Source organism: Acidimicrobiia bacterium, assembly GCA_035651955.1.
Lineage (GTDB): Bacteria > Actinomycetota > Acidimicrobiia > IMCC26256 > JAMXLJ01 > JAMXLJ01.
Map to the genome: position 1 here is coordinate 1 of DASRES010000016.1, position 99,837 is coordinate 99,837.

The following is a 99,837-nucleotide window of genomic DNA, read 5'->3' on the forward strand; positions in this document are numbered from 1 at the left end:
CGACGGTCACGGCGACCGCGAGCACGATCACGTCGAGGTAGGACACCGCGTCGATGTCGGCGGTCTGGTCGCGCGAGATCGCAAGCGGGTGCGCGAGATGGAACGTGCCGCCCTCGATCGTGACGTCGTAGTCGCCGCGCGGGAGATCGCGCACCACGCCGCCGTGCGAGTGCAGCGCGACCTCCGTCACCGAGCCGTCGGGATGGCGGAGGTGCACGCGCGTTCCCGCGTGCGACCGCAGCAGCGCGTCGCGACCGACGAAGCGCACCGTGTACAACAGCAGGCGGACCGCGGGCCGGGGGTCGATGCTCGGGACGACACGTTGCTGGCCGCTGTTCACGACGTTCGAGCCCGCAACGTCGACCTTCGTGACCGTGTACGTGACTGCTCTCGTCGTCGGACCGTCGGGCCCGCTCGTGATCTCCTGGCCGGGCAGCCAGACGGCGTCGCCGCCGTGTACGTCCACCGTCGCGCCCGACGTGTTGGCGAGCTCGACGGCGCCGACGCGCGACGTGGGAACGGGGCTGCCGTGACGGTTCACGAAGCGGAGCTGCGTCAGGTAGTCCGTGCGGAACGTCGCGGTCTCGGTCATGACGCCGTTCAGGTACGTCCCGGATCCCGACCAGCCCGTGAACACCGCGCGTGTGTTCGGCGACATGTCGACCGTCGGGCTCGCGACGACGAGGACCTGATTGCGGTTCGCGGCGACCACGTCGCGCTCGCTCGACGCGATGAGCAACGCGGCCGTCCCCGTCTCGTCCGTCACGGTGAACGGCGTCGACGCGAACGTGAACGCCGCACCGACCACGGGCGGGACGGTGCGCACGACGAGCAAGCGCGTACCCTGCGGCAGTGCCGGGTTCAGGGTCGGGTGCGCGCGGTCCGGCTGCGGACGCGGCGGTTGCGGTGCCGCGGTCGCGACGCGAGCCGCGGCGACGCAACCGAATGACCAGACGAGCAGTCCGCATGCGAGCGCGGACGCGCAGCGGCGCATCGTTGCTCCGTCACGCGCCGCCGATGCCGCGCGGCCGCGCGCGCCGGCGGTGCAACGCGAGACCGAGCGCGAGCGCGCAGATCCCGATGACGAGCACGGCGGCGGCGTCGACACCGGTGAAGGGCAGGCCGAACACGTCGAACAGTGCCGCTCCCCCGCTCGGGTGCGCGCTGCTGGTGGCCTGCGCGCGTGCCGCGGGTGTCGCGGGCACGCAGAGCGTGGCGCCGTCGGGTCCGACCGCGGCGACCCCGCTCGCGCAGCCCGGTGCCACCCGGAATCGCTCGGGCGCGCCGGGCGCGGCCAGAGGCGTCGGGGCGCCGGGCGCGGCCACCGCCGCGGCCGTCACGTCGCGCGGGCCGACCGCCCCGCCCGAGACCGGATCGGCCGCCACGCTCGCGGACCGGCGGGTACTCGACGGCGCGAGCGCGGCCGCTGCGGGGTCGACTGCGGGCGGGTCGAGCACGCCGAAGAACCCCGGCACCGTCACGGACTGCGACCGCACCACCGGCGCTGCGGGCGCCGCGACCCGGACCGACGGCGACACGACGGACGGCGTCGTGATCGACGGTGTCGACACGGACGGCACGTTCACCGACGGCGTCGTCACCGGCGGCAACGAGAACGCAGGGATCGCCGGGATGGACGGCAGCACGGAGATCGGGTCGACGGACACCGGTGGCGCGGTGACGCGCGGTGTGGACACCGACGGCACGCGCACCGTCGGCACCGGGACCGATGGGACCGTGACCGAGGGGGCCGGCAGCGACGGCGCGCTCACCGGCGGAGGCGGCAGCGGGATCGAGGGCAACGACAGCGTCGGTGCCGTGACGGACGGTGCCGTGACAGCCGGCGCCGTGACCGTCGGTGCCGTGACCGTCGGCGGCGGCAGCGACGGAACCGACACGGACGGCGCCCTCACCTGCGGCACGGACGCACCCGCGACGGTGACGTTCGTCGCGAGCTTCGGGACGGTCACGGGCGGTGTCGTCACGGGCGGCGTCGTGACCGTCGGCGTCGTCACGGGCGGCGTCGTGACCGTGGGCGTCGTGACCGTCGGCGTGGTGATGCTCGGTGTCGCGAGCTTCGGCACGTTCACGGGGGGCGTCGTCACGGAGGGCGTCGTCACCGGCGGCGTGGTGACGTGCGGCGTGCTCACTGCGGCCGCGACCTTCGACGTGGTCGCCGGCGGGGTCGTGACCGGCGGCGTCGTGACGGGTACGCGCACGGTCGCGCTCGTGACCGACTTCGTCGCGGCCGTGACGGTGTGCGTGACGCCCGTTGCCGGACTCGATGCCGACGTCGCGCCGGCCGGTGCCGCCGGGACCGATGCGGAGCCGGCGGCGATCGGCACCACGAACGCCAGGCCGACGACGGCGACCGAGGCGCATGCGAGCGCACCGGTCGTGCGGAGGAGCGCGGACCTCACCCGGGCCCGCGCCACCGGGAACCTGCCCATGGGACCCCCCGTGACGAATCGCGCGTTGCGGCCCACGTACCCGCATTCGGTGGTCGGGCTAACCAACTCGCCCTCCGAGCGTGTCAGCATGACGTCATGACAGCGACGTATCGGGAGCGGCCGCCCGTCGCCGGTCTCGCCCCCGCAGTCGCGTGCGTGTGGACCCAGCACGTCGGCGCGACGTCCGCGCCCTACGAGCACCGTGTCGTCCCGGACGCCTGCGTCGACGTCCTCTGGCGTGACGGCCGACTCGAGCTCGCGGGCCCCGACACGGGCCCCGTGCTCACGCCGTTGTCGCCGCAGTCCTCGATCGTCGGGATCAGGTTCCGGCCCGGCCACGCGCGCCGGTTCCTGGGCGTGCCCGTGTCCGAGCTCACCGACGCGCGCCTGTCGCTCGACGACGTCCTGGGCGACGACGCGCGCGATCTCGCCGATCGGCTCGCCGACGCCCGCACGGCCGACGACGGCGAACGCCTCCTCGAAGCGGCGATGCTCGAGCGCGTCCCGACCGCGCCAGACGCCGACGACGTCGTGGAGCCGCTCGTCGCGATGCTCGCCACGGGCCGCTCGTCCGTGCACGACGCAGCGCGGACACTCGCGTTCAGCGAGCGGCAGCTCCACCGGCGCTGCGTCGCGGCGTTCGGCTACGGCCCCAAGACGCTCGACCGCGTGCTCCGCTTCCAGCGCTTCCTGCGCGCCGCGCGCGCCACGGACGCGTCGTTCGCACGTCTTGCCGCGGCGTCCGGCTACAGCGACGAGGCGCACCTCGCGCACGAGTGCCGCGCCCTCGGCGGCACGCGACCGAGCGAGCTCGCCGGCCGCGTCGTCCCCGGCAGCTGACCGCTCCTGCTCGCGTCCTCACTCCGGCCAGATCAGCCCGCCGCGCTCGTCGAACGACATGCCGGGCGCCCAGACGATCTCCCACACGTTGTCCTCCGGGTCCGCGAAGTAGCCGGAGTAGCCGCCGAAGTCGCGATCGACCGGACGCGCGAGCACCCGGCCGCCCGCACGCTCGACGTCCGCGATCGCGGCGTCGACCATCTCCCGGCGTTCGACGACGACCGCGAGCGTGAAGCCGCGGAAGTTGCCGTCGGGCTCGGCCACGGGGAGGTTCGCCTCGCCCGCGAGCAGGTGCAACGGGAACATCGTCAGCGAGCCGCCGCCGACCTCGAAGCGGACGAACTCGTCGTCGTCCGAGCGGCTCTTCCAGCCGAGCCGCTCGTAGAACGACCGCATCGTCGCCAGGTCACGGTAGCCGAGCGTCACGACGCTCATGCGTGCGGGAACCGTCATCGCGTTCTCCTCTCTCGCTGCAACAGTCACGCTCTCGAGGGGCACGCTAGGGACCAGCGGTGCGGCTCGCCTTGGAGGAATCGGACACCATGAGCTCGAACAGCATGAGCATCGAGAAGCTGCCGATCGCCGGTGAGCGGGTCACGACCGACGACACGATCGCGGTCATCGCGCCGTACGACGGCCGAGAGCTCGGCCGGGTCCCGAAGTGCGGACCCGCCGAGGTCGACCGCGCGGTGCGCGCCGCGCGCGACGCGATGTCGCACGGCGCGCTCCCGCCGTGGCGACGCGCCGAGACCCTCGACATCGCGGCGCGGCTGCTCACCGAGCGCAACGAGGACTTCGCGCGCACGATCGCGCTCGAAGCGGCCAAGCCCATCAAGACGGCGCGCATCGAAGCGGAGCGCGCCGTCGCGACGTTCACGTTCGCAGCGGCCGAGGCGCGGGTGCTCGCGGGCGACATGGTGCCGCTCGACGCGAGCGCGGTCGGCGAGGGGAAGCTCGGGTTCACGCTCCGGCTGCCGATCGGCGTCGTCGGGGCGATCTCGCCGTTCAACTTCCCGCTCAACCTCGTCGCGCACAAGCTCGCGCCCGCGATCGCAGCGGGCTGTCCGGTCGTGTTGAAGCCGGCGTCACAGACGCCGCTGTCCGCGATCAAGCTCGCCGAGCTCCTCCTCGACGAGTGCGGCCTGCCCGGCGACCAGCTCAGCGTGGTGACGGGCGGAGGCGGCAGCGTCGGCAACGCGCTCGTCGAGCACGACGGCGTGGCGCTCATCACGTTCACCGGCTCACCCGAGGTCGGCTGGGGCATCAAGGAGCGCGCGCCGCGCAAGAAGGTCGGCCTCGAGCTGGGCAACAACGCGCCCGTCATCGTCGAGCCGGGGTCCGACTACGAGACGGCCGCGCGCAAGGTCTCGGTCGCGGGGTTCTCGCACGCGGGACAGTCGTGCATCTCGACCCAGCGCATCTTCGTGCACCGCTCCGTCGCGGACGACTTCCTCGGCGCGCTCGTCCCGCTCGTGCAGGCGCTGCGCGTCGGCGACCCGCTCGACGAGCAGACGGACGTGTCCGCGTTGATCACGACGGGCGACCGCGACCGTGTGAAGTCGTGGATCGACGACGCCGTGGCCGGCGGCGCCTCCGTGCTCGCGGGCGGTGACGTGCGCGACGGCATGCTCGAGCCGACCGTGCTCGTCGACGTCACGCCCGAGATGAAGGTGTGCTCGCACGAGGTGTTCGGCCCGGTCGTCGGTGTCGCGAGGTACGACGACGTCGGCGACGCGATCCGTCTCGCGAACGACACCCGCTACGGCTTGCAGGCCGCGATCTACACGCCGGATCTCGAGACGGCGTTGCGCGCGGCACACGAGCTCGACTTCGGCGCTGTCCTGGTCAACGAGGTTCCCACGTGGCGCACGGACCAGATGCCGTACGGCGGTGTGCGCGACAGTGGCAACACGCGCGAGGGTCCGCGCTACGCGATACGCGAGATGACGGAGGAACGACTCGTCGTGATCCAGCCGTGAGCGAGCGAGCCGAGAGGCGAGCGGAAGCACGGAGCGACGAGCGTCCGCGAGGCGGGTATCCCGCCGAGCAGCGAGTGCGACCATGAGCAGGGCCCGAGCGGCCCGGCCCGAAGGGCCGAGAGCGGAGGACGTGAGCGATTCACGCATGAGCGCATCGTGAGGGAGCCCGAGATCCTGCAGCCGCTCCTGCGCGGGCGGCTGCACCAGATCGCGTGCCTCGTGTCGATCCCGGCGGGGGTCGCGCTCGTCACGTTGAGCCGCGGCGTGGCCGCGCACGTCGGCGCGGCGATCTTCGCCGCCAGCCTCACGCTGCTGTTCGGCACGAGCGCCGCATACCACTGCGGCAAGTGGACGCCGCGGGCGCGCCGCGTCATGCAGCGGCTCGACCACTCGATGATCTACGTGCTCATCGCCGGGACGTACACGCCGTTCACGCTGCTCGCGCTGCGGCCGGCGTGGGGCGTCACCCTGCTCGCGATCGTGTGGACCGGCGCCGTCGTCGGCGTGCTGCTCACGGTGCTCGCGTCGCCGCGTCTGCGGTGGGTCGGCATGGGGCTGTACGTGATCCTCGGCTGGCTCGTGATCGTGGCGGCACCGCAACTGATGCGCGACCTCACGCACGTCGAGCTCGGGCTGCTTGCGGGCGGCGGCGTCCTCTACACGGCGGGGCTCGCGGTGCTCGTCAGAAACCGCCCGAACCCGCGGCCGCGTGTCTTCGGCTACCACGAATTGTGGCACGCGATGGGCATCGTCGCCGCCGTGTGCCACTACGCCGTCATCCTCCTGCTCGTGCGCGCGTGAGCGCGTAAGGTCCGGCCCATGGGGCTCTTCGACGGGAAGGTCGCGCTGGTCACCGGCGGCGCGTCGGGCATCGGCAGGGCGACGGTCGAGCGGCTGACGGCCGACGGCGCGCGCGTCTGCGTCGTCGACGTCGACGCGCCCGGCGGCGAGCGCGTCGCGAAGGAGCACGGCGGCACGTTCGTGCGCGCCGATGCCGCCGACGCGAGCGACGTCGACGGCGCGTTCGCGCGGTGTGTCGACGAGCTCGGCGGCGTCGACATCGCGTTCCTCAACGCGGGCATCGCGATCGGTGTCGGAGACGTGACCGAGCTCACCGACGACGTCTATCGGCGCATCATGCGGATCAACGTCGACGGCGTCGTGTTCGGGACGCGTGCCGCGGTCCGCGTCATGAGGGAGCGAGGCGGTGGCGCGATCGTCGCGACGTCGTCGCTCGCAGGGCTCATCCCGTTCCCGCCGGACCCCGTGTACGACGCGACGAAGCACGCAGTCGTCGGGTTCGTGCGCAGCGTCGCGCCCACGCTCCAGCCGCTCGGCATCACGGCCAACACCGTCAACCCCGGCATGACGGACACGAACATCATCGGAGAGGAGACGAAGCAGCTCTTCGCGCAGGTCCACTTCCCGCTGATGCCGCCGTCGCAGATCGCCGACGCGGTCGCGCGGATCATCGAGGGCGGGCGGACCGGTGAGTGCTGGGTGTGCCAGCCCGGCCGCGACCCGGAGCCGTACCGGTTCCACGACGTCCCCGGCCCGCGTTCGGGCGCCGAGGGGCGGGTGCCGCCGGGTCTGCGTGGTAGTCGCGCGCCCTATCGTGGTGAGGAGTGAGTGACGTGACGAACATCGACGGCCAGACCCAGACCGGCCCGGCCCGCGGGGCGAGCCCGCTGCAGCCGGAAGTCGTGGACGGCGACGACGAGCGCGCGGACGGCGCGGACGTGAACGAGCAGGTGACGCGGCCGACGAAGCTGATCCGCATCGCGTCGATGGTGCGCAACATGCTCGACGAGGTCCGTCGCGCGCCGCTCGACGACGCCGGCCGACGGATGCTGCGCGAGATCCACGACCGCTCGCTGACCGAGCTCGAGGAGATCCTCTCCCCCGACCTGCGCAGCGAGCTCGCGGAGGTCACGTTCCCGTTCACCTCGGACGCGCCGAGCGAGTCCGAGCTGCGGATCGCGCAGGCTCAGCTCGTCGGGTGGCTCGAGGGCCTGTTCCACGGGATCCAGGCGACGCTGTTCACCCAGCAGCTCGCCGCGCAGGGTCAGCTCGACCAGATGCGCCAGCGCCAGATGATCGAGGCCGGCGGCGCTCCGCAGCGTCCCGGACCGGGCGCGTACCTGTGAGACGCGGGGAGACGTGAGCACTGCCTGGGCGCCGGGGACCTGGCGCGACCGTCACGCGGCCCAGCAGCCCGACTGGCCCGACGCTCGGGCGCTGGACGCGGCGCTCGAAGAGCTGCGCGCGCTGCCGCCGCTCGTCTTCGCCGGTGAGGCGCGCGAGCTGACCGACGCGCTCGCGGCGGTGTCGGAAGGCGGGGGGTTCGTCCTGCACGCGGGCGACTGCGCGGAGTCGTTCGAGGCGTTCTCCGCGAACGCGATCCGCGACAAGCTGAAGATCATCCTCCAGATGGCCGTCGTGCTCACGTACGGCAGCGGCGTCCCGACGGTGAAGGTGGGCCGCATCGCGGGCCAGTTCGCAAAGCCGCGCTCGTCGGCGACGGAGACCCGGGCCGGCGTCGAGCTCCCGTCGTTCCGGGGCGACATGGTCAACGACTTCGCCTTCGATCCCGACGCGCGCCGCGCCGACCCGCAGCGTCTCGTCCGCGGGTACCACCAGTCGGCCGCGACCCTGAACCTGCTGCGGGCGTTCACGAAGGGCGGCTTCGCGGATCTCGGCCGCGTGAGCCAGTGGAACCTGGAGTACGCGGCGTCGAGTCGTGAGGGACGCCGCTACGCCGCGCTGGCGGGCGAGATCCAGCGAGCGCTGCGGTTCATGGCCGCGTGCGGGATCGACCTCGACGCCGAGCTCCAGCTCCACCAGGTCGACTTCTACACGTCGCACGAGGCACTGCTGCTCGGTTACGAGGAGGCGCTCACCCGGCGCGACAGCCTCACCGACCACTGGTACGACTGCTCCGCGCACCTGCTGTGGATCGGCGAGCGGACGCGCCAGCCCGACGGCGCGCACGTCGAGTTCCTCTCGGGCGTGCAGAACCCGATCGCGGTGAAGCTCGGGCCGAGCAGCGACCCGGACGACGTCCTCGCGCTGTGCGAACGGTTGAACCCGACGCGCCGGGCGGGCCGGCTCACCCTCGTGACGCGCATGGGCGCCGAACGGATCGAGACGTCCCTGCCGCCGTTGCTCGACGCGGTGCGGCGTGGCGCGCACCCCGTCGTGTGGGCGTGCGACCCGATGCACGGGAACACGTTCGTGCACGCGAACGGTTACAAGACTCGGCACTTCGACGATGTGATGGCCGAGCTGCGCGGCTTCTTCAAGGTCTGCGAAGCGGCCGACGTCTGGCCCGGCGGCGTGCACGTCGAGCTCACGGGCGAGGACGTGACCGAGTGCCTGGGCGGCACCGACGAGGTGCTGCCCGATCACCTCGAGCAGCGCTACGAGACGATGTGTGACCCGCGGCTCAACGCGCGGCAGTCGCTCGACCTCGCGTTCCAGGTGGCCGAGCTCCTCAAGCACTAGCCGCGCGCGGCCGACTGGTCTCAACGGGGAGACCTTCATGACACGAGCGACGAGCGACACGTTCGAGCAGCTCGGGGCGAACTCCGGGCTGGTCGAGGAGATGTACCGGCGGTTCCTCGAGAACCCGGCGTCGGTCGCCGAGAGCTGGCGCGACTTCTTCGCCGACTACCAGCCCCGGTTCAGCGCGCAGCCCGTCAACGGCGCGGCCGTGACGGCTCCCGCACCACCCGCGCCGGCGCCCGCGGCACCCGCGCGCGCGCCGGTCACCCCGGCGGCGCCCGTGCTCGACGGCGAGGAGGCGCAGCCGTTGCGCGGCGCGGCGGCCCGCATCGTCGAGAACATGGAGGCGAGCATCGGCGTCCCGACCGCGACGTCGTTGCGTGTGGTCCCCGCCAAGCTGCTCGAGGTCAACCGGCGCATCCTGAACAACCACCTCGTCCGCAGCGGTGGCGGGACGAAGGTCAGCTTCACGCACCTCATCGCGTACGCGGTCGTGCGCGCGCTCGAGAAGGTGCCGAACATGAACTCGGGGTTCGGCGTCGTCGACGGCAAGCCGGTCGTCGTCCGCCACGCGCACTGCAACCTCGGCCTCGCCGTCGACGTCAAGCGCGGCGACTCGCGATCGCTGCTCGTGCCGAACATCAAGGCCGCGGACACGCTCGACTTCGCCGCGTTCTTCGCCGCGTACGAGGAGCTGATCCGCAGGGTCCGCGCCAACAAGCTCGATCTCGACGACTTCGCCGGCACGACCGCGTCCGTGACGAACCCGGGGATGATCGGCACGGTGTCGTCGGTGCCCCGGCTGATGCCCGGCCAGGGGTTCATCGTGGGCGTCGGCTCGATCGGCTACCCCGCCGAGTACGAGGGCACCGACCCGGCGACGCTGGCGCGACTCGGCGTCGGCAAGTCGGTCACCCTCACGAGCACGTACGACCACCGTGTGATCCAGGGTGCGGAGAGCGGCGAGTTCCTGCAGGCCGTCCATCGGCTGCTGCTCGGCGAGGATCGCTTCTACGACGACGTCTTCCGCAGCCTGGGGGTGCCGTACGAGCCCGCGCGGTGGACGCCCGACGTGTCGCCCATCGACGAGGGCGCGCTCGCGGCGTACGAGAAGGCGAACGCGGTCCAGCAGCTCATCAACCTGTACCGCGTGCGGGGTCACCTCATCGCGAACCTCGACCCGCTCGGCCGCCAGACGGTGCACACGCACCCGGAGCTCGACGTCAACGCGCACGGGCTCACGATCTGGGACCTCGACCGCGAGTTCCCGACGGACGGGCTCGCGGGGACGCGCTCGATGCTGCTGCGCGACATCCTCGGCGTGCTGCGCGACGCGTACTCGCGCTCCGTCGGCATCGAGTACATGCACATCCAGGAGCCGGACCAGAAGGCGTGGATCCAGGCCCACGTCGAGGGCGTCGACACGACGACACCGGTCGAGGAGCAGCGCCGGATCCTCGAGCGGCTGAACGCAGCCGAGGCGTTCGAGCGCTTCCTGCACACGAAGTACCTCGGGCACAAGCGGTTCAGCCTCGAGGGCGCCGAGACGCTCATCCCGATGCTCGACGCGCTGTTCAACGAGGCGAGCGGCGCGGGCATGGAGGAGGCGGTGCTCGGCATGGCGCACCGCGGCCGGCTCAACGTCCTCGCCAACGTGATCGGCAAGTCGTACGGCCAGATCTTCCGCGAGTTCGAGGGTGAGCTCGACCCGATGTCGTCGCAGGGCTCGGGCGACGTCAAGTACCACCTCGGGGCGACCGGGGTGCACCACCCGCCCGCGGGCGGCGACCTGAAGCTCACGCTCGCGTCGAACCCCAGCCACCTCGAGGCCGTCGACCCGGTCGTCGAGGGCATGGCGCGCGCGAAGGACGACACCCGTCACGACGTCGACGGGCGCAAGGTGCTGCCCGTCCTCGTGCACGGTGACGCCGCGTTCGCAGGGCAGGGCGTCGTCGCCGAGACCCTCAACCTCTCCGCGGTGCCGGGCTACGACGTCGGCGGGACGGTCCACATCGTCGTCAACAACCAGCTCGGCTTCACGACCGCGCCGGAGGCCGGCCGGTCGGGCGTGTACGCGACCGACGTCGCGAAGATGGTACAGGCGCCGATCTTCCACGTGAACGGCGACGACCCCGAAGCCGCGGTGCGCGTCGTGAAGCTCGCGTTCGCGTTCCGACAGGCGTTCTGCAAGGACGTCGTCGTCGATCTCGTCTGCTACCGCCGCTACGGGCACAACGAGGCCGACGAGCCGGCGTTCACGCAGCCGCGCATGTACGCGCTGATCGACCAGCACCGTTCGGTCCGGAAGCTCTACACGGAGCAGCTCATCAACCGCGGTGACCTGACGCTCGAGGAGGCCGAGGCGAGCTTCGACGACTTCAAGGCGCGGCTCGACCGCGCGTTCGAGGAGACCCACAACAGCGAGCCGCCGACCGGCGAGCATCCGGTCGTCCCACCGGTGATCCCCGACGCCCCCGTCGACACGCGTGTCGACCGCGCGGTGCTCACGCGCGTCGTCGACGGGCTGACGACGCGGCCCGAGGGCTTCACCGTGAATCGCAAGCTCGAGCGGATCCTGCAGGCGCACCGCGTCGCCTTCGAGCGCGACGAGGTCGACTGGTCACTGGCGGAGGCGTGCGCGCTCGGATCGATGGTGCTCGAGGGGACGCCGGTCCGCCTCGCCGGTCAGGACAGCCGCCGGGGCACGTTCAGCCAGCGCCACGGCGTGCTCATCGACGCGGACGACGAGGAGGAGTACGTCCCGCTCGCGAACCTGTCACCCGACCAGGCGCCGTTCATGCTCTACGACTCCGTGCTCTCCGAGTACGCCGCGATGGGCTTCGAGTACGGGTACTCGGTCGCCGCGCCCGGCACGTTCGTCGCGTGGGAGGCGCAGTTCGGCGACTTCATGAACGGCGGGCAGATCGTGATCGACCAGTTCGTCGTCGCGGCCGAGGACAAGTGGGGACAGCGCAGCGGCTTGGCGTTGCTGCTCCCCCACGGGTACGAGGGTCAGGGCCCGGAGCACTCGAGCGCGCGCATCGAGCGGTTCCTCGCGCTCTGCGCCGAGGGCAACATGCGCGTCACGTACCCGAGCACCGCGGCGCAGTACTTCCACGTGCTGCGGCGGCAGGTGAAGACGCCGGTCCGCAAGCCGCTCGTGGTGTTCACGCCGAAGCGCTACCTGCGGATGCCCCACAGCCGCTCGACGGTCGCGGAGCTGACGAACGGTTCGTTCCACGCCGTGCTCGACGACCCGCGCGTGCCCGATGGCGACACCGCCGCAGTGCGGCGCGTGCTGCTGTGCACCGGCAAGGTCGGCCACGAGCTGATGGACCGGCGCGACAAGCTCGCCGCGCCCGCGGCCGTCGTGCGCGTGGAGGAGCTGTACCCGTTCCCGCGCGACGAGATCGACGCCGCGCTCGCCCGGTACCCGAACGCGCGTCAGGTGTGGTGGGTGCAGGAGGAGCCGGAGAACATGGGCGCGTGGAACTTCGTCCACGGCAAGCTCCACCGACTGCTGCGCGACCGCGACCTCCGGCACATCGCGCGCGAGGCGAGCGCGAGCCCGGCGAGCGGCAGCCAGACGATCCACGACCGTGAGCAGAACGAGCTGCTCACCGCCGCGTTCTCCGACCTGAGCTAGGCAAACCGGGGCGGGCGCTTCTGCTCGAGGGAGGCGACGCCTTCACGCGCGTCCGCGCCGGCGAAGCCGAGGAACTCGAGCGCGAGCGACGCGTCGAAGGCAGGACCGAACATCCGGTACCAGTTGTTGAGCGCGAGCTTCGTCGCCCGCAACGCCTGCTGTGCGCCCTGCGCGAGCGATGCCGCCACCTCGAGCGAGCGTGCCGCGAGCTCGTCGTCGTCGACGCACAGCGCGACGAGCCCGAGACGCTCGGCCTCCTCGCCACTGAGCTCCTCGCACGTCAACAGGTGGTACTTCGCCTTCGCCATCCCCACGAGCAGCGGCCACGCGATGACGGCGTGGTCGCCCGCCGCGACGCCGAGACGCGTGTGCCCGTCGATGATGCGAGCCGAGCGCGCCGCGATCGACACGTCGGCGAGCAGGCCGACGACGAGGCCGGCGCCCACCGCGGGACCGTGGATCGCGGACACGACCAGCTTCGAGCAGCCGAGGACGTTGAACACGATGTCGCGCGCCTCGCGCATCACGCGGTCACGCGTGACCGCGTCGTCGGTGCACTGGTGGATGAGCTCGAAGCTCCCGCCGGCGGAGAACGCCCGGCCGGCACCGCGCACGAGCACGACGCGCGTCTCGTCGTCGCGGTCGATCGCGGGCCAGACGTCCGCGAGCTCGCGGTGCATGTCCGGCCCGACCGAGTTGAGACCGGGGCCGTCGAACGTCAGGCGCAGGACGTGTTCGCGCGGACGGTCGAACCGCAGCGTCGGGAACGCGAGCGCGAGGTCGTCGCTCATTTGGGCGGCATGCGGAGCGCGCCGTCGAGGCGGACCACCTCGCCGTTGATCATCGTGTTCTCCGCCAGGTGCCGGACCAGCGCCGCGTACTCCTCGGGACGGCCGAGACGCTTCGGGAACGGGATGTTCGCGGCGAGTGCCGCCTTCGCCTCGTCGGGCAGGACGCCCATCATCGGCGTCTCGAACGTGCCCGGCGCGATCGTGCAGACGCGCACGCCGACGGACGCGAGATCGCGTGCCGCGGGGACCATCATGCCGATGACCCCGCCTTTCGACGCCGCGTACGCGACCTGACCGATCTGCCCCTCGAAGGCGGCAACCGACGCGGTGTTCACGACGAGGCCCCGCTCGCCGTCCTCGAGCGGCTCCGTGCGCGCCATCGCCGCGGCAGTCAGGCGCATCACGTTGAACGTGCCGATCAGGTTGACGCGCACGACCCGCTCGAACAGGCCGAGGTCGTGGGGCGAACCGTCACGGCCGAGCGTGCGGACCGCGATCGCGATCCCGGCGCAGTTCACCGCGAGGCGCAGCGGCGCGCCGGACTCGGTCGCGACCTCGATCGCGGCAGACACCTGCGCGGGGTCGGTCACGTCGGTGCGCACGAACCGGGCGTCGAGGCGCTTCGCGGTCGTGTTCCCGCGCTCGTCGTCGAGATCGGCGAGCACGACGTCGGCACCCGCGCCGGCGAGCATCGTCGCGGTCGCCTCGCCCAACCCCGACGCACCGCCGGTGACGATCGCCGAGATCCCGTCCAGCTGCATGGCACCTCCTGCCTGGGAGGGGCCTCACGCTAACGGGAGAACGCGCGCAGGACCGAGTCGACGAGCGTGTCGACGTACGCGTCGTCGGTCGGCTCCCCGGTCACCAGCTGCCGGTAGAACAGCGGGCCGGACAGCATGTCGACGAGCGCGGCGGCGTCCGTGTCGGCGCGCAGGTCGCCGCGTGCGACGGCGCGCTCGACCATCGCGATGGTGTGCGCGCGCCGGCGCCCGACGAAGTTGCGCTGCGCGTCCCGCATCTCGGGCTGGCGCGCCGACTCGGCGACCATCCGCGGGATCGCGCGCCCGGCGACCGAGGCCTCGAGCATGTCGACGAGCCCGTGCGCGACGGCGCGGAGGTCCACCTCGAGGTTCCCGGTCTCCGGCGCGTACGGCTGCTGCTCGCAGCACCGCCGCGCTGCCGCGATGACGAGGTCGACCTTGCACGCGTACCGGCGGTAGATGGTCGCCTTGCCGACGCCCGCGCGCGCGGCGACGTCGTCGACCGAGAACCCGTCGAGCCCCGAGTCGACGAACGCCTCGACCGCGGCGTCGAGGATCGCCTCGTCGACCTCCGGACTCCGCGGCCGGCCGACGCGCCGGACCGTGTCTGCGTCGGCCTCGGTCCGGACGTCGGTCACGCCTTGACCTCCTGCACGGCGTCGCCGACCTCGCCCGCCTGCGCGGACACCGTGGCCTCGACGGCGACGGCCTCCTCCAAGGAGAGGTCGAGCTCGTCGCGCGCGTGCGCCGGGAGCCACAGGAGCGACACGAGCGCGCCGACCAGCGCGGCGAGCGCCCCCACGAGGACGCCCTGGTGCAGCCCGCTGACGAAGGCGTGCTTGGCCGTCGACGCGATCTGCTCACCGATCGGGCCGCCGATGCTGCGCGCCACCTGGAGGGCCGCGCCGAGCTGGCTCTTGACCGCGTCCGCGATCGGCTTCGGAACCGGGCGCGACTGGTGCGCGATCGCGTCGCCGATCTTCGATCCGTACACCGATGCGAGGACGCTGCCGATCACCGCGACACCGAGCGCGCCGCCGACCTGGCGGGTCGTGTCGTTCACTGCCGAGCCGACGCCGGCCTTCGCGCGTGGGAGCGAGCCCATGATCGACTCGGTCGCGGGCGCCATCGTGCAACCCATGCCCGCGGCCATCAGCATCATCCGCCAGATGATGTCGCCGTACCCGGTGTTCACCTGCATGGTCGTGAACAGCACGAGGCCGACGGCGACGAGCAGCAGGCCGACGGTCACGACGACCTTCGTGCCGACGCGTTCGACGAGCCGCGCGCTGAGCGGCGACACGACCATCAGCACGCCCGCGTACGGGAGGAGGCGGACGCCGGTCTCGAGCGGCCCGTAGCCGAGCACGAACTGGAAGTACTGCGTCAGCAGGAACGTCGAGCCGAACAGCGCGAAGAACACGAGCGAGATGCCGGTGCTCGCGGCGGTGAAGCGGGGGTTGCGGAAGAACTTCACGTCGAGCATCGGGTGGTCGCTGTGCGCCTCCCACAGGACGAACCCGGCGAGCAGCACCGCCGCGACCGCGAACGCGCCGACGATCCGCGGCGCACCCCACCCGTCCGTCGGCGCCTCGATGATGGCGTAGAGCAGCGCGCACAAGCCCGCGATCGACAGGCCCGCGCCGACGAGGTCGAGTCGGGGCGCGGCCGGGTCCCGCGACGTCGGGACGAGCAGCGCGGCGGCGATCACCGCGATGATCACGATCGGGACGTTCACGAGGAAGATCGAGCCCCAGTAGAAGTGCTCGACGAGGAAGCCGCCCGCGAGCGGTCCCAGCGCGATGCCGACACCGGCGATGCCCGCCCACACACCGATCGCGCGCCCACGCTCACCCGGGTCGGTGAAGAGGTTGGTCAGGATCGACAGCGTCGACGGCATGATGAACGCGCCGCCGACGCCCATGAGCGCGCGTGTCGCGATCAACTGGTTCGACGTGCCGGCCATCGCGGAGAGCACCGACCCGACGCCGAAGACGGTGAGGCCGAGCTGCAGCGCGCCCCGCCGGCCGAAGCGGTCGCCGAGGCTGCCGGCGGTGAGGAGCAGACCCGCGAAGACGAGCGTGTACGAGTCGACCATCCACTGCAGCTGGCTGTTGCTCGCGTGGAGGTCGCGCTGCACGGTCGGGATGGCGACGTTGAGGATGGTGTTGTCGAGCGTGATGACGATCAGGCTGAAGCACAGGACGGCCAGCGCCCACCAGCGCCGGTCGTACGCCGTCGTCCCGTTCGTGTCGGTCTGCACGGTGCCGCTCTCCCCTCGCTGCCGGACCAGCTGCCGGACCAGCCCCCGCCGCTTCCGAGACGTGTCCGTCTCGGAAGTCGCACGATACCGGGCGTGAAAACGAAACGCAACGGTTTCGTTTCGAAACTTTCGGCCGCGGTGTGGGCATCTCCGCGCCGCCGCCCGCTCGAGCTGTGGGCCCTGGCCGTGGCGGCCCTCGCGGTGGTCGTCCTCTTCGTCCCCGGGTGGGCCGAGCCCGGCGCGGGAGGCCCGCGCCGCGGGCAGTCCGCCGTCGACGCCCCGTTGCCCGCCGCGACGCGCGACGACCTGTCCCGCCGGCTCGCGTCGCGCGACCCCGCGACGTTCCGCGGCGCGCTCGTCCCCGCGGTCGCGGCCGCGCTCGGCGACGACGTCACCGCGTCGATGCTGCCGCCGGGGTCGCGTCTGGACCTGCCCGACCGCTTCGTGGAGATCGGCGACCGGGGCGCGGTCGTCGCGTCGATCACCGGGCCGTCGCCGGAGCACGTGCGCCTGCACCTCGTCCGGTCGGGCGGGCGGTGGCTCGTGTTCACGACCGAGCAATTGGGCGCCACGGCCAGCGCGACGACGTCCACGAGCACGACGCCCGCGACCGCGACCGCGAGCGCGAGCGCGAGCGCGGGGACGGTCGCGCCGGCGACCGGCGACCCGTGCGCGGTCGACGGCACGGCGACGCCCGTGCTGCTGGTCCACGGGTTCGCGGACTCGCCCGAGGTCTGGGAGACGGGAGCGCCGTCGATGGTGCAGGCGCTCGCGAGCGTGCCGGGTGTCTCCGTCGCCCAACCGTTCGACTACTCGCGCACCGCGCTGCGCTGGGTCGACGACCCGTCGATCGGTCCCGCGCTCGCGCAACGCATCGACTGCCTCGCACGCGCGTCGGCGGCTGCGCACGGGCCGGGCCGCGTGATCGTCGTCGCGCACTCGATGGGCGGGCTCGCGGCGCGCTTCGCCGCCGCGCAGCACGTCGGCGACCGCGCGGTCGCCGACGACCTCGCGCTCGTCGTCACGATCGGGACTCCTGAGACCGGGTCGTTCCTCGCGTCCGCCGCGACCCAGCTGTGGCAGCAGGCGAAGGGCGCGAACCCGTCCCTCCTCGGTGCGCTGCTGCGCGTCGGGTGTGGACCGCCCGCGAAGCCGCACGAGAACGTGCCGCTGCAGCCCCTGTGCCAGCTGCTGTCGCAGTCCCGTGCACCGGCCGCGCGCGCGATGGAGGTCGGTTCGCCCCAGCTCGAGGCCTTGCCGCCGTTCCCGTCGTCGGTCCCCGTCGACGCGATCGCAGGTGACGTGTCGTTGACGGTGCGCGTGCTCGACGGCCCCACGGTCGCGCTCGCGCACCCGGGCGACCTCGTCGTCGGCACGCCGTCGGCCGCGACACCGGCCGGGGGCGCGGGGCGGAGCACGACGATCCCGTGCGCCGCCCCGCTGTACGAGCCGGTCGGCGACGTCACGAAGCTCGCCGGTCTCCAGCCGCTCGTGCTGCTCGCGCGCGCGTCGCTCTACGCGAGCGCGCCCCCGTGCTGGCACCTCGGGCTGCCCCAGGACCCCGTCGTCCAGGCGGCCGTCGAGCGCGCGATCGCGAGGTCGCGTTGAGGCGCGTGCGCAGCATCGCGGTCGTCGCGTGCATCGTCGTCGGTGCGCTGCTCGCGCCGATGGCCGCCGCCGCGACCTGGTTGCGAGTCGACGTCCTCGCCTCGCGCCAGTTCTCGCGTCACGTGGACAACCTGCTCGGGGACGAGCGCGTCCAGCGCGAGATCAGCGCGCAGGTGCTGAACCAGATCACCGCGGCGGGCTCACGGGCGACGCCGGCCGACCGGGCGGTCCTCGAGCAGGTGACGTCGGCGGTGCTGGCGACACAGCCGTTGCGGACGCTGCTGCGGCGTGCGATCGGCCGCGTCCACACGCAGGTCGTCGACGGCGCGCCGCGGCTCGAGCTCGACCTCCGACCACCCGTCGACCGCGTGCGCGCGACGCTGCGCGGCTTCGACCCGCGCCTCGCGTCGTTGCTCCCCGCCGACGACGAGATCACACCCATCGTCATCGCGCAGCGCTCGGACGCCCGACAGCTGTGGACCGCCGTCGCGATCGCCAAGCACCTGCAGTACCTGTTGCCGCTGGCGGCCGTCGGCGTTCTCGCCCTCGGCACCGTGCTCGCGCGGCGGCGCGGCCACGAGCTCGCGATCGCGGGCGCGGGGATCGCGATCGCGTGCGTCCTGGTGCTCGTCGCGCTGCGCGTCACACGTGGACACGTGCGGTCGTCCATCCCGGACGAGACGGGGCGTCAGGCGTTCGACGCCGTGTGGTCGACGTTCGCCGCGCCGCTCGTGCGCAACCTTCGCGTGGGCGCGCTCGTCGGGCTCGTCGTCGTCGTCGGCGTCTTGATCACTCGGCGCGTCGCGGTCAGTGCAGCGAGGCGGCGTCGACCGCGTCCAGCGCCCGCCGCAGCGCACTCGCCGACGCGTTGATGAGGGGCAGCCGCACGTCGGGCGACGGGATGCGACCCTGCGCGTGGAGCGCGGCCTTGAACACGCAGGGGTTCGGCTCGGAGAATCCGGCCTGCACCACCGGGAGGAGCGCCTCCGCGTGCGCGCGCCCGTCGTCCAGCTTGCCGGCGAGACCGCACTCGACCATCGCGACGAAGCGCGGCGTGCACAGGTGCGACGCCGCCGCGATCGCGCCCGCGCCGCCCATGAGCATCGTCGGGTAGATGTACGCGTCGTCGCCGCACAGGACGGCGAAGTCGTGGGGCGCGCCGGCGAGGATCTGCAGCGTGTCGGCGTCGAGTCCGCCGACCGCCTGCTTCAGCCCGGCGATGTTGCGGTTCGCCGCGAGCTTCAGCACGTTCGGCGCGCTGAGCACGCGCCCAGTGCGGTACGGGATGTTGTAGAGGACGAGCGGTACCGGGCTCGCCTCGGCAACGGCCTCGAAGTGCGCCACGATGCCGTCCTCGGACGGTCGCACGTAGTACGGCACGACGACGAGGATCGCGGTGAGCGCGGGCGTGCCGCGCAGTGACTCCACCGCGGCGATCGTCGCCGCCGTGTTGTTGGTCCCGGCACCGACGACGAGCTGCGCGCCGCGCGTCGCGCAGACGCGCGCGCACGTGTCGACGACGGCCTGCTTCTCGGAGGCGTCGAGCGCGCTCGCCTCCCCGGTCGAGCCCAACGCGACGATGCCCGTCGCGCCGGCGTCGAGGTACTCGCTGGCGAGCTGCTCGACGGCGTCGAGCGCGACCTCGCCCGAGGACGTGAACGGCGTGACGAGCGGGACGTAGAGACCACGGAGCAGTGGTTCGGCCGGCATGGCGCGAAGCGTACCCGCCGCCTCCCGCGCACTAGCTTGCGGTTTCCATGCCGGAGCCGTGGCGCACGCTCGTGACGCTGGTCGTCGGCGTCGCAACCGGGGTGCTGTCCGGCATGTTCGGCGTCGGCGGGGCAACCGTGTCGACGCCCGCGATCCGCGTCCTCGGCGTCAACGCGATCGACGCGGTCGGCACGACGCTGCCGTCGATCCTGCCGTCCGCCGTCAGCGGGACGTTGCGGTACCGGCGCGAGGGACTGATCCGGCTGCGCGCCGTGTCGTGGACGTCGCTCACCGGGATCGCCGCGGCGGTGCTCGGGTCGCTCGCGTCGCACCACGTCCCCGGCCACGGCCACCTGCTGATGGTCGCGACGGCCGCGCTGATCGGGTTCACGGCGTGGCGCATGGCGCGCACCGCGAAGCCCGAGGACGCGATCGCCGAGGCGGAGCCCGACACGATGGCCGCGATGGAGGACGCCGACGCGCGGGCCGGCTCGTCGTCGGCCGTCGCGACCGCGGTCGTGCACGCGCCGAACCGGGCGTGGTGGCGGTTCGCGCTGACGGGCGTCGGCGCGGGCGCGCTGAGCGGGCTCCTCGGCGTCGGCGGCGGCGTGGTGATGGTTCCCGCCTTCTCGGAGTGGATCGGGCTGTCGATCAAGGAGGCGGTCGCGACATCGCTCGCGTGCGTCGGTGTCCTCGCCGTGCCGAGCACGATCACGCACGCCTTCCTGAACGACATCGACTGGTCGTACGCGATCCCGCTGTCGGTCGGCGTGATCCCCGGTGCGCGGCTCGGCGCGATCCTCGCGATCCGCGCGTCGGACCGCTCGTTGCGGCTCACCGTCGCCACGATGCTCGGTGTGCTCGCGGTCGTCTACGCGGTCGGCGAGCTGCTCGCGCTCTGACGACCTGCGGCGAGCTCGCGCGCACGCACGAACACGGCGTCGGTCATCGGCTCGGTCAGCTTGCCGGTGAACGTGTTCTGCTGACTCGGGTGATAGCAGCACACGACGGTGAGATCGCCCGCACGAACCTCGACACCGTGTCCGAAGCGTGGACGCGGCTTCGGGAGCGTGTGGACGCGCGCGAACGCGTCGTACGCGAAGCCGCCCAGGACGACGACGACACGCACGCTCGTCAGGAGGTCCAGCTCGCGCGCGAGGTACGGGAGGCAGGTGTCGCGCTCCTCGGTCGTCGGGCGGTTCGCGGGCGGTGCGCACCTGACTGCCGCGGCGACGTACACGTCGCGCAGCTCGAGCCCGTCGTCGCACGAGACGGACGTCGGCTGGTTCGCGAACCCGGTGCGGTACAACGACGCGAAGAGCCAGTCGCCGGAGCGGTCACCCGTGAAGATGCGACCCGTCCGGTTCCCGCCGTGCGCCGCCGGCGCGAGGCCGACGACGAGGACACGCGCGCCGGTGTCACCGAAGCCGGGGACAGGACGGGCCCAGTACTGCTGCCCGCGGAACGCGGCACGGGGCTCGGACGCGGCTGCCTCGCGCCACTCGACGAGGCGCGGGCACTTGCGGCACTCGACGACCTCGGCGGTCAGCTCGCGCCACGCGCGTCGTCGGTCCACGCCGTCACACTACGGGCAGGCACCTATCCTCCGGCCGTGCGCGTGCTGTTGATCGTCAACGCGGTGGCGTCGGCCGTCACGCCGCGCCGTCGCGTCGTGATCCAGAAGGCACTCGGCGCGGACCACCAGCTGGAGGTGGCGGAGACCAGCCGTCGCGGGCATGCGGCCCGGCTCGCCCGGGGCGCTGCGATGGACGGGGTGGACGTCGTCGTCGTGCTCGCCGGTGACGGCACCCTCAACGAGGCCGCCGACGGTCTCGCGGGAACCCGTACCGCGCTCGCGCCGCTGCCCGGCGGGTCGACGAACGTGTTCGCGCGCACGCTCGGGATCTCGCGCGATCCGGTCGAGGCGACCGCGGAGCTGCTCGAGTCGCTCGACGCGGCGTCGTTCCGGCGCATCGGTCTCGGCTCCGTGGAGGGTCGACACTTCGTGTTCCACTGCGGCATCGGCTTCGACGCGGCGGTGATCGAGCAGGCCGAGCGGCGTTCGGTCCTGAAGCGGTTCGCGGCTCCGCCGCTGTTCACGTACGCCGCGTTCGAGACCTGGCTTCGCACGTACGATCACCGGCGCGGACGGTTCGACGTCGCCGTCGACGGCGCAGACGGCGATGCGGTCCGCGACGCGATCTTCACCATCGTGTCCAACACGACGCCGTACACGTTCTTCGGCAGCCGTCCCGTGGTCGTGGCACCGGCCGCGGCGCTCGACGCGCCGTTCGAGCTCATGATCATGACGACCCGGCGCACGACCGACATCTTGCGTGTCGCGGCGTCCGCGCTCGGCTCCGGCCGGTTCATCCGCCACAACCCCGGGATCGCGCTGCGGCACGCGGCGGCGCGCGTCCGTGTCACCGGGCACGGCCCCTTCCCGTACCAGGTCGACGGTGAGTACCTCGGCGAGGTCGACGAGCTGACGATCGCCTACGAGCCCGACGCGCTGACCGTCGTCACACCGGTCGACCCAACGCGTCGCGCGCCAGATCGGGAACGTTCGTGATGATCCCGTCCACACCCGCGGCGGCGAGGGCGCGCACCTCGCCGGGATCGTCGACCGTCCACGTGTTCACGGCGATCCCCGCGTCGTGCGCGAGCGCGACGAGCGCGCGGGCGTCGTGGTCCAGGAGCGCGCGCCGCTCGGGGTGGACCGCGTCGTAGCCACGCCCGCGTGCGAGCGCGACGACCTCGTCGACCGGGAAGCCGGCCAGCGTCAGCCAGCCCGTGCGGACGCGGGCATCGGCGGCGCGGACGCGGTCGAGCGCGACGGCGTCGAACGACGACACGATCACGCGGTCGTACATCGACCGCGCCCCGACGACGCGCGCGACCGCGGTCGCGACAGGGTGGCCCGGGTCGTAGTCGGGCTCGGTCGGCAACGCCTTCACCTCGACGTCGACGATGCCGGTGACGACGTCCAGTGCCTCGTCCAGGGTCGGGACGTCCGCCGCGAGCGGACCGTCGCCGAGCGGGTCGTGGTGGACGACGAGCGTGCCGTCCGCGGCGCGGCGGACGTCGAGCTCGACGCCGTCCGCACCGAGCGCCGCCGCGGCGCGGAAGGCGGCGAGCGTGTTCTCCGGCGCGGCTCGAGACGCGCCGCGGTGGGCCAGCACGACAGGAACGTGTTTCATCCTTGCACCCCACGGCCGCGGAAAAGTGCTGGTCGGGACCCTTGCGCCGGAAAATGTGACGGCGTTAGCCTGCCGACGAGCCACGCGTCGGACGGCAGCCCGGGGGTGCAGGGGGCGCGGTACCGGCGGCGTCGGGGGGACACGCGATTCGAGACGGAGGCTTCGTGGCGCTCACCTGGATCCGCACACACGACTGGGATGCCGGCGCCTGGCGGAACCGATCGGCCTGCCGGGACACCGACCCCGAGCTCTTCTTCCCCGTCGGTGCGACGGGTCTCGCCGTCGACCAGATCGCGGCGGCGAAGCACATCTGCGCGCAGTGCACCGTCACCGGCGAGTGCCTCGAGTTCGCGCTGGCCACCAACCAGGAGGCCGGCGTGTGGGGCGGCACCACCGAGGAGGAGCGGCGCAAGCTGCGGAAGGCCTGGATGAGCGACGAGGTCGCCGCCGGCTAGGTCCCTGCCCGAGCGGCCGGTCATCCGGTCGGGGAGCCGGCCTGCAAGCCGACGCGCGGCGCGGCGATCGGGATCGTCACGTGGACCCACGTGCCCGACTCGCCGTCGCGCATCTCGATCGTCCCCGCGAGCTCACCGGTCACGAGCGCCTGCACGATCGACAGCCCGAGTCCCTTCGACGACTCGAGCGAGAACGACGGCGCGAGCCCGACGCCGTTGTCGACGACGTCGACGCTCAGCTCGTCGGGCGCGCGCCGGAGCCGCACCTGCACGCGGCCGTCGCGCGGGCGCTGCCCGTCCGAGGGGAACGCGTGGTCGACCGCGTTCTGCATGAGCTCGTTGAGCACCACCGCGAGCGGGGTCGCGATCTCGCCGGGCAGGCTGCCGGCGGACCCGTCGACCTCGAAGTGCAGGCTGTCCTCAGGCGTCGAGACCGTCTCCTCGACGACGCGCACGAGCGGCCGGACGATGTCGTCGAACGGGACCACGTCGCTCGCGTCGCGTGACAGCGTCTCGTGCACGATCGCGATCGACCGGATCCGCCGCTCCGACTCCTCGATCGCCTGCTGGGCCTCCGCCGAGCGCAGCCGCCGGCCCTGCAGGCGCAGCAACGCGGCGATCGTCTGGAGGTTGTTCTTCACGCGGTGGTGGATCTCGCGGATCGTCGCGTCCTTCGACATGAGCATGCGGTCACGGCGCCGCACCTCGGTCACGTCGCGGATGAGCACGAGCGCGCCCGCCGCCTGGTGCCCCTCGAGCAACGGGATCGCGCGGATGAGCAACGAGATCTCGCCGCGCTCCATCTCCTCGGTGACCGGCGCGCGTGCGCGCATCGCCGTGTGCACGGCCGCGTCCTCGAATCCGAGCTCGGCGAGGTGCAGGCCCGTCGTGTACGCGTGGATCCCCATGCGGTGCAGCGAGCTCACCGCGTTGGGGCTCGCGAACCGGATCTTGGCGTCGGCGTCGAGCACGATCGACCCGTCGCCGACCGCCGGGCTCTCGGCCGGCGCGAGCTCGTCGCGACCGAAGGGGAACGTGCCGTCGGCGACCATGCGTGAGAGCCGCTCGAACACCTCGAGATAGACGCGCTCGAGCTCGCCCAGACGGCGCCCGAGCGTCGCCGCGGTCTCGCGCGTGACGATCGCGATCATCCGGTCCTCGCGGCGCACCGGGATGCACTGCACACGGATGCGCTCCTTCGCGCCGAGGACCGTCGCGTCACCCTCGACGATCTCGCCGATGCGCCACGTCCGGCTGAGCAGCGGGCGCTCGACCTCGTCGACGACGGTGCCGATCATGTCGGCCGGGTAGAGCGTCTGGCCGGTCGTGGGCCGCACCTGCCCGACGACGACGAACCGGTGGGCCTCCTCCCCCGCCACCGGGGCGAGCATCAGGAGGTCGGTGAAGCAGAGGTCGGCGAGCAGGCGCCACGACGTGACGAGCCGGCGCGCGTGCGCGAGGTCGTCACCGTGCAGGTCGGTGTTGCCGACCACGAGCTCGTCGATGACCGCCACACGACGATCGTACGGGCCGCGGGCGCACGCCCGTCACGCGAAGAGCGTGCGGCCGACGAGGGCGAGGCCGGCGAGGTCGTGGATGTCGGCCTCGAAGCGGGGAACGTCGACGACCACGTCGGGCACGTCGGCGAGCTCGGCGCGCAGCTCGGCCTCGCGCTTGGCGACGACCGCGAAGTTCCGGAACGAGTCGCCGATCGTGTGCAACACGCGCGCCGTGCGGTCGGGCTGCGCGAGTGCCGGGACGCCGACCTCCTCGAGCGCGCGCGCAGGGACGTCGGCCTCCGCGACCAGACGGTCGGCCACGAGCGCGCCGTCGGGAGACCGGAGGTACGCGGGCAGCGTCTGGTTCAGCACCAGCGCGCCGAGGTGGTAGTCCCGGGCGACGAGCGCGTCCATGAAGAACTCCGCCTCTCGCAGCGGTGCGGCCTCCAGCGTCGAGACGACAGCGAACGTCGTGCGCCGGTCGTGCAACAACCGCTCGACCGCGCGTGCGCGCGTCACGAACCCGTCGTACATCGACTGGAAGTTGAGGAAGAACTCCGCGATGTCCTGCAGGAACTGGCTCCCGAGGATGCGGTCCGCGATCTGGTAGAAGGGCCGGCTCGCGACGTTGATCATCCGCGCGCCCCGGCCACCGCCCATGCGGTACGGCATCGTCAACCAGCGCAGCAGCCGGCCGCCGAAGAACTCGGCCATGCGCTTCGGCGCGTCCAGGAAGTCCATCGCGTTGCGCGTCGGCGGCGTGTCGATGACGATCAGGTCGTACTTGCCGGTCCCGTGCACCTCGTACAGCCGCTCCATCGCGATGTAGTCGTGGCTCTGCACGAAGCGTGCGGTGATGTTGTGGTAGAGCCTGTTCTCGAGGATTCGGTACGCGGTCTCCTGGTCGGGCGCGTGGCGGAGCACGAGGTCGTCCCAGCCTTGCTTCGTGTCGAGCATGGCGGCCCACAGCTCGCCGCGCGGCTCGATGCCCGCGCGCTTCAACGCTTCGTCGGGCACCCGTCGCTCGACGTTGCCGAGCCCGCCTTCCAGCCCCAGCGCCGAGGCGAGGCGGCGGGCCGGATCGATCGTCAGCACGAGCACGTTCCCGCCGAGCCGGGTCGCGGCCTCGAGCGCGGAGGCCGCCGCCATCGACGTCTTGCCGACGCCACCCGACCCGCAGAAGACGACGACCTCCTTGGTCGCGAGCAGCGGCTCCAGCCCCGTGCGGCTCACAGACCCAACTCCTGCCCGAGCGCGTCGGCAACCATGCGCGTCACGCGCAGGCCGTGACCGCGCACGAAGAGGTACGGGAGGAACAGCGTCGGGAGATCCACCGCGTGCCGGAGCTCCGCGAGATGCGCGGCGCGCGTGCGGCGCAGCGACACCGCGAGGCGCGCGCCGTCGAGGACGGCGGTCGTACCGCGCGCGGCCTGCTCGCCGCCGAGCGCGTCGACGAGCGCGGCCGTCGCGGTCGGTTCGCGCAGCGCCTCGTACGTCTCCTCGTCGGCGTGGGTGAACAGCTCGGGGAGCACGCGGTTGACGACGACCGTCCCGAGCGGGACGTGCAGCTCGCCGCGCACGCGCCCCACGAGCTCGATCGTCTCGTTGACGGGCATCTCCTCGGGCGTGGTGACGACGTTGAGCGCGGTGACCGACTCGTCGGCGAGCAGCTCGCTCATCCACTCCGTCTGCGCGCGCACCGGACCGACGGACACGAGCTCGCGGATCGCCTCGGGCGCGCCGAGCTGGGCGACGATGTGGCCGGTCGCGGCGGCGTCGACGAGCACGAGATCCCAGTCCGCTCGACCCTCGAGCGACTCCCGCACCTCCCAACACACCTTGCCGACGGTGAGGATCTCCTTGACGCCGGGCGCCGCGCTCGCGACGAAGTCGAGCGCCTTCGCCAGCGGTCCGATGCGGCCGAGGACCGGGATGCGGAGGTTGAGGCGGAGGTACTCGCGCAGCGACGCCTCGGTGTTCATCGTCATGACGAACACCCCAGGTTGGACCTCGACGGGGTCGAACCCGACGGGCTGGTGCTCGAAGAAGTCGGTCAGGTCGCCCTTGGCGTCGACCTCGACGACGAGCACGCGCTTGCCCTGCTGCGCGGCGAGCAGCGCCATCGCCGCGGTGACGGTGCTCTTGCCGACGCCGCCCTTGCCGGAGAAGAAGAGGAGGCGACGCTCGAGCAGCGCCGGCGCGGCGGCAGGAGGCACGTGACGCGAGCGCCTACGAGCGACCGAACCCGACCCGCCGGTGCGCGTCCTCCGCCGCGATCTCCACGTAGGCGATCTTGTCGACGGCGACGCCGACGCGCCGGCCCTTGCTGTCCGTCAGCCACAGCACGGGGGCACCGTCCTTCACCGCGGCGTCGACCTTCGCGATCACGTCGTCCGGCGGGCCGTCGACCTCGACCGACAGCTCCTTCGACGTGTACACGACCCCGATCGTGACTTCCATGCGCTTCCTTCTCTCGGTGCGTCCGCGGCTCGGGCGATCGTAGTGCCCCGGGTCCGGCGGTCCCGCGGGACCGGTCGTCGCGCATTCACATGACATCCAATGCCCGCTGACGGGATTGACGGTCATGTGAACGAGTCCGGTGTCAGCCTGGTCACAGGCTTCGACGAGAGGTGGCACGTTGCCGGCGCTCACCGGGCGAGTCGAGATCTGCCTCACGGTCCGCGATCCCGCCCGCAGCGCACAGTGGTACGCGCAGCTGCTCGGTGCGAGTCAGCGAGCGGACCGGTCGTGCACGTCGCGTCGCTGCCGACGTTGCAGCTCACCGTGGACCGCTTGACGGTGCCTGCGGGGCTCGTACGGATCGACTACACCGACGAGGGCGGCACGCACTTCTTGCGCATCGCGGGAATCCCGGCGTCACGGTTCGAGCTGCGCGTCCCCATGGGCCCGACGACGGGGACGATCCGCCTCCACCGCGGCGACTACGAGCTCTACTGCTCGGTCCCGGGTCACGCGGCGGCCGGCGAGCGGGCGATCCTGGCGGTGCGCTGAGGGGCGGTCCTGCGGGACCGTTGGTCACGTGATGCGGAGCTCGGGGTGCGCGCGCTTCGTCGGTGCGAGCTCGCGGTCGACCTTCTCGGCGACGGCGCAGAACGCGCGCGCGGCTTCGTCGTCGGGATCCGACACGACGATCGGTCGGCCCTCGTCGCCGCCCTCGCGCAGCGCGGGGACGAGCGGCACGCGCCCGAGGAGCGGCACGCCGAGCTCGTCGGCCAGCTCCTGACCGCCGCCGGCGCCGAAGATCTCGTACGCCGTCCCGTCGTCGCCGCGGAACCACGACATGTTCTCGACCACACCGACGACCGACAGGTTGACCTTGCGCGCCATCGCGGCGGCGCGCTGCGCGACCTTCTGCGCGGCGGGTTGCGGCGTGGTCACGACGATCACCTCCGCGCGCGGCAGGAACTGCGCCATCGAGATCGAGACGTCGCCGGTGCCGGGCGGCATGTCGACGACGAGGTAGTCGGGATCGCCCCAGTGCACGTCGGTGAGGAACTGCTCGAGTGCCTTGTGCAGCATCGGACCGCGCCACACGACGGCCTGGTCCTCGCGCGCGAAGAACCCCATCGACACGAGACGGACGCCGTTCGCGACCGGCGGGACGATGACGTCGTCGATCAGGTCGGGCGGCTCGTCGACGCCGAGCATGCGCGGCATCGAGAACCCCCAGACGTCGGCGTCGAGCGCGGCGACGTCGCGGCCCCGTCGTGCGAGCGCGATCGCGAGGTTCGTCGTGACGGACGACTTCCCGACACCGCCCTTGCCCGACGCGATCGCGAGCACCCGTGTCCGCGACTCCGTGAACGGGTTGGTGCGCGGCCGGGACTGGCTCCCGGCTGCCGACGCGTCGGTCAGGCTGAGCGGCGAGACGCCCTTCAAGACCTTCGCGACCGCCTTGCGCTCGTCCTCGTCCATCGCGCGCAGGTCGACCTCGACCCGCTCCACGCCCTCGACACCCCGCGTCGCGTGCACGATCCGGCGGCGGAGCTCCGCGCCGTCGTCGGCGGGTGCGAGCGGCAGCGCCACCGCGACGACCGCCGTCCCCCGTTCGACGGTCGCGCCCTTGACCATGCCGAGCTCGACGATCGAGCGCCCGAGGCGCGGGTCGTCGACGGTTCGGAGCACGGCGAGCAGCGGGCGGTCGACGGGCATGATCGGCGTCCCGGGGGATTTCCACTACGGACATAGGTAGAATATCGGGCGTGCCCGACAGCAGGCCCATGACCGCGGACGAGTTCACGGCGTCCGTCGCCGCGGTGACGAGCGCGTTCGGCGATCCCACCCGGCGGGACATCTACCTCTTCGTCCGGGACGCGACCGCGTCACCTGCCGGCGGTGTCACCGCGAGCGAGGTCGCCGACCGGTTCGAGCTGCACCCCAACGTCGCCCGCCACCACCTCGAGAAGCTGACGGGCGGCGGGTACCTCACGGTCGCCGCCGGTCGCGCGGCCGGCACCGCGGGGCGGCCGTCGAAGCGATATCGCACGAGCGAGGTCGACGCCACGCTCGCGTTCCCGCCTCGTCGCGACGACCTGCTCGGTCAGCTCCTCGCGCGCGCGCTCGAGATGCTCGGCCCCGACCGGGCCGCGGAGATGGCCGACGAGGTCGGGTTCGAGTACGGCCTGGCACTCGCGGAGCGCATGGGGACGGGCGCCGACGCGGCGAACCGCGCCCACCGCTCGCTCAGCACCGCGATGGTCGCCGTCGCCGACGCGCTCACCGCGCACGGCTTCGCCGCCCACACCGAGGCGCGCGGCCGCTCGCTCGCGATCGTCGCCGAGTGCTGCCCGTTCGGTGAAGCCGCGCAGCGGTACCCGCACGTCGTCTGCGCGGTCGACCGCGGGATGATCCGCGGGATGCTCGCCGGCCTTTCGCGCGACGTCGAGCCGCGCGTCGAGGCGTCGCGCCCCGACGGCGACGCGCACTGCGTCACGCGGGTTTGACGCGCGCATACCTCGACCACGCGTCGACGTCGCCGCTCCGTCCCGTCGCGTTCGACGCGATGGTCCCGTACCTGCGCGAGCACCACGGCGACCCGGCGCGCCTGCACGCGGAGGGCCGGGCGACGCGCGTCGCGGTCGAGGACGCGCGCGACCGCATCGCCGCGTTCGTCGGTGCGCGACCGCGCGAGGTCGTGTTCACGTCCGGCGGGACCGAGGCCGTCAACATGGCGATCTACGGCGCGATCGCGCGCGCGTCGGATCCGGCACACGTCGTGACCACCGCGGTCGAGCACTCGTCGGTGCTCGACGCGTGCCGGCGGAGCGGCGCCGACGTGACCGTCGTCGGTGTCGACGGCACCGGACACTACGACCCGGCCGCCGTGCTCGACGCCGTCCGCGACGACACCGCGCTCGTCAGCGTGCAGCTCGCCAACCACGAGGTCGGGACCCTGCAGGACGCAGCGGCCGTCTGCGCGGGTACCGACGTCCTCGTCCACGTCGACGCGTGCGCGGCAGTCGGTCACGTGCCGCTCGACTTCCGCTCGCTCGGTGCCGATCTGTGCTCGATCACCGCGCACAAGCTCGGAGGCCCGGCCGGGACGGGCGCGCTGCTCGTACGGCGCGGACTGCGCATCCCGCCGTTCGTCGTCGGCGGCGCGCAGGAACGCGCACGGCGCGGCGGTCTCGAGAACGTCCCCGCCATCGTCGGGTTCGGCGCCGCGGCCGCGGAGCTCGTCGAGGGCGACCGGCTCGCGACGGAGGCCGCGACCGCACGCCGCCAGGTGGATCGCATCGTCAGCGGCGCGTGCACCGCGGTCACGGGCGTCCGCGTGCTCGGCGACCGCGACGCGGCCCTCCCCCATCTCGTGTGCCTCGAGGTCGACGGCGTCGAGGCCGAGCCGATCCTCCTCGCGCTGGACCAGCGCGGCGTCGCCGTCCACTCGGGGTCCGCGTGCTCGAGCGAGACGTTCGAGCCGTCGCCCGTCCTGCAGGCAATGGGCCTCGACGGCGACCACGCGCTGCGGGTGAGCGTCGGGTGGACCACGACCGATGCCGACGTCGACCTGTTCCTCGTCGCGTTCGCGGACGTGACCGGTCGGCTCCGGAGGCTCCGGACGGGAAGCTCGACGCAGTAGGTTCGCCGGCATGGCGAACTCCTCCTGGGCCGAGCTCTCGGACGCGCTGCAGTCGAACCTGCACCTGACCGCGGCGCCGATGGCGATCACGTTCGCGAGCGAGCCACCGCCAGACGTCGCGCCGTTCGATGCGCCGATGCCGTCACCGGCACCCGACGGCCGGACCGGGCGCGTCCCGGCGGGGTGCGTCTTCTGGATGCACGGCTCGGACCGTACGTTCAGCACCGTGGCGCAGGACCACGCGAACTGCAGCGTCGGCAGCATGACGCACGGGTTCAAGACGCTCGACGAGGTGGCGGGGAACGGCGACGTCGCCGCGCTGCTCGAGTCGGGCTGGGTGACGATGGACGTCGTGCCGCAGATCCCGGTCGTGCACGAGAAGCCGGGCGCGGTCGTCTACGGACCGCTCGCGGCGACACGCGTCGACCCGGACGTCGTGTTCATCCGCCTGAACGCGAAGCAGCTGATGGTCTTGTCGGACGCCGTGCCGGGGCTCCGTGTCGAGGGCAAGCCGCAGTGCCACATCGTCGCCATCGCCAAGGAGCAGGGTGAGATCGCGGCGAGCGTCGGCTGCATGCTGAGCCGCGTCCGCACGGGGATGCCGAGCACGGAGATGACGTGCGCGATCCCCGCGTCGAAGCTCGCCGAGGTCGTCGCGTCGATCGAACGGAACGCGGTCGCGGACGCGGCGGTCGCGCAGTACGCGTCCCAGGACGCGCAGCGCTTCTCGTAGCTACTTCTTCGCCGACTCGAAGTAGGGGTTCTCGCCGCTCGCGTGATCGGTCACGTCGACCACGCGCGTGATCTCGGGGACGGCGTCGAGGATCGCGACCTCGATCCCCTGGCTGAGGGTGACGGCCGCGAGGCCGCAGCCCTGGCAACCACCGCTGAGGCGAAGGTACGCGACCGCGTCCTCGACGGCGACGAGATCGGCGCGGCCGCCATGCGCGGCGATCGCCGGGTTGATCTGCTGGTCGATCACCTGGAGGACGCGCTGCGCGACCTCGCCGCTCAGGTCGCCCGCCGGGCGGGCACCCATCGGGGGGCTCGCGGGCGGCCGGTTCGGGTTCTGGAGGACCATGCCTCCGCCCTGGAGGTCGAGTGTCGAGCCGCGCACCTTGTCGACGCTCTCGGAGGGGATCACGACCGAGAGGTCGTCGTGGCGCTGGACGGCATCGTCGGGGCCGGCTTCGTCGGCCCGCTGGAAGTACATGTCGTAGGTGTACGTGTTCCCCGACACGCCGCTGACCTCGAGCCACAGCGCGAGCGTGTCGGGCTCGGGCTCCGCGGCCCGCACCTCGAGGACCTTGTCGCGCGCCCGGTCCGTCAACGTGAGCAGGGGCTGGACGGTGCCGGTTTCGGTCATGCCGCGATGATAGGTCCGTGCCTCGCGCGCTCCTCCTGCTGCCGACGTCGACGTACCGGGCCCGGGACTTCGTCGCCGCGGCGCGCCGGCTCGGCCTCGACGTCGTGATCGGCTCCGAGGAGCCCCAGGTCCTGGCGGACGTGTCGCCGGGCCAGGCGGCTGTCGTCCCGATGTCGGACGTCGATGCCGCGGTGCACGCGATCGGCGCCCTCGATCGGCAGAGCGCGCTCGACGCCGTCCTCGCGGTCGACGACCAGGGTGTCGTCGTGGCGGCGACCGCGGCCGAGAAGCTCGGGCTGCCGCACAACCCGCCGGACGCGGCTGCCGCGACGCGCGACAAGGCCGAGATGCGGCTGCGGTTGTCTCGTGGCGAGGTTCCACAGCCGGAGCACCGGGTGGTCGACGACGCCGGGAGTGCCGTCGACGCGGCCCGCGACATCGGGGTTCCCGTAGTCGTGAAGCCGGTCGCGCTGTCGGCGAGCCGCGGGGTCATCCGCGTCGACGACGTCGACGCGGTGCGCGCGGTTGCCGACCGTGTCGCGTCGATCCAGGGTGGATGGCCGCTGCTCGTCGAGCGCTACGTGCCGGGCGCGGAGGTCGCGCTCGAAGGCCTGCTGCACGACGGCGATCTCCAGGTGCTCGCGCTCTTCGACAAGCCCGATCCGCTCGTCGGGCCGTACTTCGAGGAGACGATGTTCGTGACGCCGTCGCGTCACCCCGACGTGACCCAGCGCGAGATCGCACGCGTCACGCAGGCGGCCGCGTCGGCGATCGGGTTGCGCACCGGCCCGGTGCACGCGGAGCTGCGCATCCCGTCGCCCGGCGTCGCCGTCGTGCTCGAGGTCGCCGCCCGCTCGATCGGCGGGTTGTGCTCACGCGCGCTGGTGTTCGGCATCGGCGTGTCGTTGGAGGAGCTGATCCTGCGGCAGGCGACGGGCCGCGCGCTCGGCTCCCTGCAGCGCGCGCACGCGGCGTCCGGGGTCGTCATGCTGCCGATCCCGCGCGCCGGGACGCTGGCAGGCGTGCACGGCGTCGACGCCGTGCGCGCGATGCCGGGCGTCGACGGCGTCGAGATCACGATCGCTCCCGGACGGCGCGTCGTCCCGTTGCCGGACGGCGACCGCTATCTCGGGTTCGTGTTCGCGCACGGCACGAGCCCCGAGGCCGTGGAGTCGACGTTGCGCCAGGCGGTCGACGCGCTCGACGTCGAGATCGACGCGTAGCCTGGGCGTCGATGCGCGTCCTCCTGGTCTCGGCCTACGAGCTCGGTCACCCACCGCTGCACGTCGCTGGTCCGGCCGGCGCGCTGCGTGCGCGAGGACACGACGTGCGCGTCGTCGATCTCGCGCTCGACGCGTGGGACGTGGGCGTGCTCGACGGCGTCGAACGGGTCCTGGTCGCGGTGCCGATGCACACCGCCGCGCGCATGGCGCGCGAGATCATCCCGTCCATCGCGCAGCCGACGTGCTGCTACGGGCTGTACGCGGCCGCGTGTGCCGACGTGGCGGACGCCGTCGTCGCCGGGGAGTACGCGCCCGCGCTCGTGCGGTGGGTGGAGACGGGCGTCGCGGGTGACGCCGTGCAGCTGACGCGGGCTCGGCGCAGCGCGGATCCTGCCTTTGACGCGCTCCCGCCGTTGGAGCGCTACGCCCGGCTCGTGATCGGAGGCGAGGAGCGGCTCGTCGGCTACGTCGAGACGTCCCGCGGGTGCGCACACCGCTGCCGGCACTGTCCCGTGCCCGTCGTCTACGACGGGCGCATCCGCATCGTCTCGGAGGACGCGGTGCTGCGCGACGTCGACCGCGTCGTCGACCTCGGGGCCCGCCACGTCACCTTCGCCGATCCGGACTTCTTCAACGGCGTGCACCACTCGCTGCGGGTCGTGCGCGCGATGCACCGTCGGCATCCCGAGCTCACGTTCGACTGCACGGTGAAGGTCGAGCACGTCCTGCGCCACGCCGACGTCTGGGGCGAGCTCGCGGACTCCGGGTGCCTGTTCGTCGTGTCCGCGTTCGAGAGCACCGACGACCGCACGCTCGCACGGCTCGCGAAGGGACACACCGTCGCCGATGAGGTCCGAGCCGTCGCCCTCCTGCGCGCGCACGGCATCGAGGTTCGGCCGTCGTTCCTGCCCTTCACGCCGTGGACGACGCGCGCACAGCTGCGCGATCTCGTGGAGTTCGTCGCCGATCACGACCTGGTCGAGAGCGTCGACCCGGTGCAGTACGCGATCCGGCTGCTGCTGCCGCCCGGATCGCTGCTCCTCGACGACCCCGAGGTCGCGGCCGTGGTCGACGGCTACGACGCCGACCGGCTGTCGTACACGTGGCGGTCGTGTGACCCGGCGATCGACGCGCTCCATTGCGAGCTGTCCGCGATCGTCGAGCGTGCTGCGGCCGGCGGCGAGCCCTTGACCCAGACGTACGCACATGTGCGCGAGGCGGTCGGCGCGCCGCCCCGTCCCGTGACGCCGTCCGCGACGCCCCGCCCGCACCTCACTGAGTCCTGGTTCTGCTGTGCGGAACCGACCGAGCAGCAGCTCGGCGCGCTGCGCTGACACCGCGGCTCCGGCGATGCACGCCCCGCCACGAGCGTGGCATCGCATGTGATGCCACTCGTGATGCCGCATGTGATGCCACGTGCCGCGAGAGCCGTGCACGACCGCCGGACGACGATCGTTGTCACACCCCGTCGATACGTCCATCGGATGCCGACCCGTCTCTCGCTCCGGCTCGCGCCGGAGCTGCACCGCGCCATCCGAGCCAAGGCCGACGCGGCGGGCGTGTCGATCAACTCGTGGATCGTGCACGTCCTCGCGGCAGCTGCCGGCGAGCAGTTCTTCCGCACGCCCGAGGACGGCGGCACACGCGCACGATCGCGGAGGCGATCGCCGTCTCCGACGACGACGGCGTCGCGTGGTACGAACGGCGTGTCAGGTGCGAGCGGCCTGCTGCTGCGCGAGCAGGTTGAGCGCGGAACCGGCGCGGAACCAGGCGATCTGCTCCTCCGACATCGTGTGACGCGTCGGGACGGAGTCCGTCGTGCCGTCGGCGTGGTGGAGCACGAGCGTGACCGCGGAGCCGGGCGCCAGCGCCGTCAGGCCCGTCACGTCGACGACGTCGTCCGCGCGCACCTTGTCGTAGTCGGCCGGGTCCGCGAACGTCAGCGGCAGCACGCCCTGCTTCTTGAGGTTCGCCTCGTGGATGCGCGCGAACGAGCGGGCCACGATCGCACGCCCGCCGGTCGCGCGCGGCTCCATCGCCGCGTGCTCGCGTGACGAGCCCTCGCCGTAGTTCTCGTCACCGACCGCGATCCACTGGATGCCGGCGTCCTTGAAGTCGCGTGCGAGCTCCGGCAACGGCTTCTCGGTCGGCCACGCGTTGTCGACGCCGATGAAGAGGTTGCCCGAGATGTTGGTCAGGTGGCCGCGGTAGCGGAGCCACGGACCCGCGGGCGAGATGTGGTCGGTCGTGCACTTGCCGACCGCCTTCATCAGGACGCGCAAGCCGGTCAGGTCCTTGCCGTCCCACGCGGGGAACGGCGTGAGCAGCTCCAGGCGCTCGGAGTCGCGCGCCACTGCCACCGTCACGCTCGACGGGTCGTCCGCCGGCGCCACGAACCCGGACCTGCCGGCGTCGTAGCCGCGCGACGGCAGGTCGTCGGCGACCGGCGGCTCGAGCTTCAGCTGCGTGCCGTCCTCCGCGGTGATCGGCTCGTGCACGAAGTCGAGGTCGAGGCGGCCACTCAACGCCATGGCGACCACCGTCTCGGGCGATCCGATGAACGCGAGCGTGTCCGCGTTGCCGTCGTTGCGCCGCGGGAAGTTGCGGTTGAACGACGTGACGATCGCGTTGCGCTGGCCCGGCTGGATGTCGTCGCGCTGCCACTGGCCGATGCAGGGGCCGCACGCGTTCGCGAGGACGGTCGCGCCGATCGCCTCCAGGTCGGCGAGCAGCCCGTCGCGCTCGATCGTTGCCCGGACCTGCTCGGAGCCGGGCGTGACGAGCAACGGCGACCGCACGCGCAGCCCGCGCGCCGCCGCCTGCCGTGCGACGTTCGCGGCGCGACCGATGTCCTCGTAGGAGGAGTTGGTGCACGACCCGACGAGCGCGGACGACACCTCCGTGGGATAGCCCTCGCGCGCGACCTCCGCGGGCAGCGCGGAGATCGGACGGTCGAGGTCGGGCGTGTGCGGGCCGACAAGGTGCGGCTCGAGCGGGTCGAGATCGATCTCGATCACGCGGTCGTAGAAGCGCGACGGGTCGGTGTCGACCTCGGGATCGCTGCGCAGGAAGTCCGCGCACCGGTCGGCCGCGTCCGCGATCTCCTCGCGCCGCGTCGCCTTCAGGTAACGCGCGCTGCGCTCGTCGTAGGGGAACAGCGAGCACGTCGCGCCGATCTCCGCGCCCATGTTGCAGATCGTCGCCCGGCCCGTCGCCGAGATCGACGACACACCGGGCCCGAAGTACTCGACGATCGCGCCCGTGCCACCCTTCACGGTGAGGATCCCGGCGACGGCGAGGATGACGTCCTTCGCGGAGGTCCAGCCGGACAGCGTGCCCGTGAGCCGCACCCCGATCAGCTTCGGGACGCGCGTGTTGAACGGCCACCCCGCCATGACGTCGACCGCATCCGCGCCACCGACGCCGATCGCCACCATCCCGAGCCCGCCGGCGTTCGGCGTGTGGCTGTCGGTTCCGATCATCATTCCGCCCGGGAACGCGTACTGCTCGAGCACGACCTGGTGGATGATCCCCGACCCCGGCTTCCAGAACCCGATCCCGTACTTCGCCGACACGCTGCGCAGGAACTCGTAGACCTCGGCGTTCACGTCCTGCGCGACCCGCAGGTCGGCGTCCGCACCCACGTGCGCCTGGATCAGGTGGTCGCAGTGCACCGTCGTCGGGACGGCGACGCGCGGCAAGCCCGCGAGCATGAACTGCAACAGCGCCATCTGCGCGGTCGCGTCCTGCATGGCGACTCGGTCGGGCCGGTAGTCCGCGTAGTCGACGCCACGCGCGAGCCCGACGGTCGTGGCGTCGTCCGCGTGCGCGGCGAGGATCTTCTCGGCGAACGTCATCGGACGGCCGAGTCGTGCGCGCGTCGTGGCGACGCGCTCGGGGAAGCGGGCGTAGACGTCCTCGACGAGGGACAGTGGTGTGGTCGGACCCACGGGCTCGGTCATCGCTCGCTCCAGTTCTCGACGGACAGCGGGAATTCGACCTCGAACGCCGTGCGGTGCGCGGCGTAACGATGCTCGGCGAGCATCACGGCGCGGCCGCGACGGTCGTAGGTGACGCGGCGGCACGCGAGAACCGGCGACCCCGACGGGATGCCGAGACGGCGCGCGTCGCCGCGGGACGCGGACACCGCGGTGATCGTCTGCACGACGCGCCCGGGCTCGACGCCCTGCAGCGGGAGGAGCTCGTGGAACGTCGCCCGTTCGACGTCGGCGCGACTGAGGTGCGCACCGAGCGCGGCGTCGACCCATACCGTGACGATCGCGAACGGCTCGTCGTCGGCGAGGTTGAGACGCGTCACGCGCAGCACGTCCGCGTCCGCCGCGAGCCCGAGCGTCTTCGCGACGTCACCCGTCGCGGGCTCGAACGCGAACTCGAGGACCCTCCGGCTCGGTGCCGCGCCCGCGGCCTCGAGCGCGGCCTCGACGGTCGTGACGCGCCCGAGCGGCTGGTGGACCGGGTCCAGCGCGACGAACCATCCCGCGCCGCGCCGGCTCGTGACGAGCCCCTCGTCGCGCAGCGCGTCGAGCGCCCGCCGGACCGTCACCCGGCTCGCGCTGTACTCGTGTGCGAGCTCGGCCTCGCTCGGCAGCGACCCGGCGGCGCCGGCGGCGATCCGGGCCCGGAGCTCCTGGGCGATGTCGAGGTACCGCACAACTTGTATGGTACTTGTCTAGACTTCTCCCGTCAACGGGGCTGCCAGTTGGCCGGGTCGGACACCGCTGCGCGGACCACCTCGGGCAGCTCGCCCGCCGCCACGTCGGCCAGCGTGACCACGTCGAGCACGGAGCGGAGACTCGCCCGCACCGCGATCCACACGTCGACGAGCGACGACGCGGCGCCCTCGTACGTCAGCGACTCGGGCCGCACGCCCCGGACGGCCGCGAGCGGGCCCTCGACCGCCCGGAGGACCTCGGCGACCGAGATCTCCGACGCCGGCCGGGCCAGCATCGAGCCGCCCTCGGCCCCCCGCTGCGTCGCCACGAGGCCGGCCCGGCGCAGGTCACGCAGGATGTTCTCGAGGAACTCCCGGGGGATCCGCTGGCTGTGCGCGATCCGCTCCGCCTTCACGGGTCGACCCGGGGGCGCGGCCGCGAGCTCGGCGGCCGCCCGCACCGCGTAGTCCGCCTTCGCCGAGATCCGCACTTGACGCCCGTCCCCGCTATTCCGTAGCTTTTCGATCAGATTTATCGAGATAGACCTCGTCCTCCGGAGGCTACGTGCACCTCGACCCCTGGGTCGCGCTCGCCGGGCTCGGCGTCGGCTTCGTCGTCGGGCTGACGGGCATGGGCGGCGGCGCGCTCATGACGCCCGTGCTCGTGCTGCTCTTCGGCATCCAGCCGCTCGCCGCGGTGTCGAGCGACCTCGTGGCGGCCGTCGTCATGAAGCCGGTCGGGGGTGGCGTGCACCTGCGTCGCGGCACCGTGCGACTCGACCTCGTGAAGTGGCTCGCGCTCGGGTCCGTACCCTCCGCCTTCGCCGGGGTCCTCGTCCTGCGCGCGATCGGCGCCGCGCGCGTGCAGGACCGCCTGCAGCTCCTACTGGGGCTCGTGCTCGTCGTCGCGGCGGCGGCCATGGTGGCCCGTTGGATCCTCCAGCCACGTCGTGCGACGCGGGCCGAGCCCGTTCGCGTCCGCGCGATACCCACGGTGCTCGTCGGCGTCGTCGGCGGGCTCGTGGTCGGCATGACGTCGGTCGGCAGTGGGTCGCTGATGATCGTCGCGCTGATGATGCTGTATCCCGCGATGTCGACCGGTGAGCTGGTGGGAACCGACCTCGTGCAGGCGATCCCGCTCGTGCTGTCCGCCGCGCTCGGACACGTGCTGTTCGGCCATCTCGAGCTCGGCCTGACGGGCGCGCTCCTGCTCGGGAGCATCCCCGGCGTGTACCTCGGCGCGCGCGTCTCGGCGCGCGCACCCGACGCGATCGTCCGGCCCGCGCTGGCGGTCGTGCTCCTGCTCTCGGCGCTGAAGCTGCTCGACGCGCCCATCGCCGTGTTGCTCGCGGTCCTCGTGCTCGCGGTGTGCGCGGGCGCGACGGCCGCGGCCGTCCGTCTCCCCCGTCGCGAACCCGCGCTCCAACCGATTCCGGAGGTCAGGGTGTCCCTCCGTCTACTCGCGCGCGCTCGTACCGATCGTGTTCGTCGCGCTCGCGGCGTGCACGAGCGCGAGCAGCTCCACCGCGAAGGTGACGCTGCGTCTCGGCTACTTCCCGAACATCACGCACGCGACCGCGTTGCTCGGCGTCGAGCGCGGGATCTTCGCCCGTGACCTCGGCTCGAACGTCACGCTGATGACCGCGACCTTCAACGCCGGTCCCGAGGAGTCACCGCGCTCCTCTCCGGCGCGCTCGACGCCGGCTCCGTCGGCCCGAACCCCGCGATCAACGCGTGGCAGAAGTCGCACGGCACCGCGATCAGGATCGTCGCCGGGTCGATCACCAGCGCGCGCCAGTTGAAGGGCAAGAAGCTCGCGTCACCGCAGCTCGGCAACACGCAGGACGTCGTCCTGCGCACGTGGCTGAAGCGGCAGGGTCTCAGCACGACGACGACCGGCGGGCGCGACGTGTCGGTCGTGCCGCAGGACAACGCGACGACGTTGCAGGCGTTCCAGGCCGGCGCGGTCGACGTCGCGTGGGGGCGGCCCGAGCCGTGGGCGACGCGGCTCGTCAAGGACGGCGGCGGGCACGTGCTCGTCGACGAGGCGTCGCTGTGGCCGGGCGGCCGCTACGTCACGACGTTGCACGAGGTCGCCGATCGGGCCGCGCTGCTGACGGGTGGCACGACCTGCTGCACGGCACGCTCCTCGACGCGACGGCCGTCACGCTGCGACGCGGCGTCGTCGACTTCCTCGTCGTGTCCGGCCTGAAGCAGGGCTGGGCGTTCGCGTGGCGGAGCCTGGTCGACGGGGCGACGAGCTAGCTGCGCGCCCGCTCGTCGACCGTGACCTTCTTCATCGTGTCGCCGACATCGATCGACTGGGCGACGTCCATGCCGTCGACGACGTACCCGAAGAGGTTGTAGTCCTTCGACAGCTTGCGCCGGCAGTCGTCGATCGTGATGAAGAACTGTGACCCGTTCGTGTTCGGCCCCGCGTTCGCCATCGCCACGGCACCGAGCGTGTACTCGCCCTTCACGGGCTCGTCGGCGAACTTGTAGCCCGGGCCGCCGGTACCGGTTCCCTGCGGGCAGCCGCCCTGGATCACGAAGTCGGGGACGACGCGGTGGAACGTCAGGCCGTCGTAGTAACCCTGACGGGCCAGCGCGACGAAGTTGTTGACGGTGTTGGGCGCGAGCTGCGGGTCGAGGTCCATCACGATGTCACCCTTGTCGGTGTCGATCGTGACGCGATACATCGCCTGGTCGTCTATCTCGAACGCGGGGGGCTTCGCCACGGAGCTCCTTTACTTGTGCTGCTGTGCTGACGGGCACGCCGTGAGGGCCTGCTGGAGGACCTGCTGGACCTGCGGCGCCAGCTGGCTGTCGTTCGCGACGGCGAGGTAGCGCTGGAACTCGCCGACCGCGGGGCACGGCTCGTTCTTGCCGCGGAACAGGACCATCCCGCGGAAGAAGTGGGCATCGGGGTACTGCGGGTCCGCCGCGACCGCCTGGTCGAGGCGCTGCAGCGACTGGTCGGGCAGGTTCGCGAGGAAGACGATCCAGCCACCGTACGCGAGCGCCTCGGCGTTCTTCGGGTCGAGCTTCGCGGTGGCGTCGTACTCGCGGAGCGCGTCGGCGTACTGCTGCTGCGCGAGGAGGACCCGCGCGTACGCGAGGTGCGCCTGCGGGTCGTTCGGGTGCTCCTGCGTCGCCTTCTTCAGGCTGTCGACGCGCGAACCGGCGGTGGTCGTCGTCTGGCTGTCGCCGGTCACCTCGCCGCCGGGCAACCGCGCGCCGAGCGCGAACGACAGCGCGACCGCGGCCGCAGTCGCGAACGCGAGCAGCGCCGCGACGACCCCGACCCGGCGTGCCGTCGACGTCGGCGGTCTGGCCGGTCGCGCGTCGACGCCGTCGCGCAGCGCGCGCAGGACGGCCGCGGCCTTGGCCGTGTAGTCGGCGTGCAGCCGCTCGTACGTCTCGTCGTCGATGTCACCCGCGGCACGGTTGCGCTCGAGATCGTCGAGCGACCGCAGCATGAAGTCACGCTCGGCCTCGAGCGCCTCACGCTCGTCGGGGTCGGCCATCAACCCGCCTCGCGCGCCTGCGCGACGAGCTGCTCGTCCGCCTCGGTCGCGGCCAGCCGGGGTTCACGCCGCCACCGCCAGAGGGCGTACGCGAGACCACCCGCGCCGAGGATGAACGCGGCGACCGGCAGGCCCCAGACGAGGATCCCGATGCCGTCGTTCTGCGGCTTCAGGAGGATCGACGGACCGTAGCGGTCGACGTACGCCTGCCGGATCTGCCCGTCGGTCTGACCGGCCCGCAGCCGCGCCTCGATGTCGGCACGCTGCGCGGCGGCGGTCGGTGTCGCGCTGTCGGCGATCGACAGCGCCTCGCAGTCGACGCAGCGCAGCTCCGACGCGAGCGAGCGCGTCCGCTCGGCGATCGTCGCGTGACCGCCCGACGGCCACGCCGCGACCGCGAGCACGACCGCGGCGATCACCGCGAGCAGCGCCCACGGCCCCCACCGCTTCACGCGCGGCCTCTCGCGGCCGTCACCATCGCGTCGAGGCTCTGCACCGTCAGCGGCCCGTACTGCGAACCCGCGATCACGCCGTCGGGACCGATGACGTAGGTCTCCGGCTGGCCGCGCGTCGCGAACGCGAGCGCGGCCTTCGCGCCGGGATCCATCGCGATCGTCCAGCCGATGTGCTCCGCGCTCACCGCCGCCTTCACCGCGCCCTCGGTGTCGTCGCGCACGATGCCGACCATCACGAGGTCCGGATCGTTGGAGTGCCGCGACCAGTAGTCGAGCAGCGTCGGGAGCTCCTGCTGACAGGGCTGGCACCACGTGTTCCAGAAGTTGACGACGACGGTCTTGCCCGCGAGCGACGCCGTGCTCACCTGCTTCCCGTCGATCGTCGGCAACGTGAACGCCGGCGCCGGCTGCCCGACGAGCCGGCTGTGACTCGCGTCGGCGCGCGGGTCCTTGCCGCTGTTGACGGCGAGCACGACGGCGAGCAGCGCGACGATCACGCCCACGCCCCCCGCGACCCATCGCGCGGGATGCCTCATCTCGTCGCGACCTCGAGCTCCGGCTCGATCGCCCCGTCGGGCCCGGCGTCCAGGAGGTCGCGCGGTCGCTCACGGCGCACGCGACGGAACCGGTTCCCGATCGACGGCGACAGCGCGACGAGCGTGCCCGCCGCCATGATCGCCCCGCCGACCCACAGCCACAGCGCGAACGGCGTGATCTGCACGCCGAGGGTCACGGTGCCGCGCTCGGTCGGCGACGACACCAACGTCAGGTACACGTCGTTCAGCAGACCCGTCCGCACCGACGGCGTCCCGATGCCCTCGTTCGAGTTCGGGAAGCTCGACACCGCGGGCGCGTAGACGCCGAGATCGTCGCCGCCCTTGCGGATGCGCACGCGCGCGGACGTCGTCGTCTTCTGCGCGCTGTTCTGGGTGCGCGCCCCGAGGTACGTGAGCGTGTAGCCGTCGACCCTGGCGGACTGGCCCTCGCGGAGGTGCACCTCGTGCTTCGTCGTGTAGCCCTGCGAGGCCGTCAGCGCGACCGCGAGGACGACGACGCCGACGTGGACGAGCAGCCCGCCGTAGAGCCGCGGGTTGTTGCGCACTGCGCGCTGCAGCGCGAGCGCGGCGTTCTCGCCGTGCGCGCGCCGCCGCGCGCGCACGCCGATCCACACCTGCCGCGCGACACCTGCGAGCGCGAACCCCGCGAGACCGAACGCGAGCACGTCGGCGATGCCGCGCGCGCCGGCCACCAGCGCGAGCGCCATCGACGCGCCACCGACGTAGGCCGGCACGACGAGGCGGCGCCGCAGCACGTCACCGCTCGCGGCACGCCACGGCAGTGCCGGCGCCGCCGCCATCAGGAAGAGCAGCGCGATCCCCAGCGGCGTCGTCATGCGGTCGAAGTACGGCTCGCCGACGGAGAGCTGGTTCCCGTTGATCGCCTCCGCGATCAACGGGAACACCGTGCCGAGGAGCACGACGAACGCGAGGCCCGCGAACACGAGGTTGTTGGCGAGGAACGCCGCTTCGCGCGACGTCGGCGAGTCGATCCGTCCCGGCGCGTGCAGCTTGTCGCCGCGCCACGCGATGAGGCCAATGCCGACGACCGCGCAGAACGCGAGGAACCCGAGGAGCCACGGGCCGATCGGCGACTGCGTGAACGAGTGGACGGAGTTCACGATGCCGGAGCGGGTGAGGAACGTCCCGAGGATCGTGAGGCAGAACGTCGCGACGACGAGGGAGAGGTTCCAGACGCGCAGCATCCCGCGGCGTTCCTGCACCATCACCGAATGGATGAACGCGGTACCCGTCAGCCACGGCAGCAGCGACGCGTTCTCGACCGGGTCCCATGCCCAGTAGCCACCCCAGCCGAGGACCTCGTAGCTCCACCACGCGCCGAGGATGATCCCGATCGTCAGGAACCCCCACGCGAGCAACGTGGCGCGCCGCGTGTCGGCCAGCCATCCCTCACCGAAGCGCCCGGTGACCAGTGCCGCGATCGCGAAGCTGAACGGCACCGTGAACCCCACGTAGCCGAGGTAGAGCATCGGCGGGTGGAAGGCCATCAGCGGGTGGTCCTGCAGCAGCGGGTTCGGGCCGCGACCGTCGGCCGGCACCGCGCCCGCGAAGGTCTTGAACGGGTTCGCGGGGACGAGCATCAGCAGGAAGAAGAAGAACGCGACGACGAGACCGGTGAGCGTCGCCCACGCGACGAGCGGGTCGGTCGCGCGCTGGCGGAACTTGTACGCCGTCGCGGCGAGGAACCCGGCGAGGATCAGACCCCACAGCAGGATCGACCCCTCGAGCGCGGCCCACAGGCCCGTGACGGTGAACAGCAGCGGCGTCGCACGCGCGTTGTTGTCCGCGACGTACTTGAGCGAGAAGTCGTGCGACAGCAGCGCCCACTCCATCGCTATGACCGCGATGACGGCGCCCGCGAGCAGCGCGAACACGTACCTGCGACCGACCCGCAGGAGGCGGTCGTCGTGACGCGCGATGCCGAACGCCAGCGTGCCGATGCCGAGCGCCGCGGAGACGACGCCGAGCACGAGCCCGAAGATGCCGAGCTGCGCCCTCACCGCGTCGATTGCGCGGTCGTCGTCGGAGGCGTGTACTCCGCGCCGTGCTTGATGAGGATGCGATCCGAGTCGAACACGAGCCCGGTCTTGGCCCAGTGTCCTTCGCACACGACGGGCGCGCCGTCCTTGAACAGCTCGGGCGGGTCGCCGGTGTGGTCGACCTGCACCGTCTCCTTCTTGTCCGTGAGCATGAAGCGCACGCCGTTGCTCGTCTCGTGCGTGTCGCCCCGCACGACCCAGCCCGCGATGCGGAACCGGTGCGTGCCCGTCGACTCGCGCGCCTTGACCGCCTCGGACACGGTCCGGAAGTACATGAGATTGTGCGACAGACCGCCGATCAGCAGCGCGGCGACGGCACCGACGCACAGGATCGCGGCGATCCAGTAGCGGAGCTTGCGGACGCGCTTCTTCGGCGCGGGCGACGGTGCCGCGGCGGCGGGGGGTGCCGACGTCGTCGTCATCGGCGGGGATCGTCGTCGGGCAGCGACCGCTCGGCCCGCCGGGTGCGAATCATGACGCGCGCGGCGTACGCGAGCATCGCCGCACCCGTGATCGACCACGCCGCGGCGACGTACCCCACGTCACTCACCGCGTCACCCCCACCGGCTCGTCGCGCGCGTCGGCGACGCGCTCGGCGATCGCGGCGTCGAGCTCGCGCTGCTCCTGATCCTCCTCGAGGCACGCGAGCCGGTACCGCCGGTCGAGCAGGTACACGTACGTGAGCGTGAACGCGAAGACGCCGAGCCACAGCGTGAACGCCATCACGCCGTGGATCTTCGGGTTGAGCTCGGGGTTGAAGACGGTCGCCTGCTGGTGCAGCGTGCGCCACCAGTTGACCGACAGGTGCACGATCGGGACGTCGACGAACGCGACCAGCGCGGCGATCGCGCACCGCTTGCCGCGCGCCTCCTCACCGCCGGGGATGCGGCGCAGCGAGAGGTAGCCGAGATAGAGGAAGAACAGGACGGCCGTCGTGGTGAGACGTGCGTCCCACGCCCACCAGACCCCCCACACGGGCCGGCCCCACAGCGACCCGAGCACGAGCGTGAGCCCGGTGAACAGCACGCCGAGCTCCGCGGACGCGCCCGCCAGCAGGTCCCACACCGACGAGCGAGTGCGCGGCCACAGGTAGAGGACCGACGCCAGCGCCGTGACCGCGAACGCGAGGTACGCGAGCCACGCTGCCGGCACGTGCACGTACATGATGCGCTGCGCGTCGCCCTGCACCTCATCGGGTGGCGCACCCCAGAGCGCGAAGAGCGCGAGCGTGACGAGCGCGACGACCGCGGCCCAGCCGATGGCGTTCGACACCCGTCGTGGCAGGAGCCTCGCCGTCACGCTTCCTCCAGCAGCGGCCCGAAGGCCAGGAACCCCATCGTCGTGTAGATCACCGCGAACAGCGCCAGCAGCTCCACCCAGGGCCACGCCTCGCCGGTCGAGCCGTTCAGCCCCAGTCCCGCCTCGAACGCCCGCGTCGCGCCCAGCATCACCGGCGCGAGCACCGGCAGCAGCAGGAGCGGCAGCAACGTCTCCCGTACCCGCAGGCCCGCGGCGAGAACGCCGTAGAGGGTACCGGCGGCCGCCAGCCCGACGGTCGCGGCCACCGCGGTCGGCACGAGGATCTCCGCCGCGCGCGGGGTCAGGTCGTAGAACAGGACGACGCCGAGGCCGAGGACGACCTCGAGGGCCAGGAGCTGCACGACGACGGCGAGCGCCTTGCCCAGGAACATCGCGCCCGTGTCGAGCCCTGAGAGGCGCAGCCCGTCGCGCGCGCCGTTCGCCTGCTCGATCGAGAACGAGCGGGAGATCGCGAGCAGCGCAGCCAGCAGCACAGCGACCCAGAACAGCCCGGGCGCGACCTTCGGCAAGAGCCCGCGGTCGGGGTCGAGCGCGAACGCGAACAGCAGGAGCACGATGAGGCCGAACGGCAGGACCTGCCCGAGCGTCACCCGCGATCGCAGCTCGATCCGCAGGTCCTTCTCGGTGACGAGCCACAGCTCGCGCAGCAAGCTCAACGTTCCCGCTCCTGGCGCCTGCGGCGCCGGGCCGCCGTGGCCACCGCTCCCGCTCGCCTCTCGGCTCGCGCGCTCATGTCGCGGCGTCCACGACGAGGGCGGGGGCGAACGGCGCCTCCGTCGCGTGGGCCTGGCCCGCGACCACGTGCACCTCGCGATTCGCGAGCGCACGCGCGCGGTCGAGCTCGTGGGACGCGACGATCACCGTCCGGCCGTCCGCCGGTGCGGACCCGAGGACGGCGTCGAGTACCTCGCGGCCCTGGGCGTCCAGGCCGGCGTGCGGCTCGTCGAGCAGCAGCAGCCGCGGGTCGCGCGCGAGGGCGACGGCGAGCGCGAGCCGGCGGCGCTGCCCGGCGGACAGACGACCGTGCGTGACACCGGCGAGGCGCTCGAGCCCGAGCCGCGCCATCGCCTCGTCAGACGCGCTCGCGGCGCGACCTGCCGCGCGGGCGGCGAACCGCAGGTTCTCGGCGACGGTCAGGTCGTCGTAGCAGAACGTCTCGTGGCCGACGAGCGCGAGGTCGCGGCGGTGCGCGCGCCGGTCGCGCGCGAGGTCGTGGCCGAGGACGTGCGCCTCGCCGGAGTGGAGAGGGACCATGCCGGCGAGCAGTCGCAGCAGCGTCGTCTTGCCCGCGCCGTTCGGCCCGGACAGCAGCACGAGCTCGCCCTCGTCCACGTCGAGATCGACGCCGGCCAGGGCCGGGAAGCGCCCGAGGAGGCACACGGCGGATCGCAGACGGACGACGAGGGACACGCACGCCTCCGGAGAGTCGGCCCGCGAGCGTACCTGGGACGCCCCGTGTCCACGGAGTCGAGTGCCGCCCCGCCTAGTCTCCGCCCGTGCGCCGGGTCGTGGCCGCGACGGGGCGGATCCTCGTCACGGTGGGCATCCTCATCCTGCTGCTCGTCGCCTACCAGCTGTGGGGCACGGGCATCTACGAGGCGCGCCAGCAGTCGAAGCTGAAGCACGAGTTCGCGCGGGCGCTCCAGCACGAGGCGTCCACGACGACGACCACGCCCGACACGGTCGGACCCGCGCCGAGCACGACGACCACGACCACGCTCCCGCCGCCGACCGGCGAGGCGATCGCGATCATCCAGATCCCGAAGATCGGGGTGAACTCGGCGGTCGTGCAGGGCATCGAGCGACCCGACCTGCGCAAGGGCCCGGGCCACTACCCGCTCACGCCGATGCCCGGGCAGCTCGGCAACGCCGCGATCGCCGGCCACCGCACGACGTACGGCGCGCCGTTCTACCGTCTCAACGAGCTCGGGGCGGGCGACGACATCGCGATCCGCACCGTCGCGGGGACGTACCACTACCGCGTCACGCAGCAGCTGATCGTCGACCCGAGCGACGTGCAGGTGCTCGATCCGACGCCCGACGCGACGCTCACCCTCACGACGTGCAACCCGCGGTACTCCGCGCGCCAGCGCCTCGTGGTGAAGGCGACGCTCGTCGCGGACAAGAGCCCGCCACCCGCGCCCGCGCCGTCGGCCAGCGCGCAGCAACGCGCCGCCGCACACCTGTCGAGTGCGGGGTTGTCCGGTGAGCAGGAGTCGAAGCTCCTGACGCTCTGGTGGGGTCTCGCCGCCGCGGCGATCGGCCTGCTGTGGTGGCTCGTGTTCCACCGCCACCCGCGCTGGACCACCTGGATGGTCGGCATCGTGCCGTTCCTGGTGATCCTCTTCTTCTTCTACTCGCACCTCGACCGGTTGCTGCCGGCCAACTACTAGCGACCCTCGAAGCGCGGCGCGCGCTTCTCGGTGAACGCGGCCAGGCCCTCCTGCAGGTCGGCGCTCGCGAACGCGTCCGCCTCGAGTCCCGCGATCTCCCGCCGGGCGGCGTCGTCGAGGAGGTGCCGCTCGGCGACGAGGTTCAGCGCGCGCTTGTGCCCCGCGATCGTGAGCGGCGCGAGGTGTGCGAGCTCGTCGGCCCACGCGAGCGCGGCCGCGCGCGCGTCGTCGACGACGCGATGGACGAGGCCGATCCGGAACGCCTCCTCGGCGTCGATGGCGCGACCGGTGAACAGCAGATCACGCGCGGGGCCCTGACCGACGAGTGTCGCGAGACGGGCGATGTTCGGGGCGCTGAGCATCACACCGAGCTTGGACGCGGGGATCCCGAGCGAGGCGCCCGGTTGCACGACGCGCAGGTCGCACGCGACGGCCAGCTGGAGCCCCGCGCCGAGCGCGTGCCCGTTGAGGGCCGCGATCACGGGCGCGGGGAACGCGACGATCGCGTCGAGGAGCCGCTCGAACGCGGGGCGGAACGAGTCGGTGCCCGCGCCGTCGGCGGTCGCGACGTCGTCGAAGCGACGGGCGAGGTCCGCGCCCGCACAGAACGCGCGGCCCTCGCCGGTGACGACGACGGCACGCGCGCGCTGCGCGGTCTCGAGACGGGCGCGCAGCTCGTCTGCGAGCTCGGCGTTCAGCGCGTTGCGGCGGTCCGGGCGGTCGATGACGGCGACACCGACGTCGCCGCGCGTCTCCCAGCGGATCGTGCCGGCGTCGCTCACGACTCGTCGATGACCGCGATCAGGTCGCCTTCCTGCACGACGTCCTCGGGCTTCACGTGCAGCTCCCGCACGTACCCGGGCACGTCGGTCACGACGGGGATCTCCATCTTCATGGACTCGAGGATGACGATCTCGTCGCCCTCGGCGACCATCTGGCCCTCTTCGGCGACGACCTGCCACACGTTCGCCGTGATCTCGGCGCGGAGCTCAGCCATGGCGGCGCACACTACTCACGCGCCGTCACCGCCCGGTCCAGCGCGGTCGGCGCTTCTCGGCGAACGCGGCGACACCCTCGGCCGCGTCGTCGCTGTGGCTCGTCACGCTCAACATCGCGTGGAGGTACGCGAGCGCGTCTCCGGCCGGCATGTCGACGACGCGGTAGAACGCGTCGCGACCCCAACGCATGACGAGCGGCGACTTCGCCGCGAGCGTCGCGGCGAGCTCGTCGACGGCGGCGTCGAGCTGGTCGACCGGCACGACGCGGTTGACGATCCCGAGCTCCCGCGCCTCGCGCGCGTCGACGCGTCGGCCGGTCATCATCAGCTCGAGCGCCTGCTTCGGCGACATCGCGCGCAGGAGCGGCACGGAGATCATGTACGGCCACAGGCCGACGTCGATCTCCGGCGTGCCGAAGACGGCGTCCTCGGCCGCGACCACGAGGTCGCACGCGAGCGCGAGCCCGAACCCGCCCGCGAGCGCGTAGCCCCGCACGCGGGCGATCGATGGCTTCCCGAGGTCCCACAGGTCACGGAAGAGGCCGGCGACCTCGCCGCGGGCGTCGTGCACGACGCTCGCGGACGTGTCGGCGATGCCACCGAGATCGGCTCCGGCACAGAACGCGCGGTCGCCCGCCCCCGTGAGCACGAGCACGTGCACGTCGTCGTCGGCTCGGGCCCGGGCGAAGGCCGCCCGCAGCTCGCGCATCACGTCGAACGACATCGCGTTCCGGCGTTCCTCGCGGTCGATCGTCACGCGCGCGACCGCGCCGTCCACCTGGTATCGCACGTCAGGCACGACGGGGATCGTAGGAGGGTCCGCGCCGTCGCGACGCGGCGTCGCTACCGTGGCCGCCCGTGGGTCTCATGGCGGTCGCGCTCGCAGCAGCGCTGGTCGTGGTCGTCGTGACGAAGGGCAGCTTCCGGCGACTCGGCCGCCTGCCGGTCGAGGGTTTCGGGATGCTGTTCGTCGCGTTGGCGATCCAGGTCGCGCTCGGACTCGTCCACCTCCCGACGTCACGCGTCGCGGACGTCGGCTTCGGCCTCCTCGTCCTCTCCTACGCGTGCCTGATCGGGTTCTGCCTCGCGAACCTGCGCATCCGGGGCACGAGCGTCATCCTCGTCGGCCTCGCGCTCAACGCGATCGTCATCGCGCTGAACCAGGGCATGCCTGCGAACGGTCCGACGCGAACGGACGCCCAGGGCCGCGTGGTGTCGCGCGTCGAGACGTCGGTGAAGCACCGGCCCGAGCAGCCCGGCGACCTCCTGACGGTGCTCGACGACCGGATCATGCTGCCGGCGCCCTTCCACGACATCCTGTCGTTCGGCGACCTCATCCTGGCGATCGGCCTCATCGACGTCTTCTTCTGGGCGAGCCGCCGCGAGGACGACGCGTGGGAGAGCGTGTTCGCGTCGTCGCCCGTCGCGCGGCAACGCCGCGAGGTGCGAACGCCGGAACGTGCGCCGCGCGCTCCGGTGCCCGCGCCGTCGCCGTCGTTCACCGCTCCACCCCCGCCGCCTCGCCGGGAGATCGTCCTCGACGTCCTCGACGAGGTGTCCCTGCGTGCGGAGCAGGCCGATGCTGCGCTCTGGCTCGCGGCGCCCTAGTTCCCGGCGCGCGCGAGCGCGTCGAGCACGCGCGCGTCGTACGCGCGTTCGCCTCAGAGCGGCCCACCGGCGTCACCAGCAACATCAGTGACACCCGGCGGCGTGGCTGCCGCGCACCCGAACGGTCGGTTCCGTGACAGCGCGTGGCAACGCGGGCGTATCCTGACGCCCCCGGGGGCAGGGCGCGCCGGCGGCGCGGGCGGGGAGGCCGATCCAGTGGGGGACACGCAACCGGACCTCGAGCTGCGCGAGCTCGAGCGCGAGCTGTGCCGGCTCCCGGACATCTCGGCCGCCCGGATCGTCGCGGACGAGACGGGGATGCCCGCCGAGGTCCACGTCCTCGCCCACCCGGGCAAGCACCCGAAGCAGGTCGTGCGCGACATCCAGTCGGTCGCGCTCGCGTCGTTCGGGATCGAGATCGACCGCCGGGTCGTGTCCGTGGTGCAGTTCGGCGGCGACACGCCGAACGCGCCCACGCCACGGGTGACGGCGGCACCCCCACGTCCGACGATCGAGTCGGTCAGTGCCGAGGTGAGCGGGCTGCGCTCGCTCGTCCGGGTCACGATGCATCGTTCCGGGAGCCCCCCGTCCGACGGCGCGGGCGAAGACGAGGTCGTCGGCTTCGCCGAAGGCTCCATCGCGGCCGCGACCCGTCACCGGCTCGTCGCGACGGCGACGCTCGACGCGCTGCGACAGCTCGAGCCCGTCGCGGAGTGCCTCGACGTCGAGAGCGCGCAGGTCGTACGCGTCGGCACGAACGAGATCGCCGTCGTCACCGTCGTCTTCGTCCTGCCCGGCGGCGAGCAGCTCGTCTCGGGGTCCGCGCTCGTGCGCGACCACGACGAGAAGGATGCCGTCGCGCGCGCGGTGCTCGACGCGACGAACCGCCGGCTCCCGCAGCTCGCCTGATCCTGTCGACCGCCTCGCGCGTATCGTCTCGCGCGTGGCTCGTCGCGTCGCCGCAGTGGTGTCCTTCCGTCTCGGTGGCACCGACGGCGTGTCCGTCGAGGCCCGCAAGTGGGAGGGCGCGCTCCGGGCGCTCGGGTTCGATGTCCGGCGCGTCGCGGGCGAGCTGCTCGACGGCGGGCGGCCGGGCGACGTGACGCTCCCCTGGCTCGCGATCGAGCCGCGCGCCGGCACACGGGCGGCGCCGGCCGAGCTCGAACGCGTGGTCGGCGACGTCGACGTCCTTGTCGTCGAGAACGTCTGCTCGCTGCCGTTGAACGCCGAGGCGGCGGGCGCGACAGCCCGAGTCGCGCAGCGCGCCGACGTGCCGGTCGTCCTCCATCACCACGACCTGCCCTGGCAGCGGGCCACGACTGCGCGCGTCACGGACATTCCGCCGGACGCCCCGCACGTCGTCCACGCGACGATCAACGCCCGATCGCGCGCCGAGCTCGTCGCGCGCGGGATCCCGCCCGCGCGCGCGGTGCACGTCCCCAACTGCTTCGACGTCGACACCCGGCCGGGAGACCGTCCCGCGACGCGTGCCGCGCTCGGCTTCCGCCCGGACGAGGTCGTCGTCCTGCAGCCGACGCGCGCGATCGAGCGCAAGAACGTGCCGGGCGGGCTCTCGTTCGCCACCGGCCTCCAGCGCGCGCTCCCCGACCGGCGGGTGCGGTACTGGCTCACCGGGCCCGCCGAGGACGGTTACGGCCCGACGCTCGACGCGCTCGTCCGCGACGCCGCCGTCCCGGTGACGATCGCACCCGTCGGCGACGTCGCGGACGCGTATGCCGCGGCAGACGTCGTCGTGTTCCCCTCGACGTGGGAGGGGTTCGGCAACCCGCTCGTCGAGGCGACGATCGCGCGACGGCTCGTCGTCACCGGCCCGTACCCCGTCCGTGAGGAGCTCGCGGCGATCGGGCTGTCGTCGCCGTCGATCGACGACGTCGAAGACGTAATCCGATGGCTCCGCGCGCCCGACGACGCACGGATCGAGCGCAACCTCGACGCCGTGCGCCGGCATCTCTCGATCGCGACGCTCCCCGCCCGCCTCGCCGACGTGCTCGCGCGCGCCGTCGTGCCCGAGGAACGCACGGCATGAGCGCGGACGACCCCGTCCTGCGTCACCGCGCCCGCCTCGCGGTGGGCGTCCGCATCGCGAAGCGGGCGGGCTACGGCGCGCTGCTCGTCGCGATCGTCGCATTCGGCGCCGCCGCCGCGACGGGCTTCCCGCGCGCGCTGGTCGCGGTGTGCATCGCGGCGCTCGTCGCGTCGTGCGTGATCCTGCCGGTGCCGATCGTCATGGGGTACGGCATCCGCGCCGCGGAGCGAGCGGAGCGCGACCAAGGCCGAGAGCGAGCGGAGCAGCAGCAGGCGCGCTGACTACCCTTGACCGGACAGTCGGGTTCTCGTTCAAGGAGCTTCGCCATGCCCAAGGCCGCCGTGTGCAGGGAGATCGGATCGCCGCTCGAGATCGTCGACGTCGACCTCCAGGCGCCCAAGGCCGGCGAGGTCCGCGTCCGACTCGGCGCGTCGGGCGTCTGCCACTCCGACCTCTCGGTCACGAACGGCACGTTGTTGAGCCCGCTGCCGTCGGTCCTCGGTCACGAGGGTGCGGGCATCGTCGAGGAGGTCGGCGAGGGCGTCACCAACCTGGAGCCCGGCGACCACGTCGTCATCTCGTGGGTGCCGCAGTGCGGCGAGTGCTACTTCTGCAAGCACGGCCAGGGGGAGCTGTGCGAGCCCGGCTCGGCCGCCGCGATGAGCGGCGGACTGCTGGACATGACGTCGCGCTTCTCCGTTGGCGGCCAGCCCCTGTTCCAGATGGCCGCGTCGGGCACGTTCTCCGAGGAGACGGTCATTCCGGCGATCGGCGCGGTGAAGATCCCCGACGACATGCCGCTGACCGCGGCCGCACTGATCGGCTGCGGCGTGCTGACCGGGTTCGGCGCCGCGGTGAACACCGCGGACATCGTCAAGGGCGACACGGTCGCGGTCGTCGGCTGCGGGGGCGTCGGCCTGAACGTCATCCAGGGCGCGCGCCACGCGGGCGCGGAGCGCATCATCGCGGTCGACATGAACGACGGGAAGCTGCAGACCGCGCAGAAGTTCGGCGCGACCGATCTCGTGAACGCGTCCGACGGCGACCCGGTCGCGAAGGTGCAGGAGCTCTCCGGTGGGCGCGGCGCCGACGTCGCGTTCGAGGTGATCGGGCTGCAGGAGACGATCGACCAGACGATCAACATGGCGCGCCGCGGCGGGCAGGCCGTGCTCGTCGGCGTCCCGAAGATGGACGTGATGACGACGATCCCCGCCGCGCTCGGCTTCGTGATCCTCGAGAAGCAGGTCCGCGGCTGCTGGTACGGGTCGTCGAACGTCCACCAGGACATCCCGACGTACGCACGCCTCTACACCGAGGGCAAGCTCATGCTCGACGAGCTGATCTCGAACGAGATCACGCTCGACGGTGTGAACGACGCGCTCGCGAACATGGGCTCGGGCTCCATCGCGCGCTCCGTCATCAAGTACTCGTAGCGAGGGCTGATCCAATGCGCTACCGCCGCTTCGGTTCGAGCGACCTCGAGGTGTCCGAGGTCGGGTTCGGCTTCTGGACGATCGCGACCGACTGGTGGGGTCGCGTCGACGACAAGGCCGGGCTCGTCCACGCCGCGCTCGACGCCGGCATCACGTTCTTCGACACCGCGCCCGCGTACGGCGACGACGGGTTCGGCGAGCGGCTCGTCGCCGAGCTCCTCGGTCGCCGCGACGACGTCGTGGTCACGACCAAGTGCGGCTACGACATCACCGCGCCGCGCATGGCGCACCAGTCCGAGCGGCCGCAGGACTGGACGCCGACGGGCGTGCGCAAGCAGGTCGAGGACTCGCTGCGCCGTCTCGACCGCGAGGCGATCGACCTCCTGCAGCTGCACAACGTGCGCATCGACCCTGTGCGCGACGACGCGCTGTGGGACGAGCTCGCGAAGCTGCGCGCCGAGGGCAAGGTCCGCGAGCTCGGCGTGTCGCTCGGCCCGGCGGTCGGCTGGGTCGAGGAGGGCATCGAGTCGCTCCGCGACCGCGACATCGTCGCGTTGCAGACGGTGTTCAACATCCTCGAGCAGGAGCCGGGCCGCACGTTCGCCGCGCAGCCGGCCGTCGCCGAGGGACGCGTCGGCCTGATCTCGCGCGTGCCGCACGCGTCCGACGTGCTGTCCGGGAAGATCGACCGCGACACCGTGTTCGCCGAGGACGACCACCGCGCGTACCGCAACCGGGACAACATGCTCGACAACTTCGAGAAGGCGGACACGCTCGCGTTCCTGTGGGCACCCGAGACCGGTCGTACGATCGGGCAGGCCGCGATGGCGGGCATCCTCGCGTTCGACGCGTTCACGACCGTCCTGCCGACGTGCGTCAACATCGGCGAGGTGCGCGAGTACGCCGCCGCGTCGGACCTCCCGCTCAGCCGGGACGAGAAGGCCGAGCTCGACGCGCTCTGGGCGCGGAACTTCGACCACACGGACCGCTACGAGATGCCGTTGAAGTCGAGCGTCGCGTCCTGACGCGCCGGGCAGCCCGTCCCGGCGCACCCCGTCAGCGCGCCGGGCAACCCGTCCCCGCGCACCCCGTCAGTTAGCCTCGGCCGATGCGACTCCCGGCCGAGCAGCGGCGCCGCCAGCTCCTGGACGTCGCGTGCCGGGTGTTCGCGACCGGCGGGTTCCACGGCACCTCGATGGACGAGGTCGCCGAGGCCGCGGGCGTCACGAAGCCCGTCCTGTACCAGCACTTCCCGTCGAAGCGCGCGCTCTACGGCGAGGTGCTCGGTGATGTCGAGTCGCAACTCCTGACGCACATCCGGCGCGCGACGGAGGAGGTGCACACCGGCCGGCAGCGGGTGGAGGCCGGCTTCGCCGCGTACTTCCGGTTCGTGACCGAGAACGACGCCGGCTTCCGGGTGCTGTTCGGCGCGCCCGTTCGCAACGACCCCGAGTTCTCGCGCTTCGTCCAGCACACGATCGACCAGATCGCCGAGCTGATCGCCGGTCTCATCGAGATCGACGTCGCCGAGGAGCACCGCCGCGTGCTCGCACACGCGCTCGTCGGCATGGCGGAGGCGACGAGCCGCCGGTTGCAGCGCGCCAACGCGGAACGCGATCCCGAGCGTCTCGCGCGCTGGCTCTCCGAGATGGCGTGGTTCGGGCTGCGGGGCGTGCGCACCGGCGAGCTGGACGTCGCGTCAGGGCGTGAGCACGCCCGCACCGACGTCGTGTGACGGCTGGTCCGCCACGACGTCGCGTCGATGCGCGCGTCGCTGCGCGATCGCGCGCGCGCCGGCGTCGACCGCGACCGCGGCGAGCAGCACGAACGACGGCTCCGCGGGCGCCCGGTAGCGCACCTGCGCGAACGTGAACGCGACCGCGATCACGACGACCGCGGGCATCGTCCACAGCGGCCAGACCGGTACGCCGGTGCGCCTCCGGCGCAGGACGAACGAGCCCACGATCGCGAGCGGGAACATGACCCAGAAGCTCCACACGAGGCTGCGACCGATCGTCCGCTCCTCGTTGTAGAGCCCGTGGTCGACCGCGACCTCCTGGAACGGCTTGAACACCGCGAGGATCCGCCCCTCCCGTGCCAGCACGATGAGTGGCAGGCGGTGCAGGTGCGTCCTGATGTACCGGAACGCCTCCGCGCGCACGAGCCGGTCCTGCTGCGACTGGTCCATCGTGTTGAAGCCGGGATGCTTGTTCGCGGCCGTGATCAGGTAGTCGTAGCCGCACGTGTAGCTCTTGAAGCCGATCGTCTTGCCGTAATAGGTGTCGTGGCAGTTCGCCGCGCTCAGCGTCCCGGACAGGTTCGTCGACAGGTACACCGGCTCCTTGAAGCGCGCGAGGTTGTAACCGATCCACGGGCCCATCACGACGACGATCGCGGCGCCTCCGGCGACGAGCCACCGGAGGCGGCCCATCCACGACGTGTCGGCGCGTGTCAGCACGAGCGGGACCAGCAGCAGCGGGACGATCAGCACCAGCTCGGAGCGCGCGAGCGTCGCGAGCGCGCACCACACGCCGAGCCACACCGCGCGCCAGGCGCTCGGCCGGCGCGCGAAGCGGTACGCGAACAGCACGACGCCCGCGGACACGAAGATCGCCATCGTCTCCGACAGCAGCATCCCGTCGTGCACCCACATGTTCGGGTAGACGACGGCGAGCCCGGCGGCGATCAGCCCGATCCGGCTCCCCGCGATCTCGCGGCCCGCGAGGCCGACGAGCAGGACCGACACAGCGCCGAGCGCGCAGGACCACAGCATGAGCTGCGTCGGGGTCGCGGGCCCGTTCTTGAAGAACGGAACGACCGCGAGGAACAGCGAGTACAGCGGTGGATGGCTCGCGTCCGCGACGTAGCGGCCGGGGGCGAACGACGGCGCTGCGAACCAGTGCCCGCGCGCGAGCGCGTTCGCCATCCCCCAGTAGTAGAGCGAGTCGCCGAACGTGATCTTCCACCGCGTTCGCAGCGTGAGCACGTACGCGACCCGCCCGCCGAACGCGACGAGCGTCAGGATCGTGAGGCTCCAGCCGAAGCCGAGCCCGCGGCGTCGCGCTCGCCGCTCGGCGCGCGTCCTCATCCTGAGCTCACCACGGGCACCGGCTCGATCGGCTCCGGCTCGGCGCCCGCGGTGCGCGCGACCGCGCTGCGCCAGCGTTGGAACCCGGCTTCGAGCGCGACCGCCGCGAGCACGATCACCGACGCCTCGGCCGGCGCGCGGTAGCGCAACTGGCCGAACGTCAGTGCGACCGCGATGACGACCGCGACGGGGACCGCGAGCGTGGGCCACACCGGGACGCCGCGCCGTCGCAGGACGACCCCGCCGACGACCGCGATCGCGCCGAGGATCCAGAAGCTCACCACCAGGCTGACGGTCACCATGCGCGCCTGCTCGTAGAGCAGGTGGTCGACCCCGACCTCCTGGAACGGTTGGAAGACACCCAGGATCCGTCCGACCCGCGCCAGCACGACGAGCGGGACGCGACTCGCGTGCGCACGGATGTACTTTGCCGCCTCCGCGCGCAAGAGATCGTCACGAACCGACTCGTCGCCGGAAGCCCACGCAGGATGCTCACGCGCGACCTTGCGATCGAGCGCGGACGAGCAGTCGTAGCTCTTGAAGCCGATGTACCTCCCGTAATAGGTGGTACGACAGTTCGACGCGGCGAGCGTCGGGCCGAAGTTCGTCGACAGGAACACCGGCTTCTCGAAACGCACCGCGTTGGAGATCAGCCACGGCGCGAGGACGATCGCCGTCGCGGCCACCCCGGCGCCGAACCAGCGCAGGCGGCGCGCCCATGTCTCGCGCGGCGCGAACAGGAGCAGCGGCACGAGCACGAGCGCGGCGGCGAGCAGCAGCTCGGAGCGTGCCAGCGCCATCGCGCCACACCAGACACCGAGCCACACCGCACGCCACACGCTCGGCCGGCGCCAGAACCGGTACGCGAACAGCAGCACCCCGGCCGCCGTGAACAGCGCCATCGTCTCCGACAGCAGCATGCCGTCGTGCACCCAGGCGTTCGGGTACACCGCGGCCAGCGCGCCCGCGAACAGACCCGCGACGTCCCCCGCGATCTCCCGCCCCGCGAGGCCACACAGCGCGATCGTCCCGGTCCCGAGCACACACGACCACAGCACGAACGTCAGCTGACTGGTGTTGCTCCGGGGATCGACGAACGCCGCCACCGCGAGCCACAGGATGTACAGCGGCGGGTGGGACGCGGTGGGCACGGTGTGCCTGGTGAGCAACCCGCTGAACGGCTCGACGAAACCCTTGCCGTCGGCCACCAGGTTGGCGCTCGCGCTGTAGATGAACGAGTCGCCCGGGAACGGCATGTGCGGCTGCCGCAGCAGGAGGACGAACGCGATCCGGACGCCGAGCCCGACCGCGCAGATCAACGAGAGCCAGAGCGCAAACCTCCTGCCGGTCCGCCGGACCGCATCGCCGTGCGCGCCGCCCGCCGTCACGGCTGCTGAACGTACTCGGCACGGCCCGACGCGACCAGGCTCGATCCCGCGGACCGCGCGATCGCCCGGACGGCGAGTGGTCCGACGCGCTACCGTCGGGAGACCTTGACGGCGACCTCTCCACTCCCCGGTCCGCTGGACGGCAGCGCGGTCGACGACGCGGCGCCCGGCGCCACGGTCGACGTGACCGTCGTGCTGCCCGTCTTCAACGAGCGCGGCCACATCCGGACGGAGATCGACCGGATCCGGGCCGCGCTCGACGCGTCGCCGTACAGCTACGAGATCCTCGTGGTCGACGACGGCTCGCGCGACGGCTCCGCGGACGAGCTCCGCGACATCCGGGACATCCGCCTCATCGTCTTCCCGCAGAACCGCGGGTCGGGATCCGCGCGCCGTGCCGGCACGCGTGCCGCACGCGGGCGTGTCGTCGTCTGGACGGACGCCGACATGACCTACCCGAACGACGAGATCCCGCGGCTCGTCAAGGAGCTCGACGGCTACGACCAGATCGTCGGGGCGCGGACGTCGGAGCAGGGGACGCAGAAGTTGCTGCGCGTCCCGGCCAAGTGGATCATCAGGAAGCTCGCGAGCTATCTGGTCGAGACGCCGATCCCGGACCTGAACTCCGGCCTGCGCGCGTTCCGCGCCGACGTGGCCCGCCAGTACCTCCACCTCCTGCCGCAGGGCTTCTCGTGCGTCACGACGATCACGATGGCCTTCCTCGCGAACGGCTACTCCGTGAAGTACGTGCCGATCGAGTACTCGCCGCGCGCCGGCAAGTCGAAGTTCCACTGGTGGAGGGACACCAAGAACTACCTCATCCAGGTCGTCCGGATGGTGCTGTCGTACAAGCCGTTGCGCGTCTTCCTGCCGTTCTCGACGACGCTGCTCGCGCTCGGTGTCGTCAAGCTCGGTCTGGACTGGTCGAGCCGCGACTTCCGCCTCGCGGCGAACACGCTGCTGATCTTCTTCGCCGGGTTGCTGTTCCTCGGCATCGGGCTGCTCGCCGACCTCATCGTCCGCGTGACCAAACCCCGCGACGAGGTCGAACCCGCGTCGTTGTGACGACGTCGACCGCCGTCCCGACCGGGAACACCTACGACAAGTACGCGAGCGCGAACCCGATCGAGCGCCGTCTCATGGCCCGGTTCATGGCCCGCTTCGACGCGATGCTCCCGGTCCGCACACCCGCCCGCGTCCTCGAGGTCGGCGTCGGCGAAGGGCAGATCGCAGCGCGCGTGAGGGAGCGGTACCCCGGCGCCGCGATTGCGGGCATCGACCTGCCCGACCCGAGCCTTGCCGACCACTGGCGCACGCGCGCGCTCCCGGGTGCGTTCGCCGACATCGTGGCGCTCCCCTTTCCCGACGCCTCGTTCGACCTCGTGCTCGCGATCGAGGTGCTCGAGCACGTCCCGCAGCCCGATGCGGCGCTGCGCGAGATCGCGCGCGTCGCGGCGGGTGACGTCCTCGTCTCGGTCCCGCGCGAGCCGTTGTGGCGGGTCGCGAACATCGCCCGGGGCAAGTACTTGGCCGCGCTCGGCAACACGCCGGGCCACGTACAGCACTGGTCACGGCGGCGCTTCACCGCCGTCGTCGGCTGCGTGCTCGACGTCACGGCCGTGTCGAACCCGCCGCCGTGGACGATGGTGGCAGCGCGGGTTCGCGCGTAGGCGGCCCGTCGGTCGCGCGACCGGCCACGGCGGGCTCGGGTCCCGCGCGCCACAGCGCACCGATCCCGGCACCGAGCGCGTCGACGAGCATGAACGCGAGCCGGGCCGTCACCGCGATCGCGGCGCGCGTCCCGGACGGGATCCCGCCGCCGACGAGCGCGACGAACGCAGCTTCACGGACGCCGATGCCGCCGGGGACCGGTACGAGCACGAACCCCGCGACCCACGAGATCATCGCCGCGGGCGCGATCGTCAACCACGACGCGTGCGCGGTGAACGCGCGGGCGATGCACCACGTCGCGGTGCCGATCAGCAACCAGCTCGGCACGTACTCGAGCACCAGCCGCAACGACGACGACCACCGCGGCACGACGACGGGCAGGTCACGCTTCAGGAGCCGTTCCGCGCGCGCGACGAGCCAGCCCAGCAGCCGGTGGTGCAGCAGCGCGATGCCGACGGGCAGCAGGACGAGCACCCAGAGCCAGGCCGTCGCGCCACCGTGCAGGAACCGCAACGGGAGCAACACCGCGGCGACCAGCATCCCCGCGAGGTACAGCGCGCCCAGCGAGAGCGCGACGCTCGCGTACGAAGCGGGCCGCGGGATGCCGCCGCGCCGGACGAGCTCCGCACGGCCGACGACGGGCCAGATGCCGCCGGGCACGTACTTGCCGATCTCGCCCACGAAGTACCAGACGATCGTGGCCCGGAACGTGACGTCCGCACCGAGGAGTGCGAGCGCGCGCCGCCACGGCAGCGCGATCGCGACCATCCCGAGCGCGGCGATCGCACCACCGGCCGCGAGCCAGGCGACGTTCGCGTCGTCGATCGACCGGCGGACGTCGGTCCACTGCGACGCGATCGCGCGTACGACGAACACACCGCCCGCGATCGCGATGAGGATGCCGACGGCCGTCGTGAGTCGGGCGAGGTGCACGCGCTTCAGGACCCAGCAGCGTACAGGGCACTGTGACCGGATACGGTCGGGCCTCGTGCGTCTCGAGGACGTCGACGAGCTGCTGACCACGACGCGAGCCGTCCGGCGCCGGCTCGACCTCACCCGTCCCGTCGACGCTGCGCTGCTCCGTGATTGCCTGGCACTCGCGCTCCAGGCCCCGACCGGCGGGAACGACCAGAGCTGGCACTTCGTCGTCGTCACCGACGACGCGACGCGCGCCGCGCTCGCCGACGTGTACCGGCGCGCGGCGGTCGCATATGCCACGCGCACGCGCGGCACGCGCAAGCGCGTCCGGACGCTCGACGACGCGGAACGGGCGACGCGCCGGCGCGTCCTCGCGTCCTCGGGCTACCTGTACGAGCACATCCACGAGGTGCCCGCGCTCGTCGTGCCGTGCCTCGACGGCCGGTTCGACGGCGCGCCGGTCGCGGATCAGGCGACGGCGTTCGGGTCGATCCTCCCGGCAGTCTGGAGCTTCATGCTCGCGGCCCGCTCGCGCGGGCTCGGTACCTCGTGGACGACCGCGCACCTCGAGCTGGAGCGCGAGGCCGCAGTCGTGCTCGGGATCCCCTTCGACGACGTCACGCAGGTCGCGTTGGTGCCCGTCGCCCACACCGTCGGCGACCAGTTCCGACCCGCGTCACGCCGTCCGCTCGACGACGTCGTGCACTGGGACCGCTGGTAGGCGTCATCTCCCGCGCGTCACCGCGACGGCGACGGCTCCCGCGAGCGCGGCCGCCGCACCGGCCAGGAGCCCGCGCCGGTGGCTCGTGTACCACCACTGGTAGCTGCGGTCCTTCGCCGTCGCATCGAACTCGCCGTGCGCGCCGTAGTCCTCGGTCTCGTCGGCCGGGTTCCACAGGTTCGCGGGGCGACCCGGGCTCTTCGGCTCCTTGGTCTGCTGGCTCTTGAACCCGGTGCGCGCGAGGTAGCGGTCGAGCAGCCCGGGGATGATCGCGTTGCCCGCGATCGTCGCGGCCGTGCTGCCGCCGACGTAGTACTCGCGCCGGTTCGGGTGCTCGGCCGCGTACAGCACGCCACGGGCGGCGACCTCGGGCTGGAAGATCGGCGGGACGGGCTGCGGATGGTTGGGCAGGCGCGACAGCACCCAGCTGAACTGCGGCGTGTTCAAGCCGGGTAGCTGCACCATCGTGATCTTCACGTTGGTGCCCTCGTGCATCAGCTCGGTCCGGAGGGCCTCCGTGAAGCCCTTGATCGCGTGCTTGGCGCCGCAATACGCGGACTGGAGCGGGATGCCGCGGTACGCGAGCGCCGAGCCGACCTGGACGATCACGCCACGATCGCGCGGGAGCATGTGGTCGAGCGCGACTCGCGTGCCGTGCACCTGGCCGAAGTACGTCACCGCGGTCGTGCGACGGAACTCCGACGGGTCGATGTCCGTGAACTTCGCGAACACCGAGCTGAACGCGTCGTTGACCCACACGTCGATCGGGCCGAGCTCGCGCTCGACCTGCTGCGCCGCCGCGACGACCTGGTCGTACTCCGCGACGTCGGTCGGGACCGCGCACGCACGCCGACCTGCGCTCTCGACGTCCTTTGCCGCGGCGTCGAGCCCGCCGGCACCCCGGGCGAGCAGGCCGACGTCGTACCCCGCGTCTGCGAACGCGCGGACGCAGGCCCGTCCGACGCCCGCGCTGGCTCCGGTGATGACTGCGACCCGTGCCATCGCGACTCAGTGGTCCATCGCGGAGCGGATGGCGTCGCGCGCGCGGTCGGCGATGGCGACGAACGGCCCGGCGACCATGTTCCCGGTCGCGGACTCCGGTGCCATCTTGTGCGAGTGCGTCGGCGCGGTCTGCTCGGCGGCGCGGAACACCTTCGTCAGGTCGCGGAGCCGGTTCTCGTCGACGGTGGCCTTCAGGCGCGGGTGCTCCCGCTGTTCCTCGTCCTCGGCATGGTGCAGCACGTCCCGGCGCAGCTGGTCGAACTTCACCCCGAACGCGCTGTCGTTCACGTCCATGCTCTCGAGCTCGGCGAGGGCCTTCTTGCCCTGGTCCTCCTCCTCGAGCAGCTCGTCCGTGACCGGCCGGCCGTCCTCGGTTCGGCGCAGCAGCGGGTGCACGACCTCTTCCTCGGCCGTCTCGTGGATCGCGAGCTTGCGGACCAGCGCGTGGAACGCGTCCTCCTTCGCGTCACTGGTCGTCGCCGTCTCGACGCTCGTCATCATCTGCTTGATCTGCGCGTGATCCTCGAGGATCGCGTCGATGACGTCGTTCGCCATGGCCCTCTCCGTCCCTCTTGGTCGACTCCGCTCCGGCGTCCCGGCCTCCGGCCACGCCTGCGCTACGTCTCCGTTGCGGTCGAGTTCTTGCATCCCCGCCACGGGCCCGGCTCAATCGTGGGCCGGTACGCTCCCCGCCGATGAACTTCGTGGGCCACCTCGCGCTGGCCGCGCCGCGCGGACGATCGCAGCCGGAGTTCGCGCTCGGTGCGGCGTTGCCGGACTTCGCGGCGATGGCCGGGGTGCGGTTGACGGCGGCCGGCGGCGCCGTCGGTGCGGGCATCGCGCACCACCGCGCGTGTGACGAGGTGTTCCACGCACACCCGTGGTTCACCGCGCGCTGCTACGCCCTGCGCGACGCGCTGCTCGCGTCCGGCGTGCCGCGCGGACCGGCGCGCGCCTGCGCGCACGCCGGAGTGGAGCTGCTCCTCGACGGCGCGCTGATGACGGACGAGCAGGTACGGACACAGGTCGACGACGTGTTCGCGCGCGCCTCGGACGCGCCGCGCGACGTCGTCGAGATCGCTCCGGCGCCGGACCGCGACCGCTGGCGCGGCGCGCTGGTTCGCATCACGACGACGCTCGACCCGGGTCGTTACGCGGACGTCCGGTTCGCCGCCGAGCGGCTGCGCCGCATGACCGCCAGGAGGCCGCGGCTCGCGCTCCCCGTGGAGGACCTCGGCACGGTGGCGGCACAGCTCGCGGCAATTCGGTCCGACGTCGTGTCGACCGCGCAGGACGTCGTCGACGACGTCGCCGGCCGCCTCGGGAACGACACGTGAGCGACCGGTTCGTGCCGTCGGCGCAGACGCGCGGTGTCCGCGCCCGTCTGGACCATCCCGTCATCGACTCGGACGGGCACCTCGTCGAGTTCCTCCCCGTGATCCGGGACAACGTGGTCGAGCTCGCCGGTGAGACCGTCGCGCGTGAGGTCGACCGGATGGTGCACGCGAGCTCGTTGCTGCGCCAGGTGCCACCCGGCGACGCGCGCCGCGCGATCGGGCGGACGCGCAGCCCGTGGTGGGGCCTCCCGTCGGCGAACACGCTCGACCGCGCGACCGCGATGCTCCCCGCGCTCCTGTATCGCCGACTCGACGAGATCGGGATCGACTTCGCGGTGCTCTACCCGACGTACGGGCTCACCGTGACGGCGTACCCCGGTGACGAGCTGCGTCGTGCGATGGCGCGCGCCTGCAACACGTACTACGCGCAGGCGTACGGACCGTACGCGGACCGGCTCGCCCCGGTCGCGTGCATCCCGACGTTCACACCGGAGGAGGCCGTCGACGAGCTGGAGTACGCCGTCGGCGAGCTCGGGTTGAAGGCGGTGATGCTCTCGGGCGCCATCCCCCGACCCGTGCCCGGAGTCGACCACCCTGCCGCGCGGTGGATCGACACGCTCGGCCACGACTCGGCGTACGACTACACGCCGGTGTGGGAGGCGTGCGATCGGCTCGGCGTCGCGGCGACGTTCCACGCGAGCGGACAGGGATGGGGGACGCGCGCGTCGACGACCAACTACATGTACAACCACATCGGGAACTTCGCCGCAGCCGGCGAGGGCACCGCGCGGTCGCTGCTCTTCGGCGGCGTTCCCCGTCGATTCCCGCGGTTGCGGTTCGCGTTCCAGGAGGGCGGGGTCGCGTGGGCGTGCAGCCTGCTCGCCGACTTCCTGGGACACTGGTCGAAGCGCAACCGGGACGCGATCTCCCACTACGACCCCGCCCGCCTCGACCGGGCACGGCTCGACGCGCTCGTCGACGAGTTCGCCGGCGACGACGTGCGCGCGCGACGCGACCGGATGGACGAGGCGCTCACGATGCTGTCCGAGCCGGGCGAGGATCCGGCCGTGATCGACGAGTTCGCACAGAGCGGGATCGAGCGACCCGAGGACGTCGTCGACGTCTTCGCGCACCAGTTCTTCTTCGGGTGCGAGGCCGACGACCCGCTGAACGCGCTCGCGTTCGCGCGGTCGCTGCACCCGCTCGGGGCGCGCCTGCGCGCCGTGTTCGCGTCGGACATCGGCCACTGGGACGTCCCCGACACGCGCGACGTCCTTCCCGAGGCGTACGAGCTCGTCGTCGACGGCCATCTCACCGAGGACGACTTCGCGGACTTCGTGTTCCGGAACCCGGCCGCGCTCTGGAGCGCGGCCAACCCCAAGTTCTTCGCAGGAACCGTCGTCGAGGACGCAGTCCGCGCGTGCGACCGTCAGGAAGGAGCGAGCTGATGCCGATCGACGGCTTCACGGAACCGGGCTTCGAGCAGGTGCGCGACGCGTTCGCGAAGAACTTCGAGGCGGGTCGCGAGATCGGCGCGGCGTTCTGCGCGTACCACCGCGGCAGACCGGTCGTGGACCTGTGGGGCGGCGAGACGAACGTCCGCACGCACGCGCCCTGGGAGCGCGACACGATGGTCGTCGTCTTCTCGACGACGAAGGGCGCCGCGGCCGTCTGCGCGAACAAGCTGGCGCAGGAGAATCGCCTGGACGTGACCGCGCCCGTCGTCGAGTACTGGCCCGACTTCGGCACGGCCGGGAAGACGGGGATCACCGTCGAGCAGCTCCTGTCGCACCAGGCCGGCCTGGCGTGGGTCGACGCACCGCTGACGCTCGACGAGGCGCTCGCGTGGGAGCCGATGATCCACGCGCTCGAGGACCAGGCACCCGCGTGGGAGCCCGGGACCGCACACGGGTACCACGCGGTCACGTTCGGGTACCTCGTCGGCGAGGTGGTGCGGCGCGTGACGGGCCGGACGATCGGCACGTACTTCCGCGACGAGGTCGCGCGCCCGCTCGGGCTCGACTTCTGGATCGGCCTGCCCGAGCAGCACGAGGCACGGGTCGCCCGCCTCTACGGCGGGATCCTCGGCGAGGCATCTACCTCGCCCGGCGAGGAGGCGCGCTCCTCGATGGCAGACGTGCTCGGACCCGACTCGATGACGGTCAAGGCGTTGAGCGCCGGAGGCTCGTTCTCGGGTGACGGCATCTTCAACACGCGCGCGATGCACGCCGCCGAGGTCCCTGCCGCCGCCGGGATCGCGGACGCGCGTTCCGTCGCGCGCATGTACGCGGCGTGCATCGGCGACGTCGACGGCGTGCGCCTGCTGACCGACGCGCAGCTCCGCGACGCGACGACGCAGCGCACGAGCGGTCCGAACATCGTCCTCATGGACCTCGACCTGCAGTTCGGGCTCGGGTTCATCCTGCCGTCGAGCCTCATCCAGCTCGGTGGGCCGCGCTCGTTCGGGCACTTCGGTGCGGGCGGCTCGGCCGGGTGGGCGGATCCCGACGCGCAGCTCGCGTTCGGGTACGTGATGAACCGGATGGAGCTGGGCCTGGCCGGCGACCAGCGCAGCTACACGCTCGTCAACGCGTGCTACGACGCGCTCGCCTGAACGTCCGCGTGATCACGCGAGCGTCGGGAGGACGCTCGACGCGCCCGCGAGGAACATCGCACCGACGACGAGGCTGCCGACGCCGGTGAGCGCGGAGACGACGAGGTAGGCACGCGAGCCGCGCGACGCGGTCGCGAACCCGAACGTCGTGGCGAGCGCGACGGCGGTGTTGGCTGCGAACAGCCCGACGAGGAACGCGGCGAGCAACAGCACGCCACCACCCTTCCCGCTCACACCCGCCGCGGTGGCGAACAGCACCACCTGGGTCGGGGTCTCCGCGCCGACGCCGTGCAGCATCCCGACCGTCAGCGCGGTCCCGAAGCCGTACGTGGCGAACGGGTCCTCCTCCACCTCGACGACGTGGTGGTGCACGTGCCGGTGGCTCTGCGTCACCACGCTCTGCCCCGCCCGTGTGTCGCCCGTCGGCGCGGCGTGCGTGTGCGGGTGGCGCGCGTCATGTTGGTGCGCGTGGTCGTGCTCGATGACGACGACGCACGACCCGCGCGGCTTCCGGCGCAGGGCCCGCCGCGCGAACGCGAACACCAGCATCCAGCGGCTGCGCATCCGGAACGCGCGCCCCTGCTTCGGGAGCTGCACCAGGACGTAGAGGCCGAGCGCGACGAGCGTCGCACCGACGACGCGTGCCATCACGTCGTCGATGCCGGACGGAAAGTGCTCCGACAGCGCGATCACGGCGAGCCCGATCGCGAGCACGACCACGCCGTGACCGATCGCGTACGCCGTCGCGAGCAACATCGAGCGCCGCGGTGCCGGTTGCGCGCCCGTGATGTCGGTGATCGCGGCGAGGTGGTCCCAGTCGAGACCGTGCCGGAACCCGAACCCGACCGCCGACGCGACGAGCCCGATGCCGAGCGCGCCCGTTGCGCCCACCACTTCGCCGACCATCACGTCATCCTCGCACCGACGCGTCCGGCTCGATGCGGACGGGCCGGAGGAATTCGCCGACGAGCGTCCGGTCCCACCAACGCTTCGTCTGCCGGCGCTCGCGGCGCGTCGTGAACCGGTAGTCGTAGAGGTGTGCGCGCACGAACACCGGTGGCGTGTCGGGGAACGGGTTCGTGCGCAGCAGCTTCAACGTGTCGCGGTCGTTGCGCAGCAGCCGCTCGACGAACCCGCCGAACCAGCCGCGCGCGTACGCGGGCGAGATGCCCGCGAACCACATCATCCAGTCGAGGCGCAGGTGGTACGGCGCGACCTGCGGCGGCCGCCGGCGCAGGTCACCCGGCTTCCCCTTGAACCCGTACTCCCGCCACGTCGTCGCGTCGGTGATCACCGCGTCGGTCGTCCCCTCGACCACGACCTCCCGGCGGACGCGCGTGATGCCGCCGAACGCGCCGTACGTGTTCACGAGGTGGAGCTGGTCGAACGACGCGTTCATCAGCTGTCGGCGCGACACGAGGTTCCGCGCGGGCCGGTAGCTCAACGCGAGCACGAGCACCGTCACCGCGATCACGACGGCCTCCCACCACGCAGGCGACCCCATGTGCAGCGGTGCGGTGAACGGCAGCGCGTGGTACAGCAGGCCGTCGCCGAGGACCGGGATCGCGAGCGTGATGGTCAGCACGTTGAGCCACGCGAAGTTGCCGCTGAGGACGAGCCAGCACTGCGTGACGATCATCACGAGCGCCGCGAACCCCGCGACGGGCTGGGGAGCGAAGAGCAGCACCGGCACGACGAGTTGCGTGAAGTGGTTCGCGAGGACCTCGGCCTTGTGCAGCGGCATCGGCAGCCGGTGGAACCACCAGCTCAACGGGTTCGGCATCGGCTGCGTCTCGTGGTGGTACCTCAGGCACGTCAGGTCGCGCCAGCAGCGGTCACCGCGGATCTTGATCAGTCCCGCGCCGAACTCGACGCGGAAGAGCAACCAGCGCAGCAACCACAGCACGAGGACGGGCGGTGCGACGCGCGACGGGCCGAGGAAGATCGCGAGGAAGCCCGTCTCGAGCAGGAGCGACTCCCACCCGAACCCGTACCAGGTCTGGCCGACGTTCACGATCGAGAGGTACGCAGCCCACAGGAACGCCCACGTCAGCATCGATCCCCAGAGCGGCGCGCCCTCCGGGACACCGGCGACGGACGCGAGCGCGACGACGAAGCCCGTCCACGTGAGCGCCTCGAAGAAGCGATCGGAGTAGTGGACGTGGAAGACGCTCGGCGCGCGCGTGAACGGCACGGACGCGACGAAGCGTGGGATCGGCAGGATCCCGTGCTCCCCCAGCAGCGGCCGGAACTGGTTGCGGGCGACGAGGAACGCGATCGCGTAGACGACCGCGAGCGCCCGGACGAACACGAACCGGCTGAGCCAGTAGCCGTCGGCGTGGAACCAGCTCATCTCGAACCCCGAAGATGCGGCACTCGGTCCCGGATTCCGGGAGTCAGTGCCGCATCATCGTCCCGTCGGCGTACCCGTGCCGCGACATCCCGACACCGTCACAGGATCGCCCGTCGGCGGAGGGCGTGGAACGCGAACGCGCCCGGGACGATCGGGAGCCAGAACGTGATCAGCCGGGAGGCCAGCACACCCGCCACGGACGGGCCGACCGGCGCGCCCAGCTGGGTGAGCCCGGCGACGAGCGCGGCCTCGAACGCACCCAGCCCGCCCGGCGTGGGCGCGGCCGCGGCGACGACGGCGCCGACGAGGAAGACGGCGATCACGTCGAGGACGGGCAGCGTGTTCCCGAACGCGTGCAGCGCGAGCACGAGCGCGAGCGCCTGCGTCGCCGTCACACCAGCCGACCCCCCGAACAGCGCGAATGCGCGCCGCGGACGCCGCGCGACGTCGACGATCGCGTCCCACGACTCGCGCGCCGCCGCGAGGAGCCGGTGCAGACGGTGACGCCAGAACCAGCATCCGGCCCCGAGGACCACGACGAGCACCGCGAACGGGATGGCCGAGTAGTGCGGGAGATGCGGCGGCCGGGGCGCGTGCAGACCGCCCGCGATCCCGACGATCGGCACGATCGCGGCGACGAACGCGACGTGCACGAGGAACCCCGCGACGGTGTTGAGCCCCACCGCGGTGAGCGCCGCGGGACGCGACGCGCCCTCGCCCTCGAGGTAGCGGATGTTGGTGGCGAGACCGCCCAGACCGGAGGGCGCGAGCTGGTTCGTGAACGCGACCGCGAGCTGCACGAGCGAGGTGCGCCGCCACGCGATCGGGCGGCTCGTCGCGCCCTGCAGCGCGAGGCCCGCGGCGAGGAAGCTCAGCGCGTAGACGGCGAGCGCGCCGAACAGCCATGCCACGTCGGCATGCGACGCCGCGTTCAGCGTGCGGTGCGCGTCGCCGACCTGGCCGAGGAGCGCGTACACCGCGAACCCGACGGCGAGCAACGGCACGACGTTGCGCACCGCGACACGCAGCGGCCGTTGGACCGGCGTGGCGCGCCCGCCGGTCAGGCCCGCGATCGTCGCACGCACCTCGTCGAGCACCTCGGCCCGGCTCCGGAGCGCGTGTCGCGTGCGCGTCGTGAGCGTCAGCGGCTGGCAGCTCGGCAACGCGGCGACGACCGCGTCGCGACCGAGCACCGCGACCGCTTCGTGCACGGCGCGCTCCGCGCCGACGAGCAGTGCGGTCGACGTGCACAGCTCGGCGACGTCGCGCGCGAGGCGCTCGCGTGTCGCGTGCGCGCCGGCCGCCGCGAACCCGACGAGCACGGGCCGGCCCGACGGCTCGACGACGATCGCGTCGGCGTCGAGCGCGCCGTGCGCGATCCCGGCCCGATGCAGCGCGGCGACCGCCTCCCAGCACCGCCGCAACGTCGTGGCGTCGACCGTCTCGAGCTCGGCGAGGCTGCGGCCCGCGACCCACGACCGCGCGAGCACGGCCTCCCCCTCGTCGATGGGCGATGCGGTGAACACGCGCGGCACGCGCACCCCCGCCGTGTGCGCGAGGGTGAGCATCAGCGCCTCGTGCTCGACGCGGTGCTGGGGCGACACCAGCGCCGGAGCGTCACCCAGGTCGCGGTACACGACGATCCGCCACGACCGGTACAGCCAGTCGACCTCGCGCTGGTCGCGGCCGACGACCTTCACGAACAGGCGCGCGCCGTGGGCGGACGTCGCGCGGTACGTCGGCGCGCCGTCATGGTCGTGCGGCATCGGCTCGAGCACGCAGGGCTCGAGGCCGAGGCGCTCGAGTTGCTCGGCGACGAACGCGGGCGTCGGGACGCCACGCGGCGCGCCGACGGTGACGTGCAGCAGCGACCCGACGCACCAGCCGACCGCGGCACCGCCGACGACGTCGATCGGGAGGTGCGCACCGACGTAGACGCGGGCGACGGCGATCGCGACGACGAGCAGCCACGCGAACCGGCGCCCGGATCGTCCGAGATACGGCGCGGCGACGGTCGCGAGCGCGGCGGCGACGGCGACGTGCGTCGACGGGAACGAGAATCCCGGGGCGCGGACGCCGTGCAGCACGGCATGCGAGACGCGGACGTCCGGCGCCGGCTCGGCCACGACGGCCTGGAGGACCTTCGCCGCCACCCACGCCACGAAGCCGCCGACCGCGACGAGGACAGCGAGCCGGAGCCGGCGCGAGAGCACGCAGACCAGCGCAAGGAACGGCAACGCGCCGAGTGCGCCGAGCTGCATGACGCCGACGAACGGCGCAGCCGCGCCGGACGGCAGCCCGTTGACGACCCGGAACGCCCATCGCTGCACCGCCCCGGGATCGCCCGTGCGCGCGACGAATGCCGCCGCGATGAAGACGACCGCCGCCAGCGCCGCACGGAGACCGTCTCCGGGATGGCGGCTCGACCACGGTCGCGGGCGCGGTGCGACCGCTGCGCCGGGTGCGGTGTCGAGCGCCTGCACGCCGCGTTGGTACCCACCGGATCCCGTCGCGGTTGCGAGAAGCATCGTGGCACGACAAATCCCGGCGCATCGCGTTTGCGGCGCCCGGTGGGTGGTCACAGATCGCGCGTGAGCCGAGCCGGCAAGGCTGCCGAGAGGATCCTCGGTCACGAGCCGGGGAGCAGGCAGGATCGGGACTCGTGATGGCGACGGTCGTTCCCGTATGAGCACGGCGTCGGCGCGTGTCCACGCCCGGCGCGAGCAACGCCGCGCCGAGGAACGGCGGGTGCTCGCAGAGCGGGAGATCGCCGTCTGGGCCCTGGCGGCCGCGGCCGGTTTCGTGGTCGCGGTCAGCTTCGAGGCGCTGTTCCACGTCGAGGTCGCGCCGATGACGGGCAACACGATCGCCACAGGCGTGCAGCTCGGTACTCGTGGCGTCGACGCGTCGTTCGTGCGCGCGATCCCGATCCTCGCGTTCGTGCTCGGGGTGGCCGGCGGCATCGTCATCGCCGAGGAGACCGCACGCCACCAGGTGCGGCGCACGCTCGCGATCACGCTCGCCGTGGAGATCCTGTTGCTCGTCCCGTACATGGTGTGGGCGTCGTCGCTGTATCGCGATGGCGCGGTCCGCGCGGGCTCGCACTGGGTGCTCGACGGGGTGGTCGTCCTGCCCTCGCTCGCGATGGGGTTCCAGACGGCTGCGTTGCGCCGGGTGCGTGGCCAGACCGCACGCACGACGTACATGTCGGGCGTCCTCACCCGGGCCGCGGAGGAGAGCGTGCGGTTCCTGTACTGGCGGCGCGACCAGAAGCGCGGTGAGACCACGCTGCCGTGGCACAACGAGCCGTCGCTCGTCCGCATCGCCCTGCTGGCCGGGATCTTCGTCGCGTACGCGGGTGGCGCGATCCTCGGCGCGTTCCTCAAGACGCGCTGGGCGATGTGGTCGCTCGCGGTCCCGATCGGTGTGCTCGTGACGATCGTGCTCGCCGACGTAGCGATCGCGAGCGGCCCCCCGAGCCGCTGACCGGCTACTCGCGCCGCGAGACGAACGCCTCGCCGGGGAGGTAACGGACGCTCACGTGGGCGACGGCGACGAGACGCTCGTCCTGACCGACGTCGACGACCTGGACCTCCGCGACCCCGGTCGTGTCCGAGACGCGCAGCGGGCGACCGACCGCACGGATCGGCCCGACGCGCGCGGCGGCCAGGTACTGCACCGACATCGTCGACGTCGCGACCGGGCCCCACCCGTTCGCAGCCGCGAGGCAGCTCGCCCCGGCCGTGTCGACGAGCGTTGCGACGAGCCCGCCGTGCATCGCACCCGACGGCCCGCGCAGATCGTCGGTCATCTGCAGCTCGACGCCCCGGACGCCGTCGCCGTCGTCGAAGTGCTCGACGGTCAGCCGATCCAGGAATTCACAGCCCAGCGGCATGCGGTGGAGGTTACGCAACCCCCCGCCGACCATGGTCCGTGTACGGACGACCACGGTGGGGCACGATGGGCGCCAAGTACGGACGGAGCCGAGCCGGGCGCGGAGCGCGAGACGGCTCGGCCCGAGGGAGTCATACACATGGTCCGGGGAGCACCGAGGGGAACCACCCGGCACGCGCGCGCCCTCACCCGGCTCGCGTGCGTCGCCGCCGTCGCGCTCGTCGCCGCCGCGTGCACCGCACCGTGGACGACGTACCACGTCGACAACACGCGCGAGGGGTCCGTGTCGTCGGGACCGACACCACCCGTCGCGAACAAGTGGACGTCGGGATGGATCGACGGCTGGGTGTACGCGCAGCCGCTCGTGTACAACAACCGCGTCTACGTCGCGACCGAGAACAACAGCGTCTACGCGCTGGACCTGCAGACGGGCGCGGTCGACTGGCGCGTCGAGCTCGGACCGCCGGTCTCGGCCGCGTCGGTGCCGTGTCCGCTCGACATCGATCCGCTCGGCATCACCGGCACACCGGTCATCGACCCGTCGACGAACACGATCTACGTCGTGACGGACGAGTCCGGCACGAAGCCGGCCGCGTTCCACGAGCTCGTCGGTCTCGACACGGAGACGGGCGCGGTGCGCGTCCGTGTGTCGGGTGACCCGCCGGGCGTCGACCCGGTCCTCGACCATCAGCGTCCCGCGCTCGCGCTGGCGAACGGTCGCGTCTACTGGGAGTACGGCGGCGCCGACTGCGGCACGTATCACGGCAAGGTCGTGAGCGTGAGGACCGACGGCACCGACCCGCTCGTCTACACCGTGCCGAGCATCAACCGCGGGTCGATCTGGGGTCCGTCGGGTCCGGCTGTCGACAGCAACGGCAACATCTGGGTGTCGACCGGCGACGGCACGTCGACGATGACGTACGACTACACGACGTCGGTCCTCGAGCTGTCGCCCGACCTCCAGTTGCTGGGGTACTTCGCGCCGAGCAACTGGGCCACGCTCAACCAGAACGGGCAGGAGCTCGGTTCGACCGGACCGTTGCTGCTGCCCGGCGGGTACGTGTTCCAGGTCGGCAAGAGCGGCGACGCGTATCTGCTGAGCCAGGCGAACCCGGGCGGGATCGGCGGCCAGCTCGCGTCGCTGTCGATCGGGTGCAACGCGTCGGGCGGGAACGCGTACAGCAACGGCGTCGTGTACGTCGCGTGCCTCACCGGGACGGTCGCGGTCTCGATCGATCCCGGCCCGAGCATGCACGTCCTGTGGCGGTCTTCGGTGAAGACGACGGGCTCACCGATCGTCGCGGGGAGCACGGTGTGGACGATGCTCGTCGACCAGGGCGTGCTCTACGCGTTCGACGCGAAGACCGGCGCGATCCAGCAGCAGCTCACGATCGGGCAGGCGCGTCACTTCATGTCGCCGACGGTGTCGGGCAACCTGCTCGTCGTCGGCACGAGCCACACCGTGCAGGCGTTCCAACCCGCGTCGTAGAAGTCCCGACTACTTCGGTGCGGGCCGGACCGTCCAGTTCCACGTGCGGTAGTCGCTGAACGCGCCCGTGTGCGGGACGCTGTAGGCGTTCGTGAACCAGACGACGCCTTGCGACTGGCTGGTGTCCGACGACGGATCCGGGCTCGCGCCGGAGTAGTCGCCCCATCGGCAGACGCCGGGATGCTCGGAGGTGTTGCACCCACCGTCCGACAGCGGGCCGGTGGAGCTGTTCACGACGACGATCCCCGACATGGTGCCCGTCCCGACCTTGGTCACGACCCGGTCGTCGACGGCCTGGGTCGACGACCCCGTGTTGAACCCGAGCGCCATCGCGTTGCCGTACTGCCTGGCCGTGCCGTTGACGCGGCGGTCGGGCGAGATCGCGGCGTTGAAGAGGAACAGGCTGCTGCTCGTCTCGACTCCGGACTGGAACACCGTCGGGGTCGCGGGCGTCGGGTTGATCTCGTACCAGCGCACCTCCGCACCCGCGCCGCCGAACACCGTGTGCTGCGTCCACACCGCGAGCTGGTTCGACTGTGACGGGTCGACCGCCTCGACCGCCTGCGTGACGCGCCCGTCGAGGGCGTCGAGCGGGTAGGTGGCGGGCGACGGTTGCGGGACGTCGGCCGGCACCGAGTACGACGGGACGGTCAGCGTGCGCGCGGAGGAGAAGCTGATCGTGCTGCCGTTGTCGGTCACGCCGAAGAGCGACAGGTACGCGCCGCCGCCGCTCGGGATCGCGAGCACGTCGTCGGTCGCCGCGCCCTCGACGTCGTTCGCGGGCACCGGGGTCCACGCCTCGCTGCCGTCCGCGTTGACGATCCCGGTGTCGGCCGAGCCGTTCAGGGCGGTGCACGTGCTCCCGCTCGGCGGCTTGAACCACGCGATGAGGTCGCCCCGTGTGGTGTTGCGCGGCGTGAAGACGTTCGTGCCGACGACGACGAGGTCGGCCGAGTCGCCGAGCTTCGGGTAGTCCGGGAAGTTGCTGCCGTAGCTGTACGTGAGTCGACACCAGTCCGCCGCGCTGCTCGGCGTCGACGTGAGGCTGTACCCGATGCGCAGGTTGTTCTGCGTCGCGCTGACCGCCTCGACCATCACGTAGTAGAAGCGCTGCGATGCCGGGTCCCACATGATCTGCGGGTCGAACACCGAGCTCGACGTCGGTGCACCCGACAGGGAGTTGAGCGTCCCGGTCGACACCGGTGTGCTGGAGCTGCGGTCGTAGATCGCGAAGTCGCTGTTGACGAACTCGATGAAGCGCGTGGACCCGACCGAGCTCGTCGAGTCCGACGGCGAGTAGTCGACGTCGTTGATGCCCTGCCAGCTCTGCAGGACGGACGCGCTGCTCCCGCTCGACGCGGTCGACCCGCTCGACGGCGCGAGCACGTGCGCGCGGGCGTCCGCGTTCGCCTTCTGCGCGGCGTACGCGACCGGGTCCTTGGGCAAGGCGTGCGCCATGGCCGCGCGTTGGGTCGGCGTGCGCGGACCCGGTTGCGCCGTGGGGGCGGTCGGCGTGGCGACGACCGGCGTCCCGTGCGTGGGCGGAGCCCCGCCCGCGGCAGCTGCCGGCGCGGCGGCCGCGCCCGGTGACGCCGCGATGCCCGGCGCCAGCGCCGTGACCGCCATGAGGAGCAGGCCCGCCGCGGCCGTGGTCAGACGTTGCGCAACGGGCATGAGCCGGCCCTCCGGTCCGTCGGGGCAGTACAGCAGGGCCCGCGCGGCCGCACAAGGGAGTCAGCGCACCTCGCGCAAGCGTCCGGTCTCGACGTCGTACACGAACCCGCGCACCGCGTCACGTTCGGGGATGAACGGGTTGGCGCGGATGCGGGCGATCGACTGGCGCACGTCGCCGTCGACGTCCGTGAACGCCTCGAGCGCGAACGGTGGGCGCAGACCGGTCTCGGACTCGATCTCGTCCTTCACCGGGTCGTCGCGGAACCGCAGCATCCCGCAGTCGGTGTGGTGGACGAGCACGATCTCCTCCGTCCCGAGCAGGCGCTGGGACACGACGAGCGACCGGACCACGTCCTCGGTGATCACGCCGCCCGCGTTGCGGATCACGTGCGCGTCACCGGACTCCAGGCCCAGCGCGCGTGCCGGGTCGAGTCGCGCGTCCATGCACGCGACGACCGCGACGCGCGGCCCCTTGGGCGCGCCGGCACGGACCGAGAACGACTCGGCGAACCGCTTGTTGTTCTCGAGCAGCTCGTCGGTGACCGACATGCACGTCCTCCTCGTTGCCCCGTCGTGGGCGACGATTCTTACGGCGCGGCGGCGGGCGACTCCACCTCGGCCTTGATCCGTTCGAGGGTCGTGCGCATGCCGTTGCGGTTCGTCCGGCCGCGTGCCCAACCGAGCAGCGCCCAGTAGATGCGCATCGGCCACACGTCGCGCAGCTCGAACGACTCCGTCACGTCCGTGCCGTCACCGGCCGGCTGCATCCGGTACCGCCACGTGTTGAGCGGCTTGTCGCCCGGCCCGACGCCGAACGCGAACTCGCGCGGAGGATCGCACGTGACGACCGTGCACGTCGTCCAGTAGACGGGCCACTTCTGGTTCCGCTTGACGTGGCCGCGAAAGCGCGCCCCGACCGCGGGGCCGGTCGCGCCGTCGAGCCACTCGGCCTCGAACGTCTCCGGGCTGTAGCGGCCGATCTTCGTCACGTCGCTGACGAGGTCCCAGACGTTCTCGGGCGGGACGGACATGTGGACGGTGACCGATCCGTGCATGACCGCCACCGTACGACCCGGGACGCGACCGTGCCGGTCAGCGGCTCGCCGAGGACCGGAACTTGCGGATCGACAGCGCCGCGAACACGACGGTGATCCCGACCGCCCACGCGAGCGCGATCCACGGGTCGTTGCCCGCCGGGCGGCCGTTGTACAGCGCGCGGCTGGCGTCGGTCACGATCGTGAACGGGTTGTGCTCGGCGATCGGGCGCAACCAGCTCGGCATGTTCTGCGGCGACACGAATGCCGAGGAGATGAACGTCAGCGGGAACATCCACACGAAGCCCGCGGAGTTCGCGGCCTCCACGGACTTCACGGACAGGCCGATGAGCGCCTGGATCCAGCTGAACGCGTAGGAGAAGAAGAACAGCAGCGCGGTCGCCGCCACACCGCCGAGCAACGAGCCCTCGAACCGGAACCCGATCGCGAACGCGACGGCCAGCATGATGACGAACGCGAGCAGGTTGCGGACGACGTCGCTCATCGTGCGGCCGATGAGCACCGCGGACTGGTACATCGGCAGCGACCGCAGCCGGTCGACGAAGCCCTTGGTCAGGTCGTCGGCGATGCCGATCCCCGTGAACGTCGACCCGAACAGGACGGTCTGGGCGAAGATCCCGGGAACGACGAATTGCTTGTAGTTCGAGTACCCCGGCACCGAGACCGACCCGCCGAAGACGTACACGAACAGGACGACGAACATGATCGGCTGAATCACGACGAAGCCGACCAGGTCCGGGTTGCGCGGCAGGGCGCGCAGGTGACGCGTCGCCTCGGTCCACGAGTCGCGCAACACCCAGATGACGCCCCGCGGCGGCTCCTGCACCTCGCGGTCGACGGGAACGGTCGTCGCGGTCATCGCGCACCTCCCGCCGCGACGGGCTCGTGGTCGGGTTCCTCGTCGCGCTCCTCCTCGGCCGCGTGGCCCGTCAACGCGAAGAACACGTCGTCGAGCGTCGAGCGGCGGATGCCGACGTCCTGCACGTCGATCCCCGCGTCGTCGAGCGTTCGCACGACGCGCGGGACGAGGCCGCGTACGTCGCGGACGGGCACGAAGACGTGCCGTCCGTCGCCGTCGACGTGCGCGTCCCCGACCGCGAACTGCGCCAGCCGCGCGATCGTCTGCGGCACGGTCGCGGCGTCCGCGACGACGACCTCGATCTGCTCACCGCCGACGCGGCGCTTGAGCTCGGCCGACGTCCCCCGCTCGATCACCGTGCCGTGGTCGATGACCGCGATCTGGTCGGCGAGGCGATCGGCCTCCTCGAGGTACTGGGTGGTGAGCAGCGTCGTCATGCCACTCCGCACCAGCTCGTCGATCAGGTCCCACATCGCGTTGCGGCTCCGTGGGTCGAGACCGGTGGTCGGCTCGTCGAGGAAGAGCACCGACGGGCGGCCGACGAGGCTCATCGCGATGTCGAGACGCCGGCGCATGCCGCCCGAGTACGTCCGCACGACGCGCTTGGCCGCGAACTCCAGGTCGAAGCGCTCGATGAGCTCGCCCGCGCGCCGGCGCGCCTCCGGTCCGCGCGCGTGGAACAGGCGCGCCACGTGCTCGAGGTTCTCGAAGCCCGTCAACCGCTCGTCCACCGCCGCGTACTGACCGGTCAGACCAATGCGTGCACGCGCGCGGCGCGGCTCGCGCACGACGTCGATCCCGTCGATGAACGCGCTGCCCGCGTCGGGCTTCAGCAGCGTCGTGAGGATCCGGACCGCGGTCGTCTTCCCGGCACCGTTCGGCCCGAGGACACCGAGCACGGTGGCGCGCTCGACCACGAGGTCGACGCCGCAGAGCGCCTGCGTGCTCCCGAATCGCTTCACCAGCCCGTGGGCTTCCACCGCGTGCATGAGCTCGCCACCCTATCGACGCCGCCGACCGTCCTCGGAGCGCATTTCACGCGCTCGAACGGTCTGACGACGACACGCGGCGACGGATCTCATCGGCGCGCGGCGCACGTGCGCCGCGGGTCACACGGGCGCGGCCGCAGCGAGCGGCCTCCGCTCAGTCCTCGGCGTGGGTCGGGTGCAGCCGCTGCGCGAACAGGAACCGGAAGATCAGCGTCGACGCGTCGATCTCCGTCGTCGTGTGGCCGAACTGCTTCTCGAACCCGGGCACCGGCTTCCCGGGCCACGAGTGACCACCACCGTCGACGATGTAGAACTCCGTCGCGGCCGCGCAGTCGTGCCACGTTCGCAGCCGCACCTCGGAGGCGATCCGCGTCTCCGTCGGGTCCGGGTCGCAGCGATTGTGCAGCGCCCACGTCTCCATCGACACGTCGAGGCCGCGGTCGACCGGGAGGTTCTTCGGCGGGTTGCCCTTCCAGAGGTCGATCTCGGCGATCCGTACCGAGTTCAGGCCGCCGCCGGCGTAGGTGACGATCGGGTCAGCCGTCCCGTGGAACGCGATCACCGGGACGGGACGGCCGTGGCACCGCGGGTAGAACTCCGCGCCTCGGCGAGCCGGTCGAGCTCGTCGTCCGTGCCCGGCTTGCCGACGCGGCGACCGAGGTCGTGCTCGCCGATCGCGTCGACGGTCCGGCGCATCTCGTCGACAGGGCGCCGCGCGCGGCCGACGACCACCCAGATCAGCACGCCCAGCAGCACGCCGCCGACCGCGAGCATCAGGGCGAGCACACGCGCGATCGACGAGCGCACGCGGGCGACGCTCGACGACGAGCGCGCGACGACGAGCGTCACCGCTCCGCCCGACGGTGATGGCCGCGCGAGGACGCGCAGGTCGCCGACGCGCGGTGAGTGGAACGAGCGGATGCGGTCGCTCGTCGCGTCGCGCGCCGTCGCCAGCGCGGGCAGCCCGCGGGCCGAGCTGCTGGCTCCGAGCACGCGCCCGTCACGCGTCACGAACTGCACGTAGAGGTCGGTCGGACCCTGTTGCGGCAGCGCCTCGCCGCTGCGGATCGCCCGGGTGACGAAGTCGGCGTTCGCGACGAGCGACGAGTCGATCTGCGCGGTCATCCGTTGCTGGAGCACCTGCACGAGCAGGAACGCGGCGGCGCAGAGCGCAGCGACGACGACGAGCAACGCGCCGGCCGTGATGCGCGCCCGCAACGAACGGGGGCGGCGCCGGGTCACGGTTCGTCCGGTCGGAGCCGGTACCCCGCGCCGCGGACCGTCTCGATGCTGTGCCGCGCGAACGGCTCGTCGAGCTTCCGGCGGAGGTGCGCGACGTACACCTCGACGATGTTCGGGTCGCCGCGGAACGCCGACCCCCACACCGCGTCGAGCAGCTCGGCCTTCCCGACGGTCTCACCGGCCCGCTCGATCAGGTGCGCGAGCACCTCGGTCTCACGCGCGGTCAGATCGACGACGACATCGCCACGCGTGCAACGGCGCCGCAGCGTGTCCAGACGCAGGTCGCCGGCCACCAGCGCACCGGGACCGTGGCGCGGCCGCCGCAGGAGCGCGCGGACACGGGCCTGGAGCACGATCACCGAGAACGGCTTGACCAGGAAGTCGTCCGCCCCGAGCTCGAGCCCCTCGGCCTCGTCGTACTCGCCCGACTTCGCGGTGAGCATGAGGATCGGCGTCCAGTTCCCGTCCGATCTGATCGCCTCGCACACCCGGTAGCCGTTCATCGACGGCAGCAGGAAGTCGAGCACGATGAAGTCGAACGGGTCGGCCCGGGTGCGCGCGAGCGCGACCGCGCCGTCGTCGACGATCTCGACGTCGAGCCCGTCGGCCGACAGGCACCGCTGCACGCCGGTCGCGGCGGTCGGCTCGTCCTCGACCACCAGCACGCGCACGCGCACGGGATCGCACGGCGACGAACGGCCGTCATCCGTCCCGGGCCGGCCGCGTGGCCGCGATGAGTTCGCGCGCGTGCGATCGTCGGAACCGGACACGTTCGAAGCGGCGACGAACAGGAGCACCCATGCCCGCGATCATCCCGAACCTGTGGTTCGACACCGAGGCCGTCGAGGCGGCCGAGTTCTACGTCTCGATCTTCCCGAACTCGCGGATCACGAACGTCACGCACTACACGGAGGCCGGACCGCGACCGGCGGGCTCGGTCCTCACCGTCGACTACGTGCTCGACGGGCAGCGCTACACCGCGCTCAACGGCGGGCCCGAGTTCACCTTCGACGAGGCGATCAGCCTCGTCGTCGAGTGCGAGGACCAGGACGAGGTCGACTACTACTGGTCGAAGCTGTCGGACGGCGGCGAAGAGGGGCCGTGCGGCTGGCTGAAGGACCGCTACGGGCTGTCCTGGCAGATCGTTCCCACCGTCATGAACGAGGTCCTGAACGATCCCGACCGCGCGAAGGTCGCCCGCGTCGTGCGCGCGATGTTCACGATGAAGAAGCTCGACGTCGCCGCGCTGCAGGCCGCCGCCGACGGCGACTGACGCCCCGGGCACGACCGACGACGCCACCGCTGGCGATCGGGGTGCACGACTGGAACGATGGGACTCCGCGCAGGCCAGCGATCCGCGGAGGACGGGGTGGCGAGTCCGCAGCGCCGGGTGAAGGACGCCGCCAAGACGGCGTGGCGCACGGGCTCGCGCGCTGCGCTCGGCGTCGTGTCGAGCGAACGCGTGCTCAACGGCGCGAGCCAGCTGCTGCAACAGCTTCGTTACGACGTCGACGGTCGTCGGCGCCAGCTCGCGGCGCGGCGTGATCCCGTCGTCCGGCCCGAGATCGTCGACTGGACGGGCTCCGAGCCGCTGCGGCGCTCCGTGCTCGAACGGGACGCACCCTGGTTGCGTCTGGACCTCGCGCCGCAGCGCGTCGAGAGCCCGTCGATGATCGGCGACGAGGAGAAGCGCTACTACGTGTACCTCGGTCGCTTCTACGCGGGTGACGGTGCGGTGGTCGAGCTCGGACCGTGGCTGGGCGCGTCGACCGCTCGGATCGTCGAGGGTCTCGGCACGAACCCGAAGTTCGACGGCCGGCGCGTCGCGGTGTTCGACGACTTCGTGTGGCGCAGCTCGTGGATGGACGCGCATCTCCCGCCGGACATCGACGCGCCGGCCGACGGTGCGAGCTTCCGTCCGCTGTTCGAGCGGTTCGCCACGCCATACCTCGACCGTCTCGACGTGCAGACGCGTCGCATCGGCACGCCCGACGCCGGGAGTGCGGCCGGGGACAGCGCGCCGCCGCTCACGTGGGAGGGCGGGCCGATCGAGATGGCGTTCGTCGACTGCGGCCGGACGTTCGACGTGAACGAGGCCTGGTACCGCGTCCTCTCGCCGCACTTCCTCGCGGACCGCACCCTCGTCGTCATGCAGGACTGGCACACCCATCGCCAGGTACCCGCGCGCTGGTACAACCAGATCAAGGAGTTCACCGACAGCCTCGGCCCCACGTTCGACCTCGTGCACGAGGTCACGGTCGGCGGCGTCGCGACGTTCCTCTACCGGGGCTGAGGGTGCGGCGCGGTCCCGCGGGACCGCCCCTGCCGTGCGCCGATATTCACGCGCCGTCTGGGCCCTGGCGTGCTTACGCTTCGGCGATGAACGCGCGCCGGGACACGATGATCGCGGCCCAGTACTTCGTCGCGGTGTCCGGGCTCGCCGCGATGCGGCGCTGTCTCACCGAGCCGAGCGCGGTGCGGCCGCGCCTCGACGACGTCTGTCGCGTCGTCGAACATCTCGACGAGTTCCCGAACAATCTCGAGATCCCGGTGATCGAGCACGACGTCGCGTCGGGCTACGCGGCGTGGGCGCCCCGTTACGACGGTCCGAATCCCGCGCTCGAGGCGGAGACGCCGATCGTCCACGCGCTGCTCGACGGCGCGCCACGAGGCCGTGCGCTCGACGCCGCGTGCGGGACCGGCCGCCACGCCGCCCATCTCGCAAGCCTTGGCTACGACGTCGTGGGCGTCGACGCAACCGACGCGATGCTCGACGTCGCACGCGCGAAGCTGCCGACCTCGCAGTTGCTGCCGGGTCGTCTCGACGCGCTACCCGTCGACGACGCGTCCGTGGACGTCCTGACGTGCTCGCTCGCGCTCACCCACGTCGCGGCGCTCGGGCCGGTGCTCCGAGAGTTCGCGCGCGTCGTGCGCCCAGGTGGATGGGTCGTGACCTCCGACATGCATCCGATCGTCGTCGCGCTCGGTGGCACCGCGGTGTTTCCCGGTGAGCCCGGGACGTTCGACATCCGGCACGTGCCGAACCTGCTGCACGGTGTGAGCGAGTACGTCACGGAGGAGCGCGACGCCGGGCTCGTCGTTGATGCATGCCGTGAGGCCGCGGTGCCGGAGAGCGCCATCACCACGAACCCTGCGTACGCGGCAGTCCCGGATGGCGTACGCGAAGCATTCGCGGGGCTCCCGTTCATCCTCGCGTGGCGCTTCATCAGGTCCTGACCTCGACGCGGCACGCGACACTGGACGCATGAACGACTCCCTCGCCATCGGCGGCGACCTGAACGTCTCCCGGGTGGGTTTCGGCGCGATGCGCCTCACCGGGCCCGGCATCTGGGGCGAGCCCCGCGACCGCGACGACTGCATCCGCGTGCTGCGGCGGGCCGTCGACCTCGGTGTCGAGCTCATCGACACGGCCGACTCGTACGGGCCGTTCGTGAGCGAGCGGCTCGTCGCCGAGGCGCTCCACCCCTATCCCGAGAACGTCGTGATCGCGACGAAGGCCGGCCTTGTGCGCGACGGGCCCGGCCAGTGGCGGCCGGACGGTCGTCCGCAGCACCTGAAGGCCGCCGTCGACGGGAGCCTGTCCCGTCTGAGGCTCGAGCAGATCCCGCTCTTGCAATGGCACCGCCCCGATCCCGCGGTGCCGTTCGAGGACTCGCTCGGCCAGCTCGTCGAGCTGAAGGAGGAGGGCAAGATCCGTCACCTCGGGCTCTCGAACGTCGACGACGACCAGCTGACGCGCGCGCTGCGGATGACGCCGATCGTCAGCGTGCAGAACCGCTACAACGTCGACGACCGTTCGTCGGACGGGATCGTGGACCGGTGCGAGAGCGAGCAGCTCGCGTTCATCCCGTGGGCGCCGCTCGCGCCGGGCGGGTTCGACCGCGCGCGCGTCCCGCTCACGACGGCGGCCGAGCGCCACGGCGCGACGACGAACCAGATCGCGCTCGCGTGGCTGCTCGCGCGATCACCCGTCATGCTGCCGATCCCCGGCACGTCGTCCGTCGCGCACCTCGAGGAGAACGTCGCGGCCCGCGACATCACGCTGTCCGACGAGGAGCGCGAGACGCTCGACCACCTCTTCGACTGACCGGGACGACGGTCAGGCGCTCGGGTTGCGCGCGTCCGGGAGCGCGAGGAACACGATCGTCGACGGTGCGATCGTCGTCGTGCCGGGGTCGGTGCGCGCGCCGGTCAGCACGGGGACCTCGTCGCGGTCGAGCCGGAGCTCGGCGCCGTTGAGGCGGATCGATGCGCTCTCGAGCTCGTCGGCCGACAGCTCGAAGCGCTCCCCCGCGATCGGCACGTCGAGGTCGACCGCGTCGTCGCGGCTCGTGTTGATCGCGAGCAACGCCACGCCGCCGGGCCGGCCGCGCAGGGAGTGCGCGTACAGGTGCAGGCCCGGGCCGACGGGCACCCCGCCGTCGAGCACGGTCGTGCCCATCAACCGGCTCCACACCAGCGCGGCCCAGTAGTTCGGCCGCGGCTCGTTCGTGCGCTCGTCGAGAAGCCCGTAGTCACTCGCGGCCAGCGTGTTGTGCATGACGACGTCGACGTCGTCCTTCGCGAGCCGTCCGAGCTGGTCGAGGTAGCGGAACGAGTCGATGAACGTCGCCGCCCACCGGTCGCCGCCGCACGCGGCCTGCGCCGTCTCGGTGACCCACAGTCGCTTTCCCGGGACGAGCTCGTCGCGGATGCGCCGGTAGTATGCGAGCGTCTCGCTCGTGCGCGACAGCCACTCCTCGCCGAGCGCGTCGGCAGGTGACGTCGTCGGCATGCCGATCCCCGCGCACCGGGCGGACGCGGCGCCGTAGTGGTGGTACGAGAACGCGTCGACGTCCGCGCCGGCGCCGGCGAGCAGGCGGCGGGTCGGGATCAAGCCGGCCGCGCCCGCGTCGAGCGCGCGCTCCGGCAGGAGGTTGTCCGCGACCGAGCCGGGACCGAGCACGAGCATCCCCGGTGCCCGCCGGCGCACGAAGTCCCGGAACACGGCGAAGTCGCGGTCGTACGCCTCGCCGTCGTACCCGGCCGGTGCGCCGCTCATCGCCGCGATGGTCGGCTCGTTCATGAGCTCGGCCGCGGCGATGTCACCGCCGTGCTCCCGCGTGACGTCGAGGACCCGTTCCGCCTGGTCCGCCGTCCACACGCCGCGCGCGTCACGCGTGCCCGCACTGATCGCGAACGACGTGACCAGCGGCGCGCCGACGGCGCGCGAGAAGTCGACGACGCCGGCCCACTGCTCACGCGTGAGCACGACGGTGAACCCGGCCGGTGGCGCGTCCGGGACGCGGTCGCCCGCGTCGGGGAGGTAGACCGAGTTCGCCCAGGTTCCCGACACGCGGACGTACGCAGGTGCGAGCGCGGCGGCCAGCATCCGCAGACGCCGATCGCCGAGATCCTTGGGCGGCCGGTGCTCGTACGCGGCCGGATCCATCCCGGCCGGCGTGTCGACCGCGCGCTCCGCCGGTGTCGCGGCCCGCGACGCGTACGGCTTCCAGAACGATCCGCCCGTCACCTCGAGCATCTCGACGTTGTAGGACTGGTACCGCTCGTCGACCGTCGACACGCGCGGCATGCGTCCAGGATCGAGGCGCACCACCTTCGACATGGTCGACATCGTCCCTCACGGTCGGGCCCGCCGGCTCACGGGTAGACCGTGACGATGGATCCGTCCACGCTGCCGCGACCCGTCACGTTCGTCCTCGGCGGCGGCGGGAGCCTCGGCGCGATCCAGGTCGGCATGATCCGTGCGCTCGCGGCGCACGGCGTGACGGCCGACCGCGTGATCGGCACGTCGGTCGGGTCGGTGAACGGCGCGGCCCTCGCGCTCGAACCCGAACGCGCACCGGACCGTCTCGCGTCGGTCTGGTCGGCGATGACGCGCGAGCGCGTCTTCCCGGGCGGTTGGCTCGGCGAGGCGATCACGCTCGAACGCACACGCGACCACCTGTTCCCGAACAGCGGGCTCGCTGAGGTGATCGCCGAGCACCTCGGCGCGACGACGACGTTCGGCGACCTCGCGCTCCCGTTCGCCGCGACCGCGATGGACGTCGCCACGACCGAGCCGGTCGTGCTCGACGACGGCCTGCTGCTCCCGGCGTTGCTCGCGAGCGCGGCGATCCCCGCGATCTACCCGCCGATCTTCCGTGACGGACGGCGCCTCTACGACGGCGGCATCGTCGCCAACGTGCCGCTCCGGGAGGCGATCGCACGCGGCGCGCGCACGCTCGTGGTGCTCGACTGCAGCTTCCCGGGCCACGTCCCGCCGCCGCCCGCGACGTTCGCGGAGACGATCCTCTTCACCGTGCTGTGCGTCATGCGGCGGCAGGCAGTCCTCGAAGCGCCGCTCGCCGCCGTGCACGTCCCGGTCGTCTACCTCCCGGGTCCGGCCGCGCAGTCCGTGTCGCCGCTCGACTTCGGCAAGACGGACATGCTCGTCGCCGGTGCGTACGACGCGGCGTCGGCGTTCCTCGACGCGACGCACGTCGACGGTCCGGGCCTGTACGGCTCACCGTGACGTCGCGCCCCGTGGCGCGCCGCCCGCGGTCTCATTGAGCGATTTCCGTTGCTCCGCGGTACTCACGTTTCAATGAAACGTCGTCGTCCCGGGGGGTGCGGCGCGACGGCGCGTCGTCTCGGAGACGCGGCCCAGCAGCTTCGTCATCACCACGTAGAGCGCGTTGCCGTACGGCCACTGGGTCACGACCTTCCCGGTCGGCGACTTGAAGTAGTTGCTCGTCACCGCCCACGACGTGCCCTCCATCCGCGACTGGAGCCAGCGGTACCACGCGGCCTCGAAGCGCGGTCGCACGTCCACCGCGGTCACGCGCTCACGCACCATCCGCTTCACGACGCGCACGGCGTACGACGCCTGCGCCTCCAGCATCGACACGATCTCGCCGCCGTTGGTGCCCGGTCCGTAGAGCATGAAGAAGTTCGGGAACCCGGGAACCGTGATGCCGAGGTACGCGCGAGGCTCGCCGGCCCAGTGCTCCTGCAACGTCCGCCCGTCGCGCCCGACGACGGGGAGGCGCGCCAGGTAGTTCGCGGGCTGGAAGCCCGTCGCCATCACGAGGACGTCGACGGCGCGCTCGACGCCGTCGGCGTCGACGATCCCCGTCCGCGTCACCGACGACACCGCGCGCGGGACGAGCTCGACGTTCTCCTTCTTCAACGCGGGATAGAAGGTGCTCGCAAGGACGGGCCGCTTCCCCGGGTACGGGTACTTCGGCGTCACGGCGTCCCGCAGGTCGGGCCGGTCCTCGAACTGCCGCGCGATGTACCGCCGGCACACCTCCTCTCGAGCGCGGTTGCGCTTCGTGCCGACCCGGTAGATCTCGCCGCGCCAGAGGTTCCGTTCGAGCAGCCACTTGAGCCGGTACCGCTCGCGGACGCGCCGCCACCACGTGGCCAGCTCCGCGCGCTGCTCGTCGGTGAAGTCGCGCTCACCCTTCGGGAGCACCCATCCCGGCTCGCGCTGGAAGACGTAGAGCTTCTGCACGATGGGTTGGATCGCGGGCACGATCTGTGTTGCCGACGATCCCGTGCCGACGACCGCGACGACCTTTCCCGAGAGGTCGTGCTGGTGCTCCCAGCGCGCGGTGTGGAACCTCGGTCCCGCGAAGTCGTGCAGCCCGGGCCAGTCCGGGTACCGCGGCACGTTGAGGAAGCCGACACCGCTGACGAGCACGTGACACTTGTCGACCGTGCCGTCGTCGAGACGCACCGTCCACACGTGGCGGTCGTCGTCCCACGCGGCCGACTCGACCGTCACACCGAGCCGGAGGTGTGGCCGCAGACCGAACTCGTCGACCGTCTCCTCCAGGTACTTCTGGAGCTCGGGCTGCTTCGCGTGTGTGCGCGTCCAGTCGTGCGGCTTGAACGAGAAGCAGTAGAGATGCGACCCGACGTCGACCTCGGCGCCGGGATACGTGTTGTCCCACCACGTGCCGCCGATCCCGAGCGACGACTCGTAGATCGTGAACGTCTCGATGCCGGCACGTTTGAGCTTGACGCCCGTCGCGACGCCGGCGAAGCCCGCGCCGACCACCACGACGCGCGGCGTGGGCTGCGGGCCGAACAGCTCTTCGGCCGTCGGTCTCACGGCGCCTCGTAGATCATGAACTCGAGCAGGTTGCCGTCCGGATCGCGTACGTACACGCTCGTTGCGTCCGCACGACGGCCACCACGACGCGCGACGGGACCTTCCTCGATCGCGGCACCGACACGGTTGAGCGTCGAGCGCAACGCGTCCGCCGACCCGTCCCACACGAAGCACAGGTCGCCACACGGCGGCGTCGCGGCGGGCGCCCGCAGCGTGAACTCCGCACGCGGCCACACCTCGGGCCGGTGGAAGTTGATCATCTGCTCGCCGACGTACACCGAGACGACGCTGCGCTGCTCGTCGACGTCGCATCCGAGCGCGCGGTAGAACGCGACCGTCGCGTCCGCGTCGCGCATCGGGAGCGACACGTGGTCGAACCCGCGGATCACGTCGGGAAGTACAGCCGCGCGCAGTTCGTCGCGGTGATCTTGCGGCGATCGGCCTCGGGCAACGCGCCCAGCGACTCCTCGATCGCCTGGCGCGAGCTCGGGAACGTGCTGTCGGTGTGCGGGTAGTCGGACGCCCACATGCACGAGTCGGCGCCGAGCAACGGCACGAGCTGCGCGGCGAGCGGCTCCTCCTCGAACGTCGCGACCACCTGCCGGCGGAACAGCTCGCTCGGCGCGAGCTGCGGCGCGTAGTCGAGCTTGTCGCTCAGCGCGTGCCACTCGCCGTCGAGGCGGGCGAGGAACCACGGCAGCCACCCGACGCCCGACTCCGCGAGCACGAGCCTCAGCCCGGGGTGACGTTCGAGCGCACCGCCGAAGACCATGATCGCCAGCGGCTCGTCGAGCTGGAGTGGCAGCACGCTCGCGAACGCAGCCGACTGCCACCTGCCGACCTGGTAGCTGAGGTTCGAGGACGTGCCGCCCTTGATGTGGAAGCTGACGGGCAGGCCGGTCTGCTCGGCGGCCGACCAGAGGCGGTCCCAGGCCGGGTCACCGAGGTCGACGTCGAACGCGCCGACGATCGCGCCGCGGTGGCCGATCGCCGCGCACCGCTCGAGCTCCGCGGCGGCGGCCTCGGGCGAGTGACCGGGCAGGAACGCGAGCACGCACAGCCGGTCGGGGTCGACCGCGTTGAACTCCTCGACGGCCCAGTCGTTCCACGCCGCGTAGCACGTCTCCTGCAGCGCGGGCTCGGCGATCGGGAAGCCGAGCGACAACGGCCCGTAGATCACCGACGCGGTGACGCCGTCGCGGTCCATGTCCTCGAGCCGCAGCTTCGGGGTCCCGGCCCGGTACCCGTCGTCGTCGATGCCGGCGCGGCCGATCGCGCTGAAGCGCTTCAGCAGCTCACGGTTGCCGGGCGGGATGCCGCTGCGACCCATCACGCGGTCCTCGCAGATCCAGAACGACCCCTTCTCGCGCGCGACGACGTGCGGCGCGCGCTCGGCGTCCGCGCCGCGCACCCGCGACCGCCACAGGTCGGGTGGGACCGCGGAGAGGTCGAGGTGGTCGTCGCACGAGTAGATGCCTTCGGCCTGCGCCATGTGCCGTCGCTCCCGTCTCGTCGTGTCAGCGTTGCGCGGCGTCCGCGCCCGGCGCCATGAGGTCCTTCACCCGCCGGGGTGGCGCCCCCGCGGTCGTCCCCCCGTCGACGGGCAGCACGACGCCCGTCACCTGGGCCGCGGCGTCGCTCGCGAGGTACAGGACCGCGTTCGCGACGTCGCGCGGCGATCCGACGCGCTGCAGCGGTTGCATCGCGCGGACGATCGCGGCCTGGTCGAGATCGGCGTTGATGCCCGTCGGGATGTGCGCCGGCGCGACGCAGTTGACGCGCACGTTCTTGCGCGCGAGCTCGACCGCGATGGAGCGCGTCACGTGGATGACGGCCGCCTTGGACGCGCGGTACGCCATCACACCGGTCCCGGCGTTGATCCCACCGATCGAGGTGATGTTGACGATGGAGCCGCCGCCGTTGCGAGCCATGTGGCGCGCGGCGCGCTGGCTGCCGACCATCACGCCGAGGACGTTCACGGCCATCACGCGGTCGAAGTCGCCGAAGTCGTCGTCGAGGAAGCGCGTGAACGAGCCGCCGATCCCCGCGTTGTTCACCATCACGTGCAACCCGCCGAACCGGTCGACCGCGGCGTCGACCGCGGCCTGGACGTCGTCGGGGTTCGCGACGTCGGTCCGCTGGAAGCACGCGGCCGGGCCGAGCTGCTGGGCGAGTGCGTCGCCCCGGTCGGGGTCGACGTCCGCGATGACGACGCTCGCACCGGCCTCGACGAAGCGCTCGGCGATGCCGCGGCCGATGCCGCTGGCGCCGCCGGTGACGATGGCGACCTTCGCGGCGAGCTCGGGACCTGCCGACATGCGCTGCTCCCCTCGTCGGCGACGGCGGCCGTCAGATAACAGTCGTGTCAGCGGACGGTACCATCGAGCGAGCAACCACGCCGCCGGAACGCCCGTGCGCGGCGGGGATTACTAACGGTAGTGTCACCGGCATGACGGAGGCGACGAACCTCGACGGCCGCGACTTCGACGGCCGCGACTTCGACGGCATCGACTTCTTCCGGGCGCGCGAGCTCTACCAGGACCCGTACCCGTACTACGAGTACGTGCGCGCGCACGGCCCGGTGTGGCGCGAGCCGCACCGCGGCGTCGTCATGGTGACCGGGTACGACGAGGCGATCTCGGTCTTCACCGATCCGGCGACGTTCTCGAGCTGCAACACCGTGGGCGGCCCGTTCGCGCGCTTCCCAGTTCCGCTCGATGGGGACGACATCGGCGAGATCATCGAGCAGTACCGCGACACGCTCCCGTTCAGCGACCAGCTCCCCTCGTTCGACCCGCCGCGGCACACCGCGCACCGCGGGCTGCTCATGCGCCTCATCACGCCGAAGCGCCTGCGCGAGAACGAGGAGTTCATGTGGCGGCTGGCCGACCGCCATATCGACGAGTTCCTGTCGTCCGGTCGGTGCGAGTTCGTGCACGACTACGCGAACGCGTTCACCCTGCTCGTCATCGCGGACCTCCTCGGCGTCCCGGAAGAGGACCACGCGACGTTTCGCGAGCAGCTGCAGGGCGAGCAGCGGCCCGTCAACTCGCCGATCCAGCACAAGCCGCTCGGGTTCCTGTACGACCGCTTCACCGAGTACATCGAGGACCGCAGACGGGCGCCGCGCCACGACGTCATGACGCAGCTCGCGACGGCGACGTTCCCCGACGGGACGCTCCCCGACGTGCACGACGTCATGCTGATCGCCGCGAACCTCTTCGCCGCCGGTCAGGAGACGACGGCACGGATGCTGAGCACCGCGATGCGCTGGATCGGCGAGCGTCCCGAGCTGCAACAGAGGTTGCGTGACGACCGCGAGCTCGTCCCCAACCTCGTCGAGGAGGTCGTGCGCCTCGAGAGCCCGATCCAGTCGACGTTCCGGCTCGCGCGCCGCGCGGCGAAGGTCGGCGACGTCGAGATCGCGCCGGGAACGACGCTGATGCTGCTCACCGGGGCCGCGAACCGCGATCCGCGCCAGTTCGACGCGCCCGACGAGCTGCGTCTCGACCGCCCGAACGGCCGTCAGCACGTCGGGTTCGGGTTCGGCATCCACGCCTGCGCGGGCGCGCCGCTCGCGCGCGCCGAGGGCCGTGTGAGCCTCGAGCGCCTGCTCGACCGCATGGCGGACATCCGCGTCTCGGAGGCGGAGCACGGTCCACCTGGCGACCGGCACTACGCGTACACGCCGATCTACATGCTGCGCGGCCTCGAGCAGCTGCACCTCGAGTTCACGCCGGTCGCGTCGTGAGCGCCCGCTTCGGCTACCGCGACCGGCGCGTCGTCGTCACCGGCGGCGCGCGCGGCGTCGGCGCCGCGCTGCTCGACGTGCTGGCCGACCTGGACGTCGGGCACGTCACGGTGCTCGATCGCGACGAGCCGAGCGGGCCGCACGACACCTTCCTCCCCGTCGACCTGTCCGACGAGCAGGCCGTGCGTGACGCCATCGCGCGCGTCGACGGCCCGGTCCACGCGCTGTTCAACAACGCCGGCGTCGCCGACACGCAGCCACCGCACACGGTCCTGGCGGTCAACTACCTCGCGTTGCGGACGCTGTCGGAGGGGCTGCTCGACCGCATGCCGCCCGGGGGCGCGATCGTGAACACCGCGTCCCTCGCCGGCAACCTCTGGCGCAAGCGCGTGCAGCAGATCGGCGAGCTCCTCGACATCGACGTGCGCGACACGGGCTGGTCGCCCGCGCTCGACTGGTTCGACGCCAACCGCGAGACGCTGGGCCAGGGCCCCTACAACTTCTCGAAGGAGGTCGTCGAGGTCTACACGTTGCGCTCCTCGCGACCGACCATGCGGCGCGGCGTGCGCACGAACACCGTCTGCCCGGGCCCGATCGACACGCCCCTGCTGCCGGACTTCCGCAAGACGACGAGTGACAAGATCGTGGACTGGAACATCCGCGAGATGAACGGCCGCGCCGTCGCGCCCGAGGAGGTCGCGGCGGTGCTGGCGTTCCTCGGCTCGCCCGCCGCGGCCTACGTCAACGGTGTCAACCTGGACATCGACGGCGGGTTCGGCGCGGCGCTCGCGACCGGCCAGGTGGACTTCAGCGGACGACAATGACCGGCACCGGCGCGTGACGAGAGGAGCCTCCGTGCGGACCGACGACATGATCCTGGTGAGCATCGACGACCACGTCATCGAGCCGCCCGACATGTACGAGCGTCACGTGCCGGCCAAGTGGCGCGACGAGGTCCCCAAGGTCGTGAAGAACGACGCCGGGGTCGACCAGTGGGTGTTCCAGGGCCAGGCGACCTCGACACCGTTCGGCATGGCCGCGACCGTCGGCTGGCCACGCGAGGAATGGGGCTTCGAGCCGGGCGCGTTCTCCGAGCTGCGCCCCGGATGCTTCGACGTGCACCAGCGCGTCCGCGACATGGACGTCAACGGCGTCCTCGCGTCGATGTGCTTCCCCACGATGGCCGGCTTCAACGCGAGGACCTTCAACGAGGCCGTCGACAAGGAGCTCTCGCTCGTGATGCTCCAGGCGTACAACGACTGGCACATCGAGGAGTGGTGCGGCCCGTATCCCGACCGGTTCATCCCGCTCGGGATCGTCCCGATGTGGGACGTCGACCTCGCGGTGAAGGAGATCGACCGCATCGCGAAGCGGGGCTTCCGCGCCATCAGCTTCCTCGAGGCGCCGCACGCGCAGGGCCACCCGAGCTTCCTGTCGGGCCACTGGGACCCGATGCTGCAGGCGCTCGTCGACCACGACATGGTCCTGTGCCTGCACATCGGCGGCGCGTGGGACATCGTCAAGCTCGCGCCCGAGGCGCCCGTCGACCACTGGATCGTCGTCCCGTCGCAGCTCACGATGCTCACCGCGCAGGACCTGCTCTTCGGCCCGACGCTCCGGCGGTTCCCCGGCCTGCGCGTCGCGCTGTCCGAGGGCGGGATCGGCTGGATCCCGTTCTACCTCGACCGCGTCGACCGCCACTTCCAGAACCAGGCCTGGATCGGGAACAGCTTCGGCGACGGCAAGCTCCCGTCGGACGTGTTCCGCGAGCACTTCCTCGCGTGCTTCATCACGGACCCGTCGGGGCTCAAGCTGCGCGACGAGATCGGGCTCGACGTGATCGCGTGGGAGTGCGACTACCCGCACACCGACACGACGTGGCCCGAGTCGCCCGAGTTCGTCGCGAACGAGCTCGCGCGCGCGGGCTGCACCGACGACGAGATCCACAAGATCACGTGGGCGAACGCCTCGCAGTTCTTCCGCTGGGACCCGTTCGCGCACACACCGAAGGAGCGCGCGACGGTCGGCGCGCTGCGGGCGCGTGCGACGGACGTCGACACGACCCGCATGTCGCGCGAGGAATGGCGCAAGCGCAACGAGGCCGCCGGCATCGGCGTCGTCTGAGACCGCGACGCGGGAAGCGTCCGGCGTTCGTGCGTCGTTCAACGTCGCTCTCCGACATCGAGCGACGCAGAAAGGCGTCGGGTTGCGCTACGCGACGGGCGGTGGCCGGCCCTCGGCGCTCGCGCTCAGGTCGGGATCCCATCCGCACACGAGGCACGCGTGGCGGAACGCGGCCTGCGCGAACTCGAGGGCGACAGCGTGAGGATCGGGTGCGGCGCGGACGTCGTCCCAGTCGAGGACGTACTCGCCGAGGTCGCCGTCCCAGCGTGCAGCATTCGGTGACAACGGTGTGTTCTTGAACCCGTCCGGTGCCGGGTGTGCGTACGCGTAGAACGCCGCCTTGCCGTAGCGCGCGTCACCGGGCCACCAGCCGACCGCGACCTCCTGCGCGTCCATCGCGTTGCGCATGATGAAGTCCGACGACGGCGGCTCGGCGGGCAGGCCCGAGAACAGGCTCACCGCGAGGTCGAACGAGCCCCACCACGCGTTCACGGACGTGGAGCGTCCGCGGTACGGCGCGCGGAACTCCGCGAGCACGAGCGCCGCGCGCGTCGCGGCGGCGAAGTACGACTCGACCTGACGAGGGTCGTAGGTCGCGTGCTCGACGTCCTCGTCGAGCGGCGCCGTCCACGGGACCTCCTGCGGCGTCGGGTTGATGCGGACGTCGCCGGCCAGCCGCCGGACGGCGTCGAGGACGTCGCGTGTCACGTCACGGACGGGTCGATCGGGGGTCAGCGGTACCCGCGCGGCGCGCCCGTCGCTGTGCTCGACCACCGCCTCGTGCGCGTGCAGGTCGAGCGTGGCCGTGAACGCACCGGAATCGTCCGGCGCCGGGAGCGGGCGCGTGGCCCATCCGCGCGCGGTGATGCGGAGCGCGGCGTGCTGCAGCTCCGGCTCGGGCGGCGCGAGCGCGACGGCGAGCTTGCCGAGCACCTGCGTGTGCGCGTGGAGGGTGTCGCACGTCGCGCGCCATGCCTCGTAGTCGACCGAGGGCCATTCACCCGTCATGGCTCGATAGTCGCGTCTCGTGCGGGCGTGTGCACGCGCGACCTGTGACGGCGGGGTAGGCGTCGCGCGCTCAGCCGCGGACGACGAACCACGCGACCACCAACGCGGCGCCGTTCGTCGCGAGATGCGCGAGGACCGGTGCGAGCAGGCTCCGCGACCGGAGGCGCAGCCAGCAGAAGACGAGGCCCGCCACGAACGTCGCCACCACCGACCCGAGCACGACGAGCGCGGCACCGGCCGGGGTCGTCGCGGCGCTCGCGGTCGCGTGGTTCTCGGACATGGTCCCGAGGGTCGGCGAGATGTGCCACAGGCCGAACAGCGCCGACGAGACGAGCGCCGCGGGTCCTTCCGACCACAGCGCGGTGCCGGCACCGAGCAGGACGCCGCGGAACGCGAGCTCCTCGGGGATGACGGTCACGACGAGCGTCGACACGGCCACGGCGAAGACGAGGCTCGGAAACGAGACCTTGGCCCGATCGTCGTCGAGGAACCCGGACGTCGCGGGGATGGCCGCCGCGACCACGAGCACGGCCGTCGTCGCACCGAGCACGATCGCGCCGTACCGAGCTCCACGGCGCAGGTCTGGACGCGCGAGCCCCAGGCCCGACGCGCCGAGGCCTGCGTAGCGAGCGAGCGCGAGCATCGTGAGCGCGAGACCGACGGCCGCAACGTCCTTGAAGCGACCGAGCACGCCGAACGCGCGCACGACGTTGTACGCGACGAGGATGGCGACCGCCGCGGCGAAGGCGCGGCGCAGGTTGGCGCGGTCAGCTCGGCGAGGTGTCGACGTGTGCGACGAGCGTGCGCAGGCGCGCGGTGTCGGCATCCGTCCATCCGGTGGGCTTCGCGACGGCAACCCAACCGTCGACGACGTTGGCGCCGAAGTAGTGGCCGTGGCCGGCAGGCACACCGAGCGAGTTGGCCAGGTCCGCCGCGGTCTGGAGGAACGTGACGAACGGGAACCAGCGCAGGGCCGGTGACCGGTCCGGCGCGCGCGGCGCGCGCGTCCACGCCGGCCTCCGGTACGCGAGCTCGACGTTCCACCACGTCACCGGATCCGACGCGTTCTGGAGGTACACCACGCGCGGTGCCGCCGGCGCGTCGGCGACGCCCGTGAGGTCGGCAGGCTTCTGCGCGAACGAGACGCCGGTGTCGGCCGGCACCCGCGGGAGCCACTGCGGGGAACCCGGATCCCGTCCCGCGGTGAGCCGCTTCCAGAGCGGGTTGGCGAACGTGGGCCCGACGAGCAGCGCGCCGTCGACGTGCGCGCGGAGCGCGCCGAGGCTCCCGAACGCGCGCTCGATGCCGTAGGAGCCGAGGCTCTCGCCGTACACGAGGACGCGGGGGCGCTGCTGGGCCGGCATGCCGTCGACGTGCGCGAGCACCGCGTCGACGAGGTCCTTCGCGGCGTCACCGGCCTTCGTCTGGTCGACGAGGAACGACACCGCGCTGGGGAGGTACGAGTACTGGAGCGAGACCTCCGCCGTGTCACCGCCGTACAGGTACTCGAGCGCGTCGGCGACCTTGGGGTTGATCCAGCCGTTCCCCGTCGCGACGAACACCCCGACGACCGCGCGTCCGAACGCGCCCGTCCGTTCCATCTCGCGCACCGCGAGCTGCGCGTGATCGCGCACCGATCCCGGGGACTCGAGGCCGACGTACACCCGGACGGGCTCCGTGCAGCACCCCGGGCCGTCGAACGCGCGGAGCTGCGCGAGCGACGGACCCTGACCGACGAACGCCCGCCCTTCACGCCCGAGCGAGGACCACGTGACGAGCGAATCCGGCCCGCCCGACCGTTCGGCCGACGTCGGTCGGTGGCTGCCCTCGTTCGTCCCGCGGTTCGCGACGGACGACGTCTCGTTGACGAGCGCGACGGCGCCGCGCAGCAGCACGCCCTGCACGAAGCCGGCGACGATCAACGCGGCGACGACGATCCCGACCGGCAGCGACACCGCGCGCGGTGCGAACCGGTCGATCACGCGGACCACGACGCGACCGAACGAGCGCAGGACGCGAGCGATGATCAGCCCGAGCCCGAACACGACGATCGTGAGCACGACGACGCCGAGCTCCAGGAACGCCGACGCCGGCTCCATGCCCATCAGCGAGCGAAGCTCGTTCTGCCACCGCTGCGCCTGCCACAACATCCCGACGGTCCCGAGGAGCGCGACCAGCGCGACGATCCACGGCACGAGACGCGCACGGGGTTCCCGCCATTCGCGCGTCCGCCGTCGAACGAGCACGCGACGCGTCACCGCCGCGACGAAGCTGCCGACGCCGTAGCCGACGAGCGCCGACCCGCCGCTCACCACGCCCTGGAACAGCGAGGAGCGTGGGAGCAACGAGGGCGTGAGCGAGATCCAGAAGAACACCACGCCGACCACCAGCCCGGCGAACGACGTCGGCGGACGCACCAGCTGTCCGAGCCTCGACCTCAGGGTGACGCGACGACGCCGTGTCGGCCCGGGCCGGAAGGCTGACTCGGTCGCGCGCGCGTCCGCGCACGTCACGCTCACACACTACGACCGAGGCACGACCGCGGCGATCGGCGCGATCATCGGCGTGCTGCTGTGCACCGCACCCGGAACACCCGGAAGAGGGATACACGATGAGCGCTGCGATCACGATGCTGTGCGTCGACGGATCCGACGTGTCCGAACGCGCCGTCGCGGCGGGTCTCGCGGTGCTGCAGCCCGCGCCGCCCGTGCTCGTGGCCACCGTCATCGAGCCGAGCGATCCGACACTGGTGACGGGAACGGGCTTCGCCGGCGGTGTCATCTCGCCCGAGGAGCTGCACGAGCTCGACCGCAACCGTGAGGCGATCGGTCGGAAGATCGCCGAACACGCCGTCGGCCGGCTCTCGCTCGACGGCGCGAAGATCCGCGTCGTGAATGGCGCGCCGGGTCCGGCGCTCTGCGCGCTCGCCGCTGAGCTCCCCGCCCGTGTGCTGGTGATGGGGTCGCGGGGTCGGGGTGGGCTCAAGCGCGCGTTGCTCGGCTCGGTGTCGGACCACGTGATCCGCAACGCGCCGTGTCCCGTCCTCGTGACCTCGCCCGACGATTGATCGGCACGCGGGCGGGTGACGAGCGTCATCGTCAGCGCGCTCGACGGGCACCGTTGACCCTCCGTCGAACCGCGCGTTCCGAACGAATATGAGAGTCCTCACATCTTCGGCGAGAAGCCGAGGGGCGCGCACGCGTTCGGTCTAGCGTTCGGCTCGCTGTGGTCGGCGCGCTGAGCCCGCCGGAGACGGTTGCGGCGGTACCGATCTCGCAACGCCGTGTCTCGCGCGCGTGGACGCGTCTGCCGGTCGTCGCGTCACTCGTGTTCTCGGTCGTGTTCGTCGCGCGCACGGTCGCAACGGGACGCGACGGCGTGCTGTTCACGCTGTTCGACGACGCGATGATCTCCATGCGCTACGCGCGGAACCTCGCGCACGGTCACGGGCTCGTCTGGAACGCCGGACGGCCACCGGTCGAGGGCTACACGAACTTCTTGTGGACCGTCCTCATGGCGGTCACGCATCTCGTCCCGCTCCCCGACCGCCTCGCCTCGCTCCCCGTCATGGCGATCGGCGCCGTGCTGCTCGCCGCCGAGGTCGTCTTGTGCGGTGTGCTCGCGCGCCGACTCTCCGCTCCGCACAGCAGAGTCCCGGTCGCCGTGTGCTGGGTCGTCGCGCTCTACTACCCGCTCACGGCGTGGACGCTGCGCGGGATGGAGGTCGGCGCGGAGGCGGTGATCGTCACCGGCGCCGCGATCCTCGCGCTCCGCCTGCGCGACGAGCCGTCGGCTCGGAGCGCCGTCTGGCTCGGTGTCCTGTTGGGCGCGGGCGTCCTCACCCGTGACGATTTCGCGGTCCTGGCCGTGATCGTCCTCGGGTTCGTCGCGATCTCGGTCGACCCTGCTGCCAGACGTCGTTGCGTTGTCGCCACCGCGGTCCCGGTTGCCGTGATGGCTGCGGCGCAGACCGTGTTCCGAGCGGCGTACTACGGCGCCCTGCTGCCGAACACCTACTACCTGAAGGTCTCGGGCGTACCGGCGACCGTCCGCGTGCACCGCGGTGCCGTGACG

The 99,837-nt window shown here is 72.0% G+C and carries 104 protein-coding genes and 1 pseudogene; 48 read left to right on the top strand and 57 right to left on the bottom strand.

Annotated elements, in window-relative coordinates; genetic code table 11:
- Together VFC33_04760 and VFC33_04765 are read right to left on the bottom strand one after the other, a co-directional pair.
- Positions 1 to 835 (bottom strand): hypothetical protein (locus VFC33_04760; protein HZR12542.1); only part of this gene is annotated, 835 nt, incomplete at its 3' end.
- A 169-nt stretch (positions 836 to 1,004) separates the two neighbouring features.
- Complete coding sequence (locus VFC33_04765; GenBank protein HZR12543.1) at positions 1,005 to 1,571, bottom strand: hypothetical protein; 567 nt, start codon at positions 1,569 to 1,571, stop codon at positions 1,005 to 1,007.
- On the opposite strand from VFC33_04765, the gene VFC33_04770 reads away from it, so the two are divergent.
- Positions 1,552 to 2,550, top strand: coding sequence for a hypothetical protein (locus tag VFC33_04770; GenBank protein ID HZR12544.1), 999 nt, complete (start codon positions 1,552 to 1,554; stop codon positions 2,548 to 2,550). The genes VFC33_04765 and VFC33_04770 overlap by 20 nt on opposite strands.
- Positions 2,547 to 3,290 (top strand): DUF6597 domain-containing transcriptional factor, encoded by a 744-nt coding sequence (locus VFC33_04775; GenBank protein HZR12545.1) that lies wholly within the window; start codon positions 2,547 to 2,549, stop codon positions 3,288 to 3,290. The genes VFC33_04770 and VFC33_04775 overlap by 4 nt, the downstream gene beginning before the upstream one ends.
- A gap of 18 nt (positions 3,291 to 3,308) precedes the next feature.
- Here the strand turns inward: VFC33_04775 and VFC33_04780 are convergent, their stop codons facing one another.
- Positions 3,309 to 3,743, bottom strand: coding sequence for a VOC family protein (locus VFC33_04780; protein HZR12546.1), 435 nt, complete (start codon positions 3,741 to 3,743; stop codon positions 3,309 to 3,311).
- Positions 3,744 to 3,847: 104 nt separating this feature from the next.
- Between VFC33_04780 and VFC33_04785 the strand changes: the two genes are divergently transcribed.
- From VFC33_04785 to VFC33_04810, 6 genes are all read left to right on the top strand, one after another.
- On the top strand, positions 3,848 to 5,269 hold the full coding sequence (locus tag VFC33_04785; GenBank protein ID HZR12547.1) for an aldehyde dehydrogenase family protein: 1,422 nt from the start codon (positions 3,848 to 3,850) through the stop codon (positions 5,267 to 5,269).
- A gap of 156 nt (positions 5,270 to 5,425) precedes the next feature.
- Positions 5,426 to 6,070 carry a hemolysin III family protein gene (locus VFC33_04790; GenBank protein ID HZR12548.1) on the top strand — a complete coding sequence of 215 codons (645 nt, stop codon included), beginning with the start codon at positions 5,426 to 5,428 and terminating at the stop codon, positions 6,068 to 6,070.
- 18 nt (positions 6,071 to 6,088) lie between these two features.
- A complete protein-coding gene (locus tag VFC33_04795; GenBank protein HZR12549.1) occupies positions 6,089 to 6,898 on the top strand; it encodes an SDR family NAD(P)-dependent oxidoreductase in 810 nt (269 codons plus the stop codon).
- 74 nt (positions 6,899 to 6,972) lie between these two features.
- Positions 6,973 to 7,416 (top strand): proteasome activator, encoded by a 444-nt coding sequence (locus VFC33_04800; GenBank protein HZR12550.1) that lies wholly within the window; start codon positions 6,973 to 6,975, stop codon positions 7,414 to 7,416.
- 13 nt (positions 7,417 to 7,429) lie between these two features.
- Positions 7,430 to 8,773, top strand: coding sequence for a 3-deoxy-7-phosphoheptulonate synthase class II (locus VFC33_04805; protein HZR12551.1), 1,344 nt, complete (start codon positions 7,430 to 7,432; stop codon positions 8,771 to 8,773).
- A gap of 37 nt (positions 8,774 to 8,810) precedes the next feature.
- A complete protein-coding gene (locus VFC33_04810; GenBank protein ID HZR12552.1) occupies positions 8,811 to 12,419 on the top strand; it encodes a multifunctional oxoglutarate decarboxylase/oxoglutarate dehydrogenase thiamine pyrophosphate-binding subunit/dihydrolipoyllysine-residue succinyltransferase subunit in 3,609 nt (1,202 codons plus the stop codon).
- Here the strand turns inward: VFC33_04810 and VFC33_04815 are convergent.
- Genes VFC33_04815 through VFC33_04830 form a run of 4 tightly spaced genes read right to left on the bottom strand, consistent with a single transcriptional unit; the run spans position 12,416 to position 16,234 of the window.
- A complete protein-coding gene (locus VFC33_04815; GenBank protein ID HZR12553.1) occupies positions 12,416 to 13,210 on the bottom strand; it encodes an enoyl-CoA hydratase/isomerase family protein in 795 nt (264 codons plus the stop codon). The two genes, VFC33_04810 and VFC33_04815, sit on opposite strands and share 4 nt — an antisense overlap.
- Positions 13,207 to 13,971, bottom strand: coding sequence for a 3-hydroxyacyl-CoA dehydrogenase (locus VFC33_04820; GenBank protein HZR12554.1), 765 nt, complete (start codon positions 13,969 to 13,971; stop codon positions 13,207 to 13,209). Before VFC33_04820 ends, VFC33_04815 begins: the two co-directional genes overlap by 4 nt.
- 29 nt (positions 13,972 to 14,000) lie before the next feature.
- A complete protein-coding gene (locus VFC33_04825) occupies positions 14,001 to 14,609 on the bottom strand; it encodes a TetR/AcrR family transcriptional regulator (GenBank protein HZR12555.1) in 609 nt (202 codons plus the stop codon).
- On the bottom strand, positions 14,606 to 16,234 hold the full coding sequence (locus VFC33_04830) for an MFS transporter (GenBank protein ID HZR12556.1): 1,629 nt from the start codon (positions 16,232 to 16,234) through the stop codon (positions 14,606 to 14,608). The genes VFC33_04825 and VFC33_04830 overlap by 4 nt, the downstream gene beginning before the upstream one ends.
- A 138-nt stretch (positions 16,235 to 16,372) precedes the next feature.
- On the opposite strand from VFC33_04830, the gene VFC33_04835 reads away from it, so the two are divergent.
- Entirely contained in the window at positions 16,373 to 17,842 is a 1,470-nt protein-coding gene (locus tag VFC33_04835) for an alpha/beta fold hydrolase (GenBank protein HZR12557.1), read from the top strand.
- A gap of 5 nt (positions 17,843 to 17,847) precedes the next feature.
- Positions 17,848 to 18,714: a hypothetical protein gene (locus tag VFC33_04840; GenBank protein HZR12558.1), complete on the top strand. Its 867-nt coding sequence runs from the start codon at positions 17,848 to 17,850 to the stop codon at positions 18,712 to 18,714.
- On the opposite strand, the gene dapA is transcribed toward VFC33_04840, so the two are convergent.
- Positions 18,650 to 19,552: a 4-hydroxy-tetrahydrodipicolinate synthase gene (dapA, locus tag VFC33_04845; GenBank protein ID HZR12559.1), complete on the bottom strand. Its 903-nt coding sequence runs from the start codon at positions 19,550 to 19,552 to the stop codon at positions 18,650 to 18,652. The genes VFC33_04840 and dapA overlap by 65 nt on opposite strands.
- 47 nt (positions 19,553 to 19,599) lie before the next feature.
- Here dapA and VFC33_04850 point away from each other — a divergent pair, with 47 nt between their 5' ends.
- Positions 19,600 to 20,454 carry a sulfite exporter TauE/SafE family protein gene (locus tag VFC33_04850; protein HZR12560.1) on the top strand — a complete coding sequence of 285 codons (855 nt, stop codon included), beginning with the start codon at positions 19,600 to 19,602 and terminating at the stop codon, positions 20,452 to 20,454.
- On the opposite strand, the gene VFC33_04855 is transcribed toward VFC33_04850, so the two are convergent.
- Complete coding sequence (locus tag VFC33_04855; GenBank protein HZR12561.1) at positions 20,424 to 21,128, bottom strand: uracil-DNA glycosylase; 705 nt, start codon at positions 21,126 to 21,128, stop codon at positions 20,424 to 20,426. The genes VFC33_04850 and VFC33_04855 overlap by 31 nt on opposite strands.
- 36 nt (positions 21,129 to 21,164) lie before the next feature.
- Here VFC33_04855 and VFC33_04860 point away from each other — a divergent pair, with 36 nt between their 5' ends.
- On the top strand, positions 21,165 to 22,124 hold the full coding sequence (locus VFC33_04860) for a diacylglycerol kinase family protein (GenBank protein HZR12562.1): 960 nt from the start codon (positions 21,165 to 21,167) through the stop codon (positions 22,122 to 22,124).
- Here the strand turns inward: VFC33_04860 and VFC33_04865 are convergent.
- A complete protein-coding gene (locus VFC33_04865; GenBank protein HZR12563.1) occupies positions 22,075 to 22,734 on the bottom strand; it encodes a glycerophosphodiester phosphodiesterase in 660 nt (219 codons plus the stop codon). The two genes, VFC33_04860 and VFC33_04865, sit on opposite strands and share 50 nt — an antisense overlap.
- A 182-nt stretch (positions 22,735 to 22,916) precedes the next feature.
- Between VFC33_04865 and VFC33_04870 the strand changes: the two genes are divergently transcribed.
- Positions 22,917 to 23,207, top strand: coding sequence for a WhiB family transcriptional regulator (locus tag VFC33_04870; GenBank protein ID HZR12564.1), 291 nt, complete (start codon positions 22,917 to 22,919; stop codon positions 23,205 to 23,207).
- A gap of 20 nt (positions 23,208 to 23,227) precedes the next feature.
- Here the strand turns inward: VFC33_04870 and VFC33_04875 are convergent, their stop codons facing one another.
- The 4 genes from VFC33_04875 to VFC33_04890 are packed head-to-tail and all read right to left on the bottom strand — an operon-like array spanning position 23,228 to position 27,166.
- On the bottom strand, positions 23,228 to 24,721 hold the full coding sequence (locus VFC33_04875; protein ID HZR12565.1) for a sensor histidine kinase: 1,494 nt from the start codon (positions 24,719 to 24,721) through the stop codon (positions 23,228 to 23,230).
- A 33-nt stretch (positions 24,722 to 24,754) separates the two neighbouring features.
- Entirely contained in the window at positions 24,755 to 25,939 is a 1,185-nt protein-coding gene (locus VFC33_04880) for an ArsA-related P-loop ATPase (GenBank protein ID HZR12566.1), read from the bottom strand.
- The gene (locus VFC33_04885; protein HZR12567.1) at positions 25,936 to 26,922 is read right to left on the bottom strand and encodes an ArsA family ATPase; all 987 of its coding nucleotides are present in this window, start codon (positions 26,920 to 26,922) and stop codon (positions 25,936 to 25,938) included. The genes VFC33_04880 and VFC33_04885 overlap by 4 nt, the downstream gene beginning before the upstream one ends.
- A 13-nt stretch (positions 26,923 to 26,935) precedes the next feature.
- Positions 26,936 to 27,166: a DUF3107 domain-containing protein gene (locus tag VFC33_04890; protein HZR12568.1), complete on the bottom strand. Its 231-nt coding sequence runs from the start codon at positions 27,164 to 27,166 to the stop codon at positions 26,936 to 26,938.
- Between the two features lie 288 nt (positions 27,167 to 27,454).
- Here VFC33_04890 and VFC33_04895 point away from each other — a divergent pair, with 288 nt between their 5' ends.
- Positions 27,455 to 27,718 (top strand): hypothetical protein, encoded by a 264-nt coding sequence (locus VFC33_04895; protein ID HZR12569.1) that lies wholly within the window; start codon positions 27,455 to 27,457, stop codon positions 27,716 to 27,718.
- Between the two features lie 24 nt (positions 27,719 to 27,742).
- Here VFC33_04895 and VFC33_04900 read toward each other — a convergent pair whose 3' ends face one another.
- Positions 27,743 to 28,879: an Mrp/NBP35 family ATP-binding protein gene (locus tag VFC33_04900; GenBank protein HZR12570.1), complete on the bottom strand. Its 1,137-nt coding sequence runs from the start codon at positions 28,877 to 28,879 to the stop codon at positions 27,743 to 27,745.
- Positions 28,880 to 28,929: 50 nt separating this feature from the next.
- Between VFC33_04900 and VFC33_04905 the strand changes: the two genes are divergently transcribed.
- Genes VFC33_04905 through VFC33_04915 form a run of 3 tightly spaced genes read left to right on the top strand, consistent with a single transcriptional unit; the run spans position 28,930 to position 31,539 of the window.
- Positions 28,930 to 29,670: a helix-turn-helix domain-containing protein gene (locus VFC33_04905; protein ID HZR12571.1), complete on the top strand. Its 741-nt coding sequence runs from the start codon at positions 28,930 to 28,932 to the stop codon at positions 29,668 to 29,670.
- On the top strand, positions 29,667 to 30,806 hold the full coding sequence (locus tag VFC33_04910) for a cysteine desulfurase family protein (protein ID HZR12572.1): 1,140 nt from the start codon (positions 29,667 to 29,669) through the stop codon (positions 30,804 to 30,806). The genes VFC33_04905 and VFC33_04910 overlap by 4 nt, the downstream gene beginning before the upstream one ends.
- A gap of 10 nt (positions 30,807 to 30,816) precedes the next feature.
- Entirely contained in the window at positions 30,817 to 31,539 is a 723-nt protein-coding gene (locus tag VFC33_04915; protein HZR12573.1) for a DUF169 domain-containing protein, read from the top strand.
- On the opposite strand, the gene VFC33_04920 is transcribed toward VFC33_04915, so the two are convergent.
- Positions 31,540 to 32,172, bottom strand: coding sequence for a NifU family protein (locus VFC33_04920; GenBank protein ID HZR12574.1), 633 nt, complete (start codon positions 32,170 to 32,172; stop codon positions 31,540 to 31,542).
- A 17-nt stretch (positions 32,173 to 32,189) separates the two neighbouring features.
- Between VFC33_04920 and VFC33_04925 the strand changes: the two genes are divergently transcribed.
- From VFC33_04925 to VFC33_04935, 3 genes and pseudogenes are all read left to right on the top strand, one after another.
- A complete protein-coding gene (locus VFC33_04925) occupies positions 32,190 to 33,395 on the top strand; it encodes an ATP-grasp domain-containing protein (GenBank protein ID HZR12575.1) in 1,206 nt (401 codons plus the stop codon).
- Between the two features lie 11 nt (positions 33,396 to 33,406).
- Positions 33,407 to 34,729: a radical SAM protein gene (locus VFC33_04930; GenBank protein ID HZR12576.1), complete on the top strand. Its 1,323-nt coding sequence runs from the start codon at positions 33,407 to 33,409 to the stop codon at positions 34,727 to 34,729.
- A gap of 150 nt (positions 34,730 to 34,879) precedes the next feature.
- Positions 34,880 to 34,975: pseudogene (locus VFC33_04935) on the top strand (toxin-antitoxin system HicB family antitoxin).
- 129 nt (positions 34,976 to 35,104) lie between these two features.
- On the opposite strand, the gene VFC33_04940 reads toward VFC33_04935, so the two are convergent.
- From VFC33_04940 to VFC33_04950, 3 genes are read right to left on the bottom strand one after another with little or no spacing between them, the layout of a single operon-like run.
- Positions 35,105 to 37,357 (bottom strand): aconitate hydratase, encoded by a 2,253-nt coding sequence (locus tag VFC33_04940; GenBank protein ID HZR12577.1) that lies wholly within the window; start codon positions 37,355 to 37,357, stop codon positions 35,105 to 35,107.
- Entirely contained in the window at positions 37,354 to 38,067 is a 714-nt protein-coding gene (locus tag VFC33_04945) for a GntR family transcriptional regulator (protein ID HZR12578.1), read from the bottom strand. The genes VFC33_04940 and VFC33_04945 overlap by 4 nt, the downstream gene beginning before the upstream one ends.
- A gap of 32 nt (positions 38,068 to 38,099) precedes the next feature.
- Positions 38,100 to 38,558, bottom strand: a complete 459-nt coding sequence (locus tag VFC33_04950; GenBank protein HZR12579.1) for an Rrf2 family transcriptional regulator — start codon at positions 38,556 to 38,558, stop codon at positions 38,100 to 38,102.
- Between the two features lie 74 nt (positions 38,559 to 38,632).
- Between VFC33_04950 and VFC33_04955 the strand changes: the two genes are divergently transcribed.
- A complete protein-coding gene (locus tag VFC33_04955) occupies positions 38,633 to 39,682 on the top strand; it encodes a sulfite exporter TauE/SafE family protein (protein ID HZR12580.1) in 1,050 nt (349 codons plus the stop codon).
- A 183-nt stretch (positions 39,683 to 39,865) separates the two neighbouring features.
- A complete protein-coding gene (locus VFC33_04960) occupies positions 39,866 to 40,279 on the top strand; it encodes an ABC transporter substrate-binding protein (protein HZR12581.1) in 414 nt (137 codons plus the stop codon).
- A 49-nt stretch (positions 40,280 to 40,328) separates the two neighbouring features.
- On the opposite strand, the gene VFC33_04965 is transcribed toward VFC33_04960, so the two are convergent.
- From VFC33_04965 to ccmA, 10 genes are all read right to left on the bottom strand, one after another.
- The gene (locus VFC33_04965; protein HZR12582.1) at positions 40,329 to 40,805 is read right to left on the bottom strand and encodes a peptidylprolyl isomerase; all 477 of its coding nucleotides are present in this window, start codon (positions 40,803 to 40,805) and stop codon (positions 40,329 to 40,331) included.
- A gap of 9 nt (positions 40,806 to 40,814) precedes the next feature.
- Complete coding sequence (locus VFC33_04970) at positions 40,815 to 41,594, bottom strand: tetratricopeptide repeat protein (protein HZR12583.1); 780 nt, start codon at positions 41,592 to 41,594, stop codon at positions 40,815 to 40,817.
- Positions 41,594 to 42,046: a cytochrome c-type biogenesis protein gene (locus tag VFC33_04975; protein HZR12584.1), complete on the bottom strand. Its 453-nt coding sequence runs from the start codon at positions 42,044 to 42,046 to the stop codon at positions 41,594 to 41,596. Before VFC33_04975 ends, VFC33_04970 begins: the two co-directional genes overlap by 1 nt.
- Entirely contained in the window at positions 42,043 to 42,585 is a 543-nt protein-coding gene (locus VFC33_04980) for a TlpA disulfide reductase family protein (protein HZR12585.1), read from the bottom strand. Before VFC33_04980 ends, VFC33_04975 begins: the two co-directional genes overlap by 4 nt.
- Positions 42,582 to 44,627, bottom strand: a complete 2,046-nt coding sequence (locus VFC33_04985) for a heme lyase CcmF/NrfE family subunit (protein ID HZR12586.1) — start codon at positions 44,625 to 44,627, stop codon at positions 42,582 to 42,584. The genes VFC33_04980 and VFC33_04985 overlap by 4 nt, the downstream gene beginning before the upstream one ends.
- Positions 44,624 to 45,088: a cytochrome c maturation protein CcmE gene (locus tag VFC33_04990; protein HZR12587.1), complete on the bottom strand. Its 465-nt coding sequence runs from the start codon at positions 45,086 to 45,088 to the stop codon at positions 44,624 to 44,626. Before VFC33_04990 ends, VFC33_04985 begins: the two co-directional genes overlap by 4 nt.
- Entirely contained in the window at positions 45,085 to 45,216 is a 132-nt protein-coding gene (locus tag VFC33_04995) for a hypothetical protein (GenBank protein HZR12588.1), read from the bottom strand. The genes VFC33_04990 and VFC33_04995 overlap by 4 nt, the downstream gene beginning before the upstream one ends.
- Positions 45,213 to 45,965, bottom strand: a complete 753-nt coding sequence (gene ccsA / locus VFC33_05000) for a cytochrome c biogenesis protein CcsA (protein ID HZR12589.1) — start codon at positions 45,963 to 45,965, stop codon at positions 45,213 to 45,215. The genes VFC33_04995 and ccsA overlap by 4 nt, the downstream gene beginning before the upstream one ends.
- Positions 45,962 to 46,642 carry a heme exporter protein CcmB gene (locus VFC33_05005; GenBank protein HZR12590.1) on the bottom strand — a complete coding sequence of 227 codons (681 nt, stop codon included), beginning with the start codon at positions 46,640 to 46,642 and terminating at the stop codon, positions 45,962 to 45,964. The genes ccsA and VFC33_05005 overlap by 4 nt, the downstream gene beginning before the upstream one ends.
- Positions 46,643 to 46,715: 73 nt before the next feature.
- Entirely contained in the window at positions 46,716 to 47,396 is a 681-nt protein-coding gene (ccmA, locus tag VFC33_05010) for a heme ABC exporter ATP-binding protein CcmA (GenBank protein HZR12591.1), read from the bottom strand.
- 86 nt (positions 47,397 to 47,482) lie between these two features.
- On the opposite strand from ccmA, the gene VFC33_05015 reads away from it, so the two are divergent.
- The gene (locus VFC33_05015; protein HZR12592.1) at positions 47,483 to 48,379 is read left to right on the top strand and encodes a class E sortase; all 897 of its coding nucleotides are present in this window, start codon (positions 47,483 to 47,485) and stop codon (positions 48,377 to 48,379) included.
- Here the strand turns inward: VFC33_05015 and VFC33_05020 are convergent.
- The 3 genes from VFC33_05020 to VFC33_05030 are packed head-to-tail and all read right to left on the bottom strand — an operon-like array spanning position 48,376 to position 50,175.
- On the bottom strand, positions 48,376 to 49,161 hold the full coding sequence (locus tag VFC33_05020; protein HZR12593.1) for an enoyl-CoA hydratase-related protein: 786 nt from the start codon (positions 49,159 to 49,161) through the stop codon (positions 48,376 to 48,378). The two genes, VFC33_05015 and VFC33_05020, sit on opposite strands and share 4 nt — an antisense overlap.
- Positions 49,158 to 49,376, bottom strand: a complete 219-nt coding sequence (locus VFC33_05025; GenBank protein HZR12594.1) for a biotin/lipoyl-binding carrier protein — start codon at positions 49,374 to 49,376, stop codon at positions 49,158 to 49,160. Before VFC33_05025 ends, VFC33_05020 begins: the two co-directional genes overlap by 4 nt.
- 25 nt (positions 49,377 to 49,401) lie before the next feature.
- Entirely contained in the window at positions 49,402 to 50,175 is a 774-nt protein-coding gene (locus VFC33_05030; GenBank protein HZR12595.1) for an enoyl-CoA hydratase-related protein, read from the bottom strand.
- A gap of 68 nt (positions 50,176 to 50,243) precedes the next feature.
- On the opposite strand from VFC33_05030, the gene VFC33_05035 reads away from it, so the two are divergent.
- The 7 genes from VFC33_05035 to VFC33_05065 all read left to right on the top strand — a co-directional run bounded on the left by VFC33_05035 (position 50,244) and on the right by VFC33_05065 (position 56,199).
- Positions 50,244 to 50,984, top strand: coding sequence for a DUF5317 family protein (locus tag VFC33_05035; protein ID HZR12596.1), 741 nt, complete (start codon positions 50,244 to 50,246; stop codon positions 50,982 to 50,984).
- A 216-nt stretch (positions 50,985 to 51,200) separates the two neighbouring features.
- On the top strand, positions 51,201 to 51,893 hold the full coding sequence (locus tag VFC33_05040; protein ID HZR12597.1) for a hypothetical protein: 693 nt from the start codon (positions 51,201 to 51,203) through the stop codon (positions 51,891 to 51,893).
- A gap of 34 nt (positions 51,894 to 51,927) precedes the next feature.
- Entirely contained in the window at positions 51,928 to 53,031 is a 1,104-nt protein-coding gene (locus VFC33_05045) for a glycosyltransferase (GenBank protein ID HZR12598.1), read from the top strand.
- Positions 53,028 to 53,312 (top strand): hypothetical protein, encoded by a 285-nt coding sequence (locus VFC33_05050; GenBank protein HZR12599.1) that lies wholly within the window; start codon positions 53,028 to 53,030, stop codon positions 53,310 to 53,312. Before VFC33_05045 ends, VFC33_05050 begins: the two co-directional genes overlap by 4 nt.
- A gap of 45 nt (positions 53,313 to 53,357) precedes the next feature.
- Complete coding sequence (locus VFC33_05055; protein ID HZR12600.1) at positions 53,358 to 54,464, top strand: Zn-dependent alcohol dehydrogenase; 1,107 nt, start codon at positions 53,358 to 53,360, stop codon at positions 54,462 to 54,464.
- A 14-nt stretch (positions 54,465 to 54,478) separates the two neighbouring features.
- On the top strand, positions 54,479 to 55,489 hold the full coding sequence (locus VFC33_05060) for an aldo/keto reductase (protein HZR12601.1): 1,011 nt from the start codon (positions 54,479 to 54,481) through the stop codon (positions 55,487 to 55,489).
- An 83-nt stretch (positions 55,490 to 55,572) separates the two neighbouring features.
- Positions 55,573 to 56,199 carry a TetR/AcrR family transcriptional regulator gene (locus VFC33_05065; protein HZR12602.1) on the top strand — a complete coding sequence of 209 codons (627 nt, stop codon included), beginning with the start codon at positions 55,573 to 55,575 and terminating at the stop codon, positions 56,197 to 56,199.
- On the opposite strand, the gene VFC33_05070 is transcribed toward VFC33_05065, so the two are convergent.
- The gene (locus VFC33_05070; GenBank protein HZR12603.1) at positions 56,164 to 57,552 is read right to left on the bottom strand and encodes a glycosyltransferase family 39 protein; all 1,389 of its coding nucleotides are present in this window, start codon (positions 57,550 to 57,552) and stop codon (positions 56,164 to 56,166) included. The two genes, VFC33_05065 and VFC33_05070, sit on opposite strands and share 36 nt — an antisense overlap.
- Positions 57,549 to 58,940 carry a glycosyltransferase family 39 protein gene (locus VFC33_05075; protein ID HZR12604.1) on the bottom strand — a complete coding sequence of 464 codons (1,392 nt, stop codon included), beginning with the start codon at positions 58,938 to 58,940 and terminating at the stop codon, positions 57,549 to 57,551. The genes VFC33_05070 and VFC33_05075 overlap by 4 nt, the downstream gene beginning before the upstream one ends.
- A gap of 105 nt (positions 58,941 to 59,045) precedes the next feature.
- On the opposite strand from VFC33_05075, the gene VFC33_05080 reads away from it, so the two are divergent.
- Positions 59,046 to 60,005, top strand: coding sequence for a glycosyltransferase family 2 protein (locus VFC33_05080; protein HZR12605.1), 960 nt, complete (start codon positions 59,046 to 59,048; stop codon positions 60,003 to 60,005).
- Positions 60,002 to 60,610, top strand: a complete 609-nt coding sequence (locus VFC33_05085; GenBank protein HZR12606.1) for a class I SAM-dependent methyltransferase — start codon at positions 60,002 to 60,004, stop codon at positions 60,608 to 60,610. The genes VFC33_05080 and VFC33_05085 overlap by 4 nt, the downstream gene beginning before the upstream one ends.
- On the opposite strand, the gene VFC33_05090 is transcribed toward VFC33_05085, so the two are convergent.
- A complete protein-coding gene (locus tag VFC33_05090; GenBank protein ID HZR12607.1) occupies positions 60,552 to 61,544 on the bottom strand; it encodes a lysylphosphatidylglycerol synthase transmembrane domain-containing protein in 993 nt (330 codons plus the stop codon). The two genes, VFC33_05085 and VFC33_05090, sit on opposite strands and share 59 nt — an antisense overlap.
- A gap of 55 nt (positions 61,545 to 61,599) precedes the next feature.
- Here VFC33_05090 and VFC33_05095 point away from each other — a divergent pair, with 55 nt between their 5' ends.
- Entirely contained in the window at positions 61,600 to 62,250 is a 651-nt protein-coding gene (locus VFC33_05095; protein HZR12608.1) for a nitroreductase family protein, read from the top strand.
- A 3-nt stretch (positions 62,251 to 62,253) separates the two neighbouring features.
- Here the strand turns inward: VFC33_05095 and VFC33_05100 are convergent, their stop codons facing one another.
- Together VFC33_05100 and VFC33_05105 are read right to left on the bottom strand one after the other, a co-directional pair.
- Positions 62,254 to 63,252: an SDR family oxidoreductase gene (locus VFC33_05100; GenBank protein ID HZR12609.1), complete on the bottom strand. Its 999-nt coding sequence runs from the start codon at positions 63,250 to 63,252 to the stop codon at positions 62,254 to 62,256.
- 6 nt (positions 63,253 to 63,258) lie between these two features.
- Positions 63,259 to 63,807 (bottom strand): hemerythrin domain-containing protein, encoded by a 549-nt coding sequence (locus VFC33_05105; protein HZR12610.1) that lies wholly within the window; start codon positions 63,805 to 63,807, stop codon positions 63,259 to 63,261.
- 140 nt (positions 63,808 to 63,947) lie between these two features.
- Between VFC33_05105 and VFC33_05110 the strand changes: the two genes are divergently transcribed.
- From VFC33_05110 to VFC33_05120, 3 genes are read left to right on the top strand one after another with little or no spacing between them, the layout of a single operon-like run.
- Positions 63,948 to 64,589 (top strand): hypothetical protein, encoded by a 642-nt coding sequence (locus VFC33_05110; GenBank protein HZR12611.1) that lies wholly within the window; start codon positions 63,948 to 63,950, stop codon positions 64,587 to 64,589.
- On the top strand, positions 64,586 to 66,037 hold the full coding sequence (locus tag VFC33_05115) for an amidohydrolase family protein (GenBank protein HZR12612.1): 1,452 nt from the start codon (positions 64,586 to 64,588) through the stop codon (positions 66,035 to 66,037). The genes VFC33_05110 and VFC33_05115 overlap by 4 nt, the downstream gene beginning before the upstream one ends.
- Positions 66,037 to 67,203, top strand: coding sequence for a serine hydrolase domain-containing protein (locus VFC33_05120; protein HZR12613.1), 1,167 nt, complete (start codon positions 66,037 to 66,039; stop codon positions 67,201 to 67,203). Before VFC33_05115 ends, VFC33_05120 begins: the two co-directional genes overlap by 1 nt.
- Positions 67,204 to 67,215: 12 nt before the next feature.
- Here VFC33_05120 and VFC33_05125 read toward each other — a convergent pair whose 3' ends face one another.
- The 3 genes from VFC33_05125 to VFC33_05135 form a co-directional block, all read right to left on the bottom strand.
- The gene (locus VFC33_05125; GenBank protein HZR12614.1) at positions 67,216 to 68,109 is read right to left on the bottom strand and encodes a hypothetical protein; all 894 of its coding nucleotides are present in this window, start codon (positions 68,107 to 68,109) and stop codon (positions 67,216 to 67,218) included.
- A 4-nt stretch (positions 68,110 to 68,113) separates the two neighbouring features.
- Positions 68,114 to 69,556: a lipase maturation factor family protein gene (locus tag VFC33_05130; GenBank protein ID HZR12615.1), complete on the bottom strand. Its 1,443-nt coding sequence runs from the start codon at positions 69,554 to 69,556 to the stop codon at positions 68,114 to 68,116.
- A 98-nt stretch (positions 69,557 to 69,654) separates the two neighbouring features.
- On the bottom strand, positions 69,655 to 72,039 hold the full coding sequence (locus VFC33_05135) for a lysylphosphatidylglycerol synthase domain-containing protein (protein ID HZR12616.1): 2,385 nt from the start codon (positions 72,037 to 72,039) through the stop codon (positions 69,655 to 69,657).
- Between the two features lie 202 nt (positions 72,040 to 72,241).
- Here VFC33_05135 and VFC33_05140 point away from each other — a divergent pair, with 202 nt between their 5' ends.
- On the top strand, positions 72,242 to 73,042 hold the full coding sequence (locus tag VFC33_05140; GenBank protein HZR12617.1) for a YoaK family protein: 801 nt from the start codon (positions 72,242 to 72,244) through the stop codon (positions 73,040 to 73,042).
- Between the two features lie 4 nt (positions 73,043 to 73,046).
- On the opposite strand, the gene VFC33_05145 is transcribed toward VFC33_05140, so the two are convergent.
- Positions 73,047 to 73,451 (bottom strand): PaaI family thioesterase, encoded by a 405-nt coding sequence (locus VFC33_05145; protein HZR12618.1) that lies wholly within the window; start codon positions 73,449 to 73,451, stop codon positions 73,047 to 73,049.
- Positions 73,452 to 73,589: 138 nt separating this feature from the next.
- On the opposite strand from VFC33_05145, the gene VFC33_05150 reads away from it, so the two are divergent.
- Positions 73,590 to 74,939, top strand: a complete 1,350-nt coding sequence (locus VFC33_05150; GenBank protein HZR12619.1) for a PQQ-binding-like beta-propeller repeat protein — start codon at positions 73,590 to 73,592, stop codon at positions 74,937 to 74,939.
- A 9-nt stretch (positions 74,940 to 74,948) separates the two neighbouring features.
- Here the strand turns inward: VFC33_05150 and VFC33_05155 are convergent, their stop codons facing one another.
- From VFC33_05155 to VFC33_05190, 8 genes are all read right to left on the bottom strand, one after another.
- A complete protein-coding gene (locus VFC33_05155; GenBank protein HZR12620.1) occupies positions 74,949 to 76,613 on the bottom strand; it encodes a hypothetical protein in 1,665 nt (554 codons plus the stop codon).
- Between the two features lie 60 nt (positions 76,614 to 76,673).
- Positions 76,674 to 77,162, bottom strand: a complete 489-nt coding sequence (locus VFC33_05160) for a carbonic anhydrase (GenBank protein HZR12621.1) — start codon at positions 77,160 to 77,162, stop codon at positions 76,674 to 76,676.
- A 38-nt stretch (positions 77,163 to 77,200) separates the two neighbouring features.
- A complete protein-coding gene (locus VFC33_05165; protein ID HZR12622.1) occupies positions 77,201 to 77,668 on the bottom strand; it encodes an SRPBCC family protein in 468 nt (155 codons plus the stop codon).
- A gap of 37 nt (positions 77,669 to 77,705) precedes the next feature.
- Positions 77,706 to 78,527, bottom strand: coding sequence for an ABC transporter permease (locus VFC33_05170; protein HZR12623.1), 822 nt, complete (start codon positions 78,525 to 78,527; stop codon positions 77,706 to 77,708).
- Entirely contained in the window at positions 78,524 to 79,516 is a 993-nt protein-coding gene (locus VFC33_05175) for an ATP-binding cassette domain-containing protein (protein HZR12624.1), read from the bottom strand. The genes VFC33_05170 and VFC33_05175 overlap by 4 nt, the downstream gene beginning before the upstream one ends.
- 154 nt (positions 79,517 to 79,670) lie before the next feature.
- Complete coding sequence (locus VFC33_05180; GenBank protein HZR12625.1) at positions 79,671 to 80,078, bottom strand: hypothetical protein; 408 nt, start codon at positions 80,076 to 80,078, stop codon at positions 79,671 to 79,673.
- A complete protein-coding gene (locus tag VFC33_05185) occupies positions 80,075 to 80,758 on the bottom strand; it encodes a HAMP domain-containing protein (protein HZR12626.1) in 684 nt (227 codons plus the stop codon). Before VFC33_05185 ends, VFC33_05180 begins: the two co-directional genes overlap by 4 nt.
- The gene (locus VFC33_05190; GenBank protein ID HZR12627.1) at positions 80,755 to 81,429 is read right to left on the bottom strand and encodes a response regulator transcription factor; all 675 of its coding nucleotides are present in this window, start codon (positions 81,427 to 81,429) and stop codon (positions 80,755 to 80,757) included. The genes VFC33_05185 and VFC33_05190 overlap by 4 nt, the downstream gene beginning before the upstream one ends.
- Before the next feature lie 128 nt (positions 81,430 to 81,557).
- Between VFC33_05190 and VFC33_05195 the strand changes: the two genes are divergently transcribed.
- The 4 genes from VFC33_05195 to VFC33_05210 all read left to right on the top strand — a co-directional run bounded on the left by VFC33_05195 (position 81,558) and on the right by VFC33_05210 (position 84,866).
- The gene (locus VFC33_05195; GenBank protein ID HZR12628.1) at positions 81,558 to 82,031 is read left to right on the top strand and encodes a VOC family protein; all 474 of its coding nucleotides are present in this window, start codon (positions 81,558 to 81,560) and stop codon (positions 82,029 to 82,031) included.
- 96 nt (positions 82,032 to 82,127) lie between these two features.
- Positions 82,128 to 83,051, top strand: coding sequence for a hypothetical protein (locus tag VFC33_05200; protein HZR12629.1), 924 nt, complete (start codon positions 82,128 to 82,130; stop codon positions 83,049 to 83,051).
- Between the two features lie 86 nt (positions 83,052 to 83,137).
- Positions 83,138 to 83,995, top strand: a complete 858-nt coding sequence (locus VFC33_05205; GenBank protein ID HZR12630.1) for a methyltransferase domain-containing protein — start codon at positions 83,138 to 83,140, stop codon at positions 83,993 to 83,995.
- Between the two features lie 28 nt (positions 83,996 to 84,023).
- A complete protein-coding gene (locus tag VFC33_05210) occupies positions 84,024 to 84,866 on the top strand; it encodes an aldo/keto reductase (GenBank protein HZR12631.1) in 843 nt (280 codons plus the stop codon).
- Positions 84,867 to 84,878: 12 nt separating this feature from the next.
- Here the strand turns inward: VFC33_05210 and VFC33_05215 are convergent, their stop codons facing one another.
- Positions 84,879 to 86,384, bottom strand: coding sequence for a hypothetical protein (locus tag VFC33_05215; protein ID HZR12632.1), 1,506 nt, complete (start codon positions 86,382 to 86,384; stop codon positions 84,879 to 84,881).
- 54 nt (positions 86,385 to 86,438) lie between these two features.
- Here VFC33_05215 and VFC33_05220 point away from each other — a divergent pair, with 54 nt between their 5' ends.
- Positions 86,439 to 87,293, top strand: coding sequence for a patatin-like phospholipase family protein (locus VFC33_05220; GenBank protein HZR12633.1), 855 nt, complete (start codon positions 86,439 to 86,441; stop codon positions 87,291 to 87,293).
- Between the two features lie 69 nt (positions 87,294 to 87,362).
- On the opposite strand, the gene VFC33_05225 is transcribed toward VFC33_05220, so the two are convergent.
- From VFC33_05225 to VFC33_05240, 4 genes are read right to left on the bottom strand one after another with little or no spacing between them, the layout of a single operon-like run.
- Positions 87,363 to 88,880 carry an NAD(P)/FAD-dependent oxidoreductase gene (locus VFC33_05225; protein HZR12634.1) on the bottom strand — a complete coding sequence of 506 codons (1,518 nt, stop codon included), beginning with the start codon at positions 88,878 to 88,880 and terminating at the stop codon, positions 87,363 to 87,365.
- Positions 88,877 to 89,269 (bottom strand): VOC family protein, encoded by a 393-nt coding sequence (locus VFC33_05230; GenBank protein ID HZR12635.1) that lies wholly within the window; start codon positions 89,267 to 89,269, stop codon positions 88,877 to 88,879. Before VFC33_05230 ends, VFC33_05225 begins: the two co-directional genes overlap by 4 nt.
- Positions 89,266 to 90,372, bottom strand: a complete 1,107-nt coding sequence (locus VFC33_05235) for an amidohydrolase family protein (GenBank protein ID HZR12636.1) — start codon at positions 90,370 to 90,372, stop codon at positions 89,266 to 89,268. The genes VFC33_05230 and VFC33_05235 overlap by 4 nt, the downstream gene beginning before the upstream one ends.
- A 25-nt stretch (positions 90,373 to 90,397) precedes the next feature.
- Positions 90,398 to 91,198, bottom strand: coding sequence for an SDR family oxidoreductase (locus tag VFC33_05240; protein ID HZR12637.1), 801 nt, complete (start codon positions 91,196 to 91,198; stop codon positions 90,398 to 90,400).
- Between the two features lie 131 nt (positions 91,199 to 91,329).
- Between VFC33_05240 and VFC33_05245 the strand changes: the two genes are divergently transcribed.
- Genes VFC33_05245 through VFC33_05255 form a run of 3 tightly spaced genes read left to right on the top strand, consistent with a single transcriptional unit; the run spans position 91,330 to position 94,755 of the window.
- Positions 91,330 to 92,631, top strand: a complete 1,302-nt coding sequence (locus VFC33_05245; protein HZR12638.1) for a cytochrome P450 — start codon at positions 91,330 to 91,332, stop codon at positions 92,629 to 92,631.
- Positions 92,628 to 93,455 carry an SDR family oxidoreductase gene (locus VFC33_05250; GenBank protein ID HZR12639.1) on the top strand — a complete coding sequence of 276 codons (828 nt, stop codon included), beginning with the start codon at positions 92,628 to 92,630 and terminating at the stop codon, positions 93,453 to 93,455. The genes VFC33_05245 and VFC33_05250 overlap by 4 nt, the downstream gene beginning before the upstream one ends.
- Before the next feature lie 31 nt (positions 93,456 to 93,486).
- Entirely contained in the window at positions 93,487 to 94,755 is a 1,269-nt protein-coding gene (locus VFC33_05255) for an amidohydrolase family protein (protein ID HZR12640.1), read from the top strand.
- A gap of 87 nt (positions 94,756 to 94,842) precedes the next feature.
- On the opposite strand, the gene VFC33_05260 is transcribed toward VFC33_05255, so the two are convergent.
- From VFC33_05260 to VFC33_05270, 3 genes are all read right to left on the bottom strand, one after another.
- On the bottom strand, positions 94,843 to 95,763 hold the full coding sequence (locus VFC33_05260) for a DUF5996 family protein (protein ID HZR12641.1): 921 nt from the start codon (positions 95,761 to 95,763) through the stop codon (positions 94,843 to 94,845).
- Between the two features lie 70 nt (positions 95,764 to 95,833).
- Positions 95,834 to 96,589 (bottom strand): CPBP family intramembrane glutamic endopeptidase, encoded by a 756-nt coding sequence (locus VFC33_05265; GenBank protein ID HZR12642.1) that lies wholly within the window; start codon positions 96,587 to 96,589, stop codon positions 95,834 to 95,836.
- Positions 96,531 to 98,180, bottom strand: a complete 1,650-nt coding sequence (locus VFC33_05270; protein HZR12643.1) for an alpha/beta-hydrolase family protein — start codon at positions 98,178 to 98,180, stop codon at positions 96,531 to 96,533. Before VFC33_05270 ends, VFC33_05265 begins: the two co-directional genes overlap by 59 nt.
- Positions 98,181 to 98,374: 194 nt before the next feature.
- Between VFC33_05270 and VFC33_05275 the strand changes: the two genes are divergently transcribed.
- Both VFC33_05275 and VFC33_05280 read left to right on the top strand, forming a co-directional pair.
- Positions 98,375 to 98,830, top strand: coding sequence for a universal stress protein (locus tag VFC33_05275; GenBank protein HZR12644.1), 456 nt, complete (start codon positions 98,375 to 98,377; stop codon positions 98,828 to 98,830).
- A gap of 158 nt (positions 98,831 to 98,988) precedes the next feature.
- Positions 98,989 to 99,837: hypothetical protein (locus VFC33_05280; GenBank protein HZR12645.1), on the top strand; the 849-nt coding region annotated here is incomplete at its 3' end.

What these genes read in the sequence shown, in the direction of transcription:
- VFC33_05105 (HZR12610.1), bottom strand. Translation starts at nt 63,807, where the DNA reads ATGGCGAACGACGTCATCGACGCGATCCTCGAGGATCACGCGCAGATC.
- VFC33_05035 (HZR12596.1), top strand. Translation starts at nt 50,244, where the DNA reads ATGGCGGTCGCGCTCGCAGCAGCGCTGGTCGTGGTCGTCGTGACGAAG.
- VFC33_05100 (HZR12609.1), bottom strand. Translation starts at nt 63,252, where the DNA reads ATGGCACGGGTCGCAGTCATCACCGGAGCCAGCGCGGGCGTCGGACGG.
- VFC33_05025 (HZR12594.1), bottom strand. Translation starts at nt 49,376, where the DNA reads ATGGCTGAGCTCCGCGCCGAGATCACGGCGAACGTGTGGCAGGTCGTC.
- VFC33_05065 (HZR12602.1), top strand. Translation starts at nt 55,573, where the DNA reads ATGCGACTCCCGGCCGAGCAGCGGCGCCGCCAGCTCCTGGACGTCGCG.
- VFC33_05120 (HZR12613.1), top strand. Translation starts at nt 66,037, where the DNA reads ATGCCGATCGACGGCTTCACGGAACCGGGCTTCGAGCAGGTGCGCGAC.
- VFC33_04815 (HZR12553.1), bottom strand. Translation starts at nt 13,210, where the DNA reads ATGAGCGACGACCTCGCGCTCGCGTTCCCGACGCTGCGGTTCGACCGT.
- VFC33_04775 (HZR12545.1), top strand. Translation starts at nt 2,547, where the DNA reads ATGACAGCGACGTATCGGGAGCGGCCGCCCGTCGCCGGTCTCGCCCCC.
- VFC33_05145 (HZR12618.1), bottom strand. Translation starts at nt 73,451, where the DNA reads ATGCCGCTGGGCTGTGAATTCCTGGATCGGCTGACCGTCGAGCACTTC.
- VFC33_04900 (HZR12570.1), bottom strand. Translation starts at nt 28,879, where the DNA reads ATGCCCGTCGACCGCCCGCTGCTCGCCGTGCTCCGAACCGTCGACGAC.
- VFC33_04930 (HZR12576.1), top strand. Translation starts at nt 33,407, where the DNA reads ATGCGCGTCCTCCTGGTCTCGGCCTACGAGCTCGGTCACCCACCGCTG.
- VFC33_04970 (HZR12583.1), bottom strand. Translation starts at nt 41,594, where the DNA reads ATGGCCGACCCCGACGAGCGTGAGGCGCTCGAGGCCGAGCGTGACTTC.
- VFC33_04990 (HZR12587.1), bottom strand. Translation starts at nt 45,088, where the DNA reads ATGACGACGACGTCGGCACCCCCCGCCGCCGCGGCACCGTCGCCCGCG.
- VFC33_05195 (HZR12628.1), top strand. Translation starts at nt 81,558, where the DNA reads ATGCCCGCGATCATCCCGAACCTGTGGTTCGACACCGAGGCCGTCGAG.
- VFC33_05245 (HZR12638.1), top strand. Translation starts at nt 91,330, where the DNA reads ATGACGGAGGCGACGAACCTCGACGGCCGCGACTTCGACGGCCGCGAC.
- VFC33_04980 (HZR12585.1), bottom strand. Translation starts at nt 42,585, where the DNA reads ATGAGGCATCCCGCGCGATGGGTCGCGGGGGGCGTGGGCGTGATCGTC.
- VFC33_05235 (HZR12636.1), bottom strand. Translation starts at nt 90,372, where the DNA reads ATGGCGCAGGCCGAAGGCATCTACTCGTGCGACGACCACCTCGACCTC.
- dapA (HZR12559.1), bottom strand. Translation starts at nt 19,552, where the DNA reads ATGCCGGCCGAACCACTGCTCCGTGGTCTCTACGTCCCGCTCGTCACG.
- VFC33_05170 (HZR12623.1), bottom strand. Translation starts at nt 78,527, where the DNA reads ATGACCGCGACGACCGTTCCCGTCGACCGCGAGGTGCAGGAGCCGCCG.
- VFC33_05070 (HZR12603.1), bottom strand. Translation starts at nt 57,552, where the DNA reads ATGAGGACGCGCGCCGAGCGGCGAGCGCGACGCCGCGGGCTCGGCTTC.
- VFC33_05160 (HZR12621.1), bottom strand. Translation starts at nt 77,162, where the DNA reads ATGTCGGTCACCGACGAGCTGCTCGAGAACAACAAGCGGTTCGCCGAG.
- VFC33_05220 (HZR12633.1), top strand. Translation starts at nt 86,439, where the DNA reads ATGGATCCGTCCACGCTGCCGCGACCCGTCACGTTCGTCCTCGGCGGC.
- VFC33_05050 (HZR12599.1), top strand. Translation starts at nt 53,028, where the DNA reads ATGAGCGCGGACGACCCCGTCCTGCGTCACCGCGCCCGCCTCGCGGTG.
- VFC33_05275 (HZR12644.1), top strand. Translation starts at nt 98,375, where the DNA reads ATGAGCGCTGCGATCACGATGCTGTGCGTCGACGGATCCGACGTGTCC.
- VFC33_05265 (HZR12642.1), bottom strand. Translation starts at nt 96,589, where the DNA reads ATGCCGACACCGCGCGCCTGCGCACGCTCGTCGCACACGTCGACACCT.
- VFC33_05150 (HZR12619.1), top strand. Translation starts at nt 73,590, where the DNA reads ATGGTCCGGGGAGCACCGAGGGGAACCACCCGGCACGCGCGCGCCCTC.
- VFC33_04780 (HZR12546.1), bottom strand. Translation starts at nt 3,743, where the DNA reads ATGACGGTTCCCGCACGCATGAGCGTCGTGACGCTCGGCTACCGTGAC.
- VFC33_04920 (HZR12574.1), bottom strand. Translation starts at nt 32,172, where the DNA reads ATGACCGAAACCGGCACCGTCCAGCCCCTGCTCACGTTGACGGACCGG.
- VFC33_04940 (HZR12577.1), bottom strand. Translation starts at nt 37,357, where the DNA reads ATGACCGAGCCCGTGGGTCCGACCACACCACTGTCCCTCGTCGAGGAC.
- VFC33_05055 (HZR12600.1), top strand. Translation starts at nt 53,358, where the DNA reads ATGCCCAAGGCCGCCGTGTGCAGGGAGATCGGATCGCCGCTCGAGATC.
- VFC33_05205 (HZR12630.1), top strand. Translation starts at nt 83,138, where the DNA reads ATGAACGCGCGCCGGGACACGATGATCGCGGCCCAGTACTTCGTCGCG.
- VFC33_04785 (HZR12547.1), top strand. Translation starts at nt 3,848, where the DNA reads ATGAGCATCGAGAAGCTGCCGATCGCCGGTGAGCGGGTCACGACCGAC.
- VFC33_05140 (HZR12617.1), top strand. Translation starts at nt 72,242, where the DNA reads ATGAGCACGGCGTCGGCGCGTGTCCACGCCCGGCGCGAGCAACGCCGC.
- VFC33_05240 (HZR12637.1), bottom strand. Translation starts at nt 91,198, where the DNA reads ATGTCGGCAGGTCCCGAGCTCGCCGCGAAGGTCGCCATCGTCACCGGC.
- VFC33_04850 (HZR12560.1), top strand. Translation starts at nt 19,600, where the DNA reads ATGCCGGAGCCGTGGCGCACGCTCGTGACGCTGGTCGTCGGCGTCGCA.
- VFC33_04820 (HZR12554.1), bottom strand. Translation starts at nt 13,971, where the DNA reads ATGCAGCTGGACGGGATCTCGGCGATCGTCACCGGCGGTGCGTCGGGG.
- VFC33_05210 (HZR12631.1), top strand. Translation starts at nt 84,024, where the DNA reads ATGAACGACTCCCTCGCCATCGGCGGCGACCTGAACGTCTCCCGGGTG.
- VFC33_04810 (HZR12552.1), top strand. Translation starts at nt 8,811, where the DNA reads ATGACACGAGCGACGAGCGACACGTTCGAGCAGCTCGGGGCGAACTCC.
- VFC33_05125 (HZR12614.1), bottom strand. Translation starts at nt 68,109, where the DNA reads ATGGTCGGCGAAGTGGTGGGCGCAACGGGCGCGCTCGGCATCGGGCTC.
- VFC33_04795 (HZR12549.1), top strand. Translation starts at nt 6,089, where the DNA reads ATGGGGCTCTTCGACGGGAAGGTCGCGCTGGTCACCGGCGGCGCGTCG.
- VFC33_05165 (HZR12622.1), bottom strand. Translation starts at nt 77,668, where the DNA reads ATGCACGGATCGGTCACCGTCCACATGTCCGTCCCGCCCGAGAACGTC.
- VFC33_04915 (HZR12573.1), top strand. Translation starts at nt 30,817, where the DNA reads ATGGCGAACTCCTCCTGGGCCGAGCTCTCGGACGCGCTGCAGTCGAAC.
- VFC33_05215 (HZR12632.1), bottom strand. Translation starts at nt 86,384, where the DNA reads ATGTCGAAGGTGGTGCGCCTCGATCCTGGACGCATGCCGCGCGTGTCG.
- VFC33_05175 (HZR12624.1), bottom strand. Translation starts at nt 79,516, where the DNA reads ATGCACGCGGTGGAAGCCCACGGGCTGGTGAAGCGATTCGGGAGCACG.
- VFC33_05155 (HZR12620.1), bottom strand. Translation starts at nt 76,613, where the DNA reads ATGCCCGTTGCGCAACGTCTGACCACGGCCGCGGCGGGCCTGCTCCTC.
- VFC33_05110 (HZR12611.1), top strand. Translation starts at nt 63,948, where the DNA reads ATGAACTTCGTGGGCCACCTCGCGCTGGCCGCGCCGCGCGGACGATCG.
- VFC33_05060 (HZR12601.1), top strand. Translation starts at nt 54,479, where the DNA reads ATGCGCTACCGCCGCTTCGGTTCGAGCGACCTCGAGGTGTCCGAGGTC.
- VFC33_04890 (HZR12568.1), bottom strand. Translation starts at nt 27,166, where the DNA reads ATGGAAGTCACGATCGGGGTCGTGTACACGTCGAAGGAGCTGTCGGTC.
- VFC33_05260 (HZR12641.1), bottom strand. Translation starts at nt 95,763, where the DNA reads ATGACGGGTGAATGGCCCTCGGTCGACTACGAGGCATGGCGCGCGACG.
- VFC33_05130 (HZR12615.1), bottom strand. Translation starts at nt 69,556, where the DNA reads ATGAGCTGGTTCCACGCCGACGGCTACTGGCTCAGCCGGTTCGTGTTC.